General features: G+C 70.9%; 65 protein-coding genes and 1 tRNA gene. 33 read left to right on the plus strand and 33 right to left on the minus strand.

Translation table 11 applies throughout. From position 1 onward, the window contains the following. Positions 1-53: 53 nt before the first annotated feature. Both ACWGDX_RS25135 and ACWGDX_RS25140 read right to left on the minus strand, forming a co-directional pair. Entirely contained in the window at positions 54-1,406 is a 1,353-nt protein-coding gene (locus tag ACWGDX_RS25135) for an AAA family ATPase (RefSeq protein WP_453628962.1), read from the minus strand. A 96-nt stretch (positions 1,407-1,502) separates the two neighbouring features. Further along, entirely contained in the window at positions 1,503-1,661 is a 159-nt protein-coding gene (locus ACWGDX_RS25140) for an Arc family DNA-binding protein (protein WP_382852849.1), read from the minus strand. Between the two features lie 28 nt (positions 1,662-1,689). Between ACWGDX_RS25140 and ACWGDX_RS25145 the strand changes: the two genes are divergently transcribed. Next, a complete protein-coding gene (locus tag ACWGDX_RS25145; RefSeq protein WP_453628964.1) occupies positions 1,690-2,919 on the plus strand; it encodes an RNA-guided endonuclease InsQ/TnpB family protein in 1,230 nt (409 codons plus the stop codon). A gap of 35 nt (positions 2,920-2,954) precedes the next feature. On the opposite strand, the gene ACWGDX_RS25150 is transcribed toward ACWGDX_RS25145, so the two are convergent. From ACWGDX_RS25150 to ACWGDX_RS25160, 3 genes are read right to left on the minus strand one after another with little or no spacing between them, the layout of a single operon-like run. Beyond that, positions 2,955-4,661: a hypothetical protein gene (locus ACWGDX_RS25150; protein ID WP_453628966.1), complete on the minus strand. Its 1,707-nt coding sequence runs from the start codon at positions 4,659-4,661 to the stop codon at positions 2,955-2,957. Beyond that, positions 4,661-6,007 carry a hypothetical protein gene (locus ACWGDX_RS25155; protein WP_453628968.1) on the minus strand — a complete coding sequence of 449 codons (1,347 nt, stop codon included), beginning with the start codon at positions 6,005-6,007 and terminating at the stop codon, positions 4,661-4,663. Before ACWGDX_RS25155 ends, ACWGDX_RS25150 begins: the two co-directional genes overlap by 1 nt. Continuing rightward, positions 5,925-7,037, minus strand: a complete 1,113-nt coding sequence (locus ACWGDX_RS25160) for a phosphatase PAP2 family protein (RefSeq protein WP_453628970.1) — start codon at positions 7,035-7,037, stop codon at positions 5,925-5,927. The genes ACWGDX_RS25155 and ACWGDX_RS25160 overlap by 83 nt, the downstream gene beginning before the upstream one ends. A 217-nt stretch (positions 7,038-7,254) precedes the next feature. Between ACWGDX_RS25160 and ACWGDX_RS25165 the strand changes: the two genes are divergently transcribed. Next, entirely contained in the window at positions 7,255-7,851 is a 597-nt protein-coding gene (locus tag ACWGDX_RS25165; RefSeq protein WP_453628972.1) for a histidine phosphatase family protein, read from the plus strand. A 148-nt stretch (positions 7,852-7,999) separates the two neighbouring features. On the opposite strand, the gene ACWGDX_RS25170 is transcribed toward ACWGDX_RS25165, so the two are convergent. Beyond that, positions 8,000-9,427 carry a tetratricopeptide repeat protein gene (locus tag ACWGDX_RS25170; RefSeq protein ID WP_453629070.1) on the minus strand — a complete coding sequence of 476 codons (1,428 nt, stop codon included), beginning with the start codon at positions 9,425-9,427 and terminating at the stop codon, positions 8,000-8,002. A 249-nt stretch (positions 9,428-9,676) separates the two neighbouring features. Between ACWGDX_RS25170 and ACWGDX_RS25175 the strand changes: the two genes are divergently transcribed. Then, positions 9,677-10,078: a hypothetical protein gene (locus tag ACWGDX_RS25175; RefSeq protein WP_453628974.1), complete on the plus strand. Its 402-nt coding sequence runs from the start codon at positions 9,677-9,679 to the stop codon at positions 10,076-10,078. 44 nt (positions 10,079-10,122) lie between these two features. Beyond that, the gene (locus ACWGDX_RS25180) at positions 10,123-10,992 is read left to right on the plus strand and encodes a spermidine synthase (RefSeq protein WP_453628976.1); all 870 of its coding nucleotides are present in this window, start codon (positions 10,123-10,125) and stop codon (positions 10,990-10,992) included. Between the two features lie 93 nt (positions 10,993-11,085). On the opposite strand, the gene ACWGDX_RS25185 is transcribed toward ACWGDX_RS25180, so the two are convergent. Next, entirely contained in the window at positions 11,086-11,727 is a 642-nt protein-coding gene (locus tag ACWGDX_RS25185; protein WP_453629072.1) for a hypothetical protein, read from the minus strand. 127 nt (positions 11,728-11,854) lie between these two features. Between ACWGDX_RS25185 and ACWGDX_RS25190 the strand changes: the two genes are divergently transcribed. Together ACWGDX_RS25190 and ACWGDX_RS25195 are read left to right on the plus strand one after the other, a co-directional pair. Then, positions 11,855-12,544: a response regulator transcription factor gene (locus ACWGDX_RS25190; RefSeq protein WP_363079214.1), complete on the plus strand. Its 690-nt coding sequence runs from the start codon at positions 11,855-11,857 to the stop codon at positions 12,542-12,544. After that, a complete protein-coding gene (locus ACWGDX_RS25195) occupies positions 12,541-13,950 on the plus strand; it encodes a sensor histidine kinase (RefSeq protein WP_453628978.1) in 1,410 nt (469 codons plus the stop codon). Before ACWGDX_RS25190 ends, ACWGDX_RS25195 begins: the two co-directional genes overlap by 4 nt. A gap of 368 nt (positions 13,951-14,318) precedes the next feature. Here ACWGDX_RS25195 and ACWGDX_RS25200 read toward each other — a convergent pair whose 3' ends face one another. The 4 genes from ACWGDX_RS25200 to ACWGDX_RS25215 form a co-directional block, all read right to left on the minus strand. Then, positions 14,319-15,728, minus strand: coding sequence for a GH1 family beta-glucosidase (locus tag ACWGDX_RS25200; protein ID WP_453628980.1), 1,410 nt, complete (start codon positions 15,726-15,728; stop codon positions 14,319-14,321). A gap of 459 nt (positions 15,729-16,187) precedes the next feature. Beyond that, entirely contained in the window at positions 16,188-17,126 is a 939-nt protein-coding gene (locus tag ACWGDX_RS25205) for a carbohydrate ABC transporter permease (RefSeq protein WP_453628982.1), read from the minus strand. An 8-nt stretch (positions 17,127-17,134) separates the two neighbouring features. Beyond that, complete coding sequence (locus tag ACWGDX_RS25210; protein ID WP_453628984.1) at positions 17,135-18,253, minus strand: carbohydrate ABC transporter permease; 1,119 nt, start codon at positions 18,251-18,253, stop codon at positions 17,135-17,137. A 3-nt stretch (positions 18,254-18,256) separates the two neighbouring features. Continuing rightward, positions 18,257-19,591, minus strand: a complete 1,335-nt coding sequence (locus ACWGDX_RS25215; RefSeq protein ID WP_363079219.1) for an ABC transporter substrate-binding protein — start codon at positions 19,589-19,591, stop codon at positions 18,257-18,259. Positions 19,592-19,859: 268 nt separating this feature from the next. On the opposite strand from ACWGDX_RS25215, the gene ACWGDX_RS25220 reads away from it, so the two are divergent. Beyond that, positions 19,860-21,074 (plus strand): LacI family DNA-binding transcriptional regulator, encoded by a 1,215-nt coding sequence (locus ACWGDX_RS25220; protein ID WP_453628987.1) that lies wholly within the window; start codon positions 19,860-19,862, stop codon positions 21,072-21,074. A 115-nt stretch (positions 21,075-21,189) separates the two neighbouring features. Here ACWGDX_RS25220 and ACWGDX_RS25225 read toward each other — a convergent pair. From ACWGDX_RS25225 to ACWGDX_RS25240, 4 genes are all read right to left on the minus strand, one after another. Further along, positions 21,190-21,262, minus strand: a tRNA-His gene (locus tag ACWGDX_RS25225). Between the two features lie 175 nt (positions 21,263-21,437). Further along, positions 21,438-22,040, minus strand: coding sequence for an oligoribonuclease (gene orn, locus ACWGDX_RS25230; protein WP_363079220.1), 603 nt, complete (start codon positions 22,038-22,040; stop codon positions 21,438-21,440). A gap of 10 nt (positions 22,041-22,050) precedes the next feature. Beyond that, positions 22,051-23,271 carry a GlxA family transcriptional regulator gene (locus ACWGDX_RS25235; RefSeq protein ID WP_453628990.1) on the minus strand — a complete coding sequence of 407 codons (1,221 nt, stop codon included), beginning with the start codon at positions 23,269-23,271 and terminating at the stop codon, positions 22,051-22,053. A 386-nt stretch (positions 23,272-23,657) separates the two neighbouring features. After that, entirely contained in the window at positions 23,658-24,356 is a 699-nt protein-coding gene (locus ACWGDX_RS25240; RefSeq protein WP_453628992.1) for a hypothetical protein, read from the minus strand. A 278-nt stretch (positions 24,357-24,634) separates the two neighbouring features. Here ACWGDX_RS25240 and ACWGDX_RS25245 point away from each other — a divergent pair, with 278 nt between their 5' ends. Together ACWGDX_RS25245 and ACWGDX_RS25250 are read left to right on the plus strand one after the other, a co-directional pair. After that, entirely contained in the window at positions 24,635-25,156 is a 522-nt protein-coding gene (locus ACWGDX_RS25245) for a universal stress protein (protein WP_363086269.1), read from the plus strand. A 263-nt stretch (positions 25,157-25,419) separates the two neighbouring features. Next, positions 25,420-25,998, plus strand: a complete 579-nt coding sequence (locus ACWGDX_RS25250) for an acetate uptake transporter (protein WP_453628994.1) — start codon at positions 25,420-25,422, stop codon at positions 25,996-25,998. Between the two features lie 114 nt (positions 25,999-26,112). Here ACWGDX_RS25250 and glmS read toward each other — a convergent pair whose 3' ends face one another. Then, a complete protein-coding gene (gene glmS, locus ACWGDX_RS25255) occupies positions 26,113-27,942 on the minus strand; it encodes a glutamine--fructose-6-phosphate transaminase (isomerizing) (RefSeq protein ID WP_453628996.1) in 1,830 nt (609 codons plus the stop codon). A 54-nt stretch (positions 27,943-27,996) separates the two neighbouring features. Next, positions 27,997-28,272 carry a hypothetical protein gene (locus ACWGDX_RS25260; protein ID WP_453628998.1) on the minus strand — a complete coding sequence of 92 codons (276 nt, stop codon included), beginning with the start codon at positions 28,270-28,272 and terminating at the stop codon, positions 27,997-27,999. 311 nt (positions 28,273-28,583) lie between these two features. Between ACWGDX_RS25260 and ACWGDX_RS25265 the strand changes: the two genes are divergently transcribed. Further along, positions 28,584-30,305, plus strand: a complete 1,722-nt coding sequence (locus ACWGDX_RS25265; RefSeq protein WP_453629074.1) for a beta-N-acetylhexosaminidase — start codon at positions 28,584-28,586, stop codon at positions 30,303-30,305. A 137-nt stretch (positions 30,306-30,442) separates the two neighbouring features. Here ACWGDX_RS25265 and ACWGDX_RS25270 read toward each other — a convergent pair whose 3' ends face one another. From ACWGDX_RS25270 to ACWGDX_RS25285, 4 genes are read right to left on the minus strand one after another with little or no spacing between them, the layout of a single operon-like run. Continuing rightward, positions 30,443-31,603: an acyl-CoA dehydrogenase family protein gene (locus ACWGDX_RS25270; RefSeq protein ID WP_453629000.1), complete on the minus strand. Its 1,161-nt coding sequence runs from the start codon at positions 31,601-31,603 to the stop codon at positions 30,443-30,445. Between the two features lie 7 nt (positions 31,604-31,610). Then, positions 31,611-32,552 (minus strand): hydroxymethylglutaryl-CoA lyase, encoded by a 942-nt coding sequence (locus tag ACWGDX_RS25275; protein WP_453629002.1) that lies wholly within the window; start codon positions 32,550-32,552, stop codon positions 31,611-31,613. After that, positions 32,549-34,567, minus strand: a complete 2,019-nt coding sequence (locus tag ACWGDX_RS25280) for an acetyl/propionyl/methylcrotonyl-CoA carboxylase subunit alpha (RefSeq protein WP_453629004.1) — start codon at positions 34,565-34,567, stop codon at positions 32,549-32,551. The genes ACWGDX_RS25275 and ACWGDX_RS25280 overlap by 4 nt, the downstream gene beginning before the upstream one ends. Before the next feature lie 8 nt (positions 34,568-34,575). Next, a complete protein-coding gene (locus ACWGDX_RS25285; protein WP_453629005.1) occupies positions 34,576-36,207 on the minus strand; it encodes a carboxyl transferase domain-containing protein in 1,632 nt (543 codons plus the stop codon). Between the two features lie 153 nt (positions 36,208-36,360). On the opposite strand from ACWGDX_RS25285, the gene ACWGDX_RS25290 reads away from it, so the two are divergent. Both ACWGDX_RS25290 and ACWGDX_RS25295 read left to right on the plus strand, forming a co-directional pair. Continuing rightward, positions 36,361-36,993: an SACE_7040 family transcriptional regulator gene (locus tag ACWGDX_RS25290; protein WP_453629007.1), complete on the plus strand. Its 633-nt coding sequence runs from the start codon at positions 36,361-36,363 to the stop codon at positions 36,991-36,993. Between the two features lie 201 nt (positions 36,994-37,194). Further along, positions 37,195-37,980: a phosphatase gene (locus ACWGDX_RS25295; protein WP_453629009.1), complete on the plus strand. Its 786-nt coding sequence runs from the start codon at positions 37,195-37,197 to the stop codon at positions 37,978-37,980. A 126-nt stretch (positions 37,981-38,106) separates the two neighbouring features. Here the strand turns inward: ACWGDX_RS25295 and ACWGDX_RS25300 are convergent, their stop codons facing one another. Further along, positions 38,107-39,264: an acyl-CoA dehydrogenase family protein gene (locus tag ACWGDX_RS25300; RefSeq protein ID WP_453629011.1), complete on the minus strand. Its 1,158-nt coding sequence runs from the start codon at positions 39,262-39,264 to the stop codon at positions 38,107-38,109. Positions 39,265-39,724: 460 nt separating this feature from the next. Here ACWGDX_RS25300 and speB point away from each other — a divergent pair, with 460 nt between their 5' ends. The 5 genes from speB (at position 39,725) to ACWGDX_RS25325 (ending at position 49,279) form a co-directional block, all read left to right on the plus strand. Next, a complete protein-coding gene (gene speB, locus ACWGDX_RS25305; protein ID WP_453629013.1) occupies positions 39,725-40,849 on the plus strand; it encodes an agmatinase in 1,125 nt (374 codons plus the stop codon). Continuing rightward, on the plus strand, positions 40,846-42,546 hold the full coding sequence (locus ACWGDX_RS25310) for a thiamine pyrophosphate-binding protein (protein ID WP_453629015.1): 1,701 nt from the start codon (positions 40,846-40,848) through the stop codon (positions 42,544-42,546). The genes speB and ACWGDX_RS25310 overlap by 4 nt, the downstream gene beginning before the upstream one ends. A gap of 155 nt (positions 42,547-42,701) precedes the next feature. Continuing rightward, the gene (locus ACWGDX_RS25315) at positions 42,702-43,559 is read left to right on the plus strand and encodes a serine hydrolase (RefSeq protein ID WP_365900798.1); all 858 of its coding nucleotides are present in this window, start codon (positions 42,702-42,704) and stop codon (positions 43,557-43,559) included. Between the two features lie 144 nt (positions 43,560-43,703). Further along, positions 43,704-47,564, plus strand: coding sequence for an ABC transporter ATP-binding protein (locus ACWGDX_RS25320; protein WP_453629017.1), 3,861 nt, complete (start codon positions 43,704-43,706; stop codon positions 47,562-47,564). 272 nt (positions 47,565-47,836) lie between these two features. Then, entirely contained in the window at positions 47,837-49,279 is a 1,443-nt protein-coding gene (locus ACWGDX_RS25325; protein WP_453629019.1) for a S28 family serine protease, read from the plus strand. A 211-nt stretch (positions 49,280-49,490) separates the two neighbouring features. Here the strand turns inward: ACWGDX_RS25325 and ACWGDX_RS25330 are convergent, their stop codons facing one another. The 4 genes from ACWGDX_RS25330 to ACWGDX_RS25345 form a co-directional block, all read right to left on the minus strand. Next, positions 49,491-51,326, minus strand: coding sequence for a glycoside hydrolase family 3 protein (locus tag ACWGDX_RS25330; RefSeq protein WP_453629021.1), 1,836 nt, complete (start codon positions 51,324-51,326; stop codon positions 49,491-49,493). Positions 51,327-51,691: 365 nt separating this feature from the next. Further along, complete coding sequence (locus tag ACWGDX_RS25335) at positions 51,692-52,468, minus strand: sugar phosphate isomerase/epimerase family protein (RefSeq protein ID WP_453629023.1); 777 nt, start codon at positions 52,466-52,468, stop codon at positions 51,692-51,694. Then, positions 52,465-53,460 (minus strand): bifunctional helix-turn-helix transcriptional regulator/GNAT family N-acetyltransferase, encoded by a 996-nt coding sequence (locus ACWGDX_RS25340; RefSeq protein ID WP_453629025.1) that lies wholly within the window; start codon positions 53,458-53,460, stop codon positions 52,465-52,467. Before ACWGDX_RS25340 ends, ACWGDX_RS25335 begins: the two co-directional genes overlap by 4 nt. 230 nt (positions 53,461-53,690) lie before the next feature. After that, positions 53,691-54,782: a LacI family DNA-binding transcriptional regulator gene (locus ACWGDX_RS25345; RefSeq protein ID WP_453629027.1), complete on the minus strand. Its 1,092-nt coding sequence runs from the start codon at positions 54,780-54,782 to the stop codon at positions 53,691-53,693. A gap of 149 nt (positions 54,783-54,931) precedes the next feature. On the opposite strand from ACWGDX_RS25345, the gene ACWGDX_RS25350 reads away from it, so the two are divergent. From ACWGDX_RS25350 to ACWGDX_RS25370, 5 genes are all read left to right on the plus strand, one after another. Continuing rightward, positions 54,932-56,083, plus strand: coding sequence for a Gfo/Idh/MocA family protein (locus tag ACWGDX_RS25350; RefSeq protein ID WP_453629029.1), 1,152 nt, complete (start codon positions 54,932-54,934; stop codon positions 56,081-56,083). Next, entirely contained in the window at positions 56,080-57,240 is a 1,161-nt protein-coding gene (locus ACWGDX_RS25355) for a dihydrodipicolinate synthase family protein (RefSeq protein WP_453629031.1), read from the plus strand. The genes ACWGDX_RS25350 and ACWGDX_RS25355 overlap by 4 nt, the downstream gene beginning before the upstream one ends. Positions 57,241-57,284: 44 nt before the next feature. Continuing rightward, positions 57,285-58,076 (plus strand): sugar phosphate isomerase/epimerase family protein, encoded by a 792-nt coding sequence (locus ACWGDX_RS25360; RefSeq protein WP_453629076.1) that lies wholly within the window; start codon positions 57,285-57,287, stop codon positions 58,074-58,076. A gap of 291 nt (positions 58,077-58,367) precedes the next feature. Next, positions 58,368-60,617 (plus strand): SF1B family DNA helicase RecD2, encoded by a 2,250-nt coding sequence (recD2, locus tag ACWGDX_RS25365; RefSeq protein ID WP_453629033.1) that lies wholly within the window; start codon positions 58,368-58,370, stop codon positions 60,615-60,617. A 133-nt stretch (positions 60,618-60,750) separates the two neighbouring features. Beyond that, on the plus strand, positions 60,751-62,049 hold the full coding sequence (locus tag ACWGDX_RS25370) for a citrate synthase (protein WP_453629035.1): 1,299 nt from the start codon (positions 60,751-60,753) through the stop codon (positions 62,047-62,049). A 457-nt stretch (positions 62,050-62,506) separates the two neighbouring features. Here the strand turns inward: ACWGDX_RS25370 and ACWGDX_RS25375 are convergent, their stop codons facing one another. Both ACWGDX_RS25375 and ACWGDX_RS25380 read right to left on the minus strand, forming a co-directional pair. Continuing rightward, complete coding sequence (locus tag ACWGDX_RS25375; RefSeq protein ID WP_453629037.1) at positions 62,507-62,818, minus strand: heavy-metal-associated domain-containing protein; 312 nt, start codon at positions 62,816-62,818, stop codon at positions 62,507-62,509. A gap of 100 nt (positions 62,819-62,918) precedes the next feature. Next, entirely contained in the window at positions 62,919-63,557 is a 639-nt protein-coding gene (locus ACWGDX_RS25380) for a TetR family transcriptional regulator (RefSeq protein ID WP_453629039.1), read from the minus strand. A gap of 143 nt (positions 63,558-63,700) precedes the next feature. On the opposite strand from ACWGDX_RS25380, the gene ACWGDX_RS25385 reads away from it, so the two are divergent. Further along, positions 63,701-65,938: an MMPL family transporter gene (locus ACWGDX_RS25385; RefSeq protein ID WP_453629041.1), complete on the plus strand. Its 2,238-nt coding sequence runs from the start codon at positions 63,701-63,703 to the stop codon at positions 65,936-65,938. A 171-nt stretch (positions 65,939-66,109) separates the two neighbouring features. Here the strand turns inward: ACWGDX_RS25385 and ACWGDX_RS25390 are convergent, their stop codons facing one another. Then, positions 66,110-66,307, minus strand: coding sequence for a helix-turn-helix transcriptional regulator (locus tag ACWGDX_RS25390; RefSeq protein WP_363079824.1), 198 nt, complete (start codon positions 66,305-66,307; stop codon positions 66,110-66,112). 247 nt (positions 66,308-66,554) lie between these two features. Further along, positions 66,555-67,466, minus strand: coding sequence for a sugar phosphate isomerase/epimerase family protein (locus ACWGDX_RS25395; protein WP_453629044.1), 912 nt, complete (start codon positions 67,464-67,466; stop codon positions 66,555-66,557). A 154-nt stretch (positions 67,467-67,620) separates the two neighbouring features. Here ACWGDX_RS25395 and iolC point away from each other — a divergent pair, with 154 nt between their 5' ends. The 9 genes from iolC (at position 67,621) to ACWGDX_RS25440 (ending at position 80,609) form a co-directional block, all read left to right on the plus strand. Continuing rightward, complete coding sequence (gene iolC, locus ACWGDX_RS25400) at positions 67,621-68,703, plus strand: 5-dehydro-2-deoxygluconokinase (protein ID WP_453629046.1); 1,083 nt, start codon at positions 67,621-67,623, stop codon at positions 68,701-68,703. Further along, positions 68,700-69,593, plus strand: coding sequence for a Cgl0159 family (beta/alpha)8-fold protein (locus tag ACWGDX_RS25405; protein ID WP_453629047.1), 894 nt, complete (start codon positions 68,700-68,702; stop codon positions 69,591-69,593). Before iolC ends, ACWGDX_RS25405 begins: the two co-directional genes overlap by 4 nt. 16 nt (positions 69,594-69,609) lie before the next feature. Beyond that, on the plus strand, positions 69,610-70,734 hold the full coding sequence (gene iolB / locus ACWGDX_RS25410; protein ID WP_453629049.1) for a 5-deoxy-glucuronate isomerase: 1,125 nt from the start codon (positions 69,610-69,612) through the stop codon (positions 70,732-70,734). Further along, positions 70,731-72,617, plus strand: a complete 1,887-nt coding sequence (iolD, locus tag ACWGDX_RS25415) for a 3D-(3,5/4)-trihydroxycyclohexane-1,2-dione acylhydrolase (decyclizing) (RefSeq protein WP_453629051.1) — start codon at positions 70,731-70,733, stop codon at positions 72,615-72,617. The genes iolB and iolD overlap by 4 nt, the downstream gene beginning before the upstream one ends. Positions 72,618-72,628: 11 nt before the next feature. Continuing rightward, positions 72,629-74,128, plus strand: coding sequence for a CoA-acylating methylmalonate-semialdehyde dehydrogenase (mmsA, locus tag ACWGDX_RS25420; protein WP_453629053.1), 1,500 nt, complete (start codon positions 72,629-72,631; stop codon positions 74,126-74,128). 364 nt (positions 74,129-74,492) lie between these two features. After that, positions 74,493-76,334 carry an asparagine synthase (glutamine-hydrolyzing) gene (asnB, locus tag ACWGDX_RS25425; protein ID WP_453629055.1) on the plus strand — a complete coding sequence of 614 codons (1,842 nt, stop codon included), beginning with the start codon at positions 74,493-74,495 and terminating at the stop codon, positions 76,332-76,334. 70 nt (positions 76,335-76,404) lie between these two features. Beyond that, a complete protein-coding gene (locus tag ACWGDX_RS25430) occupies positions 76,405-77,001 on the plus strand; it encodes a DUF4291 domain-containing protein (RefSeq protein WP_453629057.1) in 597 nt (198 codons plus the stop codon). A 117-nt stretch (positions 77,002-77,118) separates the two neighbouring features. After that, positions 77,119-79,755, plus strand: a complete 2,637-nt coding sequence (locus ACWGDX_RS25435; protein ID WP_453629059.1) for an alpha/beta fold hydrolase — start codon at positions 77,119-77,121, stop codon at positions 79,753-79,755. Then, positions 79,752-80,609 carry an ABC transporter permease gene (locus ACWGDX_RS25440; RefSeq protein WP_453629061.1) on the plus strand — a complete coding sequence of 286 codons (858 nt, stop codon included), beginning with the start codon at positions 79,752-79,754 and terminating at the stop codon, positions 80,607-80,609. The genes ACWGDX_RS25435 and ACWGDX_RS25440 overlap by 4 nt, the downstream gene beginning before the upstream one ends. 111 nt (positions 80,610-80,720) lie before the next feature. Here ACWGDX_RS25440 and ACWGDX_RS25445 read toward each other — a convergent pair whose 3' ends face one another. Continuing rightward, positions 80,721-81,518: a DNA-binding response regulator gene (locus tag ACWGDX_RS25445; RefSeq protein ID WP_453629062.1), complete on the minus strand. Its 798-nt coding sequence runs from the start codon at positions 81,516-81,518 to the stop codon at positions 80,721-80,723. A 358-nt stretch (positions 81,519-81,876) separates the two neighbouring features. Between ACWGDX_RS25445 and ACWGDX_RS25450 the strand changes: the two genes are divergently transcribed. Continuing rightward, positions 81,877-82,338, plus strand: a complete 462-nt coding sequence (locus ACWGDX_RS25450) for an anthrone oxygenase family protein (RefSeq protein WP_453629064.1) — start codon at positions 81,877-81,879, stop codon at positions 82,336-82,338. Positions 82,339-82,413: 75 nt separating this feature from the next. Here ACWGDX_RS25450 and ACWGDX_RS25455 read toward each other — a convergent pair whose 3' ends face one another. Then, complete coding sequence (locus ACWGDX_RS25455; protein WP_453629066.1) at positions 82,414-83,877, minus strand: multicopper oxidase family protein; 1,464 nt, start codon at positions 83,875-83,877, stop codon at positions 82,414-82,416. Positions 83,878-84,224: 347 nt separating this feature from the next. Then, positions 84,225-84,671 (minus strand): phosphotransferase (locus ACWGDX_RS25460; protein WP_453629068.1); only part of this gene is annotated, 447 nt, incomplete at its 5' end.

An 84,671-nucleotide genomic window follows, 5' to 3' on the forward strand; every position in this document is an offset into this window, starting at 1 on the left:
GGGCGGGCCCGGGGCGGCGATCCGGGCGGGGCCGGTGGCGCCCCCGTGGCCGCCTATGGCCGCCAGCTCACCTTGTGTTCCGAGAGATGGGCCAGGACCGCGTGGTTCGCTTCCCAGCCGTCCGGGAATTTCACCGTCACCCCGAGCTGGACCGGCTCGGTGGACGGGTGTTCGTCGAGGAGTTCGGCCACGCCCGCGCGGCAGACCACCACACAGGCGTGGCGGTGGCGGGAGGCGAGGACGCAGAGGCGCCCGGTCTCCAGATGGAAGGCCGTGGCGTCGGGGCGGCCGGAGAGCGGGTGGAGGACGACGGTGACATCGAACTCGCGGCCCTGGAGACGGTTCGCGGTGTCCACGGCCACCCCCGTCACCCCCAGTGCCGCGAGGGCCGCCCGCACCGCCGCCGCCTGGTCGCGGTGGGCCGTGCCGACCGCGATCCGGTCGGCGGTCACCGGCACCGGTCCGGCGGAGCGCTCGCTGGTCGCCACGCCCCCGCGGTCCAGCAGCCTGCGGACGACCAGGGCCACGGCCCGTACCGCCTCGGGGTCCGTACGGGGCGTACGCCGGGCGGGCAGCTCCAGCAGCCCCCAGCCCGACTCCGCCGCCTCGTCCAGCACCCGGTCGGGGCCCGAGCCGTCGGACGCCACCCCGAACGCGAGCCGCCGGTCGCCGTGGCCCGTGCCGCTGCGGAACCGGGTGTACGGATAGAACGCGTCCGACACCAGTGGCGCGGCCGACGCGGGCAGCCGCCAGGAGACGGGCAGCCGGTGCTGGGGCAGTTCGGGGTTGTGCGCCAGAAGGGTGGTGACGGCGCTCGCCGACGGGTCGTACGACAGCCCCGCCCACTGGTCGGCGCCCACCACGCTGAACGGGTCGAGCTGGCCCGGATCACCGACGAACAGCGCGTGCTCGAAGAGCCCGGCGACGGCGAGCAGCGCGTCCGAGCGCATTTGGTACGCCTCGTCGACGATGGCGTGCCGCCAGGGCTCGACGCCCTGCACATGGGCCCATTTCGCGGCGGTGGAGATGACGATGTCGAGGCCCGCCAGATCGGTGGCCTTCGCGGACTTCCGGACGTTCGCCAGCTCGTCCAGCGCCCTGTCGTACGGATCGGGGTCATTGCTGTGCAGCCGGCCGACCGGCAGCCCGGGATCCTTCTCCGCGAGCCGGACGACAAGATCGTCCACCTGGGCGTTCGTCTGCGCCACCACCATCAACGGGCGTCCGGCCGCGGCCAGTTCCCGCGCGGCCCGTACGACGAGCGTCGACTTGCCCGCCCCGGGCGGTGAGTCGACGACGACACCGCGGTGGGTGGCGCCCAGTGTGTCCCGCAGGATCGCGTCGGTGGCCCGGGTGGCGGCGGCGCCGGGGTCGAAGAGGGCGGAGTCCACGACAGGACGGGTCACAGTCACCGGATTCCTCCGGGGATGCCCCGCCCTTCAGCTTCAGGGCGGGGAGGAATCGGGCTCCTGCGGAGCAGGGCAGGGAAGGATGAATCGCCGTCAGCGCGATTCGGTGTCTGCCACGGGACCGCTGCGCCCGGCCTCAAGGCGGTGCAGGATCTCGGAATTGAGGGACCGCCGGGCGGACTTGGCCTGAGCGGCCAGCCACGTGTGGAGGTCTTCGGGGAGGCGGAGTGTGATGCGTACTTCATGATCCATGCTCCAAGGGTAGTGGTAGAATGGTGTCATGGCGACACCACAGGAAGCCGGAGACTCCGGGCGTGCCCGCTGGACCTTCCGTGTCCGGGTGTCGTCCACCGCCCTTACCGCGCTCATGGCGGAGTGGGACCGGTGCCGGTGGATCTGGAACGAGTGCTGTGCGAAGTCCAAGCGAATACATACCTGGAACAAGAACCGGCCCGAGGGAACGGACAGGCGGACCTGTGGCCCGGCTCAGCTCGACAAGATGCTGACCGAAGCCCGCACCAGCAACTCTTGGCTCCGCGAGGGCTCCAGCGTTCCGCAGCAGCAGTTGATACGTGACTTCGGCAAGTCTCGCGCCAAAGCCCAGAAGGACATCAAGGACCGGCTCCCGATGCGGCAGCGGGCCGGGATGCCGAAGTGCAAGAAGAAGCGCGAGGCACTGCCGAGCCTCAACTACACCAAGCGCGGTTTCCGTCTCAAGGACAGGAAGCTGTACCTGGCAGGCGGAATCGTTCTGATGGTGGTGTGGTCGCGCGAGCTGCCCGCCGACCCGTCCAGCGTCCGTCTCTATCAGGACAGCGTCGGGCACTGGTACTGCTCGTTCGTCGTCCCCGCCCAGGTGGAGCCCCTCCCGGCGACCGGGGCCGTGATCGGCATTGACTGGGGCGTGAAGGAGACCGCCACCACCACCTCCGACGACCACGACCTTCCCCATCCCGAGCACGGGAAGAAGGCCGCCCCGAAGCTGGCCCGCTACCAGCGGATGATGGCCCGAAGGAAGCCCCCAAAAGGCAAAAATGGCTCGAAAGGCTACAAGCAGGCCAAGCTGCAGACGGCGAAGCTCCACAAGAAGGTGGCCCGGCAGCGTCAGGACACCGGCCGCAAGTGGGCCAAGTCTGTGGTCCGCGACCACGACGCCCTGGCCGTCGAGGACTTCCGCCCGAAATTCCTCGCCAAAACCACCATGGCCCGCAAAGCAGCCGACGCCACGATCAGCGCGACCAAGACGGCCCTGACCGAGATGGGACGCAAGCACGGCCGTACCGTGCATCTGGTACACCCCGCGCACACCACCATGGACTGCGCACAGTGCGGAGCGAGAACCAAGCACGCACTACCTCTTTCAGAACGAACCTATACCTGCACCACGTGCGGAGCCGTATCCCCCAGGGACAAGAACTCCGCCCACGTGATGTTGGTCCGGGCTGGTCTCATCCCGGCTGGTGCTGACCGCGTAAGACCAGGTGGGGCGCTGCCCCATCCGGCAGCGTGAGCCAGAAATCCCCTCTCCTTCAGGGAGGGGAGGTTTCAAAGGAAGTCCTCCTCGGTCACCGGGTCCGGAGCCTGCCGCGGTGAGGCCGGGCCCGAAGGCGCGCCGGCCGCGCCAGCGGTCCCTTCCGGCACCGGAGGGCCGCCATGGGTCCAGGGCGTCTCCTCCGGGTCCGGCAGCTTCGGACCGCCGCGCTGCTCGTGCTCGAAGAGCGTCCAGGCGATCCGGTCGCCCTTGTCCGGCACGGACCCGGGCGCGGGCTCCTTGCTCCGGCCCATCCGGTCGGTCAGCCGCAGCACGAGCGTGCCGCCGTCCCCGGCCGGGGTCCCGCCGCCGTCCTCGGCCGCGGTCCCGTCCCCGGCCGTTCCGTCCTCGGCCGGGGTGCCGTCCTCGTACCGTACGAACTCCGCCGACTGCGGCTTGCCGTCCAGCGAGCGGAACACCTTCGTACGCTCGCCGAGATGCGGCCGGTCGTCCGTACGGACCGTGATCAGCGGGCGGGGGCTCGGGCGTCTGCTCTCGCTGTACTCCATCACCACCTCCGTCACCTCCCCGACGAACGCCTCGCCCGACAGCCTCCGCCCGGCGAGCACCAGCGGATCGTCGAGCGCCTCCGCCGCCTCCAACTGCGTCTGCGCCGTCTCGCGCGAGGCCAGCTTCTGCGCGGCGGTCACCGCGTCGTCGCGCCGGGGCTGCGGCGGCTCACCGGCGCGCACCCGGTCGCGATGGCCGGTGAACGACCAGCGGTCGCGCGTCCAGCGCTCCTCCACCCGCGCCCCTTCGGGCAGTTCACGCAGCAGGTCGAGGCCGTGCCACACCGCGTCCCAGCTCGGCCGCATGACGCCGAGGAGCAGCTCGCGGATGGTCCGCTCCGCGGCCGTGAGCCGGGCCAGCCGCCTCTCCGCGTCCGGTCCGTCCTCGGCCGCCCCCAGCTCCTGGCGGGCCCGGTCGTACCGCTCGACGGCGGGTGCCAGCAGTCTGTTGTCGAACGCCGGGTCCGTCGCGGGCCCGGCGGGCGGACACGTCAACTGCCCGTCCCTGTCCCGCTCCAGCTCCGCCCGGAGCGCCGCCTCGGCACCCGACAGCGTCCCGGGCGGATCGATCCAGGCCAGCAGCGCGCCGAGATGCTGATCCTCCAGGCCGGACTGCCCGGTCGCCCAGTGGCGGTTGAGCAGATCGGTCGTCGCGAGCAGCAGCGAGGAGCCCGGTACGCGGGCGCGCTCGCCGTAGTGCGTCAGCCAGCGGCCGAGCAGCGGTACGCGCGGCGGCGCGGGATACGGCGTGTCCGGGTCGTCCTCGGCGGTGCGCCGGAACCGCATCGACCGCCCCAGCAGCCGTACGAAATCGATACCGGGCCGGCTCGGCACGATCAACTGCGGTGCGTCCACGCACAGCTCGACCTCGACCTTGACCCGCTTCCCGGTCTCCGGGTCGGTCTCGTTGCGCTCGGCGGGCTCGATCACATCCGCGTACGTGTCGAGATACGGCAGCACGGCCTCGGCCAGCTCGCCGAGGAACGCGAACCGCAGATCGCGGTCGCGCGGCTGTGCGACGGTCAGCAGCCGCGGCGCGTCCCGGTCCGTGCCGACGAGCGCGCCGAGCGGTGCGCCCGCCTCGCCCGCGGTGGTCAACGGCACGAGGACGAGCGGCCGTTCACCGATCCGCCGATGCCGGACGGTGGTCAGCGGCTGGGCCCGCCCGCTCGCCACGGCCTCCAGCCGGGCGAGCGTACTGATCAGCGACATCAGCCCTCCGCCTCCGTACGGCCGGTGTCGGCCCGGTCCGCGTGAGTCCGGTCCGCGTGAGTCCCGTCGGCGTGGGTCCGGTCCGCGTCGCTTCCGTCCGCGCCGGTCCGGGCGGCGACGGATCCCGCCGGACCTCCCGGCCCCTCCGGATCCCCCGCCCGATCTCCCGCCGGGCCCGGCCGGCCCCCGGTATTCCCGGCGCCCGCCAGCGCCTCCGCCCGCAGCGTCGCCGCCCGGCGGAGCGCCGCGACCGTCGGATCGTCCGGGTCGCCCGAATCGCCGTGGGCGGCCGACAGCACCGCCGTGACCGTCGTCAGCGCGCCCAGTTCGCCCCGTACGCTGCGCCCCAGAGCCTCCACCGCGCCTCGCTCCCGGGCGCGGGAGCGGCAGTGGAAGGCCAGCTCGCAGGCGGCGAGACACTCGGGGGCATAGGCGGCGGTGACCGCGTCGACCGCGCTCGTCAGCTCGGCGCCGGAACAGCGGCCGAGGTCGAAGGTCATGCCCTCGGGGAGGGTGTCCGCGATGTCCTCGATCCGGGTCAGCCGGGTGAGCTGACGGCGCGTCACCGACAACTGCTTGCGTACGTCGACGACGGACGCGGCCGGCAGATTGGAGAAGTCCTTCGGGCAGACCAGCAGCACCTGATGGCCCACCTCCGCGCCCTCCGTACGGGCCGCGACCCGCTCCAGGGCCAGTACGTACACCGCGGCCTGCCGCGCCGCCGCGCCCACCTTGGAGGCGTCCGCCGAACCGTCGATCATCGGGAAGGACTTGATCTCCACGACCGTCCACCGGCCGTCGGGGCGCACCACCACCGCGTCCGGCTCCAGATACGCGGGCGAGCCCGCCACTTCGAGCGCCAGCAGCGGATGGTCGAGCAGCGCCCAGGTCCCGGCCGCCGTGGCCTCGCGCAGGGCCAGTGCCGTACGCGCCGTACGTCCCTCGGGGCCGGCCGCCGACAGATCGGGGACGGAGACCTCACCGGGCGCGGGCGGCGGCTCCTGCCCGCCGAGCCGGTCCGTCAGCAGCCGCAGCAGCTCCGTACCGCCGTCGGCCTTGACCTTCGCCTCGAACGCGTTCCCGCGCATGAACGCGAACTGGGACTGTCCGAACGGCGCGGGGGAACCCAGCGCCGTGGCGAGCGCCGCCTTGTCGACACCGGCGCCGTCCAGCAGGGCCCGCCGCCGGCAGCCGGGGTTCGCCGCGAGGGCGGCCAGCGCGCGGGCGTCGAGCGGATGCGGCGCGACAGCGGGGCCGCGCAGCTCAGCGAGCCGTCGCCGGAGTGTCGTCTGCGGAGGAGGTGCCGGAGGTGCTGCCACGGGTCCGCCGCCCAGGGATTCGGTCACCCGCGGAAGTCTCGCATCCACCGCTGACAATCGGGGATGCGCGGGGCCGCGGAGCGGGCCGCCCGGGGATACGGGTGCCCTTCGGCGAGTGATCCGGCGAGGCGGTCGACGGGAGCGCGTGCGAGGAGACGGGCTCGGGTGCCGGCTCGGGAGCGGGCTCGGGTGTCGGCTCGGAAGAGGGGGAGGGAAGGGGCGCGGGAGCGCGCGAGGGAGCCGGTGGTTTTCCGAGGCGGGCCGCCACCGCCGCCCGCAGCCGGTCCGCCGCCCGTATCGCGGGCCCTGTCAGCAGCGCCCCCACCGCCATCACCAGCGCGCCCGCGACCGCGTCCAGGAAGTAGTGGTTCGCCGTTCCCATCACCACCACGGTGATGACGGCCGGATAGAGGGCGCCCAGCCACCGCACCAGCGGCGTACGCGCGTGCCGCCACAGCAGCACCCCGCACCACAGGGCCCAGCCGACATGCAGGCTCGGCATCGCGGCGAACTGGTTGGTCATCTCCCCCAGACCGCGTGGCGCGCTCGCCTCGCCGCCCCACCAGCCGTACTCGCTGTACTGCGCCATGGTGTCGACGAAGCCGTGACGCGCGTCCAGCAGCCGGGGCGGGCTGGTGGGCAGCAGGGTGAAGCCGACCAGACCGAGCAGGGTGGAGATCGTGAGCCAGCTCCGCGCGGCCCGGTAATGCGTGGAGCGGCGGCGGAAGATCCAGACGAGAACGGCCGGCGTGACCAGATAGTGGAGCGAGGCGTAGACGAAGTCGGCGGGGACGGCGAGCGCCGGAGTGGCGGTGAAGAGCCGGTTGAGCGGGTGCTCGGCGTTCAGGAAGAGGGCCTTCTCGACCCGGAGGATCGCCAGCCCGTGGTCGACGGCCGCCGACCCGTCGTCGCGGGCCAGCAGCCGTCCCGCCGAATACGCGGCGTAGATCAGGACGACGAGCGTAAGCTCCGCCCACCAGCGGGGCCGGACACCCGGCTGACGCGTGGCGCCGACGCGGGCGCTGGCTGTGGCGCGGGCGGCGGCACTGTGCGGCATGCGGGCGGTCTCCATCGTCTTTTCATGCGGTTTTTGGCCGGTGTTCAACCGTACGGTGTACGTCACCCTTTTCCTCGACCGGGTGCACCACCGAACTTCCGTTCGGAGGAATCACGGCCAACGGAGAGAGGGACGCCCCTGTCCCCCTGGAGGTTGCCCTTCGTTCAGGTACGGGATGATGGAGCGGCACCGGTTGTGAACTTCAGGGAGAGCCTCCATGGCACCGCGCATCCTTCTCGCCCGGCACGGCCAGACGGCCTGGTCGCTTTCCGGCCGCCACACCGGCAGGACGGACATACCCCTGCTCGACGAGGGCCGCCGGGGCGCGAAACTGCTGGGTGAGCGGCTGCACCGGGCGCCCTGGTCGGGCCTCGCGGAGGTGGAGATACGGACCAGTCCGCTGGTGCGCGCGAGCGAGACCTGCGCGCTGGCGGGCTTCGGTGACCGGGCCGAGGAGTGGGACGCGCTGATGGAGTTCGACTACGGCGCGTACGAGGGCATGACACCGGCCGAGATCAGGTCGGCCCGGCCCGACTGGTTCATCTGGCGGGACGGCGTCCCCGACGGCGAGAGCCTGGCGGAGGTCTCGGCCCGCGCGGACGAGGCCGTGGCCTGGGCGCGCTCGGCCGACCGCGATGTGCTGGTCTTCGCCCACGGCCACATCCTGCGCGCGATAGGCGCGCGCTGGCTGGGCGAGGACATCTCTTTCGCGGCGCGTATCCGGCTCGACCCGACGTCGGTGTCGGTGCTCGGCTGGGCCTACGGACTCCCGGCGGTCGAGGTCTGGAACGACACGGGACACCTGGTGGGCTGAGACGCCGGGGGTACGGGCGCGTGTCCGTCACCCGTCGCCCGCCACCCCGTTTCCACCGGTTTTCGTCGTCCTACGCGTCGCCCCGCGCGCGGTCGTCCCGGTCCCGCGCGCCGTCTTCGTCGTCCTACGTGTCGTCCCGCGTGTCGTCCTACGCGCGGGCGGTCGTCGCGCTGTGGCGGTCCAGGAAGGCGCCGACCTCCGGCAGCCGGCGCCGGGGCAGCAGCACCCGGGCCGTGGTCGCGAGTCTCGTGTGGATACGGGACGACTGGACCCCGTCCAGCAGATCCAGCACCTGGTGGCCCGCCACCGCCGCCGCGTCGGGTGAGCCCGCGCGGGCCAGGTCGGTGGACAGCTCCGCGCGGTAGAGGGCGAGGTTACGGGCGAAGTGCGGATCCTGGAGGACCGTGGCGCGGTACGCGTGGCGCGCCGCCCGCGCCCAGTCGCCGAGCGCCTCGTGGCAGAGCGCCTCCTGCGACGCCAGCTCGGGTTCGCCGAAGAAGGACATCCACTCGGGGTCCGCGTCCGAGGGACCGCGCTCGAAGAGGCCGTGCGCCAGCGCCAGCGCCCGCTCACAGCTCCCGCGGTCGCCGAGCCCGGCCCAGCCGCCCGCCTCGCGCAGGGCGAGCAGCGACAGCAGCCGGGGCGAGGCGAGCCGGGCCGCGGCGCGGGTGCCCGCCTGCGCGGCGCGCACCGCCTCGCGGCACCGGCCCGCGTCCCTGGCCAGGAAGGACATGTTGCAGAAGGCGTGCGCCTCCAGCGCGGGATCGGCCGCGACCCGTGAGGTCGCCAGCGCCTCCGCGTAGTGCGAGCGCGCGTCGTCGAACCGGCCGGAGTCATGGGCGAGCCAGCCCACCGAGATCGACAGCTCGCCCGCCCCCGAGTGCAGCCGGTCGACGGTGGTCCTGCGGGTGGCCGCGCCCGAGTCGAGCAGCCCGTACGCGGCGCGCAGCGGCCGGGTGGCCTGCCGGTAGAGCCCTTCGGCGCCATGGCGGTCGTCGAGCAGCCGGATCCGCCGTACGGCCTCCTCGACGGCGGCCACCTCGGCCTCGCCGACCCGGCGCGGGGCGGGCACGGCCGCGGCGGGCGCACCGCCCAGACCGAGGGACGCGGCCATCACCGTGACGGGGGCGCTCGTCATGAATGCGCGACGCAGCACGTCGCTCTCCTCACTGGTGTCACTGGTATCGCCGGTAGTACTGGCACTGGTCGCACCGGTCGCACGGGTGTCGCTGACCGGCGTCGGGGGCGGGGACGGTGGCTGAGGTGGTGGCGGTGGCGGGGACGGCGGCGGTTCCGCCGGCGTCCGGGCCGCTCTGCCGCGTACCTCTTCCCGCGCCGAGAAGCCCAGGTCCTTCAGGGTCAGCCCCGGGAACATATGCAGGAAGACCCGTTCGTACGCGTAGTTGGGGCAGCGGATCTCACCCGCCTCCACCCGTCCCACATAGCGCGCGTCGCAGGCGACATGTTCACCGATCTCCCGGGCGGCCCGGCGTACGGCGGCGGCGAACTCCGCCGGCGAGCGCTGCGCGCGCAGCCCGCGGAAGGCACGGTTGGGAACTGCCCGGGACGACGCCATGACCGAGCCCTCTCCTGGTACGGCGATGGAGCCGCCGGTCTGCTCCGGCACCTCCGGCGGAGCAAGAACGTACCGGTTGTGATGGGTCGTACACACAGGGTTTGCACGCAAACCGGATATCTCGCCCGTGATCTGCTATGAACTGCCATCCTTTGCGGCGGCGTGCCGCCGTAGCCGTTGACGCCGTCCGGCGTTGAACCCCCCGGAGGCGCTCAAGGCGCCTGCGCTCGACGAGGAGGGGTTCCCTTGTTGGAGTCTCAGCACACGACCGGCCAGGAGTTCGGCGCGCGTCCCGGGGACGCGGGGGAGCCCTGCGACCTGGTGACCGTTCCGGCCCGGCAGGGGCTCGAAGCGGTGGACATCCTGCGGCGGGGAGGTGCTCCCTCGGTGGGGCCCGTGCTCCATGACGCTCCCTGCGACACCCTCGGCTTTCTGGTGCCGCCGGGCACCGCGGCGGGCTGGGACATGCCGGGCAGCGCGTGTACGCAGACACATGGCCGCGATCTGTCTCTCCCGGCGGAACCGCCGGTCACGGGCTCGAACTGGCTGCTGCCCCCCGACGCCACCGGCTCGGTCACGGATCCCGAGGTGCTCAGGGAGGCGCTGGGCCAGGCGGCGAGACTGATCGAGGCGGTGGACCGATGCCGCTGACGGGCCGCCCTGATAGCTGACGGTGCGCCCCCGATAATGGGCGGGTGGCGAGAAACAGGCGTGGTGCGGCGGGATCGGCGGAGACGGCCGTGGCGGAGGCCGTCGACGGGGGAAGCGCCGAGCTGATACCCGACCGGGAGCGGCCACGCGCCTGGTCGCTGCTGATCGACGGCGCCCCGCAGTCCCATGTCGACCTCGACGACCCCACCCGTCTCTCCTTCGAGTACCAGCGCAGACTCGGCCATGTCGCCGATCTCGTGGCACCCGCGGGCCGGCCCCTCCAGGTCGTCCATCTCGGCGGCGGTGCGTTCACCCTCGCCCGCTATGTCGCCGCCACCCGCCCCCGCTCCACCCAGCAGATCGTCGAAGTGGACGCGGCGCTGGTCCGGTTCGTCCGTACGCGGCTTCCGCTGGACCCCGGCGCCCGGATACGTGTCCGCTCCGCCGACGCCCGTGCCGGGCTCGCCAAGGTGCCGGACGGCTGGGCGGATCTGGTGATCGCCGATGTGTTCAGCGGCGCCCGCACCCCCGCGCATCTCACCAGCGCGGAATTCCTTCTGGAGGTACGGCGGGCCCTGCGCCCGGACGGCTGCTACGCCGCCAATCTCGCCGACGGACCGCCGCTCGCCCATCTGCGCGGGCAGATCGCCACCGCCGCGACCGCCTTCGCGCGGCTCGCGCTCGCCGCCGATCCGACCGTGCTGCGCGGACGCCGCTTCGGCAATGCCGTACTGCTCGCCTCCGACCGTGAGCTGCCCGTCGCCGAGCTGACCCGCAGGGTCGCGAGCGATCCGCACCCGGGGCGGGTCGAACACGGGCGCGCGCTCGCCGACTTCACGGGCGGGGCGCCCGCCGTCACCGACGCGAGCGCCAAGCCGTCGCCGCCGCCTCCGGCCGACGCCTTCACCACCTGACGGGCGCCCACCGCGGCAGACTCAGCGCCGCGGCAGAGACTCAGCGTCGCGACGGACTCAGCGCCGCGGCAGAGACTGAGCGCCGCGACAGGCTCAGCGGTCGTCGAACTGGACCATCGGCGGATGGCCGTTCCAGGTGCAGAAGACCGAGACCTCCCGGCCGTTCTGGGTGAAGGTGACCCGGATCCAGCTCGGCTGCGTCCACACCTGCATCTGCCAGCCCGCGTCCGGGGTCGCCGAGACCAGTTCCGCCGAGACGTCGCCGATGTCGAAGGCGACCCGGCCGCCGTCGACCGTATAGCTCTTCACCCGCCCGGAAGCGGGCGGTTCCGCGTCGCCGTCCGCGCCGCCCTGGGCCGGCTCTCCCGACGAGGCGTACGGCGACGGCCGGTGCTCTCCGCCCGGTGCCGCCGCGCCCGCGCCGGCCCCCGCGTCCCCGCCCGCGCCCGCGCTCGTGCCCGTACCCGTGTCCATGCCCGTAGCGGCTTCCGTGCCCGCGGATCTCACCGGACGGCTCGGTTTCGCGGACGGGCTCGGGGGCCGCTGGGTGGAGGAGGCGACCGGACTGGGCAGCGGCGCCGCCCAGTTGTCCGCGGGGAGCGCGAGCGCGCGCGGCGGGTCGTAGGCCGTGCCGGCCATGACCGTACGGACGCCCCACCACGTGAGCGTGACCGCCGCCCCGGTGGCGAGCGACCAGGCCATCGCGTGTACGAGTCCTCTGCGCATCCGGGCCATAGTGCCGCACCCGGCGACACCCGCGCCAGACAACTCCCCTGTCACACAGGCCCCCTGGGTCACCGGCGGGGAACGGACCGCAGGGACCCGCCTCCCCGCGTTCCCCGGATGGCGTACGGTGCCGCCCATGCCCAGTGTGCTCGTGGTCGAGGACGACCAGTTCGTACGCTCCGCCCTCATCAGGCATCTGACCGAGGCCTCCCACACCGTACGGAGCGTCGGAACGGCCCTGGAGGCGCTGCGCGAAGTGGCCCATTTCCGGTTCGACGTGGTCATACTCGATCTCGGGCTGCCCGATCTCGACGGCGCCGAGGCGCTGAAGATGCTGCGCGGCATCACCGACGTACCGGTGATCATCGCCACCGCGCGGGACGACGAGACGGAGATCGTACGGCTGCTCAACGACGGCGCCGACGACTATCTCACCAAGCCGTTCTCGGTGGAGCATCTCTCGGCCAGGATGGCGGCCGTACTGCGCCGCTCGCGCGCCGGTGCCGACGAGGCCACGCCGTCGCGCGTCATCCGGGTCGGCGGGCTCTCCATCGACCCGCTGCGCCGCCAGGCCGAGCTGGACGGGAACCGGCTGGATCTGACCCGGCGGGAGTTCGACCTGCTGACCTTTCTCGCCGGGCGCCCGGGAGTGGTCGTACCGCGCAAGGAACTGCTCGCCGAGGTCTGGCAGCAGTCGTACGGCGACGACCAGACCATAGACGTCCATCTCTCCTGGCTGCGGCGCAAGCTCGGGGAGACGGCGGCCAGGCCGCGCTATCTGCACACCCTGCGGGGCGTCGGGGTGAAGCTGGAGCCGCCGAAATGAGATGGGCCCTGGTCAAGGTGGCGCTGGCCGTCACCGTGATGGTCGTCGTGGCCTTCGCCGTACCGCTGGGGCTGGTCATCAAGGAGATGGCCAGGGACCGGGCCTTCAGCAACGCCGAGCGGCAGGCCGCCGCCATCGGCCCGACCCTCTCCATCACCACCGACCGCGCGGAACTGGAACGGGCCGTCGCCTCCACGCTGGCCGGTGCCTACGGACGGATGGCCGTGCATGTCCCGGCCGCGGGCGCCGACGAGCCGGACGGTCCGCCGCTGGAGATCGGTACGCGCCGGGCGGCCGACGAGGATCTGCGGACCGTCCGGCGGCTGGGCCGCGCCTCCATCGCCGAGGTCCCGGGCGGATTCGCGCTGCTCCAGCCGACCGCGCTCAGCCAGGCGAGGATCGCGATCGTCGAGATCTTCGTGCCCGACGACGAGGTCTCCAACGGGGTCACCACCGCCTGGCTGGTGCTCGCGGGGGTGGGGCTCGCCCTGGTGGTCGGCTCGGTCGCGGTCGCCGACCGGCTCGGACTGCGGATGGTCGAACCGGCGCAGCGCCTCGCGTACGCGGCGCACGCGCTGGGCGAGGGAAAGCTCGGCGCGCGCGTCCCGGAGGAGGGACCGCCCGAACTGCGCTCCGCCGCCGTCGCGTTCAACTCGATGGCCGACCAGGTCGTCCAGCTCCTCGCCAACGAGCGGGAACTCGCCGCCGATCTCTCGCACCGGCTGCGCACCCCGCTCACCGTGCTGCGTCTCAACGCCGCCTCGCTGGGCGAGGGCCCGGCCGCCGACCAGACCAGGGCCGCGGTGGCCCAGCTGGAGCGCGAGGTCGACACGATCATCCGTACCGCCCGCGAGGCCAAGCCCCAGACGGTGGCGGCCGGCCCCGCCGGGGGCTGTGACGTCTCCGAGGTCGTCCGGGAGCGGATGGACTTCTGGTCCGCGCTGGCCGAGGACGAGGGCCGTACGGCACGGGTCGCGGGGATCGGCGGACCGGTACGCATCCCGGTGGTCAGGGCCGAACTGGCCGCCGCGCTCGACGCGTTGCTCGGCAATGTCTTCCGTCACACACCGGAGGGCACGGCCTTCGCCGTCGATGTGCACAACGGCGAGGACGCCGTGATCGTGCTGGTCTCGGACGCGGGACCCGGTATCGCCGATCCCCGGGCGGCGCTGGCGCGGGGCAACAGCGGCGGCCGGGACGGTTCGACCGGTCTGGGCCTGGACATTGTGCGCAGGGTCGCCGAGTCGACGGGCGGGGACGTACGGATCGGCCGCTCGGTGCTCGGCGGGACCGAGGTGCGGATCTGGATCGGGCTGGACGGCTGGCGGTCCCCGGACGCCCCTCGCGGCCACCGCCTCGGCCGCCGCAAGCGTCCGGCACAGGGCCGCAGGACGGCGGACGTCTGAGACCCGGCCGGTCTCCGGGGACCCGGCCGGCCTCCGGGACGCGGGCCGGGGCCGAACCTTTGAGGCGCCGAACCTTTAATCGGCCCCGATGCGTTCCTTAAGCGTGCCCTAAGAACCGCGACACCTGTCCGGTACAGCCCATTTGTCCGTCCCGGGACGGCTAGCGTTCTGTTCTGGCTGCCCCACCAGCCGCCCCCCGCCGCCCCGGCCGGACCGACCCCCCACCCACTCCGGCCGGGGCTCGGGCGCATGGAGAGGGCCCCTGACACGCGCGTACGGAGAAGGCCCTCTGACGCGCGCGTACGGAGAAGGCCCTCTGACGCGCGCGTACGGAGAAGACCCGGCGGGCGGCGGTCCCGCGGGCCGCGTCAGCCGACCGGGACCTCCGGCAGTACGCCCGTACCGGCCAGCCGGGCGTACCAGAGCGCGCTCGACTTCGGCGTACGGCGCTGGGTCTCGTAGTCCACGTGCACCGCGCCGAAGCGCTTGCCGTAGCCGTACGCCCACTCGAAGTTGTCCAGCAGGGACCAGAGGAAGTAGCCGCGGACATCGGCGCCGTCGCCGATCGCCCGCCGGACCGCGGCGAGATGGCCGTGCAGATAGCGGATCCGGTCCGGGTCGTGGACCGTACCGTCCGCGCCGGGCCTGTCCGCGTACGCGGCGCCGTTCTCGGTGACCATCAGCGGCAGCCCCGGCGCCTCGCGCGTGTACCGCATCAGCAGGTCGTACAGCCCGCTCGGATCCACCGACCAGCCCATCTCGGTGAGTTCACCGGGCGGCTGGTGGAAGGCGACGGAGTCGGCGCCCGGCCAGGGCGAGTGCTCGCTCTCGCCATGGCCGTCGTGACGGCCGGCGAACTCGTCCGTGGCGGCCGAGACCACCGCGGGCGCGTAGTAGTTGATGCCCAGCGAGTCCAGCGGCTGCCGGATCGTGGCCGGGTCGGTGTCGCGGACGAAGGACCAGTCGGTGATCCGCGCGGTGTCCGCGAAGAGATCCTCGGGGTACGCGCCGCCCAGCATCGGACCGGTGAAGATCCGGTTCGCGAGCGCGTCGATACGGCGCCGTGCGTCCAGGTCCGCGGGCGCCGGCGTACGGGCCCGTACGGCCGACGGGTTGAGGCTCACCGACAGCAGTCCGTTCGCCGGGAGCACGGAGCGCAGGGCCTGTGCGGCCAGACCGTGGCCGAGGTTGAGGTGGTGCGCCGCGCGCAGCGCCGCCGCCGGGTCCGTACGGCCCGGGGCGTGCACCCCGGACGCGTACCCCAGGAAGGCGCTGCACCAGGGCTCGTTGAGGGTGCTCCAGCGCCGTACCCGGTCGCCGAGCGCCTCGCCGACGTACCGCGCGTACTCCGCGAAGCGGTAGGCCGTCTCGCGCTCGGGCCAGCCGCCCGCCGCCTCCAGTTCCTGCGGCAGATCCCAGTGGTAGAGGGTGAGGACGGGCTCGATGCCGTGGCCGAGCAGATCGTCGACCAGCGCGCGGTAGAAGTCGAGACCGCGCTGGATGGCGGGACCGCGCCCGGTGGGCTGGACACGCGGCCAGGAGACCGAGAAGCGGTACGCGTTCACGCCCAGGTCCGCCATCAGCCGGACGTCCTCGGCCCTGCGGTGGAAGTGGTCGACGGCGATGTCGCCGGTGTGGCCCTGCGCGACCTTGCCGGGCGTATGGCTGAAGGTGTCCCAGATGGACGGCGTACGGCCGTCCTCCCGGGCCGCGCCCTCGATCTGGTACGCGGCGGTGGCGGTGCCCCACAGGAAGCCGGGCGGAAAGGTGTCGGACATGAGCAGCTCCCGTTGCCGTAGGTGTGAGAGGGACGAGTGGTATCGGGGCGGTACGGGCGGTACGGGTGGTACGAGGGCCCTCGACGGGGGCGGGGGGCGGGGACGGGACGGGCGGGACCGGCGCGGGCGGCCGAGGGCGGCCCATCAGCCGTCGGGCGGCCGGGCACCCCGGGCCGGGGGTCCGAGGCCGGGGGCCCGGGGCTCGGAGCGGGTGCCAGGGGCTCCGGGGCCCGAGCCCGGAGGCGGGCGCTGGGCCCCTGCCCCGTACGACGGGACGGCGGCCGGGCCCGGCACCCGACTGCCCGGCCGTCGCGACCGGGACCCGGGACCCGGGCGCCGGGCGGGTGCTCGTGCCCGATGCGTCCTCGGCCGGGCCTCGACGCGGACCCTCGACGCGGACCCTCGACGCGGACCCCTGACACGGACCCCGACGCGGTGGCAGGCGCCTGCGGGCCCGGCTCAGCCCTTGACCGCGCCCTGCATGATCCCGCCGACGATATGCCTGCCGAAGATCACGAAGGCGAGCAGCAGCGGCAGTGTGCCCAGCAGCGCGCCCGCCATGATCACCGACTGGTCGGGGATATAGCCCCGGCCGAGCCCCGTCAGCGCCACCTGCACGGTGGGATTGCCGTTCTGCGTCAGTGCGATGATCGGCCAGAAGAAGTCGTTCCAGGCCATCACGAAGGTCAGCATCCCCAGCACGGCCATCGCGGGCCGCGCCGCCGGGAAGACCACGTGCCACACCACCCGCCAGCTGCTCGCGCCGTCCACCCGGGCGGCCTCGATCAGCTCGGTGGGCAGCGCCCCGATCAGATACTGCCGCATGAAGAACACCCCGAAGGCGCTGACCAGGGTGGGCAGGATGACGGACTGGAGCTGGTCGGTCCAGGACAGCTCGGCGATCAGCATGTACAGCGGTACGACGCTGAGCTGCGGCGGCACCATCATCGTGCCGATCACCAGCAGCAGAAGCAGATTCTGGAAGCGGAAGCGCAGTTTGGCGAAGGCGAATCCGGCGAGGGTGGAGAAGAGCACCGTGCCCGCCGCGATCGCGCCCGCGACCACGGTCGTGTTGAGCAGGGCCGTGCCCATATTGGCGTCGGTCCAGGCGATCTCCAGATTTTTGAAGAGGTTTCCGCCGAACCAGAACGGCGGGGGAGTCTGGGCGAGCCGGGTGTTGTTGCGGGAGGCCGCGATCGCCGTCCACACCAGCGGGAAGAGCGAGCCGACCGTGAAGAGGATCAGTACGGCGTAGGTGATCCGCCCGCCGTGGAGCTGCCGGCCCGCGCCGCGCTTTTCGGGCCGTGAGCGGCGCCACCCCGGCCCGCCCCGCTCTGTGCCGGCCGGCTGACCGGAGGATGCCCGCGGATCCGTGAGTGTCTGCGAAGTCGTCGACATGGGTCCCCCTACGCGCTCTTGCGGAGACGGCGGCCGATGACCCAGTTCACCGCGCCGATGATCAGCAGGATCAGGAACATCGTCCAGGCGATCGCCGAGGCCCGGCCGAGATGGAGATTCACCCAGCCCTGTTCGTACAGATAGAGCCCGAGCGTCTGGAACTGGTGACTGGCCCCGCCCGTCGCGCCCGCGCCGCCGTTGAAGAGCAGCGGCTCGCCGAAGAGCTGTGTCGCGCCGATCGTCGAGACCACACAGGTGAACAGGATCGTCGGCCGCAGCGACGGCACGGTCACATGGATGAACTGCTGCCAGCGCGAGGCCCCGTCCAGGGCCGCCGACTCGTACAGATCGTTGGGGATGGCCTGCATCGCCGCCAGATAGATCAGCGCGTTGTAGCCGGTCCAGCGCCAGATGACGATGGTGGAGACCGCGAACTGCGAGGTCCAGGTGCCGTTCTGCCAGTCGACGGCATCGATGCCGATCTGACCGAGCAGCCAGTTGATCATTCCGTAGTCACGGCCGAAGAGCAGGACGAAGACCAGCGTCGCGGCGGCCACCGAGGTGGCGTACGGGGTGAGTACGGCGACCCGGAAGAACATCGAGCCGCGCAGCCGGTAGTTGAGGAGATGCGCGATGCCCAGCGCGATCAGAAGCTGGGGGACGGTGGAGATCACCCCGATGGTGACGGTGTTCTGGAGCGCGTTCCAGAAGAACTCGTCACCGAGCAGCCGGGAGAAGTTCCGCAGCCCCACCCACTCCATGTCGGTGGGCGCGGTCAGCTCCACCCGGTGCAGGGAGGCCCAGCCGGTGTAGAGCAGCGGGAAGAGCCCGAAGGCCATGAAGAAGACGAAGAACGGGGCGACGAAGGCGTAGGGACTCCAGCGCACATCGCGGCGGTACCAGCGGCTGCGCCGCTCACGGCGCCGCTCCTCGCGCGGGTCCTCGTGCGCGTCCTGGCGTACGTCGTGCTTCTCGCCGCGGCGCCCGTCGCCCGGGGCGTCGTGGTGCGGGTCGCCGTACGGGTCGTGGTGCGGGCCGGCCGTCCCGCCGCCCGCGGCGGGCGCGTCCGGCGCCGGGGCCGCGCCCTCCTCCTCGGAGGGCGCGGCGGCACGTGCGTCACTGGGCATCGGTCACTGGTCCAGCGCGTTGTCGATCGCCTTCACGGCGGCGTTCCAGCCGTCCTTGGAGGACGTGCCCTTCTGGTCGACCTGGAGCATGCCGATGTCGGCCAGGTTCTGCGCGATGATCAGGTCCTTCGGCCCGACGATCTGGACCGGTACGCCCTTGGCCGCCGCGGAGAAGATCTCACCGATGGGGGCGTTGTCGAAGTACTCGTGCTTGGCGCCCGACACGGCCGGCAGGCTGTACGCGGCCTGGGAGCTGGGGAAGCTGCCACGCTCGGCGAAGAGCGTGGCCTGCTGTTCGGGTGCGGTCAGCCAGGCCACGAGTTTGGCCGCGGCTTCCTTGTTCTTGCTCGCCTCGGGCACCGTGAGGAAGGAGCCGCCCCAGTTGCTGGGCTTGGGCGCGGCGGCCACGTCCCACTTGCCCTTGCCCGCCTCCCCGCCCTTGTCCTGGATATAACCCAGCATCCAGGCCGGGCAGGAGACGGTGGCGAAGGTGCCGTTCGCGAATCCCTGGTCCCAGCCGGGGGTGAACTGCTGGAGTTTGGCGGTCAGTCCGGCGCTCGCGAACTCGGCCGCGGTGTCCCAGGCCTGGCGCACGGCCGGGTTGGTCTTGTAGATGACCTTGCCGTCCTGGTCGTAGAAACGGTTGGCGTTGCCGCCGGTGATGGCGGCCATCACACCGCTCGCCGAGTCCACGAAGGCCGTGCCCTTGGGCGCCTTCGTCTTGAACTGCTTCCCGGTGTCGAGGTACTTGCCCCAGTCGCCCGCCCACAGCTTGCCGACCGCCTCACGGTCGGTGGGCAGGCCCGCCGCGGCGAAGAGGTCCTTGCGGTAGCAGATGCCCTGCGGCCCGATGTCGGTGCCGAGCGCGATGGTCTTGCCGGCCGTGGTGGTGGCCTGCGACCACTTCCACGGCAGGAAGCTGTCCTTCTGCACGCCCTCGGTCTTCCCGAGGTCCACGAGCTTGTCGCCCTGGGTGGCGGTGATCTCCGCGATGTTGTTGACCTCGACGGCCTGGACATCGGCGAGCCCGCTGCCGCTCCCGAGGTGGGTGAGGAGCTGCGGATAGTAGTTCTCGTTGCGCTCGATCGAGGTCTGCTTGATGACCACGTCCTTGTTGAGCTTCATGTACTGGTCGTAGAGCCCGGCCTCCTTGAGGCCGAAGGCCCCGAAGACCCCCACCGTGATCGTGGTCTTGCCCTTGCCGCCGACGCCTCCGCCCGGGGCGCTGCCGGAGGGGTCGTCGGTGTCCTCCGCGCAGCCGGCCAGGATTCCGGCGCCGAGCGCGGCGACGGCCGCGAGGACCACCACCCGGCGGGACGAGCGAGTACGTGTGCGCATTACGTCCTCCTAATGCACCGCACCGACATGCCGGGCTCCGGCCAACTGCTCCGTAAGGCTCGGCAGTTGGGCGGATCCGGTGCGGTCGGGATACGTGCGGGGCAGATATGGGTCGGGTACGGTGGGAGCGCTCCCATGTGTGATGTGTTGAAGCGTCGCGGGTCCCCGTAGGGGTGTCAAGGGACCGGGCGGCGAGAGGTGGCTCGTTTATCCGTTTGTTGGGTCGCGCCATGGGGGGCGGGTGGCGGATTCGTTGGGGGAGGCAGGGATGGCGTCTCAGGAAGCCCCGGGAGTCCGGGGGACGGACGGAGCCCAGGGGGCCCGGCGGGTACGGGAGACGCGGGTACGGGAGCCAGGAGGGACGCGGGACGAGGAGCGGGCACGCGGGACGGACGAGGAGCGGGCACGCAGGACACCGGAGACCGCGCCCCAGGCTCTCCAGGCGCGCGGGCGCGGCGGCAAGCTGCCCACGCTCGAAGAGGTGGCCGCGCGGGCCGGGGTCGGCCGCGGCACGGTCTCCCGGGTGATCAACGGCTCCCCGAGGGTGAGCGAGCGGGCCAGAGCCGTGGTCGAGGCGGCCGTCGCCGAGCTGGGGTACGTACCGAACCGCGCGGCCCGCGCCCTCGCCGCCAATCGCGCCGACGCGATCGCCCTGGTGGTGCCGGAGCCCGAGGCGCGGTTCTTCGCCGAACCGTACTTCTCCGACATCGTCAGCGGCGTCGGCGAGGCCCTCGCCGAGACGGGGATGCAACTGCTGCTCACCTTCGCGGGCGGCGCCCGCGAGCGACGGCGCCTCGCCCAGTATCTGGCCGCGCACCGCGCCGACGGGGCGCTGCTGGTCTCGGTCCACGCGGACGATCCGCTGCCGGAGCTGCTCACCCAGCTCGGTATCCCGACGGTCATCAGCGGCCGGCGCTCGGCGGCCGAACCGCTGCCCGCGGTCGACTCCGACAACGCCGAGGGCGCCCGTACGGCCGTCGCCCATCTTCTCGCCCGGGGCCGCCGCACCATCGCGACCATCACCGGCCGCTTGGAGGTGTACGGCGCGGCCTGCCGTCTCGACGGCTACCGCCGGGCCCTCACGGACGCCGGACAGACCCTGGACGGGGGACTGACGGCCGTGGCCGACTTCACCGAGGACGGCGGTCGCCGCGCCATGCGGGAGCTGCTCGCCCGCCGCCCCGACCTGGACGCGGTCTTCGCCGCCTCGGACGTCATGGCGGCCGGCGCCCGCCAGACCCTCCGCGCGGCCGGCCGCCGTATCCCGGACGACGTGGCCCTGATCGGCTTCGACGACTCGGCCATCGCCCGCCATATGGACCCGCCGCTGACCAGCGTCCGCCAGCCGATCGAGGAGATGGGCCGCGCGATGGCCCGTCTGGTCCTCATGGAGATCGCCACCCGCCCGGACCCGGCCCCGGCTCCGGCGCCCCCGCACCAGATCCTGCTCCCCACCCAGCTGATCATCCGGGCCTCGTCCTGACGAGGCCTCGTCGCCTGGCCGTCCGGCCGTCCGGCCAGTCGTTCCCGGCTCCGTACCGCGCGAGAACATGAAGAAGGCCCGGTCCGCTTTCACGGACCGGGCCTTGACCACTCAGGGTGAGTAACGGGACTCGAACCCGCGACATCCTGGACCACAACCAGGTGCTCTACCAGCTGAGCTATACCCACCACGACCGGTCGTTTCCGACCGGCCGAGAAAAAGTGTACAGGGTCCGCGAGGGTGCTCGCGCCCGCTATTCGTGCGGGGTGGCGGGGACGCCTCCCAGGGGTGGCGGGGGCGGCCCGGCGTGCGGGGGTGGTGGCCCCGGGCGGGGGCGTGGTGGCCCGGGGTGGGGCTGTCGCGCTATCGCGCGTGGAGTACGTGCTTGGCCGCGATCTGCTTGGCCGTGTCGGAGTCCGGGCCCGGCGCCGGTACGAAGACCGCCTCGCGGTAGTAGCGCAGCTCGGCGATGGACTCGCGGATATCGGCGAGCGCGCGGTGGTTGCCGGCCTTCTCCGGGCTGTTGAAGTACGCCCGCGGGTACCAGCGGCGGGCCAGCTCCTTGACCGAGGAGACATCCACGATGCGGTAGTGGAGGTAGCCCTCCAGGGTCGGCATGTCGCGCAGCAGGAAGCCGCGGTCGGTGCCGACCGTGTTCCCGCACAGCGGAGCCTTGCCGGGCTCCTTGACATGCTTGCGTACATACGCGAGGACCTGCTCCTCGGCGGCGGCGAGCGTCGTACCGCCCGCCAGCTCGTCGAGGAGTCCCGAGGTGGTGTGCATCTGCCGCACCACCTCGGGCATGGTCTCCAGCGCTCCGTCCGGCGGGCGGATCACGATGTCCACCCCTTCACCGAGCACGTTCAGCTCCGAGTCGGTGACCAGGGCGGCCACCTCGATGAGTGCGTCGTCCGTCAGCGAGAGCCCGGTCATCTCGCAGTCGATCCACACCATGCGGTCGTTCATACGCCTTACCCTACGGGGCGCTCCGCTGGCCGGGCAGACTCGGACGGCCCGGACCTGTCGCGTATACGTCGGAACCCGGCTTCCCGTGCTCCTGCACCGCCGACGACGCGGTCGCCTGGCCCGGTACGCCGGCGGCCGCGGCCGCCCGTCTGGCGTGTACCGAGACCTGGGCCGGCACGACCGACTCCAGGACCCCCGGCGCCATCGGCTCGCCCTGCGGGCGCCTGGCCCGGTAGGCGGACCTGTAGGCCGCGGGGGAGGAGCCGAGCTGGCGCCGGAAGTGGCCGCGCAGCGCCACCGGTGAGCGGAAGCCGCAGCGGCCGGCGACCTCGTCGACGGAGTAGTCGGAGGTCTCCAGCAGCCGCTGTGCCTGGAGCACCCGCTGGGTGATCAGCCACTGGAGCGGCGCGCTTCCGGTCAGCGAACGGAACCGCCGGTCGAACGTACGGCGGCTCATGTACGCGCGGGCCGCGAGCGTCTCCACGTCGAACTGCTCGTGGAGATGCTCCAGCGCCCAGGCCACGACCTCGGCGAGCGGGTCGGAGCCGATCTCCTCCGGTAAAGACCTGTCCAGATAGCGCTCCTGACCGCCACTGCGCCGTGGCGGTACGACGAGTCTGCGGGCGAGCGCGCCCGCGGCCTCCGCGCCGTGATCCGTCCGGACTATATGCAGACACAGATCGATTCCGGCCGCCGTACCCGCCGACGTCAGCACATCGCCGTCGTCGACGAACAGCTCACGCGGATCCACATGCACGGACGGATAGCGCTTGGCGAGCGTCGGCGCGTACATCCAGTGTGTGGTGGCCGGGCGGCCGTCCAGCAGACCGGCCGCGGCGAGCACGAACGCGCCGGTGCACAGACCGACGATTCTCGCGCCCTCCTCGTGCGCCCGGCGCAGCGCGTCCAGCGCTTCCGGTGGTGGCGGCGATGTGATCGACCGCCATGCCGGCACGACCACGGTGCCCGCCCTGCTGATCGCCTCCAGACCGTACGGCGCGCTGAGTTCGAGCCCGCCGGTGGTGCGCAGCGGTCCGTCCTCCCCGGCACACACGAGCAGGCGGTAGCGGGGAACCCCGGCGTCCTGGCGGTCGATTCCGAACACCGAGAGCGGAATTGAGCTCTCGAAGATGGGGCCACCGCTGAAGAGCAGCACGGCGACGACTTCTCGTCGGCGACGCCCGGAAAGCTTCCGTGCTGACTCCGGTGCGGCAATGGAGTCCTGGCTCATGGCGCTAAGCCCCCCTCGGTGTTCGCGTCTCCCCGTTCTTGTCGGGCCTCTCGCTCCTGCACGATTCCCCTCGGTTTTGCACGGGTCCCCAGCCTTCGATACTCATGATCGAATCTACTGTGTCCCGTGGTGCCGGCGTGACAAGTTCTCCATCCGGCGCTATGTCGACAAGGCAACTTGGCGCGAAGCATTCGATCACGAAGCGTTCCACTCGGGAGCCGAGAGTGGAAGTGGGCCTCACGTGCATGGCCCGTCCCCGTAGGGTGCGGACGACTGGGTCGGTCCTTTCTTCCCTGGTGGCAAGGGGGTTGGCAGGCCATTTCCCCAGGGGTTCTCTCCCGGTGTGAAGTTGGCCGAAAAGCGATGGGTGCGTCTGTGCGAAGCTTTCAATCTCCCGGCGCACTACCTTCATGCGCGCGCGAGCCTCGATGCGCCCCCCGACCGCCCGAGGACCGTCGGCTTCCGGACGTTCCGTACGTTCCGTACATCCTTGCCCCGTTCCTCGTCGTCCCGCTCGCCTTTCCTCCCGCGCCCGCCCGGCCTTCCGCGGCCGCTTCCGGCCCGGCTCCCGCGCCGGGCCGCGGCTGTTCCCCCATCTTCGCCTCCGCCGCCCGCGGTTGGGCGACGGGGGACCCGGAGCGGTGCAGCAGCAGCCGGCAGACCGCCGCCACGGCGGCGAGTCCGAGCGTGGTGACGATCGTGCCACCGAAGGACGTTCCGTACACGGTGAGGACCAGCGGGACCAGCAGACAACTCAACGACGCCCAGCGGACGACCTCTCCCGCCGGATCTTCCGACGGCGCCCGCGCGGTGTCCCCGGCGGGGTCCCGGTACGGCTCCCGGCGCGGCTCCCCGTGCGGGGCGCCGGACGGCTCCACGGACTTCCGCGCCGCCCGGTGCGACGGCGGCCCCGCGGCCGGTTCGACGGCCTGCCGCGCGGGCGGCCGGGCGCCGGGTGCGGCGGATCCGCCGCCCGCCGGGACCGCCCCGCCCGGCGCCGGGATCGCGCGGAGCGACTTCCGCGCCGCCCGCGCGTCGCGACACGGAGCGTCCGGAGTGGCCTGAGCGGTCGGTGATGCGGGCACGGCTGCTCCCTCGAAGTGACGATATGACCGATGGCCAACGAGGAGCGGAGCCCTCCGGTCACTCCTCGGACAACTGTAGGGGCCATCCGGCATTGCGATCCCGAGCGGCCTCGTGCATGCTCCCTGGAACGCCGCGTGTGGGGCGGCGGGCTCTGGGCATGAGAAGAGTGTCGCCGTACCCTTATGGGTACGGATTGGGAAGATGATTCCCGGACACGGCACCACCCACCACGCCCATTGTTGTCCCTTCCCAAGAGGACCTCTTTAGCCGAGACGCCATGGCTGGTCACGAAATCCCCGAACCCGCAGACCGCAAGCGGGTGGCCGACCCTCTGTCGGACCTGCGAGCGGCGGAACAGACCCATGCATCCTGCGATCCCGCCTTCCGCCACGGAGTGGTGGTCGGCTTCGACGGCTCGACATCCAGTGAGCGGGCGCTCGCGTACGCCATCGGTATGGCCAAGCGACTGAGCTCCGGCCTGATCATCGTCCATGTCGCCAACCGGCTCCCGACCACGGTCTGGGCGGGCTGCGAACCCCCGGTCTTCGTGGACGTACCGGACCACCGCACCGAGGTGCTCGGTCTCGAACTGGCCTGCGCGGACTACCTCGCCGAGGTGCCGTGGATCCTGGTCGAGCGCGGCGGTGACATCTGCCATGAACTCGAAGAGGTCGGCGAGGAGTATTCGGCCGACGCGATCGTCGTGGGCTCCACGCACGGCATCGTCGGGCGGATCTTCGGCTCGGTGGCGGGACGGCTCGCGCGCCGTGCGCAGCGGCCCGTCGTGGTGATTCCCTGACGGTCGGGCCCGGTCCGGTCCGGCCGTTCCCGGTCGGCCGTTCCCCTCGGGCCGGAGCCGACCGGCCCTCGGGCCTCAGGTCCGGCGTGGCGCGTGGTGCGGTCCGGCTTTGCCCATCCGCGCTTCACACCGGCTGACTTAGTGTCAACTCCCTTGCGCCCAACGTGAATTTACTCACGCGTAGAGGTGAATCGTGCGCTTGTGAAGGGTACATAACGGCCGCTGGGACACACCACACCCGCACATCATGAAGGGAGCCCGCCGTGGACAACGACGTCTCTGCGGGAAGCACCACTTCGACTTCGGTTCTCGGCCATCTCGCGCTCGGACTCACCCTGCTCGCCTTCGGCATCGGCCACACCGCCGTCATCGACGGAGCGACGGCGGCCGACGCCGTCCCGCTCGCGCTGTACGTCGGCGGTGTCGCGCTCTTCGTCGCCGGGCTGCTCGGATTCCGGTCGGGCGACTCATTCACCGGTACGGCCTTCGCGGGCCTCGGAGCCTTCTGGTTCACCTGGGGGACGGGCGTCGGCGATCAGATCTCCGCCGACGCGGCTGGCCTCTTCCTCCTCCTGTGGGCGCTGCTCGCGCTCAGCCTCACCCTTGGCGCGGCGGGCGCGGGGCCGCTGTTCCAGGGGGCGTACGGACTGCTCACCGTCGCACTGCTGCTGCTCGCCGTCGGACAGTTCGCCGAGAGCACGGGTCTCGCCAGGACAGGAGGCTGGATCGCCGCCGTGGCGGGTCTCGCCGCCTGGTACGGAGCGACGGCCGCGCTCGCCAAGTGGCCGACCGCGCTGCCGCGTCGTCGTGCTGCCGGCCGGGGGGTGACGGCCACCGGCTGAGGCAGCCGCGGGCCGGTGTCCGGGCAGCGCCGGCCCCTACCGGAGAGTGCCCCCAGCGCGCCGGGCGGCATGCGCTGGGGGCACTCTCACAGCCTCCGCCGGGGCCCTGCCCGGCTACTCGACGGTGACGGACTTCGCGAGATTCCTGGGCTTGTCGATGTCCCGGCCCAGCGCCAGCGCCGTGTGGTACGCCAGGAGCTGGAGCGGGATGCCCAGCAGGATCGGGTCCAGCTCGGTCTCGTTCTTCGGTACCACGATCGTGTGGTCGGCCTTCTCCTGCGGCTGGTGCGCCACCGCCAGGATCGGACCGCTGCGCGCCTTGATCTCCTCCAGCGCCGCGCGGTTCTTCTCCAGCAGCTCGTCGTCGGGGACGATCGCGACCGTCGGCAGCGCCGGCTCGATCAGCGCGAGCGGCCCGTGCTTCAGCTCCGAGGCGGGATAGGCCTCGGCGTGGATGTAGGAGATCTCCTTGAGCTTCAGGGAGGCCTCCAGTGCCACGGGATAACCGCGCACGCGCCCGATGAACATCATCGAGGCGGAGTCCGCGTACTGGGCCGCCAGCTTCGCGATGGCGTCCTCCGTCGCCAGGATCTCGGAGATCTGGGCGGGCAGTCTGCGCAGCCCCTCGATGACCCGCTTGCCGTCGGCGACCGACAGATCCCGGATACGGCCGAGATGCAGCGCCAGCAGCGCGAAGGCGACCACGGTGTTGGTGAAGCACTTGGTGGAGACGACACAGACCTCCGGGCCCGCGTGCACATAGACCCCGCCGTCGGTCTCCCGGGCGATCGCCGAGCCCACGACATTGACCACACCCAGCACCCGCGCGCCCTTGCGCTTCAGCTCCCGCACCGCGGCCAGCACGTCGTACGTCTCACCGGACTGGGACACCGCGACATAGAGCGTGTCGGGGTCCACGACCGGATTGCGGTAGCGGAACTCGGAGGCGGGCTCGGCGTCCGCGGGGATCCGCGCCAGCTCCTCGATGAGCTGCGCGCCGATGAGCCCCGCGTGGTACGAGGTGCCACAGCCCAGGATCTTGATCCGGCGCACCCCGCGCGCCTCGCGGGCGTCCAGATTGAGGCCGCCGAGATGCACGGTGGCGAAGCGGTCGTCGATCCGGCCGCGCAGCACCCGGTCCACGGCGTCCGGCTGCTCCGAGATCTCCTTGTGCATATACGTGTCGTGGCCGCCCATGTCGTACGACTCGGCCTCCCACTCCACGGTGGTCGGCGTGGCCGAGGTACGGGAGCCCTCGGTCGTGTACGTACGGAAGTCGTCGGCCTTGAGGGTGGCCATCTCGCCGTCGTCGAGGGTGACGACCTGGCGGGTGTGCGAGACGAGGGCGGCCACGTCGGAGGCGACGAACATCTCCTTCTCGCCGATGCCGAGGACGACCGGGGAGCCGTTGCGCGCGACGACGATACGGTCCGGGAAGTCGGCGTGCAGCACGGCGATCCCGTAGGTGCCCTCGATGAGCTGGAGCGCCTGGCGGACCTTCTCCTCCAGGGTGGCGGCCTGGGAGCGGGCGATGAGATGGGTCATCACCTCGGTGTCGGTCTCGGAGAGGAACACCACCCCGTCCGCCTCCAGCTTCACCCGCAGCTCGGAGGCGTTGTCGATGATGCCGTTGTGGACGAGCGCGACCTTGCCCTCGGCGTCCATGTGCGGATGCGCGTTCTCGTCGCTCGGCGAGCCGTGGGTGGCCCAGCGGGTGTGCGCGATACCGGTGGTGCCCGCGAAGCGCTTGGGCACGCGGGCCTCCAGATCACGGACCCGGCCCTTGGCCTTGACCATCTTCAGCGTGGCGGCCTTGCCCGCGGCCGGTTTGGCGGTGATGACCACTCCCGCCGAGTCGTACCCGCGGTACTCCAGCCGCTGAAGACCCTCCAGCAGCAGTGGTGCCACATCACGCCTGCCGATGTATCCGACGATTCCGCACATACGGTCTCTGCCCCTCCTGATCGGTTCATGATCGCTGATCGGTTCGTGATCGCCTCAGCCGTAGACGATGCGGCGCAGCTGCCGGAGCGAGAGCTCCGGCGGTGCCACCGCCCGGTGCGGCAGCTCGGCCGCGATCCGCTCGAAGATCTCCGCGTTGGTGCCGCCGGCGCCCTGCATCTCCCGGTGGCGGCGGCGGACGAACTCCTCGGTCGTCTCGTCGAAGTACGCCAGCACGTCGAGCACCACCCGGGCCGCCTCGCCGCGCCGGAGCGCGGTGCTGCGGACGAGATGGTCGATGAGGTCGTCGTACGACGTGTGGCGTTCCAGCACTCGTTGATATTGCGGGTAGAGGAGGACGTTTGCAAGAAATCTGCCCGGAATCGGGCAGGAGTCGGTCCCATTCAGGGCCGAAAGGGGGAACGGACGGTGGGCCGCTTCAGGGCGGTCTGTTCGGCGGCGGTGACCCGGCGGCGGTGACCCGGCGGCGGTGAACTCCCCCAGGCGGGGACTCTTCCGCCAGAAGGGCGGAAATTGGTCTACACCTTGACCGCCGGTGGGGCTCGCGGGTCCCATGGGGGGAGTTCAACGCCCGGCACCACAGGTGAGTACCCCGTCGAAGGGACGACCTCGTGAGAAACGTTGTGGCACACCGCAGAGCGTTACCCCGGCTGTTCGGCTCGCTGCTGCTCGTCGCGGCGGCCGGTGTCGCCGGCATCGGAGCCACGGGCCCGGTGCCCGCGGGCTCCGCGGCCCTCCACGGAGACCGCCCGCACGCCGGTTCCGGTTCCGGTTCGCAGGGCGGTTCCGGATCCCAGAGCGCTTCCGGATCTCGGAGCGGTTCCGGAGCCGCGCGTCCACTGGACCAGATCGTGCCCGCGCCGCAGCGGGTGCGGGCGGGCGGCTCGCCGTACGCCATCACCGCGGCGACCCGCATCCTGGTCGACGGCCGCTCGCGCGACGACACGCGCGAGGCCCGGCGGATCGGTTCCTATCTGGCCGGAGTGCTGCGCCCCTCCACCGGCTACACCCTGCCGGTCACCGACCGGCAGGCGCCGGGCGGCATCAGGCTGCGGCTCGGCGCGGGCGAGCGGAGTCTGGGCGCGGAGGGCTACCGGCTGGAGTCCGGGCGGCACGGTGTCACGATCACCGCCCGAGAGCCCGCCGGACTCTTCCACGGGGTCCAGACCCTGCGCCAGCTGCTGCCCGCCCCGGTGGAGAAGCGGACCGGGCAGCGCGGTCCCTGGACGGTCGCGGGCGGCACCATCACGGACACCCCGCGCTACGCCTACCGGGGCGCGATGCTCGATGTCTCCCGGCACTTCCTGACGGCCGACCAGGTCAAGCTCTATATCGACCAGTTGGCCCTCTACAAGATCAACAAGCTGCATCTGCACCTCTCCGACGACCAGGGCTGGCGGATCGCCGTCGACTCCTGGCCGAGGCTGGCCACGTACGGCGGTTCCACCCAGGTGGGCGGCGGGCCCGGCGGCTACTACACCAAGGACCAGTACCGCGACCTGGTGCGCTACGCGGCCTCCCGGGAGCTGGAGGTCATCCCGGAGATCGACATGCCGGGCCACACCAACGCCGCGCTCGCCTCGTACGCCGAGCTGAACTGCGACGGTGTCGCGCCCCCGCTCTACACGGGCACGAGTGTCGGCTTCAGCTCGCTGTGCGTGGCGAAGGAGGTCACGTACGACTTCGTGGACGACGTGGTGCGCGAGCTGGCCGCGCTCACCCCGGGCAAGTACCTCCACATCGGCGGTGACGAGGCGCACGCCACCAGCCACGCCGACTATGTGGCCTTCATGGACCGGGCGCAGGCCGCCGTACGGAAGTACGGCAAGACCGTCGTCGGCTGGCATCAGCTCACCGGTGCCACCCCGGTCGCGGGGGCCGTCGCCCAGTACTGGGGTTACGACGCCACGGGCGCCGCCGAGCGCGCGCAGGTCGCGGCGGCGGCCAAGAAGGGCACCGGGCTGATCCTCTCCCCGGCGGACCGGGTGTACCTGGACATGAAGTACGACAGAAGCACCGCGCTGGGCCAGTCCTGGGCCGGCTACACCGAGGTGGACCGCTCCTATGGCTGGGATCCGGCGACCTATCTCGCCGGCGCGGGCGTACCCGAGAGCGCGGTGCTCGGCATCGAGGCCCCGCTCTGGACGGAGACCCTCGTCACCAGCGACCAGCTGGAGTTCATGGCGTTCCCACGGCTGCTGGGCGTCGCGGAACTGGGCTGGTCCCCGGTGGCCACGCACGACTGGGACACGTACAAGGTGCGGCTGGCGGCCCAGGGGCCGCGTATGACGGCGCTCGGTATCGACTACTACCGCTCACCGCTGGTGCCCTGGCCGGCCGGCTGACGGACCGGCACGCGGACACACGCGCGGGGAGGTAGCGGACACGCGCGCGGGGGAGGTGCGGACATATGCGCGGGGAGGGGCCGTGGCACCGGCTCCTCCCCGCCGCCGTATCCGTCCCCCGGTATCCGTCCCCCGGCTCAGCTCGGCAGGCCCAGTTCCCTCGCGATCAGCATCCGCTGGACCTCGCTGGTGCCCTCGCCGATCTCCAGGATCTTGGAGTCGCGCCACATCCTGGCCACCGGATACTCGTTCATGAAGCCGTAGCCGCCATGGATCTGGGTGGCCTCGCGGGCGTTGTCGACGGCGACCGTCGACGAGTACAGCTTCGCCAGCGCCGCCTCCTTCTTGAACGGCTCACCGCGCACCAGCCGCGAGGCCGCGTCCCGCCAGCCGATCCGCGCCATGTGCGCGCGCATCTCCATGTCGGCGAGCTTGAACTGGATGGCCTGGTTGGCGCCGATCGGCCGCCCGAACGCCTGCCGCTGCTTCGCGTAGGCCACCGACTCGTCCACACATCCCTGGGCGAGACCGGTCGCCAGCGCGGAGATCGCGATCCGGCCCTCGTCGAGGATACGGAGGAACTGGGCGTATCCCCGGCCCTCCTGGCCGAGCAGATTCGCCAGCGGGACCCGTACGTCCGAGAAGGACAGCTCACGGGTGTCCGAGGCGTTCCAGCCGACCTTGGAGTACGGGGCGGCGACGGTGAAGCCGGGGGTGCCGGACGGGACGATGATCGAGGAGATCTCCGGACGGCCGTCGTCCTTGCGGCCGGTGACGGCCGTGACCGTGACCAGACCGGTGATGTCCGTCCCGGAGTTGGTGATGAAGCACTTGCTGCCGTTGATCACCCAGCTGTCGCCGTCGCGCACGGCGGTGGTGCGGGTGCCGCCCGCGTCCGAACCGGCCTCGGGCTCGGTCAGACCGAACGCGCCGAGGACCTCGCCCGCGCAGAGACCGGGCAGCCACTCGCGCTTCTGCTCCTCCGTACCGAAGAGATGGATGGGCATGGCGCCGAGCGAGACCCCGGCCTCCAGGGTGATCGCCACGGAGGAGTCGACGCGGGCCAGCTCTTCGAGGGCGATACCGAGCGCGAGATAGTCACCGCCCATACCGCCGTACTCCTCGGGGAACGGCAGCCCGAACAGGCCCATCCGCCCCATCTCACGGACGATCTCGTACGGGAACTCGTGGCGCTCGTAGAAGTCGCCGATCTTGGGCGCCACGACGTCATGGGCGAACTCCTCGACGGTGCGCCGCAGTTCTTCGTGATCGGCCGAGAGCCGGTGGTCCAGGGACATGGGTGCGTCACTCCTTGTGGGAGAGGGCTCGGACGGTACGGGAGGGGCTGGGGCGGCCCAGCCGTTCGGCCAGCCACACGCTGGTGGCGGTGAGCCGGCCGAGATCGACGCCGGTCTCGACACCGAGGCCTTCGAGCATCCACACGAGGTCTTCGGTGGCGAGGTTTCCGGTGGCGCTCTTCGCGTACGGGCAGCCGCCGAGGCCGCCCGCCGAGGCGTCCACCGTGGTCACACCGTGCTGGAGCGCGGCGAAGGTGTTGGCGAGTGCCTGGCCGTAGGTGTCGTGGAAGTGCACACCGAGGGCGTTGGTCGGCACGCCCTCCTCGTTCAGCCCGGCGAGGAGGGTCTGCACATGCCCGGGGGTGGCGACGCCGATGGTGTCGCCGAGGCTCAGCTCGTCACACCCCAGGTCCATCAGGGCCTTGGCGACCCTGACGACCTGGTGGACGGGGACAGGACCCTCCCAGGGGTCGCCGAAGCACATGGAGAGATAGCCGCGGACATGGATCTTGTCCGCGCGGGCCCGCTCGATCACCGGCGCGAACATGGCGAGTGATTCGTCGACCGTACGGTTGAGATTGGCCTTGGCGAAGGACTCGGTGACGCTGCCGAACACGGCGATACGGCGGACCCCGAGGGCGATGGCGCGGTCGAGGCCCCGCGCGTTCGGCACGAGGACGGGGAGCGCGACCTCCGCCCCCAGGTCGCCGAGGAGGGGGAACAGCTCCTCGGCGTCCGCGAGCTGGGGCACCCACTCGGGGCGTACGAAGCTGGTGGCCTCGATGGTGGTGAGCCCGGCATCCGCGAGCCGGTGGATGAACTCGGCCTTGACCTCGGTCGGTACGACGGACTTCTCGTTCTGGAGCCCGTCGCGCGCGCCCACCTCGTGGATACGGACCTGGGGCGGCAGTCCCTCCGCGGGGACGGCCATGGGCAGTCCGTCGGTCATGACTCCTCCTGGGGGACGGCGGTGTCCGGTGCTGTGGCGGGACCGGGACCGGGTGCGGGTGCGGTGTCCGGCTCGGGCGCGGGGGTGACGACCGCCAGGATCTGGTCCATGGCGACGGTGGAGCCGGGGGTGACATCCAGCTCGGTGACGGTGCCCGCGTGCGGGGCGGAGATGACGTGCTCCATCTTCATCGCCTCGACGACGAGCAGACTCTGCCCGGCGGTCACCTCGTCCCCGACCGCCACCTTGACCACGGTGACGGTGCCCGGCATGGGCGCGACCAGTGAGTCCGCCCCGCCGGCCGCGCCGCCTCCGCGCAGGGCGGCCTCGACGGGGTCGAAGTCCACCACATGCCAGCTCTCCCCGTCCCTGCCGAGCCAGTCGCCCGCCCGGTGGAAGGTGTGGGTCACACCGTCCACCGAGCCGGTGACCGTGACCCGCGTGGGCTCCACCCGGGACCGGTCGCCGGGGAGCACCCGGTGCGTGACGGGTTCGAGTCCCGGCACCCGCAACCGGTGCGTCACGGGGACGGGTTCGCCGCCCAGACGCCAGCCGTCCGGTACGGAGAAGGGGTCCACCCATCCCGCGGTCGCGGGCGGCCGAAGCTCCGCCTCGCGGACCGCCGCCGCCGCCGCGTAGACCTCCGGCGGGACCCCGTCCGGAAGCAGGGACTCCGCGTCCCGCTCGACCAGACCCGTGTCGAGATCGCCCGCGACCACCGAGGGGTGGGCGAGGAGCCGGCGGAGGAAGCCGGCGTTCGTGGTGACGCCCAGGGTGACGGTCCCGGCGAGGGCCGCGCGCAGTCTGCGCAGGGCCGTGGCGCGGTCGGGGCCGTGGGCGATGACCTTGGAGAGCATCGGGTCGTAGGCGCTGCCGACGTCCGAACCCTCGGAGAGGCCCGAATCCGTCCGTACCCCGTCGCCCCGCGGCTCGCGCAGCGCCAGGACCGTACCGCCCGTGGGCAGGAACCCCCGCGCGGGGTCCTCCGCGCAGATCCGGGCCTCCACCGCGTGGCCGGTGAGGGTGATGCCGGCCTGCGCGAAGGGCAGTTCCTCGCCGGCGGCGACCCGTAGCTGCCACTCGACCAGATCGAGGCCCGTGACCAGCTCCGTGACCGGATGCTCCACCTGGAGACGGGTGTTCATCTCCATGAAGAAGTACGAGGCCGGATCGCGGCCGGGCACGATGAACTCGACCGTCCCCGCGCCCGCGTATCCGCACGAGCGGGCCGCCTGGACCGCCGCCTCGCCCATCGCCGCGCGGGTCGCCTCGTCCAGCAGAACGGACGGCGCCTCCTCGATGACCTTCTGATGGCGGCGCTGGAGCGAGCACTCCCGCTCGCCGAGATGCACCACATTCCCGTGGGTGTCCGCCAGCACCTGGATCTCGATATGGCGCGGCCGGTCCACCCACCGCTCCACCAGCAGCGTGTCGTCCCCGAAGGAGGACCGCGCCTCCCGCCGGGCCGCCGCGATCTCCTCGGCGAGCAGGGACTCCGCGCGCACCAGCCGCATGCCCTTGCCGCCGCCGCCCGCCGAGGGCTTGAGCAGCACCGGCATGCCGATCTCCGCGGCCGCGGCGGCCAGTTCCGCGTCGGTCAGCCCGCTGCCCGAGGAGCCGGGCACCACCGGGACCCCCGCCGCCCGTACCGTCTCCTTGGCACGGATCTTGTCGCCCATCAGCTCGATGGCGGAGGCGGGCGGTCCGATGAAGACCAGCCCCGCGTCCGCGCAGGCCCGCGCGAAGGCCTCGTTCTCCGCGAGGAAGCCATAGCCCGGGTGGACCGCCTGCGCCCCCGTGAGGGCCGCGGCGGCCAGCAGCCTCTCGACGGAGAGATAGCTCTCGGACGCGGCGGCCGGGCCGATACGCACCGCCGTGTCGGCCTCCCGCACATGCCGGGCGTCCGCGTCCGCGTCGCTGAAGACCGCGACCGAGCGCACCCCCAGAGTCCGCAGGGTACGGATGACACGCACCGCGATCTCGCCGCGGTTGGCGATCAGAACCGTGTCGAACATTCCCACCCTCACATCCGGAAGACGCCGAAGCCGGACGCCGCGCTGTCCCTCTGGGGCAGTGGGGCGTTGGCACACGCGGTCAGGGCCAGACCCACCACCTGCCGGGTCTCCAGCGGGTCGATCACACCGTCGTCCCAGAGGCGCGCGGTCGCGTAATAGGCATTGCCCTGGGTCTCGTACTGGGCGCGGATGGGCGCCTTGAACGACTCCTCGTCCTCGGCCGGCCACTCCTCGCCGCGCCCCTCGATCTGGTCGCGCTTGACGGTCGCCAGCACGGACGCCGCCTGCTCGCCGCCCATGACCGAGATCTTGGCGTTGGGCCACATCCACAGGAAGCGGGGGGAGTAGGCCCGCCCGCACATCGAGTAGTTGCCCGCCCCGTACGAACCGCCGATCACGACCGTCAGCTTCGGCACCCGTGTGCACGCCACGGCCGTGACCATCTTCGCGCCGTGCTTGGCGATCCCGCCCGCCTCGTAGTCCCTGCCGACCATGAAGCCGGAGATGTTCTGGAGGAAGAGCAGCGGGATACCGCGCTGGTCGCACAGCTCGATGAAGTGCGCGCCCTTCTGGGCGGACTCGGAGAACAGGATGCCGTTGTTGGCGACGATCCCGACCGGATGGCCGTGGATCCGCGCGAACCCCGTCACCAGCGTCGTACCGAACTCGGCCTTGAACTCGGCGAACCGCGAGCCGTCGGCCAGCCGCGCGATCACCTCACGGACGTCGTAGGGCGTACGGGAGTCCACCGGCACCGCTCCGTACAGCCCGGCGGGATCGGACTTGGGCTCCTCGACCGGCTCGACGGACCAGGGGAGCGCGCCCCGCGCGGGGAGGGTGGAGACGATGGTGCGCACGATCCGCAGCGCGTGCGCGTCGTCCTCCGCGAGATGGTCGGTGACACCGGAGACCCGGGAGTGCACCTCGCCGCCGCCCAGCTCCTCGGCCGTGACGACCTCGCCCGTCGCGGCCTTCACCAGCGGCGGCCCGCCCAGGAAGATCGTGCCCTGACCGCGCACGATCACCGCTTCGTCGCTCATCGCCGGGACATAGGCGCCGCCCGCCGTGCAGGACCCGAGCACCGCCGCGATCTGCGGGATACCGGCGCCGGACATCCTGGCCTGGTTGTAGAAGATCCGTCCGAAGTGGTCCCGGTCGGGGAAGACCTCGTCCTGCATCGGAAGGAAGGCGCCGCCGGAGTCCACGAGATACAGACACGGCAGTCTGTTCTCCAGGGCCACTTCCTGGGCGCGGAGGTGTTTCTTCACCGTCATCGGGTAATACGTGCCGCCCTTGACCGTGGCGTCATTGGCGACGATCACCACCTCACGGCCGCTGACCCGGCCGATCCCGGCGATCACCCCGGCGGCCGGGGCCGCGCCGCCGTACATCCCCTCGGCCGCGAGCGGCGCCAGCTCCAGAAAGGGCGAGCCGGGGTCGAGCAGGGTGTCCACCCGGTCGCGCGGCAGCAGCTTCCCGCGCGCGGTGTGTCGGGCACGGGCCTTCTCGCCGCCGCCCAGCCGCGCCGCGGCGAGCCGGGCGCGCAGACCGGCGGCCAGCTCCTCGTGCGCCGCCTCGTTGATCCGCCAGGACTCGGAGGCCGGATCCGCGGCGCTCGCCAGCACGGGTGCCTGCTGCATCGCTCGTAGCTCCTCGCTTGGCCGGTCGCCGGGCGTCGCCGGGCGACGCCGCACTCGTCGGCGGGCCCGTCGGACACGCACCGGGTTAGTGAGCGTTAACGTTGTCGCCATAAGGTTAACGACCGCTAACAGCCCTGTCTAGAATGATTTCCCATGAGCATCAGGACCGCCGCCCCGACCCGCCGCGAGCAGATCCTCAAGCACGCCGCGCGCCTCTTCGCCGAGCGTGGATTCCACGGGGTCGGCGTCGATGAGATAGGGGCGGCCGTCGGTATCAGCGGCCCCGGTCTGTACCGCCATTTCGCGGGCAAGGACGCGATGCTCGCCGAACTGCTCGTCGGTATCAGCGGACGGCTGCTGGACGGCGGCAGGCTACGGGTGCGCGGGGCGGGGGCGGACGGGGACCCGGCCGCCGTACTGGCCTCGCTGATCGACGGCCATATCGACTTCGCCCTCGACGACCGCCCGCTGATCACCCTCCACGACCGGGAGCTGGACCGTCTGAGGGACAGCGACCGCAAGCTGGTGCGACAGCTCCAGCGGCAGTATGTGGAGCTGTGGGTCGAGGTCGTACGGAAGCTGTACCCGGACGTGCCGGAGACCCAGGCGCGCGGCGCGGTCCACGCCGTCTTCGGACTGCTGAACTCGACGCCGCACCTCGGGGCGCGCGGGAGCGGCCTGCCGGGGCGCGCGGCGACGGAGTCCCTGCTGCGCCGGCTCGCGCACGGCGCCTTCGCGGCGCTGGGCGACGAGGCCGGGGTGCCTGGGGTGCCCGGGGTGGCGTAGCGGACCGCGCCGGGGGCGACGGCGCGGTGCCTCCGGCGCCCCCGGCGTGGTCCGGGGCAGGCAAGGGGCGATCCGCTCCGGTCCGGCGGCCGACGGCGCGTGGATCCGGCCGGAGAGGGCCGAGAGCGGCCGAGGGGCGGGGCGCGGTCCGGAGACCCGGACACCCCGCGCGGTGCGTATGCCTGACGGCACAATGGGCTCATGCCGATACCCAGCCGCGCCGCCCTTGTCGACCACCTCGTCCGCACCCGTATCGCCGGAGACGTGGCCACCCCCCGCGACAACAATCTCTCCCACTACCGCAAGCTCGCCAACGGTGACCGCCACTACTGGCTGGGCCTGGAGCTGGGGGACCGCTGGACCGATGAGCAGGACGTCCTCGCCGTGATGGCCGAGCGGTGCGGGGTCAACGACGATCCCGAGCACCGGACCGGCCAGGACACCATCGACCCCGAGCTGACCGTAGGGGCCCTGGAGCGGATGGCCACGCGGTTGCGCAAAGCCGTCCTGGCCCGGGAGCGCGTGCTGTTCGCGACCGGCCACCCGGGCGGGCTGCTCGACGTGCACCGGCAGACCGCGGACGCGCTGCGGGCCGCGGGCTGCGAGATCGTACGGATCCCCGGCGGACTCACCGCCGACGAGGGCATGGTCTTCCAGTTCGCCGATGTCGCGATGCTGGAGCGCGGCGCGACCCTCTGGCACACCCACTCGCCGGAGCCCATGCGGGCGATCCTGGACGCTCTGGAGGGCGAGGGCGGACCGCTGCCGGATCTGGTGGTCGCGGACCACGGCTGGGCGGGGTACGCGGCGCAGCGCGGGCTGGACTCGGTCGGCTACGCGGACTGCAACGACCCCGCGCTCTTCCTCGCCGAGGCGGAGGGCACGATGGACGTGACGGTCCCGCTGGACGACCATGTCACGGACCCGCGCTTCTACGACCCGATGACCGCGTATCTGCTGAACGAGGCAGGGCTGCTCCGACGGTGACGCCCCGGATCGTGACGCCCCGGATCGTGACGCCCTGGGTCGTGTCGCCCCGGACCATGGCATCCGGGACGGTGGCGTCCGGGACTGCGGTATCCCGGACGGTGACGGCCGATCGTGGAGGAGGGCTCAGAGGCCCATCGACTTGGCGATGATCATCTTCATGACCTCGCTGGTGCCGCCGTAGATCCGGTTGACGCGGTTGTCCGCGTACAGCCGGGCGATCGGGTACTCGTTCATATAGCCGTAGCCGCCGTGGAGCTGGAGGCACCTGTCGATGACGCGGTGCGCGACCTCGGTGGTGAAGAGCTTCGCGGACGCGGCCTCGGCGGCGGAGAGCTCACCCAGGTCATGGGCTTCGAGCGCGCGGTCGACGACGGCCTCCGCCGCGTCCACCTCGGCCTTGCAGGCGGCCAGTTCGAACTTGGTGTTCTGGAAGGACGCCACGGACTTGCCGAAGACCGTCCGGTCCTGCACGTACCGCTGCGCGAACCGCACCGCGGCGGCGGCCTGCGCATAGGCGCCGACGGCGATGCCCAGACGCTCCTGGGGCAGATTCTGGCCGAGGTAGGAGAAGCCCTCGTTCTCCTCGCCGAGCAGATCTCCGACCGGGACCCTGACATCGGTGAAGGACAGTTCGGCGGTGTCGGACGTCCTCAGCCCCAGCTTGTCGAGCTTGCGGCCGACCGCGTACCCCTCGGACTTCGTGTCCACGACCAGCAGGGAGATCCCGTGGCGCCGGTCCTCGGCGGTCGGGGCGGCGGTACGGGCGCAGACGATGACACGGTCCGCGTGGACACCGCCGGTGATGAAGGTCTTGGCGCCGTTGAGCACATAGTGCGTACCGTCGTCGGAGAGCCGGGCGGTCGTCTTCATCCCGGCCAGGTCGGAGCCGGTGCCCGGCTCGGTCATGGCGATCGCGTACATGGTCCGCCCGCTGACGAAGTCCGGCAGCCAGCGCTTCTTCTGCTCGTCGGTCGCGTACGCCTTCAAGTAGGGCAGACAGAGCGCGACATGGACGCCGGAGCCGCCGAAGGAGACACCGGCGCGCGCGGCCTCCTCGGTCATGACCGCCTGGAACTTGAACGACTCCTCGCCCGCGCCGCCGTACTCCTCCGGCACCTCTATCCCGAAGACGCCCAGCTCACCGAGCTGGTGGTAGAAGTCGCGGGGCGCCTGGCCCGCCGCGTACCACTCGTCGTAGACCGGGACGACCTCGGCCTCGATGAAGGCGCGGATGGTCTCCCGGAACGCCTCGTGGTCCTCGTTGTAGACGGTACGACGCACGGGAAAACCTCCTGCGGGAGCTTTCGGGTAAGCGCTTGCTCAGAAAAAGTTACCCGGCAGTCAGCAGAGGTGTCCAGGGGTGGGGAAGCCGCGGACCGGTCGTACGCGTCACAGCGTCACCGCCGCGGAGCCGAGGAGCCGGGGAAACGTACACTTCAGCGTCGCTTTCCGGCCGCCCGCGGTCATGACGGGCGGACGGGGCGGACCGGTGGCGCCCCTGGCCCGAGAGCAGTTGTCCACAGGGCTGGGGACAAGTTGTCCACAGGCCCGACCGCTTGTCGGGGAGCCGGTCCATTCTTGAGGCGGTGACCCGGACCGATTGGCGTGGATCCGGACCGACCGGAGCGAGACCGGAGCAAGGCAAGAGCAGGACCGGAGCAGGACGAGAGCAGGACCCGAGCAAGGCGGCACGGCGCGGAGCGGTGCCGCGGCCGCACGCATCTCCAGGAAAGGCCCGACGATGAGCAGCAACGGACAGGTACACCCGGCCACGGCCGACCGTGAGGACGGCCCGCGCGGCCCCGTCGACTCGTCCCGCGTCCCGCGGTACGCGGGACCGGCCACGTTCGCCCGGCTGCCCCGGCTGGACGAGGTCGGCACCGCCGATGTCGCCGTCGTCGGCGTCCCCTTCGACACCGGGGTCTCCTACCGGCCGGGCGCGCGGTTCGGCGGTAACGCGATCCGTGAGGCGTCCCGGCTGCTGCGCCCGTACAACCCGGCGCAGGACGCCTCGCCCTTCGCGCTCGCCCAGGTCGCGGACGCCGGGGACATCGCCGCCAATCCGTTCCGTATCGACGAGGCCGTCGAGACCATCGAGGCCGCCGCCGACGAGCTGCTCGGCACCGGCGCGCGTCTGATGACCCTCGGCGGGGACCACACCATCGCGCTGCCCCTGCTGCGCTCGGTGGCGAAGAAGCACGGACCGGTCGCGCTGCTCCACTTCGACGCGCATCTCGACACCTGGGACACCTACTTCGGCGCCGCGTACACCCACGGCACGCCGTTCCGCAGGGCCTTCGAGGAGGGCATCCTCGACACGGAGGCGCTCTCCCACGTCGGCACGCGCGGCCCGCTGTACGGGAAGCGGGATCTGGACGACGACGCCAGGATGGGCTTCGGCATCGTCACCTCGGCCGATGTGATGCGCCGGGGAGTGGACGAGATCGTCGACCAGCTACGGCAGCGCATAGGGGACCGCCCGCTGTACATCTCCGTCGACATCGATGTGCTCGACCCGGCGCACGCGCCCGGGACCGGCACGCCCGAGGCCGGCGGGCTCACCTCCCGCGAGTTGCTGGAGATCGTCCGGGGGCTGGCCTCCTGCGATCTGGTCTCGGCGGATGTCGTCGAGGTCGCGCCCGCGTACGACCACGCCGAGATCACCTCCGTCGCCGCCTCCCACACGGCGTACGAACTGACCACGCTCATGGCCCGCCGGATCGCCGCCGCCCGCACCGACGCCGGGCACACGACCGCGACCGACGCCGGGCACACGAGCGCGACCGACGCCGACGCCGGGCACACCGCCCGAGGCGCCGCCCCGTCCGGGCCCGCCGGTCCGGCCACCGCCGGGACGGCGAAGTGACCCACGACCACGATCCGGTCCCGCGCCCCACCGAGGCGCAGACCAGGGCCGCGCTGAATCCGCCGGCCGGGCGCAACGGCGGCGATCTCGTCGTGGAGACCCTGCGGGGACTCGGCGCCACCACCGTCTTCGGGCTGCCGGGACAGCACGCGCTCGGTATGTTCGACGCCCTGCGCCGCTCCGATCTGGCCTATGTCGGGCTGCGTGTCGAGAACAACGCGGGGTTCGCCGCCGACGCGTACGGCAGGGTCACCGGCGAGGCGGCCCCGCTGCTGCTCTCCACCGGCCCCGGCGCGCTCACCGCGCTGCCCGCGCTCCAGGAGGCGGCCTCGGCCTCGGCCCCCGTGCTGGCCATCTCCAGCCAGGTGCCGGCCGCCGGTCTCGGTGGCGGTCGCCATGGTTATCTGCATGAACTCCGCGATCAGCAGGCGTCCTTCCGCGACATCGTGAAGTCCGTGCACCTCGTCCGCAGCGCCTCGCAGATCCCCTCCGCGATCGCCGCCGCCTGGGAGTCCGCGTTGACCGCCCCGCACGGTCCGGTCTGGGTGGAGATCCCGCAGGACGTGCTGCTCGCCGAGACCACGCTGCCGGTCGTCACGGTGCCGGACGCCACCCCGCGCGAGCTGCCGCCGCGCCCCGAGCTGACCGCCGTGGCGGCGCACGCCCTGTCGCACGCCGAGCGCCCGGTGGTCATCGCGGGCGGCGGAGTCGTACGGGCCGACGCCTCCGGCAAGCTGCTCGCCCTCGCCGAGAAGCTGTCCGCACCGGTCGTCACCACCTACGGGGGCAAGGGCGCCTTCCCCTGGGACCACCCGCTGTCGCTCCAGTCCTGGCTGGAGGACCGCCATCTCACCGACTTCCTGGAGGACGCGGACGTCCTGCTGGTCGTGGGCTCCGGTCTCGGCGAGCTCTCCTCGAACTACCACACCTTCCGGCCCCGTGGCCGGGTGATCCAGATCGAGGCGGACCTCGGCAAGCTGGAGTCCAACCACCCCGCGCTCGGTATCCACGCCGACGCCCGGCTCGCGCTGTCCGCGCTGCTGGAGTCGGTGTCCGCGCGCCGGGGTCCGGCCGTCCCGGACCCGGCGGGCGTGGACCCGGCCGCCGTGGAGTCGGTCCGTACGGTCCTGGCGAAGGTACGGGCCAGGATCGAGGCCCAGGACCTCGCTCCGGAGCGACAGGTGCTCGCCGCCGTCCGCGCCGCCCTGCCCGAGAGCTCCCCCAGTTTCTGGGACATGACGATCCTCGCCTACTGGGCCTGGGCCGCCTGGCCGGGCCCGATGCACTCGGCCCAGGGCGCGGGCGGCCTCGGTTACGGCTTCCCCGCCGCCCTCGGCGCCGCCGCGGCCGACCGTACGAGACCGGTCCTGGCCGTCTCGGGCGACGGCGGCGCGATGTACTCGATAGCGGAGCTGGCCACCGCCCGGCAGTACGGCCTCCCGGTCACCTGGCTGATCGTCGACGACGGCGGTTACGGCATCCTGCGCGAGTACATGACGGGCGCCTTCGGCGAGACGAGCGGTACGGACCTGTCCCGCCCGGACTTCGTGGCGCTGGCGGAGTCCTTCGGCGTACCGGCGGTCCGTACGGCTCCGGAGTCGCTGCGCGAGGACCTCGCCGCGTCGCTCGCCGCGCCGGGTCCCTCGGTGGTCGTGCTGCCCGCCGTGCTCAGGATGTTCGCGCCGACTCACCTCTGAGCGCCGACGGGGGAGCGCGACGAACACGATTTGGTCTCGGCCAGCAATTGTGTTCGAGCCCATACAACCATTGACCCGTCCTTGTGCATCATGTCTGCGAGCGCGCCGTACGGCACGCTCGTGATGCGACAGGGGCAGGGGCGGGAACTCTCTTCATGACTCATCAGCGAATATCCTGGCGCGCTCGTGGCGCGCTCTCCGTCGCCCTCGCCGCGGGGCTCGTACCGGTCGTCGCCGGAGCGGCGCCCGCCGTGGCCGCGACTCCGGCCGTCGCCTGTACCTCGGGCAAGGCGGGCCTCGCCGCCAAGCTGTCCAAGGACATCACCGCGGCGCTCAAGTCCAGGAAGTCCACCACCGCCGTCGCGGTCTACGACCGCACGACCAATACGCGCTGCACCCTGCGCGCGACGCAGAAGTTCGACTCCGCCAGCGTGGTCAAGGTCACCGTCCTCGCGACCCTGCTCTGGGACGCGAAGAAGACGAACCGCTATCTGACCCAGCGCGAGACCGATCTCACCACCGCCATGATCACCAAGTCGGACAACGCGGCCACCAGCACCCTGTGGAAGCAGCTCGGTCTGACGAAGATCAAGGGGTTCCTCAAGGCCGCCGGGATGACCCAGACCACTCCGGGCGCGAACGGTTCCTGGGGCCTCACCCAGATCACCGCCCGTGACGAGCAGCAGCTGCTGACCCTGGTGACCGCGAAGAACACCGTGCTCAGCGACAACGCCCGCAGCTACATCCTGGACCGGATGCGGCGGGTCGTCTCGTCCCAGCGCTGGGGCGTTCCGGCGGGTGCCCCCGCCTCCGCCACCGTCCAGCTCAAGAACGGCTGGCTCCAGCGGTCCACCCACGGCTGGCGCGTGCACAGCATCGGCGCGTTCACCGGCAAGGGCAACAACTATCTGATCACCGTGCTCACACACGACAACAAGACCATGAACGACGGCATCAACACCATCCAGGCCGTCGCCCGCGCCGTCCACAAGGACCTCGCCGCGGCGAAGTGACCGCCGGGGGCGGGGCGTGGGCGTAGGCCGGTCCGCGGTCCTAGGACCACGGACCGGTCTTTGCCGCGCTTTGTTGCGGAGGGATGAAATCCGCCGCCGCCCGCGTTGGGCCTTCCGGCAGATCAGGACGATCGGGAGGCATCAGTGGCGGCGGAGCAGGGCTGGGCACGGCGACTGGCCGGGTACGCGTGGCGGTACCGGCGCAATGTGGTCCTGGCGCTCGGTTCATCGCTCGCCGGTATGGGGGTGATGGCTTTCGTCCCCCTGATCACCAAGGTCGTCATCGATGATGTCATCGGGGACGGCCGCCGCTCCCTCCTCGTCTGGACGGGGCTGCTGATCCTCGCCGCGCTCGCCGTCTACGCGGCCGCCTACATCAGGCGCTACTACGGCGGACGGCTCGCGCTCGACGTCCAGCACGATCTGCGTACGGACATGTACGACACGATCGCCCGCCTCGACGGGCGGCGCCAGGACAGCCTCTCCACCGGACAGGTCATCGGCCGCGCCACCAGTGACCTCCAGCTCATCCAGGGCCTTCTCTTCATGCTGCCGATGACCATCGGCAACGTCCTGCTCTTCCTCGTGTCCCTGGTGATCATGGCGTGGCTGTCACCGCCGCTGACCCTGGTCGCGCTGGCCGTCGCTCCCGCCGTCTGGTACATCGCCCGCCGCAGCCGCACCCGGCTGCACCCCGCCACCTGGTACGCCCAGTCACAGGCCGCCGACGTCGCCGGGGTCGTCGACGGAGCCGTCTCCGGGGTCCGGGTCGTCAAGGGCTTCGGCCAGGAGGACCAGGAGACCGGGAAGCTCCGGGAGGCCGGCCGCAGGCTCTTCGCCGGACGGCTGCGCACCATCAGGCTCAACGCCCGCTACACCCCGGCGCTCCAGGCCGTGCCCGCGCTCGGCCAGGTCGCGATGCTGGCGCTCGGCGGCTGGCTGGCCACCCGTGGTCAGATCACCCTCGGTACGTTCGTCGCCTTCTCCACCTATCTCGCCCAGCTCGTCGGCCCGGTCAGGATGCTCGCCGTGGTGCTGACCGTCGGCCAGCAGGCACGGGCCGGTGTGGAACGCGTACTGGAGCTGATCGACACCGAGCCGACGCTCCACGACGGCACCAAGGAACTGCCGGCGGACGCCGTGACCTCCGTCGAGTTCGACGACGTGTCGTTCGCGTACGACGACGGCAGGCCCGTACTGGACGGCTTCTCGATGGAGATCCGGCCCGGTGAGACCGTCGCCGTCGTCGGCTCCTCCGGCAGCGGCAAGTCCACCGTCTCGCTGCTGCTGCCCCGCTTCTACGACGTGACGCACGGCGCGGTCCTCGTCGGCGGCCATGACGTACGCGAACTGACCCTCGACTCGCTGCGGGCCGCCATCGGTCTCGTACCGGAGGACAGCTTCCTGTTCTCCGACACCGTCCGCGCCAATGTCGCCTACGGAAAGCCGGACGCCACCGAGGAGGAGATCCTCAAGGCCACCCGCGCCGCCCAGGCCCACGGCTTCATCAGCGAACTGCCCGCCGGTTACGACACCAAGGTGGGCGAGCAGGGCCTGACCCTCTCCGGCGGCCAGCGCCAGCGCATCGCCCTGGCCCGTGCCATCCTCACCGACCCCCGGCTGCTCCTTCTCGACGACGCCACCTCCGCCGTCGACGCCCGGGTGGAGCACGAGATCCATGAGGCGCTGCGCGCGGTGATGGCCGGGCGTACGACACTGCTCATCGCCCACCGCCGCTCCACCCTCGGGCTGGCGGACCGTATCGCCGTGCTCGACGGCGGACGTCTCGCCGACATCGGCACCCACGAGGAGCTTCAGGAGCGGTCCGCCCTCTACCGGCGGCTGCTGACCGACCCGGACGAACTGGGCGAGGTCTCGCCCGGCCACACCCCCGTCGCCCCCGCCGCCGGGGGGCCCGAGGACATCGCGTCGCCGGAGGAGGCCCGCGCCCTCCAGCGGGAGATCGACGCCGAGTTCGACGCCGAACGCGGAGTGACCCCCGCGCTGTGGATACGGGAGGAGAGGTCGTACACCGCCTCCGGCGCGAAGGCGCCCGGCGCCACCCCCGAACTGCTCGCCCAGGTGGAGGCACTGCCCCCGGCCATCGACACCCCGGAGGTCGACGAGGCGCGCGCCGTCGCCGCCGAGGAGTCGTACGGACTGCGCCGGCTGCTGCGCGGCTTCGGACTGCCGCTGCTGATCAGTCTCGCGCTCGTCGCCGTCGACGCCGGAATGAGTCTGCTGCTGCCGGTCCTCATCCGGCACGGCATCGACCAGGGCGTCGAACAGCTCGCGCTCGGCGCGGTGTGGGCCGCCTCGGCGCTGGGACTGGTGGCCGTGCTCGTCCAGTGGATGGCGCAGATCGGTGAGACCCGCAAGACCGGGCGGACCGGCGAACGCATCCTCTACGCGCTGCGGCTGAAGATCTTCGCGCAGCTCCAGCGGCTCGGACTCGACTACTACGAGCGTGAGCTGACCGGTCGCATCATGACGCGGATGACGACCGATGTGGACGCGCTGTCGACCTTCCTCCAGACCGGTCTGGTCACGGCGTTCGTCTCCGTCGTCACCTTCTTCGGCATTCTGGTCGTGCTGCTGGTGATCGACGTGCAGCTCGCGCTGGTGGTCTTCGCGACCCTGCCCGTACTGATCGTGGGTACGGTCTACTTCCGCCGCAAGAGCGTGCAGGCGTACGAACTGGCCCGTGAGCGCATCAGCGCCGTCAACGCCGATCTCCAGGAGTCGGTGTCCGGGCTGCGGATCGTCCAGGCGTTCCGGCGCCAGAAGGACGGCGCCGAGCGCTTCGCGGGACGCAGCGACCACTACCGCGCGGCCCGGGTGCGCGGCCAGTGGCTGATATCGGTGTACTTCCCCTTCGTGCAGCTCCTGTCCTCCGTGGCCGCCGCCGCCGTGCTGATCGTCGGCGCGGGGCGGGTGGAGGCCGGGACCCTGACGACCGGCGCGCTGGTGGCGTATCTGCTCTACATTGATCTGTTCTTCGCGCCCGTGCAGCAGCTCTCGCAGGTCTTCGACGGCTATCAGCAGGCGACGGTCTCGCTGGGCCGTATCCAGGAACTGCTGCGGGAACCGACCTCGACAGCCTCCTCGAAGGAGCCGCTGGACGTGCTGTCGCTGCGCGGCGAGATCGCTTTCGAGGGTGTGGAGTTCACCTACAACGGGCTGGAGTCGGAGGGACCCGAGTCCGGGGCGCCGGGGTCCGGGGCGGCGTCTCGCGTCGTGTCTGACGTCGCGTCCGGGATCACGTACGAGAAGGAGACCGGCGGGCGGCCGAGGGGCGCCGCGGATGCCGCCCTCAGCGGTGTCGATCTGCGGATACCGGCGGGCCAGACGGTCGCCTTCGTCGGCGAGACCGGCGCGGGCAAGTCGACCCTCGTCAAACTGGTCGCGCGGTTCTACGATCCGACCGGCGGCCGGGTCACCGTGGACGGCACCGATCTGCGGGAGCTGGATCTGACGGCGTATCGGCACCGGCTCGGGGTCGTACCGCAGGAGGCGTATCTCTTCGCCGGTACGGTCCGTGACGCCATCGCCTACGGGCGTCCCGAGGCGCGCGACGCGGATGTGGAGGCCGCGGCCCGCGCGGTCGGCGCGCACGAGATGATCGCCACGCTGGAGGGCGGCTATCTGCACGAGGTCGCCGAGCGGGGCCGCAATCTCTCCGCCGGACAGCGCCAGTTGATCGCACTGGCCCGCGCCGAACTGGTCGACCCGGACATACTGCTGCTCGACGAGGCGACCGCGGCCCTCGACCTGGCCAGCGAGGCCCTGGTCAACCAGGCCACCGACCGGCTGGCGGGCCGCCGTACCACCCTGGTCGTCGCCCACCGGCTGACCACCGCTGCCCGCGCGGACCGGGTGGTCGTGATGGACCACGGCCGGGTCGTGGAGGACGGCACGCACGAGGAACTCCTCGCGCTGGAGGGCCGGTACGCCAAGCTCTGGCGGAGCTTCCTCGGCGAGGAGGAGCCGGCCGCGGTGGTGTGAGGGGTGTGAGGGGTGTGAGGGGGAAGGCCGGGGAGGGCACGGGCGCGCGCGAGGCTGAACCGCGCGAGGCTGAACCGCCGTCCGCGCGCCTTCGGCGCCGTCCCGGGCGTCTCCGGCTCGACCGACCTCGACCGACCGGATCCTCCGCCAGATCCCTCCGCCAGATCCCTCTACCGGGTCTCTCTGCCGGATCCTCTGCCTGGATGGCACTGGCGGGTCGGGCATTCAGCCCGCTAGGTTCACGGCGTCTGTCATGAACACAGGGAGTGTGAATGCGCAAGGCGCTGAGATGGCTGTTGTCGCTCGTGCTGATCATAGGCACGGTGGCCACGGCCGGTGCGGCCACCGCCGCCGATCGGGGTGCGGACCACCAGACCGCCACCGACACCACCGACATCAAGGACCGGGTCCTCGCTATCCCGGGGATGAGTCTGATCCAGGAGAAGCCGTACGAGGGGTACCGCTACTTCGTTCTCAACTACACCCAGCCGGTTGACCACCGTCATCCGTCCAAGGGCACCTTCCAGCAGCGCGTCACCCTGCTGCACAAGGACACCAGCCGGCCGACGGTCTTCTTCACCGGCGGCTACAACGTCTCCACCAACCCGAGCCGCAGTGAGCCGACACGGATCATCGACGGCAACCAGGTCTCGATGGAGTACCGTTTCTTCACGCCGTCCCGTCCGCAGCCGGCCGACTGGTCGAAGCTGGACATCTGGCAGGCCGCCAGCGACCAGCACCGGATCTTCTCGGCGTTCAAGAAGATCTATCCCGAGAAGTGGCTCTCCACGGGCGGTTCCAAGGGCGGTATGACCGCCACGTACTTCGAGCGCTTCTACCCGCGTGACATGGACGGCGTCGTTGCGTACGTCGCGCCCAACGACGTGGTGAACAAGGAGGACTCGGCCTACGACCGGTTCTTCGAGCGGGTCGGCACCAAGGAGTGCCGCGACAAGCTCAACGCGGTGCAGCGCGAGGCGCTGGTCCGGCGCGAGCCGCTGGAGAAGACGTACCAGGAGTGGGCGGACGCCACCGGCTCCACCTTCACCACCGTCGGCACGCTGGACAAGGCGTACGAGGCCGTCGTGCTCGACTTCGTCTGGGCGTTCTGGCAGTACAGCCTGCTCTCCGACTGCGAGTTCATCCCGGTCGCGGCCACCGCCTCCGACCAGGAGATCTACGACACCATCGACTCGATCTCCGGCTTCTCCGCCTACACGGACCAGGGCCTGGGGACATACACGCCGTACTACTACCAGGCGGGTACCCAGCTCGGCTCGCCCGACATCAAGCAGCCGCACCTGGGCAAGCTGAGCCGTTACGGCTACCAGCCGCCGCGGAACTTCGTACCGCGCTCCATCCCGATGAAGTTCGACCCCTCCACGATGCCGGACGTCGACTCCTGGGTCCGTCACCACGCGAACCAGATGCTGTTCGTGTACGGGCAGAACGACCCGTGGGGTGCGGAGCCCTTCCGTCTCGGCCACGGCGCGCGTGACAGCTATGTGTATGTCGCGCCGGGTGCCAACCACGGCGCCAATGTCGCGGGTCTCGTCCCGGACCAGCAGGCGAAGGCCACGGCCCGGATCCTGGCATGGGCGGGCGTCGCCCCGGCCGCCGTCCAGCAGGACGTGGCGAAGGCGAAGCCGCTGGCGCCGTTCGACGCCAAGCTCGACCGCCAGAAGGTCGAGCGGGAGCACACCCTGAGGCCGTAGCGCGTCTGCCGCGGAACCACGCGGCCCGGTCGAACCGTGCCCGCCGTTCTCAGTCCTCGGACCCGAGAACGGCGGGCACGGCCGTGCTCCGGCGCCGACGCACAGCGGCGCCGACGCGGTACGGGCTGACGCGGTACGGCCGCGTGCGCCCGGCCGGTCAGGGGGAGCGGCCCGGCCGGTCCGGACCGGACCGGCCGGTGATCCGTCCGGCTCAGTAGGACAGACCATGACCGATCGGATACAGCACCCGCGTCGGATCGTCCGCGCGCTGTACCGGCACGGGCAGCACGCCCCGGGGCCGCACCCGCCCCGCGATCACCCGTGCGGCCGCCCGCACCTCGACATCGGTCCAGGAGTACGCGGCGAGGGACGCCTTGACTCCGGACAGGCCCGCGATGTCGTACGGATTGCGGATGGCGACCGTGACCACCGGCACACCGGTCGCGGCGAGCGCGCTGACCAGGGTGCGCTGCGAACTGGTCGCCGAGACGTTGTACGTGGCCACGACCACCACGTCCTTGCCCCGCGCGCCCGCCACTGCCGCCTCGATCTGTGCCGCGCTCGGGGCCGTTCCGGTGGACAGGGCCGTGGCGCCGAAACCCAGCTCGGTCAGGGCCGTGGCGAGCACGGTGGTCGGTGGGCCCGTCGTCCCGGACGGCGAGGCCGGATCGGCGCCGACGACCAGCACATCGCGCTGCCGGCGCCGGTTCAGCGGCAGCAGACCGTTCTCGTTGACGAGCAGCGTGGTGGTCCGCTCGGCGATCCGGTCGGCGGCGGCGAGATGGGCCCGGGTGCCGACCGTACGGTCCAGATTCCGCAGCGGGACGGCGGCATCCCCGCTGAACAGGCCGAGCCGTTCCTTGAGTTCGAGAATACGGAGGATGGATTCCTCGACGCGCGCCTCACTGATCTCGCCGCTCCTCACCGCTGCCAGGACCGCGTTCCAGGCGATCCGCAGATTCGGCGGATTGAGCAACTGGTCGACGCCCGCCTTGAGCGCGAGGACAGGCACCCGGTCGTCGCCGTACTTCTGCCGTACGCCCTCCATACCGAGCGCGTCGGTGACCACGACACCGTCGTAGCCGAGCTCCTCCCGCAGTACGCCGGTGACGATGGGACGCGAGAGCGTCGCCGGGTCCTCGCTCGGGTCCAGGGCGGGGACCACGATGTGCGCGGTCATGATCGATGTGACACCGGCGGCGATCGCGGCCCGGAACGGCGGTGCGTCCAGTTCGTTCCACTGCTCACGGGTGTGGTGGATGGTGGGCAGCGCGTAGTGACTGTCGTCCTTCGTGTCGCCGTGGCCGGGGAAGTGCTTGGCCGCCGTGGCGATCCCCGCGCTCTGATAGCCCGTCACCTGCGCCGAGACCATACCGGCCACCGCCTGTGGATCGGCGCCGAAGGACCGTACGCCGATGACCGGGTTGGCGGGGTTGACATTGACGTCCGCGTCCGGCGCGTAGTTCTGGTTGATGCCCAGGGCGGCCAGCTCCGCGCCGGCGATCCTGGCGGCGTCACGGGCGTCGGCGCGCGAGCGGGACGCGCCGAGCGCCATCGCACCCGGCAGCAGCGTGGCCGGCCTGCCCACCCGGGCGACGATGCCGTGCTCCTGGTCGGTGGCGATCAGCAGCGGGACGGGGGTGTCCTGGGCCAGTCCCGCCTTCTGGATGCCGTTGGAGAGCTCGGCGATCTGCCGGGGATCACGGGTGTTGTGCGCCCAGGCGAAGTAGATGATGCCGCCCACGTGGTACGTCGAGATCAGCTCCGCGGCGGTACGGACCCCGATCTCGGCGAGGTTGGCGTCGATGTCGGCCTGGTCGGGGGCGGTGGCGGAGTGGCCGTACACCCGCATGACGAAGAGCTGGCCGACCTTCTCCTCCGGACTCATCCGTGAGATGAGCCGGCGAAGCCGGTCGCGTCGGTGCGGGGCGAGGGGGGCGAGGTGCGGGGGAGCGGCCACCACGGGGGCGGCCGAGGCGGCAACGGCTGCCGCCGCTACGGCGGTCGCGGTGAGGAGAGCGCGTCTGGAGATGGTCCGGTCGTGCACTGGTGCTCCTTCCGGCTGTGCGCTGCGAGGGGGGTGAAGGAAACTTCCAAAGAACCACGCTTATCCGGAAAGTAACTGCCAGTCAAGGGCTCTCTCCAGCAGGTGACGCTTCCATGGGAGTTTCCGGACCTTTGGAACCTCCGGCCCATACCACTCGTCTTATCGGTGTGCGCCGGTAAGTCTCCGCGGCGGTGTCGGCCCTCGCCGCTGGCTGCGATCGCCGACTCCCCTCTCCAGCCGCCCGCGGCCCGGCAGCACACCGCCACCGGTGCGCCCCCCTTTGTCTGCGCCGGTGGCGGGCCCCTCGCTTCCCCCCCCGCGCGTTCCACGCCGCCTCCCGGACAGGAACCGCCTCCCGGACAGACCTAGAGACCCGCGAGATACTCCCGGCCCGCCACCAGCAGCCCCGGCAGCTCGGCCGCCTGCGGATACCAGCGCTTCTCGTACTCCCAGCACACCCAGCAGTCGTCATCGAGCGGCGCCAGACACTCACCCAGCGGCAGCACCCCCGCGCCCAGCGCCAGCGGTGTCAGATCCTCCGCCGAGGCGATGTCCTTCACCTGCACATAGCCCAGATAGGGGCCGAGCGCCGCATGCGTGGTGACCGGGTCCTCACCGCCCAGCCAGGTGTGCATCACATCCCATACCGCCCCCACCTGCGGATGCCCCACCGGTCCCAGCACCCGGGCGGCGTCCGCTCCCGTGCGGTGCGAGTCATGCGTCTCCAGCAGGATCCGCACACCGAAGTCCGCCGCGAGCTCCGCCGCCGTCGCCAGTCGGCGCGCCGCCGTCGCGTCGGCGTCGGCCGGGTCCTGGTCGCCGCCGCCCGGGAAGACACGGATGAACGAGGCACCCAGATCCCGTGCCAGCCAGAGCAGTCCGTCCAGATCCTGGCGCAGCCGGTCCTCATCGGCCGTCGCGCTCGCCACCCGTGTGTATCCCGCGACCGTCAGGATCTCGATGCCCGCGCGCTTGAACTCGTCGACCACCGCGGCCCGTTCACCTGCCCCGATCCCCGGGTGCACCGGCTCTTCCGGATGGGCGCGCAGCTCCACTCCCTGGTATCCCGTCGAGGAGGCGAGTGCGACGACCTCGGGTATGGGCAGCCCGGGTACCCCGAGGGTCGAGAAGGCGAGCTTCATGGGCCTGTTCCTTTCCGCGGTCCTTCCGGAGGTATGACCGCTTCTTCCCGTAGCGGCAGCCGCCAGTCCTGGCCGACGAGATCCGCTCCGTAGGAGTGGTGCGGTTTCTCGGCGACGAGGGTGAATCCCGCGCGCTGGTAGAGGGTGCGCGCGGCGGCCAGGATGTCATTGGTCCACAGCGTCAGCTCCCGGTATCCCGCCTCACGCGCGAACTCCACCACCGTCCCGACCAGCCGCTCCCCGAGGCCGTGCCCCCGCGCGCCCGGCTCGACCAGCAGCAGGCGCAGCCGCGCGGTGTGCGGCTCGGCGTCCCGTGCCTCCGGCGCGTCGTCCCGTACACACATCACCGACCCCACCGGACCGCCGTCCAGCTCCGCGATCCAGGCCCGCTCCAGCCGGGGGTCGCGGTCCCGCGCGAAGTCCGCCACGATGCCGGCGACCAGACCCTCGAACTCGGTGTTCCAGCCGTACTCCGCCGCGTACAGCGCGCCATGGCGCTGCACCATCCAGCCCAGCTCGCCGGGGGCCGGATCGCGCAGTACCGGTCCGTCCCTGCCGGCCGGACCCGGACGCCCGTCGCCGAGGATGTCCCGCACCGTCCGCAGCGCGTCCGTGAGCCGGGGCCGCAGCTCGGGCTCGACCCGCGAGAGCAGTGAGCCCACGGCCTCCCGCGACCGCTCGTCGAGCAGCGCCGCGGTCTCGCGCCCCCTTGGTGTCAGCGTTATCCGCCGACGCCGTGAGTCCTGCTCGGACGGCGCGCGCCCGACCAGCCCGTCACGCTCGAACTTGGTCAGCAGTCTGCTCAGATATCCGGCGTCGAGGGACAGCTCGGCCCGCAGATCGGCGGCGTCGGTGCGCGGCGCGTGGGCCAGCTCGTACAGCACCCGTGACTCGGTGAGCGTGTACGGCGTGTAGAGGTGCCTGCTGTAGTCGAGCGCCCCGATGAGATTCGTGTAGAAGCGGTTGAACGCGCGGACTTCCTGGACGGCCATGATCCACCCCCGTGCTTCCCGGCCTTTTCTTTGACTGAGTCAACATTAAGTCCGGCAGTCGACAGCCGACAAGGATCAATCCGCCCCTTGGCGACAACCCGCCAACCCGCCAACAGGCCCCGCGCCCCGGCCCGCGCCCATGTCCTCGCCCCCAGCCCCGCGCCCCGGCCCCGCAGCACCCGACCCGCGCCCCGGCCCGCGTCCTCGGCCCCCGCCCGAACGCCCCGGCCTCAGTCGCTCCGCGGCGGTGCCGTCGACGCCCGTGCCATCAGCTCCGCCGCGATCGTGGCGATCCCGCCCGGCGGCGGCGCCTCCGTGCCCATCGCCAGCCGCCCCGCCCGCGCCCCCGCCTCGTACAGTGGCAGCCGCACGGTCGTCAGCGCGGGCACCGCGTCCACCGCGAACGGCAGATCGTCGAAGCCCGCCACCGAGACATCCTGCGGAATGCGCAGCCCCTGCTCGCGCACCGCCGCGCACGCCCCCAGCGCCACCGTGTCATTGGCCGCGACCACGGCCGTCAGATCCGGCGCGCGGCGCAACAGCTCCAGCGTCGCCTCGTACCCGGAGCGGCGGGTGTACGGGCCGTGCACCGTCAGCGACTCCCGCTCCTCGGCCGTCCCTCCGGCCCGCCCGCCTTCCCGCGGCCCCGCCGCCGCCATCGCGGCCAGGTGCCCCTCCAGCCGGTGCCGGGTCGTCGTACGCTCCATGGGCCCCGCGACATAGCCGATGCGCCGGTGCCCCAGCGCCAGCAGATGTTCCGTCAGCCGCCGCCCGCCGCCCCGGTTGTCGAAGGCCAGCGCCGCCACCATCGCGTCGCTGTCCGGCAGCGGCGGACGCCCGCACAGCACCACCCGGGTACCCGCGTCCGCGAGTTTCGCCAGCTTCGCGGTCATCGCGGCGGTGTGCCGCGGATCCTCCAGCGCCCCGCCGGTCAGAATGACGGCCGCGGCCCGCTGGCGCTGGAGCAGGGTCAGATAGGTCAGCTCGCGTTCGGGCGAGCCGCCCGTGTTGCAGACGATGGCGAGTTTCTCACCGCCCGCCCTGCCGGTGCCCTCCTGCCCGCCGATCTCGGTCTGGGCCGCACCGGCCATGATCCCGAAGAACGGGTCGGCGATGTCGTTCACCAGGATGCCGACCAGGTCGGAGGTCGCGGCGGCCAGCGAGCTGGCGGGACCGTTCAGTACGTAGTCCAGCTCGTCCACCGCCCGCAGGACACGCTCCCGGGTGGCGGCGGCGACCGGATAGTTGCCGTTCAGCACGCGGGAGACGGTGGCGGGCGACACCCGGGCGCGGGCCGCCACATCCGCCAGGGTGACTGTCATCGCTTCCTCCGAAGGGGATGGGAGAGATCTCCGGAAGAGCGCACGGGAGATCGGGGAGAGATCGGGGCGGGCTCTTGTACCGGCCGCTGTCGCAGGCTAGCTTTCTACCTCATAGAAAGCGCTTGCTGCGGCCGTGTGGAGGGAACTTCGTGACACGCAGGACAGTGCGGATCGCCATGAACGGCGTCACGGGGCGGATGGGATACCGGCAGCATCTGCTGCGCTCCCTCCTCGCGATCCGTGAGGAGGGCGGGCTGGACCTCGGGGACGGCGACGTACTGTGGCCCGAGCCCGTCCTCGTCGGCCGTCGCGAACACGCCGTGAGGGAGATCGCCGAGCGGCACGGTCTCACCGAGTGGTCCACCGATCTCGACACCGTTCTGGCGGACGGCACGGTCGACATCTACTTCGACGCCCAGGTGACCTCCGCCCGCGTCGAAGCCCTCAAGAAGGCGATCGCGGCGGGCAAGCACGTCTATACGGAGAAGCCGACCGCGACGGGCCTCGCCGACGCCCTCGAACTGGCCCGGCTCGCCAGGAGCGCAGGCATCAAGCACGGTGTCGTCCAGGACAAGATCTTCCTGCCCGGCCTGCTCAAGCTGAAGCGCCTCGTCGAAGGGGGCTTCTTCGGCCAGATCCTCTCCGTACGGGGAGAGTTCGGCTACTGGGTCTTCGAGGGCGACTGGCAGCGGCCCCAGCGCCCCTCCTGGAACTACCGGGCCGAGGACGGCGGCGGCATCACCGTCGACATGTTCCCGCACTGGGAGTACGTCCTGCACGAGCTGTTCGGGCGGGTCACCGGCGTCCAGGCGCTGATCACCACCCATGTCCCGCAGCGCTGGGACGAGCAGGGCAAGCCATACGCGGCGACCGCGGACGACGCGGCGTACGGAATCTTCGAACTGGACGGCGGCGCGGTCGTCCAGATCAACTCCTCCTGGACGGTCCGGGTCAACCGTGACGAGCTGGTCGAGTTCCAGGTGGACGGCACACACGGCTCGGCCGTCGCGGGACTGCGCCGCTGCCGGATCCAGCATCGCGCCGCCACGCCCAAGCCCGTCTGGAACCCCGACCTCCCCACCACCGAGTCCTTCCGCGACCAGTGGCAGGAAGTCCCGGACAACGACGAGTTCGAGAACGGCTTCAGGGCGCAGTGGGAGCTGTTCCTGCGCCATGTGGTGCTCGACGAGCCCTACCAGTGGGATCTGCTCGCGGGCGCGCGTGGAGTGCAGCTCGCCGAGCTGGGGCTGCGGTCCGCCGCGGAGGGCCGCCGTTTCGAGGTGCCGGAGCTGACACTGTGACCCTTCGGCTGCCTTCCGCCGGGGGCGGGACGCATACGTACACCCCGCGCTCCGAACCCGCCCGTTTCACCGCGGGAGGGGCACCCCCCGTCTCCCGTACGGTCTTCGCCGCGGCCCATGTCGTCGCCGATCCGTACGCCGATACCGCCCCCGACGCGCCGGCCGCCGTCGACTGGGACGCCACGCTCGCCTTCCGCCGCCATCTGTGGTCGCACGGTCTGGCGGTCGCCGAGGCCATGGACACCGCGCAGCGCGGTATGGGCCTGGACTGGACGGGCGCCGCCGAGCTGATCCGCCGATCCGCCGCCGAGGCGAAGACGGTCGGCGGCCGGATCGCCTGCGGCGCGGGCACCGACCAACTGGTCCCGGGAGCCGCCTCCCTGGACGAGGTGCGCGCGGCGTACGAGGAGCAGCTCGCGCTCGTCGAGGAGACCGGCGCCCAGGCCATCCTGATGGCCTCCCGCGCCCTCGCCTCCACCGCCACGGCCCCCGACGACTATCTCGCCGTCTACGCCCCTCTCCTGAGGCAGGCGGCGGGACCGGTCGTACTGCACTGGCTCGGCCCGATGTTCGACCCCGCCCTGAAGGGCTACTGGGGCAGCACGGACCTCGACGCGGCCACCGAGACGTTCCTCCAGGTCATCGCCGAGTATCCGGACAAGGTCGACGGGATCAAGATCTCCCTGCTGGACGCGGGGCGCGAGACCGAGCTGCGCCGCCGGCTGCCGGCGGGCGTGCGCTGCTACACGGGCGACGACTTCCACTACCCGGAGCTGATCGCGGGCGACGACCTGGGCTTCAGCCATGCGCTGCTCGGTGTCTTCGACCCGCTGGGCCCGCCGGCGGCGGAAGCCGTCCGTGTCCTGGACACGGGTGACACGAAGGGCTTCAGGGAACTGCTCGACCCCACCGTCGAACTGGCCCGTCATCTCTTCCGGTCACCCACGCGCTTCTACAAGACAGGCGTGGTGTTCCTGGCCTGGCTGGCCGGCCACCAGGACCACTTCACCATGGTCGGCGGCCTCCAGTCGGCCCGCTCACTGCCGCATCTCGCGCGGGCCTACGAACTGGCCGACGGACTCGGACTGTTCCCCGATCCCGCGCGGGCCGAGGACCGGATGAGGTCGCTGCTGAGCGTGTACGGAGTACACCGGTGACCGGCCCGTCGTACGGCGATCTGAGCCGCTTCAGCATCAACCAGATGACGGTCAGACAGCTCACCCTGCCCGAGCTGACGGAGGCCTGTGTACGTCTGGGGGTGCCGGCCGTCGGCCTGTGGCGCGAACCGGTCCTGGCGTACGGGGTGGAGGCCGCCGCCAAGCTTGTACGGGAGGCCGGACTCGCCGTCACCACGCTCTGCCGCGGCGGCTTTCTCACCGCGACCGAACCGGTCCGGCGCGCCGAGGCCCTGGCCGACAACCGCGCGGCGATCGACGAGGCGGCCGTACTGGGCACGGACACCCTCGTCCTGGTCTCCGGAGGGCTTCCGGCGGGCAGCAGGGATCTGCGCGCGGCGCGTGAGCGGATCGCGGACGCGCTGGCCGAGCTGGCGCCGTACGCGGCGGAGCGGGGCGTCCGGCTCGCGATCGAGCCGCTGCACCCGATGTTCGCCGCCGACCGCTGTGTGGTCTCCACCCTCGATCAGGCCCTCGAACTGGCCAAGCGTTTCCCGGCCGGTCAGGTCGGGGTGGTCGTGGACACGTACCACGTCTGGTGGGACGACCGGGCACCCGCCGCCGTCGCACGCGCGGGCGGACGGATCTTCTCCTTCCAGCTCGCCGACTGGACGACACCGCTCCCGGCGGGAGTGCTGAACGGCCGGGGCCAGCTCGGCGACGGAGCGGTCGATCTGCGCGGCTGGCGCGAACGGGTCGACGCGGCGGGCTACTCGGGCCCGGTCGAGGTGGAGCTCTTCAACGACGGACTGTGGGCGCGGGACGGCGTGGAAGTGCTGGTCGAGGTGGTCGAACGGTACGTCCGGCACGCGCGCTGAAAATAACTCAGCGAAACCGTGCAACCCTTCCCGGGTGACATGAGTCGTATTCGTCAACAGGGCCTTCGGGGAGGGATCCGGGGGGATCGGAAGGCTCTGTCGGAGGGGGAGCGCGTGGGGCCCGGTCGAAGGACCGGGCCCCTTGTAGCGCCGGAGCGGGCCGATGGCCGCGCGGAGTTGACGGGCGGCGCCGCAGCGAGTCAATGAGCGGACGGCACCTTCCCCGCGTCGGGGGACCGGAGTTGTCCACAGGCCCGCCGTGCTGTCGGAGCTGGGCGGTAGCGTCGGGGCATGTCCAATTCAGCGGTGCTCGAAGCCGTCCTCGAGCGGATCACCTACGCCAATGAGGAGAACGGCTATACGGTCGCCAGGGTCGACACGGGCCGCGGTGGCGATCTGCTGACCGTGGTCGGTGCGCTGCTCGGCGCGCAGCCGGGCGAGTCACTGCGTATGGAGGGCCGCTGGGCCTCGCACCCGCAGTACGGCAAGCAGTTCACGGTGGACAATTACACGACGATCCTCCCGGCCACCATCCAGGGCATCCGCCGCTATCTGGGCTCCGGTCTGATCAAGGGCATCGGCCCGGTGTTCGCCGACCGGATAGTCGAGCACTTCGGCCTCGACACGCTCGACATCATCGAGGACGAGCCCAAGAGACTCATCGAGGTGCCCGGCCTCGGCCCCAAGCGGACGAAGCGCATCGCCGCCGCCTGGGAGGAGCAGAAGGCCATCAAGGAGGTCATGGTCTTCCTCCAGGGCGTCGGCGTCTCCACCTCCATCGCCGTGCGGATCTACAAGAAGTACGCGGACGCCTCCATCTCGGTCGTCAGGAACGAGCCGTACCGCCTGGCGGCGGACGTCTGGGGGATCGGCTTCCTCACCGCCGACCGGATCGCCCAGGCCGTCGGCATACCGCACGACAGCCCCGATCGGGTCAAGGCGGGCCTTCAGTACGCCCTCTCCCAGTCGACCGACCAGGGGCACTGCTTCCTGCCCGAGGAACAGCTCATCTCGGATGCCGTGAAGCTGCTCGCCGTCGACACCGGCCTGGTCATCGAGTGTCTCGCCGAGCTGGCCGGGGAGGACGAAGGAGTCGTACGGGAGAGGGTGCCGGGCCCGGACGGCGGCGAGCCGGTCACGGCGGTCTATCTGGTCCCCTTCCACCGCGCCGAGCTGTCCCTCTCCGCCCAGTTGCTGCGGCTGCTGCGTACCGGGGAGGACCGGATGCCGGCCTTCCGGGACGTGGCCTGGGAGAAGGCTCTGACCTGGCTCGCGGGCCGTACGGGCGCGGAGCTGGCCCCCGGGCAGCAGCAGGCGGTCCGGCTCGCCCTCACCGAGAAGGTCGCCGTCCTGACCGGTGGTCCGGGCTGCGGCAAGTCGTTCACGGTCCGTTCGATCATCGAGCTGGCGCGGGCCAAGAAGGCGAAGGTGGTGCTGGCGGCGCCCACCGGACGGGCGGCCAAGCGGCTCGCCGAGCTGACCGGCGCCGAGGCGTCCACCGTGCACCGGCTGCTGGAGCTGAAGCCGGGCGGGGACGCCGCGTACGACAGGGACCGCCCGCTGGACGCGGATCTGGTGGTGGTCGACGAGGCCTCGATGCTCGATCTGCTGCTGGCCAACAAGCTGGTCAAGGCGGTGGCGCCGGGCGCGCATCTGCTGCTGGTGGGGGATGTGGACCAACTCCCCTCGGTCGGGGCGGGCGAGGTGCTGCGCGATCTGCTGGCCGAGGACGGTCCGGTGCCCCGCGTCCGGCTGACGCGGATCTTCCGGCAGGCCCAGCAGTCCGGTGTGGTCACCAACGCGCACCGCATCAACTCCGGAGTCCAGCCCCTTACCCAGGGCCTCACCGACTTCTTCCTCTTCGTCGAGGAGGAGACGGAGGACGCGGGCCGGGTCGCGGTCGATGTGGCCGCCCGGCGGATCCCCGCCAAGTTCGGGCTGGATCCCCGGCGCGATGTGCAGGTCCTCGCGCCGATGCACCGCGGACCGGCCGGCGCGGGCGCGCTCAACGGCCTGCTCCAGCAGGCCATCACCCCCGCCCGGCCCGATCTGCCCGAGAAGCGGCTCGGCGGCCGGGTCTTCCGCGTCGGCGACAAAGTCACCCAGATTCGCAACAATTACGAGAAGGGGGAGAACGGAGTCTTCAACGGCACCGTGGGCGTGGTCACCTCGCTCAGCCTGGACGATCAGCGCCTGACGGTGCTGACGGACGAGGACGAGGAGGTGCCGTACGACTTCGACGAGCTGGACGAGCTGGCACACGCGTACGCCGTGACGATCCACCGCTCCCAGGGCAGCGAGTATCCGGCCGTGGTCATCCCGGTCACCACGAGTGCCTGGATGATGCTCCAGCGCAATCTGCTCTACACGGCGGTCACCCGCGCCAAGAAGCTGGTGGTGCTGGTCGGCTCCCGCAAGGCCATAGGGCAGGCGGTGCGGACGGTTTCGGCGGGCAGGCGCTTCACGGCGCTGGACCACCGGCTGGAGGGCGGCCCGCGGCCCACGGGGACTTTCGCAACCGGGGCGAAGGGGGCAGGATGAGGAGGCTGGCGGCACTGAGTGCCGCCAAAAGGCCGAATGGCCGACCCCGAGTGCACTCTCCTGAGCCAAATGGGGGATGGTAGAGACAGTCAGGGCACCTCGAAGAAGAGGCACTACGTCGGTGAGGGATGACGTGAGCGAGAAACGCGACAACGCGGTAGTACTGCGGTACGGCGACGGCGAGTACACCTACCCGGTGATCAACAGCACGGTCGGCGACGAGGGCTTCGACATCGGGAAGCTGAGGTCCCAGACCGGTCTGGTGACCCTGGACAGCGGCTACGGCAACACCGCGGCCTACAAGTCGGCCATTACCTACCTCGACGGCGAACAGGGCATTCTGCGCTACCGCGGCTATCCCATCGAGCAGCTCGCCGAGCGGTCCAGCTTTGTCGAGGTGGCGTATCTGCTGATCAACGGCGAGCTGCCGACGGTCGACGAGCAGGCCTCGTTCAAGAACGAGATCACCCAGCACACGCTGCTGCACGAGGACGTCAAGCGCTTCTACGACGGATTCCCGCGCGACGCCCATCCGATGGCGATGCTGTCCTCCGTCGTCAGCGCGCTGTCCACGTTCTACCAGGACAGCCACAACCCGTTCGATGACAAGCAGCGCCATCTCTCCACGATCCGGCTGCTCGCCAAGCTGCCGACCATCGCCGCGTACGCGTACAAGAAGTCGATCGGCCACCCCTTCGTCTACCCGCGCAACGACCTCGGGTACGTCGAGAACTTCCTGCGGATGACCTTCTCGGTCCCGGCGCAGGAGTATGTGCCGGACCCGGTCGTGGTCTCCGCGCTCGACAAGCTGCTGATCCTGCACGCGGACCACGAGCAGAACTGTTCGACGTCCACGGTGCGTCTCGTCGGTTCCTCGCAGGCGAACATGTTCGCCTCGATCTCCGCCGGCATCAGCGCCCTGTGGGGCCCGCTGCACGGTGGCGCCAACCAGTCGGTGCTGGAGATGCTCGAAGGCATCCAGGCCGCCGGCGGCGATGTCGACAGCTTCATCCGCAAGGTGAAGAACAAGGAAGACGGCGTGAAGCTCATGGGCTTCGGGCACCGCGTCTACAAGAACTTCGACCCCCGGGCGAAGATCATCAAGGCGGCGGCGCACGATGTCCTCTCGGCGCTCGGCAAGTCCGACGAGCTGCTCGACATCGCGCTCAAGCTCGAAGAGCACGCCCTCGCCGACGACTACTTCGTCTCGCGCAAGCTCTACCCGAACGTGGACTTCTACACCGGTCTGATCTACCGGGCCATGGGCTTCCCGACCGAGATGTTCACCGTGCTGTTCGCGCTCGGCCGGCTGCCCGGCTGGATCGCCCAGTGGCACGAGATGATCAAGGAGCCGGGCTCCCGTATCGGCCGTCCGCGCCAGATCTACACCGGCGAGGTCCTGCGCGACTTCGTCCCGGTCGAGGCGCGCTGACACGGCCTTCCCGCGCCGTACGGCACCGCCGTAGCGAAAAGCGCCCCGCTGCCGATCCCCCCACGGGTCGGCGAGCGGGGCGCTTTCCATATCCCCGGAGCGGATTCCCCCCACGGGATCCGGGCCGGGCGTCTGCCGTAACCAGCAGCGGCTTACTCGCGCGGTCTGACCGGGGTACGTACGGGAGGGCCGCTCAAAGCTCCCCAGTGCACGTGCCCCGGTCAATTCGCTTGTCCGAGATGTCCCCCAAGACATCTCATGACATCCCTTCGAACGTCCCCCAAGACGTTCTCTGGCATTGTCCTCTTAGACTCGCGAGCCCCCCGGATGGTTACCCCTCAATCTATGTGATCTAGATCTCTTTGTGAAGGAGTTGTGGTTCATGTGAAGGGCCGCCAGCGCAAAGATTTCGTAACCACCCGGGCCCCGGGGCGTTGTGCCTTCAGGGTGCCTGAGGTCAGGCCTGTCCGGCCAGTTCGTACCCCGCCTCGTCGACGGCGGCGCGTACGGCGTCCTCGTCCAGCGGAGTCCGGGATGTGACGGTGACCTGTCCGGTGGCGGCCGCGGCCTGCACGGAGACGACACCGTCGATCCCGGAGATCTCGCTGGAGACGGCGCCCTCGCAGTGGCCGCAGGTCATGCCCGTGACCTGGTAGACGGTCGTGATCCGGCCCGTCTGCCCTTCCGTCGCGCCGCTGTGGCAGGAGCCGGCGGGTGAGCAGCAGGAGCCCGAGGTTTCGGTGGACTCGGCCTTCGTCTCGGTGGTCATGGCGTTCTCCTCGTCGGGGGTGTGGACGGCTGTCCCGCCAAATCGTACCCCTAGGGGGTATGAAGCTGAACTCCTGGCCGGTGCCGTGTCCGGGGTCCCGTCACAGATCTCCGACGAACGGGTGCAGATAGCGGAAGAGGACCGTCTTGATCTCGGCGATGTACGCCTCCCGCTGGTCCGGCTCCGCGGCGAGGATCAGATCCAGCCCGCCCTTGAAGATGGTGAAGGTCGTCTCCGCGACGCGGGTGATCTCGGCCTCCGGCGCCTCGGGCAGATAGCCGCCGAGGATCCCCTCGACCCGGGCGAGCATCGTGGAGTGGAGGGCCTCGTGCTCCCGGGTGACATGGCCGGGGATGTCGGAGCCGTGCATCAGGACGGCGAAGGCCGGGTTCTCGTAGTTGAACTGGATCAGCGGATCGAGGACCGCGTCCAGGAGCTGGTCCAGGGGGAGTTCGAGATGGGCGGGGAGGAACGCCTGTCCGTAGGTCGCCCGCCAGCGGGTCAGGAGCTGGTCGCCCAGCTCGACGGCGATGGCCTCCTTGTTGGGGAAGAACTGGTACAGCGTGCCGGGGGAGACCCCGGCCTCCCGGGCGATGGAGTTGGTGCTCGCCGCGGCGTAGCCGGTGGTGCAGAAGACATGGGCCGCCGCTTCCAGGAGCTGGGCGATACGGCGCTCGCCGCGGGCCTGGCGCCGGCGTGGCTTCCCCGTTTCTGTGGCGTCGCTCTTCGGCTCCGGCATGTGATTCCCCGGCTTTCCTGGATCCGTTGACAAACGCGAGCGATGACTCGCATTATTGACGAATGCGAGTGATGGCTCGTGTTTGCCATTCTATGGCGATGGCTGACCCATGCCGTGGGTCACGGTGAAGGGGACACCGCACCATGTCCGAAGTCAATACCGGCCCGCGGCCCGGGGGCTGGACCCGGTTCGTCACCGCGCGACCCAGGCTCTCCCTGCTGGTCGCGCTGGTGATCACGGCCCTCGCGGTATTCGCGGGGAGCGGGGTCGCCGATCGGATGGGCAGCGGGGGCTGGGAGGACCCGGACGCCGAGTCGACCTATGCGACCAAGGCGCTGGAGCGGGAGTTCCCCGCCTCCGAGCCGAATCTCCTGCTGCTCGTCGACAGCGGGAGCCGCAGTGTGGACGATCCCGCCGTGGCCGCCGAGGCCAGGCGCCTCACCGACCGGCTGGCGGCGGAGAAGGGCATCACCGGGGTCGGCTCCTACTGGCGGACGAAGGCGCCCGCGCTGCGCGCCGAGGACGGGCGGGAAGCGCTGATCGCGGCCCGGATCGAGGGTGACGAGAAGACGGCCGCCGCGGTCCTGGACCGGATAGCCCCCGAATTCCGCGGCGCGCGGGGACCGTTGGAGGTCTCGGTCGGCGGGCCCGTCGCCGTGCGGCACGAGATGCAGAGCATCATCCAGGAAGATCTGCTGCGGGCCGAGCTGATCGCCCTGCCGGTGACGCTGGTGCTGCTGGTGATGGTGTTCGGCAGCGCGGTCGCCGCCCTGCTGCCGCTGGGGCTCGGCATTGTCGCCATCCTGGGGACGAACGCGGTACTGCGCGGTATCACCGAGTTCACCGATGTCTCGGTCTTCGCGCAGAATCTCACCACGGCTCTCGGCCTCGGACTGGCCATCGACTACGCGCTGTTCGTCGTGCGCCGATTCCGTGAGGAACTGGCCGAAGGGGCCGAGGTCCGCGATGCCGTGGGCACCACACTGCGCACCGCCGGGCGCACGGTGCTGTTCTCGGCGCTGACCGTGGCGGTGTCGCTGGCCGCGATGCTGGTCTTCCCGCAGTACTTCCTGCGTTCCTTCGCCTATGCCGGGATCGCGGTGGTGGTGCTGGCCGCCGCGGCCGCGCTGATACTGCTGCCCGCCGCGCTGCTGCTGCTGGGCCACCGGGTCAACGCCCTGGATCTGCGGCGACTGCTGCGCCGGGGCGGGCGTACGTCCGCGCGGAGGGAAGGGGGCGGATGGGCGTGGACAGCCGCGCTGGTGATGCGCCGGGCCCCGGTCTTCGCGGTCGCCACGACGGCCGGGCTGGTGCTGCTCGGACTGCCCTTCCTGGGGGCCAAGTTCGGCACGGCCGACCACCGCCAGCTCCCGTCGGGCGCCGAGTCCCGGGTGGTCCAGGAGCAGATACGGGACGGTTTCCCCGGCAGCCCCAGCGGCGGCCTGGAGATCCTCACCGAGGGCGCCGCCACGGCCGCCGAGTTCGCCGACTACCGCAGCCGGATCTCCGCCCTGCCGGAGGTGGCGAGGGTCGACGGTCCCGTCACCGCCGGCGAGCACGGGTACTTCACGGTCCTGCCGAAGGGCGAGGCGGTGGGTGAGGGATCACAGCGGCTCGTCCGGGAGATCCGCGCCGAACAGGCTCCGTTCGACACCTCGGTGACCGGTGCCGCCGCCGTGCTGGTCGACTCCAAGGGCGCGATCGCGGACCGGCTGCCCTGGGCGGCGGGCATCATCGTCGTGGTGACCCTGCTCCTGGTCTTCCTGCTCACCGGCAGTGTGCTGATACCGATCCAGGCGGTCGTGCTCAACGCGCTGAGCCTGACGGCGATGTTCGGTGCGGTGGTCTGGGTCTTCCAGGACGGGAATCTGTCCGGACTGCTCGCCTTCACCTCCACCGGAGACATAGAGACGACCCTGCCGGTGCTGATGTTCTGCGTCGCCTTCGGACTCTCCATGGACTACGGAGTCTTTCTGCTCTCCCGGATCAAGGAGGAGTACGACAGCAGCGGGGACCATGACCAGGCGGTGGCCTTCGGACTCCGGCGCACAGGAGGGCTGATCACCGCGGCCGCCGTGATTCTGGCGCTGGTCATGGTGGCCATCGGTACCTCACGGGTGACCAATACGAAGATGCTCGGGCTCGGGATCGCGCTCGCGGTGATCATGGACGCGATGGTGGTGCGCAGCCTGCTGGTGCCCGCGGTGATGAAGCTGACGGGGAAGGCGACCTGGTGGGCGCCGGGACCGCTGCGCCGCTTCCATACCCGGTTCGGCCTGAGCGAGGGCGAGTCGGGACCGGCCGCCGGGGAGCGCCCGGAGCTCTCTGCCAAGGGCGGGGACCGCGACGGGGACCGGGACCGGGACACGGCGGGCGTCTGACAGGCACCGGACGCGGCGGGGGAGTCCACGGGGACGCGACGGGGAAACGGGGGCGGGGAAACGGGGGAGAGCGGGGGAGCGGGGGAAAGCGCAGGGGGGAGGTCCCGTACCGATTCGGTACGGGACCTCCCGCCCGGCCCCTTCGTCAGCTCACGGCGTGCGCCGGCGCGGTCAGCTTCTGCTGCCTCTGTTCCCGGGGCGATTGGCCACCCAGGCGCGGACGGTGTCCGCGTACCAGTAGGGCTTGCCGTTCTCCACATGGTCGGGCGGCGGAAGCAGTCCGTGCTTGCGGTAGGAGCGGACCGTGTCCGGTTGAACCCGGATATGCGCCGCGATCTCCTTGTAGGACCAGAGCCTTCTGTCCGTCATCTGTGGCACCTCCCTGCGCCCGCCGCAGGAAGGTCTGTCGACCGTCGGGGGAGCTGCGGCTGAGGCGCTGGCGATCACCCAGCCTGTGCCCAACGAGCGACACAGAGTGATGGAGAAAGCGGAATTGTCGCTTCCCTGTGACGGAAGACCCGCGTAATGGAGATATGCGTGACGTTAATGGGATCTCTGTGACAGAAATGGCACATGCGACATGTGTGTGTCGCGCGCGGGCCCGCGACGGTGGGCGTCAGGCGCCGCAGCTTCGCAGGAAGCGACGTGTGCGGGTGGCGATCGGCAGCGGCTTGTCGGGCGGACACGGATACATGTCCTGTTCGACGATGGCGAAGAGATCGGCGTCCAGCCGCTGTGCCGCCGCCAGGACCGGCTCCAGCGCGGGCACACCGTGCGGCGGCTCGCACATCACCCCGCGCCCGACGGCCGGTCCGAAGGGCACCTCGTTCGCCACGACATCGGCGAGGATCTCCGGATCGACCTGCTTGAGATGGAGATAGCCGATCCGCTCGCCATAGGTCTCGATCAGCTTGACGCTGTCCCCGCCGCAGTAGGCGTAGTGCCCGGTGTCCAGGCAGAGGGAGACCAGTTCGGGATCGGTGGCGTCCAGGAAGCGGCCGACGTTCTCCTCGCTGTCGATGTGGGTGTCGGCGTGCGGATGGACGACGATGCGCAGTCCGTACCGCTCCCGCACCTCCCGGCCCAGGCGCTCGGTCTGAGTGGTCAGATCACGCCACTGCGCGGCGGTGAGGGTGCGGTCCTCCAGCACCTCCCCGGTCTTGTCGTCGCGCCAGAAGGAAGGGATGACGACAAGGTGGTCCGCGCCCATCGCCCGGGTGAGCGCGGCGATGTCCGCGACATGCGCCCAGGTCTGCTCCCAGACGGCGGGCCCGTGGTGCAGCCCGGTGAAGACGGTCCCGGCCGAGACCTTCAGCCCGCGGCGGGCGGTCTCCTCGGCCAGTCGGCCGGGATCGGTCGGGAGATAGCCGTAGGGGCCGAGTTCGATCCATTCGTAACCGGCCTCGGCGACCTCGTCGAGGAAGCGCCGCCAGGGGACCTGCTGCGGATCGTCGGGAAACCACACCCCCCAGGAGTCGGGGGCCGACCCGACCCGGATGCGGTTCAACGTGGGAACGGAGGAGGTCATACCGGTCAGCTTTCCCGTCGCGTCGAAAGAGTGTCAAGGCTTCGTCCGAATGTAAGGACAAAACATTGACAGGCCACGAGGAGAGCACTAGACCTGGGGTGGGCCGCAGACGCCCGCAGACCCGGTCATGGCCGCCGAACCGAAGGGACCGCGTATGACCGCGCCGTACGACGTGATCACGATGGGCCGGATCGGGGTCGACCTCTATCCGCTGCGGACCGGGGTCCCCCTGGCCCAGGTGGAGACCTTCGGGAAGTTCCTCGGCGGTTCCGCGACGAATGTCGCGGTCGCCTCGGCCCGTCTCGGCCGGCGCGTCGCCGTCATCACCCGCACCGGACAGGACGCCTTCGGGGACTATCTCCACCAGGCGCTGAGGGAGTTCGAGGTCGACGACCGCTGGGTGACGGCGGTCGACCGCTATCCGACCCCGGTCACCTTCTGCGAGGTCTTTCCGCCGGACGACTTCCCCCTCTACTTCTACCGGCTGCCCAAGGCCCCCGATCTGGAGATCCACCCGCACGAACTGGATCTGGACGCGATCGGGGCGGCCAGGATCTTCTGGATGACCGGCACCGGACTGTGCGCGGAGCCCAGCCGCACGGCGACGCTCACCGCGCTGGAGTCCCGCGCCGGATCCGGTATCACCGTCTTCGATCTCGACTGGCGGCCGATGTTCTGGCCCACGGACGCCGAGGACCGGTCCGGCGGCGCCGAGCCGGCCGATCCGCGCGAGCTGTACACCCGGGCCCTGCGGTACGCCACGGTCGCCGTCGGCAATCTCGACGAGTGCGAGGTGGCCGTGGGGGAGCGCGATCCGGAGGCCGCCGCGCGGGCGCTGCTCGCGGCCGGGGCCGAACTGGCCGTCGTCAAACAGGGACCCAGGGGCGTGCTCGCCGTCCATCGCGACGGCACCCGCGCCGAGGTGCCGCCCGTCCCGGTGGAGGTCGTCAACGGCCTCGGCGCCGGGGACGCGTTCGGCGGCGCCCTCTGCCATGGACTGCTCGCCGGCTGGGAGCTGGAGCGCGTCATGCGGTACGCCAACGCGGCGGGCGCCATCGTCGCGAGCCGCCTCGCCTGTTCCTCCGCGATGCCGTACGAACACGAGGTCGCCCAGGTGCTCGCGGGCGGCCCGGTCCCGGCGCAGGACCCGGTTCCCGGTCCGCAGCCGGGCGCCGCGGCGGATGCCACGCCGTGCGCCGTCCCGTCCACCACTCCAGCCCCGGGGGGCCCGTCATGACCGGCGTCGATGTGTCAGAGCTGGTCCGGCTGCGTACGCACCATCCCGAAGCCGTCGCCGAGGCCGCCGACCGCCGGGTCCGCCGCCCGCTGCTGCGCACCGGCGGCGACTCCACCGGCCGGCTGATGATCATCGCCGCGGACCACCCGGCCCGTGGCGCCCTCGCCATCGGAGACCGCCGTCTCGCCATGGCCGGCCGGCTCGATCTGCTGGAGCGGCTCTGTCTGGCCCTGTCGCGCCCCGGTGTCGACGGGGTGCTCGCCAGCGCCGACATCCTGGACGACCTGCTGCTCCTCGGCGCGCTGGAGGACCGGGTGGTCGTCGGTTCGATGAACCGCGGCGGTCTCGCCGGCGCCGCCTTCGAGCTCGACGACCGCTTCACCGGACACCGCCCCGAGGACCTCGCCAGACTCGGCTTCGACGCGGGCAAACTGCTCCTGCGTATCGACTACGAGGACCCGGGCTCCCTGGACACCCTGTACACCGCCGCCCGCGCCATAGACGCCATGGCCGAGCGCCGGCTGCCGGTCTTCGTCGAGCCGTTCATCTGCCGGCGCGTCGAGGGACGGCTCCGTACGGATCTGGGCGCGGAGGCCGTGACACGCTCGATCGCCATCGCATCGGGGCTGGCAGGTACCTCCGCGTACACCTGGTTGAAGGTTCCCGTTACCCAGGACCCCGACGATATGGCCCGGGTGATGGAGACCTCGACACTCCCCGCCGTCCTGCTGGGCGGTGACATCGGGGGCGACCAGGAGGGCGCGTACGAGAAATGGCGCAGGGCGCTGCGACTGCCCACGGTCCAGGGCCTTGTCGTGGGCCGCTCACTGCTCTATCCGGTCGACGGTGATGTAGCGGGGGCCGTCGACACCGCGGTGGGTCTGCTCTAGGGGGTACGGAGACACCATGACGACCGACCACCAAGAGCCGCGTGACCCGGACGACCGGCGGGAACGGCAGCACGAGCGGAATCGGAACGGACGACGGGGGGAAGGGAACGCGCCGGGGGCACAGGACGGAGGCGGACAGCGGGGGCGGTACGAGCCGGCGGAGCCGGAGCGCCATGTGCCCGCGGGCAGCGCCGCCGCGGGACCGTATGCCCTCGACATCGGCCCCGAGCGGGCCGGCTGGTCCCACAGCGCTCTCCGCGTCCTCGAACTCCCGCCCGGTGGCAGCCACTCCCTGGCCACCGGGGACAGTGAGTGGATCGTGCTTCCGCTCACCGGCGGTTGTACGGTGCACACGCAGGGCGAGTTCTTTGAACTGCTGGGCAGGGAAAGCGTGTTCAGCGGAGTCACGGACTTCGCATATGTTCCGCGCGACGCCCACGCACAGATCGCCTCCGGTGCGGGAGGCCGCTTCGCCCTGGCAGGAGCGAGGTGCGAGCGACGACTCCCCGCTCGCTACGGTCCCGCGCCGGAGGTTCCGGTCGAGCTGCGCGGCGCGGGCACCTGCTCGCGCCAGGTCAACAACTTCGCCGCCGCCGGCGTCTTCGAATGCGACCGTCTGATCGCGGTCGAGGTGCTCACCCCCGGCGGCAACTGGTCGTCGTACCCGCCGCACAAACACGACGAGCATCTCCCGGGCGTCGAGTCCGAGCTGGAGGAGATCTACTATTTCGAGATCGAGGGCGGCGGCCTCGGCTACCACCGGGTCTCGCCCTCGCGCCCCGGCGGTACGGATGTGCTCGCCGAGGTCCGCACGGGCGACACCGTCCTCATCCCGGACGGCTGGCACGGGCCGTCCATCGCCGCGCCGGGACGCGACATGTACTACCTCAATGTGATGGCGGGACCGGGTGAGTCCCGGGAGTGGCTGATCAGCGACCACCCCGACCACGGCTGGATCAGGGACACCTGGCCGGAGCAGGCCGTCGACGCCCGGCTGCCGCTGTACGGAGCCGGACCGCCGGACCATGAGGCCGAACGGGCCGAACGGGCCGGACCGCCGCTCCATGGGGCCGAACCGGCCGGACCGCCGCGTCATGGAGCTGAAACGCCACTTCACGGAGCCGAGGAGGGCCCCCGATGAGCACACGCCGTCTCACCGTCGCCCAGGCGCTGATCACCTTTCTGTCCCAGCAGCACACCGAACGGGACGGCCACAGAAAGAGGCTGGTCAACGCCGTCTGGGGCATCTTCGGGCATGGCAATGTGGCGGGTATCGGCCAGGCGCTTGTCGAGTCCACGGACGACATGAGGTACTTGCAGGGCCGGAACGAACAGGCCATGGTCCACGCCGCCGTGGGCTACGCCCGTCAGAGCAACCGCCTCTCCGCCCACGCCGTGACCACCTCCATCGGCCCCGGCGCCACCAATCTCGTCACCGGCGCGGCACTCGCCACCATCAACCGCCTCCCCGTGCTGCTTCTCCCCGGTGACACCTTCGCCACCCGTCCCGCCGACCCCGTTCTCCAGCAGCTCGAAGTCCCCTCCGCGGGGGATGTCTCCGTCAATGACGCCCTGCGCCCCGTCTCGGCGTACTTCGACCGCGTCGCCCGCCCCGAGGCGCTGATCCCGGCCGCGCTCGCCGCGATGCGTGTGCTCAGCGATCCCGCGCAGACCGGGGCCGTCACCCTCGCGCTGCCGCAGGATGTGCAGGCGGAGGCGTTCGACTGGCCGGAGGAGTTCTTCGCCGAGCGCGTCTGGCGGGTCCGCCGTCAGGCGCCCGACCCGGACGAACTCGCCGACGCGGTGCGGCTGGTACGGGCTGCCACCCGCCCCCTGCTGGTCGCGGGCGGCGGGGTCCACCACAGCGCGGCGGAGGAGGCGCTCGCCGCGTTCGCCGACGCCACCGGCATCCCGGTCGCCTCCACCCAGGCGGGCAAGGGCTCGCTGCCCCATGACCACCCCTGCGATGTCGGCGGGATCGGCCACACCGGCACCGCCACCGCCGATGAACTGGCCAGGACGGCGGATCTGGTCATCGGCGTCGGCACCCGCTGGTCGGACTTCTCCACCGCGTCCTCCACGCTCTTCTCGAACCCGGCCGTCCGCTTCCTCAATGTGAATGTCACCGGCTTCGACGCCCATAAGCTCGCGGCCCACCCGCTGGTGGCGGACGCCCGTACCGCCCTGCGCGGACTGACCGCCGCACTCACCGCCGAGGCCGGCGGCCACCGGGTCGCCCCCTCGTACGCGGCCGAGTACGGCGAGGACAAGGAGCGCTGGGAACACCGCGTCGACGCCGCGTTCGCCGCCGACGAGGAACTGGCCCGTCCCACCCAGGCCCAGGTCCTGGGGGTGCTCGATGAACTCGTCACCGGCGAGGACATCCTCATCAACGCGGCCGGCTCGCTCCCCGGCGATCTCCACAAGCTCTGGCGGGCCCGCTCACGCGACCAGTACCACGTCGAATACGGCTACTCCTGTATGGGCTACGAGATCCCGGCCGCCCTCGGTGTGCTGCTCGCGGACCCCGGCAGGCCGGTCTGGGCCCTGGTCGGGGACGGTACGTATCTGATGAACCCCACCGAGATCGTCACCGGTGTCCAGGAGAGGCTGCCCCTCAAGGTGGTGATCCTCCAGAACCACGGGTATGCCTCCATCGGAGGTCTCTCCGCGTCGGTCGGCGGGGAGGGGTTCGGTACGGCCTACCGCTTCCGGGCACCCGACGGTACGTACACCGGGGCCCCGCTGCCCGTCGATCTCGCGGCCAACGCGGCCTCGCTCGGGATGCGGGTGATCCGCGCCAAGACCATCCGTGACCTGCGCGAAGCCCTGTCCGAGACACGCGCGGCCGACGTCCCCACATGTGTCTACGTGGAGACCGAAACGGCAGACACTATGTCCGGCGTGCCCCCGGCCCAGGCGTGGTGGGATGTTCCCGTGGCCGAGACAGCGACCCGTACGCCCGCGGTCAAGGCCCGCGAGGAGTACGACCGGCACGCTGCCGCCCGGCGCCGTCATCTGTGAAGGAGCACGCAATGAAGACCGTCAACCACTGGATCGGTGGCAAGACCGTCGAGGGCGCGTCGGGCAACTGGGGCCCGGTGACCGACCCGGCGACGGGCGCCGTCACCACTCAGGTCGCACTGGCCTCCGCCGAGGAGGTGGACAGCGCCGTCGCGGCGGCGAAGGCCGCGTACGCCACCTGGGGCACCTCCTCCCTGGCCCAGCGCACCGGCATCCTCTTCCGCTACCGCGCGCTGCTCGACGCGCACCGTGACGACATCGCCGCGCTGATCACCGCCGAGCACGGCAAGGTGCACTCGGACGCGCTCGGCGAGGTGGCACGCGGTCTGGAGATCGTCGAGCTGGCCTGCGGGATCACCACCCAGCTCAAGGGAGAGCTGTCCACGCAGGTCTCCAACCGGGTCGATGTCGCGGCGATCCGCCAGCCGGTGGGTGTGGTCGCGGGCATCACGCCCTTCAACTTTCCCGCGATGGTGCCGATGTGGATGTTCCCGCTGGCGATCGCCTGCGGGAACACCTTCGTACTGAAGCCCAGCGAGAAGGACCCGTCGGCCGCGCTTCTGCTGGCGGAGCTGGCCGCCGAGGCGGGGCTGCCCGACGGGGTGCTGAATGTCGTGCACGGCGACAAGATCGCGGTGGACTCCCTGCTCGCGCACCCGGACGTGGCGGCGGTCTCCTTCGTCGGCTCCACGCCGATCGCCCGCTACATCCACACGACGGCCTCCGCCAACGGCAAGCGGGTGCAGGCGCTCGGCGGCGCCAAGAACCATATGCTCGTCCTGCCGGACGCCGATCTGGACGCCGCCGCGGACGCGGCCGTCTCCGCGGCGTACGGCTCGGCCGGTGAGCGCTGTATGGCGATCTCGGCGGTCGTCGCGGTGGGCGCGATCGGTGACGAACTGGTCGCCAAGATCCGTGAGCGCGCCGAGAAGATCAAGATCGGCCCCGGCGACGACCCCGCGTCCGAGATGGGCCCGCTCATCACCAAGGCGCACCGCGACAAGGTCGCCTCCTATGTCACGGGCGCGGCGGCCCAGGGCGCCGATGTCGTCCTGGACGGCACGGGATACACCGTCGACGGCTTCGAGGACGGCCACTGGATCGGCCTGTCCCTGCTCGACCGGGTCTCCACCGACTCCGACGCCTACCGTGACGAGATCTTCGGCCCGGTGCTGTGCGTGCTGCGTACGGAGACCTACGAGGAGGGCGTGCAGCTGATCAACGCCTCGCCGTTCGGCAACGGTACGGCGATCTTCACCCGTGACGGGGGCGCGGCCCGGCGCTTCCAGCTGGAGATCGAGGCGGGCATGGTCGGGGTGAATGTGCCGATCCCGGTGCCCGTCGGCTACCACTCCTTCGGTGGCTGGAAGGACTCGCTCTTCGGCGACCACCACATCTACGGCAACGACGGCGTGCACTTCTACACGCGCGGCAAGGTGGTCACCACCCGCTGGCCCGACCCGTCCGAGGCGCCGACCGGCGTGGACCTGGGATTCCCGCGCAACCACTGAGCCGGGACCGGGCCCGCCGCGCGGAGACCCGGGGCGCCCGACCCGCGGCCCGTACGGACAGCGATGTCCGTACGGGCCGCGGTGCGTGAGGGGGCCGTCCGGGGCAATTGGCCAAGATTTTGCCTGAGGTCCGATCGCGCCTCCACGCCTCTCCCGGGCCTCTCCTGGCCACCTCAGAGGCCTTGTCATGCCCCGAGGACGCCACGGCGATCCCGCTCCTCCTCCCGCCCGGCCCGGCCGAAATCGCCGTGTCCCGTGACCGGCGGTGCGACGGCCGCGTTGACCGGGCGCGTTCGCATGACGGACGCGCGATAATTAGATGCTGGATACAACTGATCTGGCGACCGGAAGCAGGAGGACGCACATGTGTGGCATCACCGGTTGGGTCTCCTTCGACCGCGTACTGCTCGACGCGTCCGGAACACTGGACGCGATGACGGAGACGATGTCCTGCCGGGGCCCCGACGCCGGCGGTATCTGGATCAGCGGCCCCGCCGCCCTGGGACACCGGCGACTGGCGATCATCGACCTGCCCGGAGGGCGGCAGCCGATGACCCTGGAGACTCCGCGGGGCACGCTCGCGCTCGTCTACTCGGGCGAGACCTACAACTTCACCGAACTGCGCGGGGAGCTGACCGGACGCGGTCATCGGTTCACCACCGACTCCGACACCGAAGTCGTTCTGCACGCCTATCTGGAGTGGGGCGAGGCGATGGCCGAACGCCTCAACGGGATGTACGCCTTCGCCATCTGGGACGGCCGTAGCCAGAAGCTGGTGATGATCCGCGACCGGATGGGCATCAAGCCCTTCTTCTACTACCCGATCCCCGGAGGAGTGCTGTTCGGGTCCGAGCCCAAGGCGATCCTCGCCAACCCGCTCGCCCGCGCCCGGGTCGACCTCGACGGACTGCGTGAGCTGTTCGGCTTTGTGAAAACGCCCGGCCACGCGATCTGGGACGGTATGCGCGAAGTCGAGCCCGGCACCGTCGTGACCGTGGACCGCAACGGACTGCGCCGCCATGTCTACTGGTCCCTGGAGACCCGGCCGCACACCGACGACCGCGACGCCACGGTGGGGCGGGTCCGTACGCTCCTCGACGACATCGTGCGCCGCCAGCTCGTCTCCGACGTACCGCGCTGCACCCTGCTGTCCGGTGGCCTGGACTCCTCCGCGATGACGGCGCTGGCCGCCCGGCAGCTCGCCGAGACCGGTGAGAAGGTCCGCAGCTTCGCCGTCGATTTCGTCGGCAGGACCGAGCACTTCGTCGCCGATGAACTCCGTCCCACCCCGGACGCGCCCTTCGTCCACGATGTCGCGCGCGCCTCGGGCACGGATCACCAGGACATCGTGCTCGACTCCAGCGACCTGGCCGACCCCGAGGTACGCGCCAGGGTGATCAGGGCCCGTGACATCCCCATGGGACTCGGTGACATGGACACCTCGCTCTATCTGCTCTTCAGGGCGATCCGGGAGCGCTCGACGGTCGCGCTCTCCGGCGAATCCGCCGACGAGGTCTTCGGCGGCTATCTCCAGTTCTTCGACGAGGAGGCCAGGCGGTCCGATATGTTCCCGTGGCTGGTGCGCTTCGAGGACTACATCGGGGACGACGCCGATGTGCTGCGGCCCGAGGTGAACAAGTCCCTGGACATGCCGGGATTCCTCCGTGACAGCTACGCCACGGCCGTCGCCGATGTCGAACGCCTCGACGGCGAGAGCGACTTCGAGTACCGGATGCGGAAGATCTGCGCGCTCCATCTGACGCGCTTCGTCCGGCTGCTGCTCGACCGCAAGGACCGTACGAGCATGGCGGTCGGACTGGAGGTCAGGGTGCCGTACTGCGACCACCGGCTGGTCGAGTACGTGTACAACGCCCCCTGGTCGATGAAGTCCTTCGACGGCCGGGAGAAGAGCCTGCTGCGGGAGGCGACCGCCGATCTGCTGCCCAAGCCGGTCTACGACCGGGTGAAGAGCCCCTACCCCAGCACGCAGGACCCCAAGTACGCGATCGCCCTGCAACAGCAGACCAAGGAACTGCTCGCTGACCCCTCCCACCCGGTCTTCGAGGTGCTCGACCCCGACCTGGTCCGCCAGGCGGCGGAACGGGAGACCCCGCAGATCACCATGGCCTCGCGCCGAGGTCTGGAACGCACACTGGACATGGCGCTCTGGCTGGACATCTACAGCCCGGAGATCATCCTCACCTGACCGCGCCGCCGCCCGTGTCCCGCGTCGTAAATCGGTGGCCGGGCCCCGAGCGGCGCAGCACGCTGATCCCATGTCAGAACCGAAGCACCGGATCCGCGCGCTGCACACGGCGACCACGATCACCGTCTATCAGGCGTACCGGCCGGCCATCGGCCTGCCCGCGGCCCGCGACGGCCGGTTCCCCGCCGCCTGGAAGCGGGACCGTATGACCTGGATCAAGCCTTCGTTCCTGTGGATGATGTACCGCTGCGGCTGGGGCACCAAGGAGGGCCAGGAGACCGTGCTGGCCGTGGAGATCTCCCGGGACGGCTTCGAGTGGGCGCTGCGGAACGCCTGTTTGTCGCACTACGGCCGCGCCGTCCACCCCGACCGGGCGGCCTGGAAGCGGGAGCTGAGGGCGGCTCCCGCCCGGGTCCAGTGGGATCCGGAGCGTGATCTGCGTCTCGGACCATTGCCGTACCGTTCGCTTCAGCTCGGTCTGTCCGGCGAGGCCGCGCGGCGGTACGCGGACGAGTGGACCGTCTCCGTCACCGATGTGACCCCGCTCGCACATCGGATCCATGCCCTGGTGCGCGAGGACGACCTGGTCACGGCCGGAAAACTCCTGCCCGCCGAGACCGGCTACCCGGCCGGGGCGGAACTCCTCGCTCATCTGACGGGCGCCTGACGCGACCCGCGTACCGCGTCTGGTGTACGCGGGCGCCGCCCCGTACTACCCGAGGAGGCCTCCGAGTTCCGACCGGTGTCAGCGCCGTCGGTACCGGGGCCCGTTTAGGGTTCAAGCATGGAGACCCGAACCCCCCGCCGGTCCCGGTCACGCCCGCGCTGGCTCGTGGGCGTGGCCGCCTTCGCCGTGCTCGTCGGAGCCGGTACCTGGACCGCCGTCGCCTCGGACGGTCCGCCCGCCGTCCACCAGCAGGACCAGGTGCTCAACATGCCGGGCGCCCGGATCGACACCTCGTACTTCACCACCGACGGCGGACGCAGACCCGCCGTGCTGATCGGGCACGGCTTCGGTGGCAGCAAGGACGACGTACGGGCCCAGGCCCAGAAGCTCGCGCGCGACGGATACGCGGTGCTGACCTGGTCGGCGCGCGGTTTCGGGAAGTCCACCGGAGAGATCGGGCTCAACGACCCCGACCATGAGGTCAAGGACGTCTCCCGGCTGATCGACTGGCTGGCGAAGCGGCCCGAGGTCCGGCTCGACCGCGCCGGCGACCCCCGGGTGGGGGTGACCGGCGCGTCCTACGGCGGCGCCGTCTCCCTGCTCGCCGCCGGATACGACCAGCGCGTCGACGCGATCGCCCCACTGATCACCTACTGGAACCTCGCCGACGCGCTCTTCCCCGACGGTGTCTTCAAGAAGCTCTGGGCCGGGATCTTCTTCTCCACCGGCGGCGGCTGCGCCACCTTCGAGGAGCGGCTCTGCGCCATGTACCAGCGGGTCGCCGTCTCCGGCACACCCGACACCGCCGCCCGTGAGCTGCTGGAGGAGCGCAGCCCGTCCGCCGTCGGTGACCGTATCGATGTGCCCGCGCTGATCGTGCAGGGCCAGACCGACTCCCTCTTCCCACTCGGCCAGGCCGATGCCATGGCCCAGGCGATCAGCGCCAACGGCGCCCCCGTCGACGTGGACTGGATGGCGGGCGGACACGATGGCGGCGACCAGGAGAGCGACCGGCTCCAGGGGCGGATCTCCTCCTGGTTCGACCGCTATCTCAAGGACGACAAGGGCACGGACACCGGACCCGCGTTCCGGGTCAGCCGTACCGGAGGCATCGACTCCACCGATGGCGAGACCCTGCTCCGGGGCGCGAGCAGCGATCGCTATCCGGGACTGGAGAGCGGCTCCACCACCGTGCCGCTCGGCGGCGGCACCCGCCCTCAGACCTTCGCCAATCCGGCGGGCGCCAGCCCGCCCGCGGTCTCGGCCGTACCGGGACTGACCGGCGGAGTCTCCCAGCTCTCCTCGCTCGGTGTCGGACTCGCCCGTGACTTCCCCGGACAGTTCGCGGCCTTCGACTCCCGGCCGCTGGACCACTCGCTGCGGATCACCGGCTCTCCGACGGTCCGGGCCACGGTCGCCTCCACCAGCGGTGACGCGGTGCTCTTCGCCAAGGTGTACGACGTGGGCCCCGACGGCCGCTCGCAGGTACTGCCCTCGCAGCTGGTCGCGCCCGTACGGGTGGAGGACGCGCGCCAGGGCAGAACCGTCGAGCTGACGCTGCCCGCCATCGACCATCAGGTCGTGCCCGGCCACCGGCTCCGGGTCGTCCTCGCCGCCACCGACCTCGCCTATGCCTCGCCGGCCGCCCCGGCCACCTACCGGGTCTCCCTGGACGGTCCGCTGACCGTACCCACCGTGCCCGCCCTCACCACCGGCTCCACCGGGCTGCCCTGGTGGGTCTGGGGACTGCCCGTCGCGGGCGGGCTGATCGCGGGCGCCCTGCTGCTCACCGCACGCCGCCGCACCAGCGCCCCGGCACCCGATCCCGCGCTCGCCGAGGTGCCCTTGCAGATCACCGATCTGAGCAAGCGGTACGCCAAGTCCGCCGACCGGTACGCGGTACGGGATCTCTCCTTCCGGGTCGAGAAGGGACAGGTGCTCGGGCTGCTCGGCCCGAACGGCGCGGGCAAGACCACCACCTTGCGCATGCTGATGGGGCTGATCAGCCCCGACGCAGGCGAGATCCGGGTCTTCGGACATGCCGTACGGCCGGGTGCTCCCGTGCTCTCCCGTGTCGGCTCGTTCGTCGAGGGCGCGGGCTTCCTGCCGCATCTTTCGGGACGCGACAATCTGGAGCTGTACTGGCAGGCCACCGGCCGCCCCGCCGAGGACTCCCATATCGAGGAGGCCCTGGAGATCGCCGGGCTCGGGGACGCGCTGGCACGGGCCGTACGCACCTACTCCCAGGGCATGCGGCAGCGGCTCGCCATCGCCCAGGCCATGCTCGGTATGCCGGATCTGCTGATCCTCGACGAACCGACCAACGGTCTCGATCCGCCGCAGATCCGCGAGATGCGGGATGTGATGATCAGATACGCGGCCGGTGGCAGAACGGTCATCGTCTCCAGCCATCTCCTCTCCGAGGTCGAACAGTCCTGTACTCATCTCGTGGTCATGCACCGCGGGCAGCTCATCCAGGCAGGCCCGGTCGCGGAGATCACCGGATCCGGCGACACCCTGCTCATCACCACCGCCGAACAGGTGTCCGAGCCCGTCGTGGAGAAGGTCGCCTCGCTGGCGGGGATCGGCTCCGCCGTACGCACGGACGACGGACTGCTCGTACAGCTCGACGGCGCGAGCACCAGTTCCCTGATCACCGAGCTGGTGCGGCTGGACGTACCTCTCACCGGCGTCGGGCCGCACCGCCGCCTGGAGGACGCCTTCCTCAACCTGATCTCAGGAGGCTCCGCATGAGCGCGCTGACCGAATCGGCCCCCGGCTACCGGACACGGCGCACCCTGCCGCTACGGGTCGAGGCGCTGCGTCAGCTCAAGCGCAGGCGGACGCTGGCGATGGGCGGGGTGCTGGTCGCCCTGCCTTTCATCCTTGTCGCGGCCTTCGCGATCGGGGGCACTCCGGGCAACGGTGAGAACAACCGGGTGACCCTGATCGAGACCGCGACCGCCTCCGGCGCCAACTTCGCCGCCACCTGTCTCTTCGTCTCCGCGGGCTTTCTGCTGGTGGTGCCCGTCGCGCTGTTCTGCGGGGACACCGTGGCCTCCGAGGCGAGCTGGTCCTCGCTGCGCTATCTCCTCGCCGCACCGGTGCCCCGGGCCCGGCTGCTCTGGAGCAAACTGGTGGTGGCGCTCGGTATGAGTGCGGCGGCGATGGTGCTGCTGCCGCTGGTCGGGCTGGCGGTGGGCACGGTGGCATACGGCTGGCGGCCACTCGAACTGCCCACGGGCGGCTCCCTGGCCTCCGCCGACGCCCTGCCGCGGCTGGCTCTGGTTGTCGCGTTCATCTTTGTCTCCCAACTGGTCACCGCGGGACTCGCTTTCTGGCTGTCGACGAAGACCGATGCCCCGCTGGGGGCGGTCGGCGGCGCGGTCGGTCTGACGATCGTCGGCAATGTGCTGGACGCCGTGACGGCGCTGGGATCCTGGCGGGACTTCCTGCCCGCGCACTGGCAGTTCGCCTGGGCGGACGCGCTTCAGCCGCAGCTCGAATGGAGCGGAATGCTGAAAGGCTCGGCGATCTCCGTGACCTATGCGCTGATTCTCTTCGCCCTGGCCTTCCGCGGCTTCTCCCGTAAGGACATCGTTTCCTGAGGACTGGCCTGTAATCCCCAGGGGAATTACAGGAACCCGGCCGAATTGCGGACAGCGGCGCAATCACAGGACGGATCAGAATCACAGGACGGATCAATCGCAGGACAGCCCTTAGATCCATCCCCTTCGAGCCGCTTCCGCGCCCGCCCGGAAGCGGCTCGTCGTGCCGAGGGCGGTCAGCAGATCGCCGACGCGACGGCTGTATGTGCGGCTCGACATTCCGAGGCGGGTGGCCGCCGTCTCGTCCGTGAGCCCGGCCAGCAGGGCCTCCAGCACGGGCCGGAGCTGTCCCGGCAGCACCCCGGGGGTGGGGAGCGCGGCGGTGGGCAGCTCCTCGCCCGTCTCCCACCATGTCTGGTGCGTACGGACCAGCGCCTGGACGACCACCGGATCGCGGATCAGCAGCAGTCCGTGGTAGTGGAGTTGGAGATCGAGCGGCACCGCCGCGACCGCGCGGTCCACCAGGATCATCTTGAACGGGATGGAGTCCGTCTGTCTGGCCCGGCCGGGAAGCTGGCGCGGCAGCGGATACGCGAGCCCGGCCAGCCCGTGCCGGGGCACGATCCGGCGGACACCGATCGAGGGCGAGCGTCCACGCCCCTTTCCGCCGGCGCCGGGGCCCGTGCCGGGGCCGCCGTCCTGCCAGTCCAGATCGCCCGCCGCCCGCACACAGGCACCGGCGAACTCAAGGAACTGCTCGGGAATGCACTGGCCCAGACAGCTTCCCGGATCATCGAAGATCAGCAGCTCGCGGCGGGCGGAGCGGACCAGGGCCGTCAGTGTGGCCGTCACCTGACGCACCCCTCGGATCTGCCGGCCGGGAGGATGGAGCGTGTCCACCACGTCCTCCCGCATCACGCCCAACGACAGCGCCGACCTGTTGAGCACGGACCCTGGAACATCCGCCACGGCTGACCACCCCCGCCATCCCCTCGGAGCCGTACGCCACTCCATGTACGCACATCATCGCTCACCGTGACAAGTGCAGTTCAGGGAGTGGCGACTCCATGCCAGAGCCTCCGCGATCCGCCCCTTCTGCCGCACGCTGGTGATCACTCGGTATGAAACGACACAAGCCGTCCGGGACAACCCGCGACAAGTGAGACACATGAGACGGAGGGACGATGACGACGAACCGCCAGGGGCCGGCCAGGGACGGGCCGAACCTTCACCGATGAGGATGACGTGCCCGGGTGACCCTTTACCGTGATCGAGGAGTGCTCAAGAACCGTGCCGTGTGCGCCTCTTGGTGCGGGATGATGTGCCCATGGCCACTATGCTGCTTGCTCTTTCCGTGATCTCCACTGGTCTGTTCGCGGGTAACTTCCTCATATTCCAGACCGGTGTCATGCCCGCCCTCGCCCGGCTGACGGACGAGCAGTTCGTCCCGGCCATGCGCAGGATCAATGAACTGGTACCGCGCCCGCTCTTCCTGCTGACCTTCTTCGCCATCGTCGGCTTCCCGATCGCGGCCCTCGCCATTCCCGTCGACGGGCGCTCGGACAACCAGAAGTGGCTTCTGGTCGCGGGACTGGTCTGCGCCGTTCTGAACCATTTCATCACCATCGGCGGCAATGTCCCGCTCAACAACGCGCTGGCCGCGTCGACCTCCTCCCCCGACAGTGTGGCGCGCAGGTCCTTCGAGTCCCGCTGGAACGCCTGCCACCGGGCCCGCACCCTGTTCTCCGTCGCCGCCTTCGTGCTGATGGTCAGCGCCACCCTCTCCTAGCGACGGTGGCGCCCCACCGGCCCGAACGAGCTCGTATCAGTTGGTCGACCGGTCGTCCGACCGGTCGGACGACGGTCAGACGATCTTGAGGTTGGCCATCATCCCCATCGCGCTGTGGTCGATCAGATGACAGTGATACGGGAACACCCCGCGATGACTGTCAAAGGTGACCTGGAGCTTCACGGTCTGCCCCGGCATCAGCAGCACGGTGTCCTTGCGTCCCGCCTCCGCCCCGCCGACCGGTGCGCCGTCGCGTTCGAGGACGCGGAACTGCACCAGGTGCATATGGAAGTTGTGCGGTATCAGGGTGCTGGCGTTGGTGACGGTCCACACCTCGCTGGTGCCCCAGCGCACGGTCGTGTCGATGCGGTCCGGGTCGTAACCCTTCCCGTTGATGTACCCCTGCGGGGAGGCGCTCGTCTCGTCCATCTTCAGCTCGAAGCTCCGTTCCACGGTGGCCTTCCGTGGCGTCGGCAGCGAGGCGAGTACGGCGGGAACCCTGCTTGAGTCATGGACCCGGGCGCCGACGTCGAACCGCATCACCTGTCCGACCTCCTCGACCGGACCCGGCCCCAGCAGGTTCTTCAGCACGAGCTGGGTACCCGGCCGGTACTGGGCGAAGTCGATGACGAGGTCGGCGCGTTCACCGGGGGAGAGCAGAAGCTGTGTGGCCGTGGCCGGCCTCGCCAGCAGCCCGCCGTCGGAGCCGATCTGGGTCATCGCGCTGCCGTCGGAGAGCTGAAGCGCGAAGATACGCAGATTGCAGGAGTTGACGAGCCGGAAGCGGTACTTGCGTCCCTTGACCTTCAGTACGGGCCAGGGCCTGCCATTGACCAGGATCGTGGTCCGGTTGAAGGCGTCGTCCATCTCGTAGACGAGCTGGGCGTCCGCGTCGAACCGCGCGTCGCGCAGAACCAGCGGCACCTCGAACTCGCCGGACGGCAGCCCGAGCGCGTCCTCCGTGTCGTCGCCCAGCAGATAGACGTTGGAGAGTCCGCGATAGACATGCTCGGACTCCATGTGGTGGGCATGGTCGTGCATCCACAGCGTGGCGCCCGGCTGGGAGTTGGCGTACGTGTACGTCCTGGTGGCGCCCGGGGCGATCGTGTCCATCGCGCCGCCGTCGTCGGCGGTCGGGTTGTTGCCGCCGTGGAGATGCACCGAGGTCGGCATGGACAGCGAGTTGACCTGCTTGACCACCACGGTCCGCCCGGAGCGGGCCCGTATCGTCGGCCCGGGGAAGGAGCCGTTGTAGGTGAGCAGCTCCGTGGTGGTGCCCGGCAGGATCTCGCGCCGCGCCTTGGTCATCACCACCGAGTAGTAGTCCGTGGTCGCCGATCTGCGGACCGGCGCAAGCACCGGTGGCCGGGTGAGGGGCACGCTGAACGGGGTGACAGGAGCGGCGGGTACGGCCGCCGCCGCTGCCGTACCGCGCGTGCCTCGGCCGCTGAGCGCCTGTGCCGTCCAGCCTGTGGCGCCCGAGACGCCGAGGGCTCCCGCGGTGAGTCCGATCCGTATCGCATGACGACGAGAGAACACTGGGAAATCCTTCCGGGATTCCGGGGAAAAGGAGTCGGTCCCCGTTCCGATCGCGGGGATGCTACCTAGCCCAAAGTGCTCGCCGGTCGGGATCGGTTCCGCGCGGGCGGTTCTCATGGTGTTTGTGCCGTCTATCGCCGGATAGGGACCCAGCGCCGGTCCAGTACGGTTCCAGGACAGGTCCAGCGCAGGTCCAGCCGGGATCCAGCGGGGGTCGAGCGGAGATCCAGCGCTTCTCGATCCGGATTCTCCCGGGGATTCGCGAGGCGCCGTAATCAAGGCGCCGTAATGCCTTGACGCTGTGATACGGAAAATGCGGAAAATTCTTGGGAGCGCGGGAATCGGCCCTACCGGCGGAAGGTGCCTTTCTCCAGCCGGTCCAGGGTGCGCAGTCCGCGCTCGGTGAAATCGTGTTCGCCATGGGCCGGTCCGTACGCCAGACAGCTCGCGGCGTCCAGCGCCGCCAGACACGGCAGGGCGTGGCGTTCGGTCTCGGTCAGCGGGCGGCCGTAGCCCTGGAAGAAGGCGGTGCGCAGATCGTCACGGTCCTGCCAGGGGCCACAGGCCAGCCGTACGAAGTCCTGGACGGCCGGGGCGTACCGGGACCGCTCGAAGTCGATCATGGCCAGGCGCCCGGACCCGGACCCGGACCCGGACCCGGACCCGGACCAGAGAACGTTGCGCTCCTGCGCGTCGCCGTGGATATGGCCCGGGGCGAGCAGGTCGGTCAGTTTCAGCAGATGCCCGGCCGCATGGCGGACGAGCGCGCGCCGGTCTCCCGAGAGCAGATCGCC

Source organism: Streptomyces sp. NPDC055025, from assembly GCF_053608565.1.

Coding starts and splice junctions, on each gene's coding strand:
- recD2 (WP_453629033.1), top strand. CDS start 58,368: ATGTCCAATTCAGCGGTGCTCGAAGCCGTCCTCGAGCGGATCACCTAC.
- ACWGDX_RS25360 (WP_453629076.1), top strand. CDS start 57,285: ATGACGGTCAGACAGCTCACCCTGCCCGAGCTGACGGAGGCCTGTGTA.
- ACWGDX_RS25235 (WP_453628990.1), bottom strand. CDS start 23,271: ATGAGCCAGGACTCCATTGCCGCACCGGAGTCAGCACGGAAGCTTTCC.
- iolB (WP_453629049.1), top strand. CDS start 69,610: ATGACGACCGACCACCAAGAGCCGCGTGACCCGGACGACCGGCGGGAA.
- ACWGDX_RS25295 (WP_453629009.1), top strand. CDS start 37,195: ATGCCGATACCCAGCCGCGCCGCCCTTGTCGACCACCTCGTCCGCACC.
- ACWGDX_RS25190 (WP_363079214.1), top strand. CDS start 11,855: ATGCCCAGTGTGCTCGTGGTCGAGGACGACCAGTTCGTACGCTCCGCC.
- ACWGDX_RS25340 (WP_453629025.1), bottom strand. CDS start 53,460: ATGGCCGTCCAGGAAGTCCGCGCGTTCAACCGCTTCTACACGAATCTC.
- ACWGDX_RS25210 (WP_453628984.1), bottom strand. CDS start 18,253: ATGCCCAGTGACGCACGTGCCGCCGCGCCCTCCGAGGAGGAGGGCGCG.
- ACWGDX_RS25385 (WP_453629041.1), top strand. CDS start 63,701: ATGTCCGAAGTCAATACCGGCCCGCGGCCCGGGGGCTGGACCCGGTTC.
- ACWGDX_RS25405 (WP_453629047.1), top strand. CDS start 68,700: ATGACCGGCGTCGATGTGTCAGAGCTGGTCCGGCTGCGTACGCACCAT.
- ACWGDX_RS25245 (WP_363086269.1), top strand. CDS start 24,635: ATGGCTGGTCACGAAATCCCCGAACCCGCAGACCGCAAGCGGGTGGCC.
- ACWGDX_RS25280 (WP_453629004.1), bottom strand. CDS start 34,567: ATGTTCGACACGGTTCTGATCGCCAACCGCGGCGAGATCGCGGTGCGT.
- iolD (WP_453629051.1), top strand. CDS start 70,731: ATGAGCACACGCCGTCTCACCGTCGCCCAGGCGCTGATCACCTTTCTG.
- ACWGDX_RS25205 (WP_453628982.1), bottom strand. CDS start 17,126: ATGTCGACGACTTCGCAGACACTCACGGATCCGCGGGCATCCTCCGGT.
- ACWGDX_RS25285 (WP_453629005.1), bottom strand. CDS start 36,207: ATGCAGCAGGCACCCGTGCTGGCGAGCGCCGCGGATCCGGCCTCCGAG.
- mmsA (WP_453629053.1), top strand. CDS start 72,629: ATGAAGACCGTCAACCACTGGATCGGTGGCAAGACCGTCGAGGGCGCG.
- ACWGDX_RS25195 (WP_453628978.1), top strand. CDS start 12,541: ATGAGATGGGCCCTGGTCAAGGTGGCGCTGGCCGTCACCGTGATGGTC.
- ACWGDX_RS25170 (WP_453629070.1), bottom strand. CDS start 9,427: ATGGCGTCGTCCCGGGCAGTTCCCAACCGTGCCTTCCGCGGGCTGCGC.
- ACWGDX_RS25160 (WP_453628970.1), bottom strand. CDS start 7,037: ATGCCGCACAGTGCCGCCGCCCGCGCCACAGCCAGCGCCCGCGTCGGC.
- ACWGDX_RS25325 (WP_453629019.1), top strand. CDS start 47,837: ATGCGCAAGGCGCTGAGATGGCTGTTGTCGCTCGTGCTGATCATAGGC.
- ACWGDX_RS25150 (WP_453628966.1), bottom strand. CDS start 4,661: ATGTCGCTGATCAGTACGCTCGCCCGGCTGGAGGCCGTGGCGAGCGGG.
- ACWGDX_RS25165 (WP_453628972.1), top strand. CDS start 7,255: ATGGCACCGCGCATCCTTCTCGCCCGGCACGGCCAGACGGCCTGGTCG.
- ACWGDX_RS25185 (WP_453629072.1), bottom strand. CDS start 11,727: ATGGCCCGGATGCGCAGAGGACTCGTACACGCGATGGCCTGGTCGCTC.
- ACWGDX_RS25290 (WP_453629007.1), top strand. CDS start 36,361: ATGAGCATCAGGACCGCCGCCCCGACCCGCCGCGAGCAGATCCTCAAG.
- ACWGDX_RS25440 (WP_453629061.1), top strand. CDS start 79,752: ATGAGCGCGCTGACCGAATCGGCCCCCGGCTACCGGACACGGCGCACC.
- ACWGDX_RS25215 (WP_363079219.1), bottom strand. CDS start 19,591: ATGCGCACACGTACTCGCTCGTCCCGCCGGGTGGTGGTCCTCGCGGCC.
- ACWGDX_RS25345 (WP_453629027.1), bottom strand. CDS start 54,782: ATGACAGTCACCCTGGCGGATGTGGCGGCCCGCGCCCGGGTGTCGCCC.
- ACWGDX_RS25395 (WP_453629044.1), bottom strand. CDS start 67,466: ATGACCTCCTCCGTTCCCACGTTGAACCGCATCCGGGTCGGGTCGGCC.
- ACWGDX_RS25220 (WP_453628987.1), top strand. CDS start 19,860: ATGGCGTCTCAGGAAGCCCCGGGAGTCCGGGGGACGGACGGAGCCCAG.
- ACWGDX_RS25380 (WP_453629039.1), bottom strand. CDS start 63,557: ATGCCGGAGCCGAAGAGCGACGCCACAGAAACGGGGAAGCCACGCCGG.
- ACWGDX_RS25275 (WP_453629002.1), bottom strand. CDS start 32,552: ATGACCGACGGACTGCCCATGGCCGTCCCCGCGGAGGGACTGCCGCCC.
- iolC (WP_453629046.1), top strand. CDS start 67,621: ATGACCGCGCCGTACGACGTGATCACGATGGGCCGGATCGGGGTCGAC.
- ACWGDX_RS25315 (WP_365900798.1), top strand. CDS start 42,702: ATGACTCATCAGCGAATATCCTGGCGCGCTCGTGGCGCGCTCTCCGTC.
- ACWGDX_RS25375 (WP_453629037.1), bottom strand. CDS start 62,818: ATGACCACCGAGACGAAGGCCGAGTCCACCGAAACCTCGGGCTCCTGC.
- ACWGDX_RS25200 (WP_453628980.1), bottom strand. CDS start 15,728: ATGTCCGACACCTTTCCGCCCGGCTTCCTGTGGGGCACCGCCACCGCC.
- ACWGDX_RS25270 (WP_453629000.1), bottom strand. CDS start 31,603: ATGTCCCTGGACCACCGGCTCTCGGCCGATCACGAAGAACTGCGGCGC.
- ACWGDX_RS25390 (WP_363079824.1), bottom strand. CDS start 66,307: ATGACGGACAGAAGGCTCTGGTCCTACAAGGAGATCGCGGCGCATATC.
- glmS (WP_453628996.1), bottom strand. CDS start 27,942: ATGTGCGGAATCGTCGGATACATCGGCAGGCGTGATGTGGCACCACTG.
- ACWGDX_RS25450 (WP_453629064.1), top strand. CDS start 81,877: ATGGCCACTATGCTGCTTGCTCTTTCCGTGATCTCCACTGGTCTGTTC.
- speB (WP_453629013.1), top strand. CDS start 39,725: ATGAGCAGCAACGGACAGGTACACCCGGCCACGGCCGACCGTGAGGAC.
- ACWGDX_RS25435 (WP_453629059.1), top strand. CDS start 77,119: ATGGAGACCCGAACCCCCCGCCGGTCCCGGTCACGCCCGCGCTGGCTC.
- ACWGDX_RS25140 (WP_382852849.1), bottom strand. CDS start 1,661: ATGGATCATGAAGTACGCATCACACTCCGCCTCCCCGAAGACCTCCAC.
- ACWGDX_RS25430 (WP_453629057.1), top strand. CDS start 76,405: ATGTCAGAACCGAAGCACCGGATCCGCGCGCTGCACACGGCGACCACG.
- orn (WP_363079220.1), bottom strand. CDS start 22,040: ATGAACGACCGCATGGTGTGGATCGACTGCGAGATGACCGGGCTCTCG.
- ACWGDX_RS25145 (WP_453628964.1), top strand. CDS start 1,690: ATGGCGACACCACAGGAAGCCGGAGACTCCGGGCGTGCCCGCTGGACC.
- ACWGDX_RS25335 (WP_453629023.1), bottom strand. CDS start 52,468: ATGAAGCTCGCCTTCTCGACCCTCGGGGTACCCGGGCTGCCCATACCC.
- asnB (WP_453629055.1), top strand. CDS start 74,493: ATGTGTGGCATCACCGGTTGGGTCTCCTTCGACCGCGTACTGCTCGAC.